Source organism: Streptomyces sp. P3, from assembly GCF_003032475.1.
GTDB lineage: Bacteria > Actinomycetota > Actinomycetes > Streptomycetales > Streptomycetaceae > Streptomyces.
In genome coordinates this window covers 6,416,049-6,531,391 of record NZ_CP028369.1, presented here as the reverse complement: position 1 = coordinate 6,531,391, position 115,343 = coordinate 6,416,049, and the positions used below count along the sequence as shown (strand labels likewise).

General features: G+C 70.8%; 46 protein-coding genes and 5 pseudogenes (1 of these 51 only partly in view). 17 read left to right on the top strand and 34 right to left on the bottom strand.

Features of this window, described 5'->3' with window-relative positions; genetic code table 11:
* From C6376_RS28720 to C6376_RS45575, 4 genes are all read right to left on the bottom strand, one after another.
* Window positions 1–1,517: the 5' portion of an amino acid transporter gene (locus C6376_RS28720; RefSeq protein WP_254076105.1), read on the bottom strand. It extends 292 nt beyond the left edge of the window; only the first 1,517 of its 1,809 coding nucleotides appear in the window; it begins with the start codon at window positions 1,515–1,517; the stop codon falls past the left edge of the window.
* A 190-nt stretch (window positions 1,518–1,707) separates the two neighbouring features.
* Window positions 1,708–2,034 carry a hypothetical protein gene (locus tag C6376_RS28715; protein WP_107446064.1) on the bottom strand — a complete coding sequence of 109 codons (327 nt, stop codon included), beginning with the start codon at window positions 2,032–2,034 and terminating at the stop codon, window positions 1,708–1,710.
* A gap of 356 nt (window positions 2,035–2,390) precedes the next feature.
* Window positions 2,391–2,960, bottom strand: coding sequence for a TetR/AcrR family transcriptional regulator (locus C6376_RS28710; RefSeq protein ID WP_254076104.1), 570 nt, complete (start codon window positions 2,958–2,960; stop codon window positions 2,391–2,393).
* Window positions 2,957–3,490 (bottom strand): group II intron maturase-specific domain-containing protein, encoded by a 534-nt coding sequence (locus tag C6376_RS45575; RefSeq protein WP_254076103.1) that lies wholly within the window; start codon window positions 3,488–3,490, stop codon window positions 2,957–2,959. Before C6376_RS45575 ends, C6376_RS28710 begins: the two co-directional genes overlap by 4 nt.
* 482 nt (window positions 3,491–3,972) lie before the next feature.
* On the opposite strand from C6376_RS45575, the pseudogene C6376_RS45570 reads away from it, so the two are divergent.
* From C6376_RS45570 to C6376_RS46490, 5 genes and pseudogenes are all read left to right on the top strand, one after another.
* Window positions 3,973–4,293 (top strand): annotated as a pseudogene (locus tag C6376_RS45570) (ISL3 family transposase); the annotation flags it as partial.
* A gap of 358 nt (window positions 4,294–4,651) precedes the next feature.
* The gene (locus C6376_RS28700; protein ID WP_159083287.1) at window positions 4,652–8,197 is read left to right on the top strand and encodes a S8 family serine peptidase; all 3,546 of its coding nucleotides are present in this window, start codon (window positions 4,652–4,654) and stop codon (window positions 8,195–8,197) included.
* Window positions 8,198–8,591: 394 nt separating this feature from the next.
* Complete coding sequence (locus C6376_RS45565) at window positions 8,592–8,870, top strand: transposase (protein WP_107446062.1); 279 nt, start codon at window positions 8,592–8,594, stop codon at window positions 8,868–8,870.
* Window positions 8,871–8,899: 29 nt separating this feature from the next.
* Window positions 8,900–9,322: a DDE-type integrase/transposase/recombinase gene (locus C6376_RS28685; RefSeq protein ID WP_254076102.1), complete on the top strand. Its 423-nt coding sequence runs from the start codon at window positions 8,900–8,902 to the stop codon at window positions 9,320–9,322.
* A complete protein-coding gene (locus C6376_RS46490; protein WP_367881057.1) occupies window positions 9,240–9,911 on the top strand; it encodes an integrase core domain-containing protein in 672 nt (223 codons plus the stop codon). Before C6376_RS28685 ends, C6376_RS46490 begins: the two co-directional genes overlap by 83 nt.
* Before the next feature lie 36 nt (window positions 9,912–9,947).
* Here C6376_RS46490 and C6376_RS28670 read toward each other — a convergent pair whose 3' ends face one another.
* From C6376_RS28670 to C6376_RS46485, 3 genes and pseudogenes are all read right to left on the bottom strand, one after another.
* Complete coding sequence (locus C6376_RS28670) at window positions 9,948–11,726, bottom strand: phosphatidylglycerol lysyltransferase domain-containing protein (RefSeq protein WP_107446060.1); 1,779 nt, start codon at window positions 11,724–11,726, stop codon at window positions 9,948–9,950.
* 367 nt (window positions 11,727–12,093) lie between these two features.
* On the bottom strand, window positions 12,094–12,948 hold the full coding sequence (locus C6376_RS28665; protein WP_107446059.1) for a transposase: 855 nt from the start codon (window positions 12,946–12,948) through the stop codon (window positions 12,094–12,096).
* Window positions 12,949–12,961: 13 nt separating this feature from the next.
* Window positions 12,962–13,249: pseudogene (locus C6376_RS46485) on the bottom strand (transposase domain-containing protein); the annotation flags it as partial.
* Window positions 13,250–13,749: 500 nt separating this feature from the next.
* Between C6376_RS46485 and C6376_RS28655 the strand changes: the two are divergent.
* Window positions 13,750–14,226: pseudogene (locus C6376_RS28655) on the top strand (transposase); the annotation flags it as partial.
* 243 nt (window positions 14,227–14,469) lie between these two features.
* Here the strand turns inward: C6376_RS28655 and C6376_RS43960 are convergent.
* From C6376_RS43960 to C6376_RS28640, 4 genes are all read right to left on the bottom strand, one after another.
* Entirely contained in the window at window positions 14,470–14,916 is a 447-nt protein-coding gene (locus C6376_RS43960) for a hypothetical protein (RefSeq protein WP_159083285.1), read from the bottom strand.
* A gap of 439 nt (window positions 14,917–15,355) precedes the next feature.
* The gene (locus tag C6376_RS28650; RefSeq protein WP_319593778.1) at window positions 15,356–16,708 is read right to left on the bottom strand and encodes a TIGR02679 family protein; all 1,353 of its coding nucleotides are present in this window, start codon (window positions 16,706–16,708) and stop codon (window positions 15,356–15,358) included.
* A complete protein-coding gene (locus tag C6376_RS28645; RefSeq protein WP_254076101.1) occupies window positions 16,705–19,776 on the bottom strand; it encodes a TIGR02680 family protein in 3,072 nt (1,023 codons plus the stop codon). Before C6376_RS28645 ends, C6376_RS28650 begins: the two co-directional genes overlap by 4 nt.
* Window positions 19,777–20,286: 510 nt before the next feature.
* Window positions 20,287–20,877 (bottom strand): SDR family oxidoreductase, encoded by a 591-nt coding sequence (locus tag C6376_RS28640; protein ID WP_254076100.1) that lies wholly within the window; start codon window positions 20,875–20,877, stop codon window positions 20,287–20,289.
* Between C6376_RS28640 and C6376_RS28635 the strand changes: the two genes are divergently transcribed.
* On the top strand, window positions 20,812–21,369 hold the full coding sequence (locus tag C6376_RS28635) for a TetR/AcrR family transcriptional regulator C-terminal domain-containing protein (RefSeq protein ID WP_254076099.1): 558 nt from the start codon (window positions 20,812–20,814) through the stop codon (window positions 21,367–21,369). The two genes, C6376_RS28640 and C6376_RS28635, sit on opposite strands and share 66 nt — an antisense overlap.
* A gap of 797 nt (window positions 21,370–22,166) precedes the next feature.
* On the opposite strand, the gene C6376_RS28625 is transcribed toward C6376_RS28635, so the two are convergent.
* Window positions 22,167–22,772, bottom strand: a complete 606-nt coding sequence (locus C6376_RS28625; protein WP_107446057.1) for a helix-turn-helix transcriptional regulator — start codon at window positions 22,770–22,772, stop codon at window positions 22,167–22,169.
* A 96-nt stretch (window positions 22,773–22,868) separates the two neighbouring features.
* On the opposite strand from C6376_RS28625, the gene C6376_RS28620 reads away from it, so the two are divergent.
* From C6376_RS28620 to C6376_RS28610, 3 genes and pseudogenes are all read left to right on the top strand, one after another.
* Complete coding sequence (locus C6376_RS28620) at window positions 22,869–23,573, top strand: ABC transporter ATP-binding protein (protein WP_037672308.1); 705 nt, start codon at window positions 22,869–22,871, stop codon at window positions 23,571–23,573.
* 5 nt (window positions 23,574–23,578) lie between these two features.
* Entirely contained in the window at window positions 23,579–26,404 is a 2,826-nt protein-coding gene (locus C6376_RS28615) for an FtsX-like permease family protein (RefSeq protein WP_107449247.1), read from the top strand.
* Window positions 26,405–26,731: 327 nt separating this feature from the next.
* Window positions 26,732–26,926: pseudogene (locus C6376_RS28610) on the top strand (hypothetical protein); the annotation flags it as partial.
* Between the two features lie 317 nt (window positions 26,927–27,243).
* On the opposite strand, the gene C6376_RS28605 reads toward C6376_RS28610, so the two are convergent.
* The 4 genes from C6376_RS28605 to C6376_RS28590 all read right to left on the bottom strand — a co-directional run bounded on the left by C6376_RS28605 (window position 27,244) and on the right by C6376_RS28590 (window position 31,277).
* Window positions 27,244–28,398 carry a glycosyltransferase family 4 protein gene (locus tag C6376_RS28605; RefSeq protein ID WP_107446056.1) on the bottom strand — a complete coding sequence of 385 codons (1,155 nt, stop codon included), beginning with the start codon at window positions 28,396–28,398 and terminating at the stop codon, window positions 27,244–27,246.
* Window positions 28,399–28,412: 14 nt separating this feature from the next.
* Window positions 28,413–29,147: an FkbM family methyltransferase gene (locus C6376_RS28600; RefSeq protein WP_254076098.1), complete on the bottom strand. Its 735-nt coding sequence runs from the start codon at window positions 29,145–29,147 to the stop codon at window positions 28,413–28,415.
* 404 nt (window positions 29,148–29,551) lie between these two features.
* Window positions 29,552–30,436 carry a winged helix-turn-helix transcriptional regulator gene (locus C6376_RS28595; protein ID WP_254076097.1) on the bottom strand — a complete coding sequence of 295 codons (885 nt, stop codon included), beginning with the start codon at window positions 30,434–30,436 and terminating at the stop codon, window positions 29,552–29,554.
* Between the two features lie 625 nt (window positions 30,437–31,061).
* Window positions 31,062–31,277 (bottom strand): MbtH family protein, encoded by a 216-nt coding sequence (locus C6376_RS28590; RefSeq protein WP_107449246.1) that lies wholly within the window; start codon window positions 31,275–31,277, stop codon window positions 31,062–31,064.
* A gap of 458 nt (window positions 31,278–31,735) precedes the next feature.
* On the opposite strand from C6376_RS28590, the gene C6376_RS28585 reads away from it, so the two are divergent.
* Complete coding sequence (locus tag C6376_RS28585) at window positions 31,736–32,530, top strand: alpha/beta fold hydrolase (protein ID WP_107446053.1); 795 nt, start codon at window positions 31,736–31,738, stop codon at window positions 32,528–32,530.
* 32 nt (window positions 32,531–32,562) lie between these two features.
* Entirely contained in the window at window positions 32,563–34,473 is a 1,911-nt protein-coding gene (locus C6376_RS28580) for an ABC transporter ATP-binding protein (RefSeq protein WP_107446052.1), read from the top strand.
* A gap of 155 nt (window positions 34,474–34,628) precedes the next feature.
* Here C6376_RS28580 and C6376_RS28575 read toward each other — a convergent pair whose 3' ends face one another.
* Window positions 34,629–36,104: an amino acid adenylation domain-containing protein gene (locus tag C6376_RS28575; RefSeq protein ID WP_107446051.1), complete on the bottom strand. Its 1,476-nt coding sequence runs from the start codon at window positions 36,102–36,104 to the stop codon at window positions 34,629–34,631.
* A gap of 289 nt (window positions 36,105–36,393) precedes the next feature.
* Here C6376_RS28575 and sbnA point away from each other — a divergent pair, with 289 nt between their 5' ends.
* Together sbnA and sbnB are read left to right on the top strand one after the other, a co-directional pair.
* Window positions 36,394–37,377, top strand: coding sequence for a 2,3-diaminopropionate biosynthesis protein SbnA (sbnA, locus tag C6376_RS28570; RefSeq protein ID WP_107446050.1), 984 nt, complete (start codon window positions 36,394–36,396; stop codon window positions 37,375–37,377).
* Entirely contained in the window at window positions 37,374–38,399 is a 1,026-nt protein-coding gene (gene sbnB, locus C6376_RS28565) for a 2,3-diaminopropionate biosynthesis protein SbnB (protein ID WP_107446049.1), read from the top strand. Before sbnA ends, sbnB begins: the two co-directional genes overlap by 4 nt.
* Before the next feature lie 103 nt (window positions 38,400–38,502).
* Here sbnB and C6376_RS28560 read toward each other — a convergent pair whose 3' ends face one another.
* From C6376_RS28560 to C6376_RS28545, 4 genes are all read right to left on the bottom strand, one after another.
* Window positions 38,503–40,935 carry an aminotransferase class I/II-fold pyridoxal phosphate-dependent enzyme gene (locus tag C6376_RS28560; RefSeq protein ID WP_254076096.1) on the bottom strand — a complete coding sequence of 811 codons (2,433 nt, stop codon included), beginning with the start codon at window positions 40,933–40,935 and terminating at the stop codon, window positions 38,503–38,505.
* The gene (gene hppD / locus C6376_RS28555) at window positions 40,935–41,954 is read right to left on the bottom strand and encodes a 4-hydroxyphenylpyruvate dioxygenase (protein ID WP_107446048.1); all 1,020 of its coding nucleotides are present in this window, start codon (window positions 41,952–41,954) and stop codon (window positions 40,935–40,937) included. The genes C6376_RS28560 and hppD overlap by 1 nt, the downstream gene beginning before the upstream one ends.
* Before the next feature lie 156 nt (window positions 41,955–42,110).
* Window positions 42,111–43,694 (bottom strand): MBL fold metallo-hydrolase, encoded by a 1,584-nt coding sequence (locus tag C6376_RS28550; protein WP_107449244.1) that lies wholly within the window; start codon window positions 43,692–43,694, stop codon window positions 42,111–42,113.
* Window positions 43,695–44,080: 386 nt separating this feature from the next.
* Window positions 44,081–44,947 carry an ATP-binding cassette domain-containing protein gene (locus C6376_RS28545; RefSeq protein ID WP_159083284.1) on the bottom strand — a complete coding sequence of 289 codons (867 nt, stop codon included), beginning with the start codon at window positions 44,945–44,947 and terminating at the stop codon, window positions 44,081–44,083.
* A 344-nt stretch (window positions 44,948–45,291) separates the two neighbouring features.
* Here C6376_RS28545 and C6376_RS28540 point away from each other — a divergent pair, with 344 nt between their 5' ends.
* Window positions 45,292–46,308, top strand: coding sequence for a threonine/serine dehydratase (locus C6376_RS28540; protein ID WP_159083283.1), 1,017 nt, complete (start codon window positions 45,292–45,294; stop codon window positions 46,306–46,308).
* Between the two features lie 30 nt (window positions 46,309–46,338).
* Here the strand turns inward: C6376_RS28540 and C6376_RS28535 are convergent, their stop codons facing one another.
* The 6 genes from C6376_RS28535 to C6376_RS28510 all read right to left on the bottom strand — a co-directional run bounded on the left by C6376_RS28535 (window position 46,339) and on the right by C6376_RS28510 (window position 92,902).
* Complete coding sequence (locus tag C6376_RS28535) at window positions 46,339–63,252, bottom strand: non-ribosomal peptide synthetase (RefSeq protein ID WP_107446045.1); 16,914 nt, start codon at window positions 63,250–63,252, stop codon at window positions 46,339–46,341.
* Window positions 63,252–71,648 carry a non-ribosomal peptide synthetase gene (locus C6376_RS28530; protein ID WP_107446044.1) on the bottom strand — a complete coding sequence of 2,799 codons (8,397 nt, stop codon included), beginning with the start codon at window positions 71,646–71,648 and terminating at the stop codon, window positions 63,252–63,254. Before C6376_RS28530 ends, C6376_RS28535 begins: the two co-directional genes overlap by 1 nt.
* Window positions 71,648–89,617, bottom strand: a complete 17,970-nt coding sequence (locus C6376_RS28525) for a non-ribosomal peptide synthetase (RefSeq protein WP_107446043.1) — start codon at window positions 89,615–89,617, stop codon at window positions 71,648–71,650. Before C6376_RS28525 ends, C6376_RS28530 begins: the two co-directional genes overlap by 1 nt.
* A gap of 549 nt (window positions 89,618–90,166) precedes the next feature.
* Window positions 90,167–91,018 carry an ABC transporter permease gene (locus C6376_RS28520; protein WP_216825615.1) on the bottom strand — a complete coding sequence of 284 codons (852 nt, stop codon included), beginning with the start codon at window positions 91,016–91,018 and terminating at the stop codon, window positions 90,167–90,169.
* Between the two features lie 121 nt (window positions 91,019–91,139).
* Complete coding sequence (locus C6376_RS28515; protein WP_216825614.1) at window positions 91,140–91,994, bottom strand: ABC transporter permease; 855 nt, start codon at window positions 91,992–91,994, stop codon at window positions 91,140–91,142.
* Entirely contained in the window at window positions 91,991–92,902 is a 912-nt protein-coding gene (locus C6376_RS28510; RefSeq protein ID WP_173985753.1) for an ABC transporter ATP-binding protein, read from the bottom strand. The genes C6376_RS28515 and C6376_RS28510 overlap by 4 nt, the downstream gene beginning before the upstream one ends.
* A gap of 134 nt (window positions 92,903–93,036) precedes the next feature.
* Here C6376_RS28510 and C6376_RS28505 point away from each other — a divergent pair, with 134 nt between their 5' ends.
* Entirely contained in the window at window positions 93,037–94,245 is a 1,209-nt protein-coding gene (locus C6376_RS28505; protein WP_107446041.1) for a sensor histidine kinase, read from the top strand.
* The gene (locus tag C6376_RS28500; RefSeq protein WP_107446040.1) at window positions 94,242–94,892 is read left to right on the top strand and encodes a response regulator transcription factor; all 651 of its coding nucleotides are present in this window, start codon (window positions 94,242–94,244) and stop codon (window positions 94,890–94,892) included. The genes C6376_RS28505 and C6376_RS28500 overlap by 4 nt, the downstream gene beginning before the upstream one ends.
* 153 nt (window positions 94,893–95,045) lie before the next feature.
* Here C6376_RS28500 and C6376_RS28495 read toward each other — a convergent pair whose 3' ends face one another.
* From C6376_RS28495 to C6376_RS28460, 7 genes and pseudogenes are all read right to left on the bottom strand, one after another.
* Complete coding sequence (locus C6376_RS28495; RefSeq protein ID WP_159083282.1) at window positions 95,046–110,546, bottom strand: non-ribosomal peptide synthetase; 15,501 nt, start codon at window positions 110,544–110,546, stop codon at window positions 95,046–95,048.
* Between the two features lie 604 nt (window positions 110,547–111,150).
* On the bottom strand, window positions 111,151–111,540 hold the full coding sequence (locus C6376_RS28485; RefSeq protein ID WP_159083281.1) for a hypothetical protein: 390 nt from the start codon (window positions 111,538–111,540) through the stop codon (window positions 111,151–111,153).
* A 13-nt stretch (window positions 111,541–111,553) separates the two neighbouring features.
* On the bottom strand, window positions 111,554–112,735 hold the full coding sequence (locus C6376_RS43955) for a hypothetical protein (protein ID WP_159083280.1): 1,182 nt from the start codon (window positions 112,733–112,735) through the stop codon (window positions 111,554–111,556).
* A 2-nt stretch (window positions 112,736–112,737) separates the two neighbouring features.
* Window positions 112,738–113,187 carry a hypothetical protein gene (locus tag C6376_RS28475; RefSeq protein ID WP_107446035.1) on the bottom strand — a complete coding sequence of 150 codons (450 nt, stop codon included), beginning with the start codon at window positions 113,185–113,187 and terminating at the stop codon, window positions 112,738–112,740.
* The gene (locus tag C6376_RS28470; RefSeq protein WP_254076095.1) at window positions 113,184–113,843 is read right to left on the bottom strand and encodes a TnsA-like heteromeric transposase endonuclease subunit; all 660 of its coding nucleotides are present in this window, start codon (window positions 113,841–113,843) and stop codon (window positions 113,184–113,186) included. Before C6376_RS28470 ends, C6376_RS28475 begins: the two co-directional genes overlap by 4 nt.
* 596 nt (window positions 113,844–114,439) lie before the next feature.
* The gene (locus C6376_RS28465; RefSeq protein ID WP_173985752.1) at window positions 114,440–114,925 is read right to left on the bottom strand and encodes a hypothetical protein; all 486 of its coding nucleotides are present in this window, start codon (window positions 114,923–114,925) and stop codon (window positions 114,440–114,442) included.
* Window positions 114,926–115,084: 159 nt separating this feature from the next.
* Window positions 115,085–115,231 (bottom strand): annotated as a pseudogene (locus tag C6376_RS28460) (AAA family ATPase); the annotation flags it as partial.
* Window positions 115,232–115,343 lie beyond the last annotated feature (112 nt).

Sequence of the window (115,343 nt, the reverse complement as noted above, 5' to 3'; positions counted from 1 at the left end):
GGGTCACGGACCGTGACCTCGACGAAGACCACGTCGTGGCCGTCGGCCAGGTCGTTGTCAGTGCGCAGGTGTCGGAGCTTGGCGTCGTACTCTGTGGCGTCTCGATGTTCGCCATCATGTGCGACCAGGCGGATCCGCCGGTCGGCCATGTCACACAGGAAACGGTCCGCCGCCGGGTCCAGAACCACACCGGTCACCCTCAGTTCGAAGGCTCGGAAGCAGCGGGACAGGAGGGAGACGATGACAATGCCGATGACGAAGCATGCGGCGATTTTCACACCGTCGGGCCGCTCCACCACGTTCACCACCGTCGTATAAGCGAAGACCGCCGAGATGACGCCGAAGGTGAGGGTTCGGCCACGTTGGCGGGCGCGGCGGGCGGCGATGGTCACGGCGACGGCTGCCGAGGTGACCAAGACCAGCACGCCGGTGGCGTACGCGCTGGACTGCGCCTGTACGTCGGCGTCGAAGATCCACGTGATGAGGACGGCAACGAGGGTGAGGACCAGCACCATCGGGCGTACCGCACGCGCCCAGTGCGGGGCCATGCCGTAGCGGGGAAGGTAGCGAGGCAGCAGGCTGAGCAGCCCGGCCATCGCCGAGGCGCCGGCGAACCAGAGGATCAGGATGGTGGCGAGATCGTAGGCCGTTCCGAAGGCCGACCCGAGATACTCATGGGCCAGATAGGCCAGTGCCCGTCCCCGCGCCTCTCCCCCGACCTCGAACTCTGCTTGCGGGATCAGCAGTGTGGTGAGAAAGCTGCTGGTGATCAGGAATCCACTCATGATGAGTGCGACCGTGGTCAGCAGTTTCTTCGTGCCGCGGATGCGGCCGGCCGGTGACTGCTGTATGTCACCGTGCTCGTTGCGGATGTGCGGCATCACCATGACGCCGGTCTCGAAGCCGGACAGTCCCAGGGCCAGTTTGGGGAAGACGAGCAGCGAGATGCCCACAATGGCTAGCGGGTTCGAGTGTTCAGCGGTGAGCGCCTGCGACCAGTCCGTGACTACGTGGGGTTCGGAGACCACGTGCCACAACCCCACGAACGCGAGGACGAGGTTCAGTGTCAGAAAGACGCCGACCAGGACAACAGCGACACCTATCGCCTCCTGGAAGCCATTGAGGAACACCACTCCCAGGAGCACCACCATGATCAGAGTGACGGGAAGTTGATGGCCGTGCAGCCAGCCATTGAAGTGGGGGTTCTCGATCAGGTGGGTCGAAGCGTCGGCCGCCGACATCGTGATGGTGATGATGAAGTCGGTGGCGGCGAACCCCAACAGCACCAGGATGAACAACTTGCCCGGCCAGGACGACAGCAGCCGTTCCAGCATGGCGAACGATCCCTGACCGTGGGGGCTCTCTTGCGCCACACGTCGGTACACCGGGAGGGCGCCCGCCAACGTAACAAGGACCAGGACGACGGTCGCCACCGGTGACATCAGTCCCGCCGCGAGCGCTGCCGTCCCGGGCTGGAAACCCAGCGTGGAAAAGTAGTCCACACCAGTGAGACACATGACCCGCCACCACCGCTGTCCCCTGGGGGCCTGCTTCAGGTCGTCGCCCGGTGTCGGCTGCTGTCGTGCTCTGTCGGGCAGGCCCTGCAGTATCCAGGCACGCAGGCGCCCCTGCGCGGAAGGGTCCGGTCGGGAAGGGGCGGTGGTGGACACCAGGTACTCCAGTGGTCTCAGTAAGACTCGGTGCGTTTCAGCACAGCTCAGAAACGGTGTGGATGCCCCAGTGCCACTGGCCTTCGTCGTCCGCGGCGGCAAGGAGGACCAGGTCTTCATGACCGCTGGCCGCCTCAATTCGGGCTTTGCTCAGCGCCGCGACAAGGTTCAGGTGGAAGCCGGGAGGCAGGAACTCACCCTGCACCGCGCGCCGGTGGGCCAGTGCGATCCTTTCGTCCGACTCCAGCCCCGCAACTGTCACCATTTCGCCGGAGGCGTAGATTCGGGTGAGGGCGTCGGCACGCACGAGCGTTGTCTCGCCGGGCCGGCGCAGATCCTGGCCGAATACCCAGATGTCCGCCATGTTGTGCTCCTTCTCGCGGAGGTCGGGGGGTAGGGGTAAGCCGAACGGAACAACCGTGGACGGCGTTGAAGGAAGCGCACTGCTTGGCGGCGCGATGGGGCATCCAGACAGGAGTGGTAGGGAGCAGGCGTGGTGCCCCTCAAGCTTGTGGGGACCGGCCATGGACGGGCCTGGCCAGATCGACATTGCCCCGACGGCACGGACGAGCGCGATCAATGAGGGGTTGCATGTCCCTTGGTCTTTCCTGATCCGTGAGGATGTGCGAACCCGCGGCGGTGAAGCGAGCGGTGCCGCGGGTTCGCACAGTGGGGGGATGGACAGGAGGCTGAGGCGGCGAGACCGCGTAGCGAAGCCGCCTACGAAGGTTCAGGAAGGAGATACGTGAAGATCCCCGCGAGTCGCTCTACGTCGAGTGGCTCGTCTGACAGCAACGCGTGCATGGCGAAGCCGTCCAAAGCGGACACGAAGCAGTCGACTGCGACGGGATCATCCGTGTATCGGCGGGCCAAGCCCCTGCCCCAGTCGACCCACATCCGAGCGGCCTCCCGTAGCACGGGGGACCGCGCCGCGTGCAGGAACAGCTCGTACGCGCCCAGCCACTCGGCCCGATGCCCGTTGAAGGCGTCGGTCAGGTGCTGAGCCAGTTCACCCAGCGAGCAGTCCGAGGGAAGATCCTCCGCCAGTTGTCGCGCATAGAACTCCGCACTCTCGACGAGCGCAGCGGTGAGGAGTTCATCGACCGTCGCGAAGTGGTAGGTGGCCAGCGACTTCGTCACGTCCGCCTCCGCCGCCACGGCCCGGTGTGTCACCGCGGCGGGCCCCTCACGGGCGATGACCCGGAGCGTAGCTTCCAGCAACCGGCGGCGCGACTCCTGTCCGCGCGCGCGGCGGCCGTCCATGGGGAGTGGGGTGCGGTACGGGGTCATGAGTCTTCTCCGCGAGGGAAAACATCCTGGACTTTTGTCCAGCAATAGAAGCGTAGCTCATCCCCTCCACTGGTCACCCCGGGGGGTGATGCAGCAAAACCGAGCAAATCGCCCGCATTCGTCAAGATGCTGTCCCGCTGGTTGATGCAGTCGATCTTGGTTAGGGCGTGTTGGTGGTGTTCGGCGGCGCGGCGGTGCCTGTTGAGTCGGCACGGAGCGCGGTGCCGGTGTTGCCACCGGTCCGTTTCGCAGACCGCGTGCTTGAAGTAGTTGGCCCAGCCGCGCATGATCTGGTTGAGCCTGATCAGCACGTCCCTGGGGTTCTGCTGCGACGTTCTGTTCGTCAGGGCACGGATCTTGTCCTTCAGCTGCCGGATGGGCCGGTCAGCGATGAAGGTGTAGACGTGCCACTTGTCCGTTCCCCGCTTGCGGCGCCACTGGATGCGAAACCCCAAGAAGTCGAACCCGTCAGACATGTGCACCACCTGCGTCTTCGCCTCGGAGAGACGAAGACCGAGCGGTTGCAGCACGTCGGTTATGTCCTCGCGCAGCGTTTGGCCTGCATCCCCGATACCCGCTGGCGAGACCCCATCGGGGCCCCTGGTGCACCGCTGTTCAGCGGCGCGTCTTTCGGCATTGCAGTCTCCTTCCCCTCTCGATTCCGCTGCCGCCCTTCCCCATGTGCCGGGCTCTCCCCGGCTCGGAGCACTACGGCGGCTCCGCCCCGTCCCGGACCGTTCGGCCGACGGTGGGCCCCGCCTGCGGCCTCGCTGGAGACATTGCCGCAGGTCAGGACCGGAACGGTTCCCGTCTTCACATGGCCACAGGGCATTGGGAAGCTTGGGAAGTCCGTGCAGGGCGTGGGCTTTGCCGTGATTGGCGGCCATGCGTGCCAAAACTCCTGCGCCCTCCCGATCCCCGGCCTCCTCGCACATCATCGCCAATCGCTACAGGGCCTCGGTGCTGTCGTGGCCAGCGGCTTGGAGGGCCAAGGCCCCCGTAGCGCTTCGCCCGCCTCCTGCTCACTCGTCCCGAGAACCTGCGCGAGAACGACACCGCCCTGCTGCGGGAACTCGCCAGAGCCTGCCCCGAGATGGCCGAACTCGCCCGCCGCATCGTTGAGTTCACTCAGCTACTGGCCCCCAGCAGAAGGCAACGACGCCAAGCTCACCGACTGGATCACCTCAGTTTGCGCCGCCGTTGACGCCGGTCCCACGCTCCTAGACCACAACGGACGCACCGAGGGCGTCAATCGCGAACCAAGCTGATCATGAGGCATATGCACGGCCGAGCCGGGTTGCCCCTGCTCCGCCACCGCCTCCTCCTCCAGTGATCACCACGCAGGGCTACCACCGATTACGTGACAGAGCCGCTCACCGTACAGACCCGAGCCAGGCGCGGCAGTGCCGTCGTCCCGTACGGGTGCCCGGCCGTCGTCATGGGCCACGTGCCCTGTCATGGGGCCGCACTCAGCTGAGACGACGCCGGGCCAACTCGCGTTCCGAAGTGTCGCGGAAATGGCCGATCGGATGAGGCGGGCCTTCGCGGGGCCGAGAGGTGTGGCCGTTCGGGGGAGTCGGTCGGTCATTTACGAGACGAGAGTCGCTTCGGGCGGCCGGGCAGCACGGGCTGTGACCGTTTGATTTTCGTTCATGTCCCGTGACTGCACGGGCACTTGGGAGGGCGTACGCATGAGGAAACCACGCAGGGAGAACGACGTCCGAAAGGGGGTCGCGCGAGGAAGCGGAAGGCAGAAGGCGGCGCTCGCGGGCGCCGCTTCCCTGACGCTGATCGGTTTAGTCGCCGGGGCGTTGCCGGCGGCCGCCGCACCGTCGGCACAGAGCGGTCGGGCCGGTGCGGTGCCGGCGGCCCTGGAGGGAGAGCGGGCCGGCGCGGGCCGGACCGTGGAGCAGATCACGCTCATCACCGGGGACACGGTGGGTCTGGATGCGAAGGGGCGGGTCACGAAGGTGACCCGGGGTGCCGGACGGGGCGGGGTGCCGCTGTCCATACAGCACTTCGCGGGGCACACGTACGTGATACCGGCCGACGTGAGCCGGTTGCTTGCCGACGGGCGCCTGGACCGGCGGCTGTTCGATGTGACGGGGCTCGCGGCGGCCGACTACGACGACGCGCACCGGCGGAACGTGCCGCTGATCGTGTCGTACGAGAAGGGCGGCGCCCAGCAGAGCGCCCGGCGGGCGGTGCGGAGCGCCGACGCCGACGTGCGGCGGCAACTGCCCGTGATCCGCGGGGAGTCGATGACCGCGTCCAAACCCGGAGCCGGTCGGGTCTTCAAGGCACTGACCGACCCGCTCGCCGGGCCGGCCGACGACCTGACGACCGCACCCGGAGTCGACCGGATCTGGCTCGACGCCCGTAGAAACCTGCGCACGGACAGTGGGCGGACGACGACGGCGGCCGACACCCCGGCGGTGAAGGCCACTTCGGCGCCCCAGGGCACCCCGGACCCGAAGGGCGGCCCGGTGCAGATCGGCGCCCCGGTCGCGTGGAAGGCCGGTTACGACGGCAAGGGCGTCGATGTCGCGGTACTGGACACCGGTATCGACGCCACCCACCCCGACGTGAAGGGCCGTATCGCCGCTGCGAAGGACTTCTCCGGCAGCGGCAGCACGGACGACAAGGTCGGACACGGCACGCACGTGGCCTCCACCATCGCCGGGTCCGGTGCCCGGAGCGGCGGCAAGCACGTCGGCGTCGCGCCGGGCGCCCGGCTGCTGGTAGGGAAGGTGTTCGACGCCGGATACGGCGAGGACTCCGGCATCCTCGCCGGCATGCAGTGGGCGGTGCAGCAGAAGGCGAAGATCGTCAACATGAGCCTGGGCAGTACGGACTTCACGGGCGACGACCCGATCGAGCAGGCGGTGAACGACCTGTCGAAGTCCTCCGGCACCTTGTTCGCCATCGCCGCGGGCAACGAAGGCCCCACCGACGGAACCGTCGGTTCCCCCGGCTCCGCCGAGCAGGCGCTCACTGTGGCCGCCGTCGACCGCGACGACAAGCCCGCCGGCTTCTCCAGCCGGGGCCCGACTGCGGAGAGCGCCCTGAAGCCCGACCTCTCCGCGCCCGGCGTGGGTATCGTCGCCGCCAAGGCGGCCCACGGCAGCGATGGCGACCCCGCGGGCCCGGGCTATGTCTCGATGTCCGGCACCTCGATGGCCACCCCGGCGACGGCCGGCGCCGCCGCGATCCTGGCCCAGCAACACCGCGACTGGACGGGGCAGCGGATCAAGTCGGCCCTGCTGGCCTCCGCCAAGCCGCTGTCCGGGCAGAGCGCCTACACGGTCGGCGCCGGCCGGGTCGACCTCGGCCGGGCGATCAACCAGACGGTGAGTGCCGCCCCTGCCTCTGTCGACCTCGGCACACAGCAGTGGCCGCATGCCGACGACCGGCCGGTCAGCCGCACCCTCACCTACCGCAACTCCGGCGACAGGCCGGTCACTCTCGACCTCGCCCTCGCCGACCAGGTCGACCCACGCGGCAAGGCCGCCCCGGCCGCAGAGGTGTTCACGGTCTCGCCCGCGCGGCTGACCATTCCGGCGGGCGGCACGGCCGAGGCCACCGTCACCGCCGACACGCACGCGGACGGCCTGGCCGACGGAGCCTGGTCGGCTGCCGTCACCGCGACCGGCGGCGGCCAGACAGTCCGCAGCGCCGTCGGCGTCGTGCGCGAGGTGGAGTCGTACGACCTCACCCTGAAGGCCACCGGCCGCGACGGAAAGCCCGCCTCGGGCACCGACCTGGCCATCGCCGGCCTGAACAGCGGCCGGATGTACCGCCCGTACGACTCCGGCGACAAGGACGGCGACGGCCGGGTCACCGTCCGCCTGCCCAAGGGCCGCTACCTGCTGGACACCCGGATCGAGAGCACCACCGGGGGCCGCGACGAGCTGTCCTGGCTGGTCACGCCTGGTCTGGTGATGAACCGAGACCAGACCCTCACACTGGACGCCCGCACCGCCAGGCCCGTCCACGTCACCGCGCCCGACACCCGGGCCAAGCTCCGGGCCGCGCAGACGGTCATCGCCGCCCGCGGCGCCGATCCCGCGTACGACTATGCCGGCTCCGTTGACACCGACAGCGACCGCTTCTACCTGGCCCAGGCCGGGCCCGCCGCTCCGGCCGCCGGCTTCATCGCCCAGTACGGCGGGATCTGGCAGCGCGACGCCAAAGACCCGCAGTACAACCTGGTCGTCACCCGCAAGGGCACCATGTTCACCGGCCTGAAGCGCAGCGTCCCGGCGCGCGGGCTCTCCAAGGTCGTCACGGCCACCGGCTCGGTCGCCGCGAGTACCCGCGCCACCCCGAACGCCTCCTGGTCCGTGCCCGGCTGGGACATACTGGGCAGAGTGGTCTCAGCCCTCGACGGGGCCGCACGGAAGGCGCCGTACAGCTCCGGCGTCCAGTACGTGTCCACGGCCGACGGCCTGCGCTGGAACCTGGGCATGGCCCTCGGATCCGCCGCCCGCCCGGACCTGGGCGCCCTTTACGGTACCGACCGCCGCTACCAGCCGGGCCGTACCTACCAGCAGACGTACAACACCGGCGTGTTCGGCCCGGGCGGCGACGGGGACTGGGGAGGCAAGTACCTGGGAGGCGACTACTCCATCTGCGTGCCGATGTTCTCCGACGGCCCCGGCCACACGGGCTTTCCCGGCGCAGGGGAAGCCGCCTACCGCACCCGGTTCACCGCGGGCGGCACCACACTCGTCGACAAGAAGCTCGACATCTGCGAGATCCTCCAGGCAACCGGGCTGAAGAACAGCCCGACGGCCCGCTACCGGCTCAGCATCGACGCCTCCCGCCCCGCCGCGACCTACCGCGTCGGCACCCGGATGTCCGCGGTCTGGGACTTCACCCTGCGGCCCGTCCCCAGCACCGAGATCGGCACCATGCCGCTGTCCGCGGTCCGCTTCACCCCGAAGCTCAGCCTGGACAGCACCACGAAGGCGGGCACCCGGATCACCGTCCCGGTGACGGTCTCGGGCGCGGCGGCCGCCCGTGGCGCCCTGCGGTCGCTGACCGTGAAGGTGTCGTACGACGGCGGCCGTACCTGGAAGAACACACCGGTCCGCACAACAGCGAACGGCAAGCGCTCCGTGACCCTCGCCCAGCCCCGGACTCCCGGCTCCGTCTCGTTCAAGGCCACAGCCACGGACACCAGGGGCAACACCGTCAACCAAGCAATGATCAACGCCTACCGCACCGTCAGGTGACCTGAACACTCGCAGGTCGCCGAGGCCCGGATCCTCTGATCCGGGCCTCGTTCGGCATCAAGGTCACCTGCGGCGCCGACAGCCGCACGCGATCACCGGCGCCCACTCGGTGCCCCTTGTCCCTGCGGGAGCCACATGCGAAAGGGGTGTGCTGGTCGAGCGTGTCACAGTGGCGGAAGGAGCCAGCCGCCCCTCTCTTGGAAGTCCCCTCACCGCGGTCAGGTGATCATCCTGACCGGGCCGCCCAGAGCGGGCAAGAGCACCGTGGTGCAACTGCCGGAAGATCACCTGACTCCCAGCGTCCACCTGTACAGCGGGACTGGGCTGAACTGGATTTTGTGGAGGCCCTGAAGCCAGGCGCGATCGTCTTGGCGGATGGGAGAACACAGGTCCGATGCCTGCACCACGGAAGTACCCCGACGAGTTGCGTGAGCGAGCCGTCCGCGAGGTGAGGACCTCAGGCCGTCCGGTCGCGCATGTCGCCCGGGATCTGGGCATCCACAGGGAATCCCTGCGGCTTTGGGTCCGCCAGGCCGAGGCCGACCAGGGCGACCGGCCCGATCTGCTGACCACCGCCGAGAAAAGCGAACTCGCCCAACTCCGCAAGGAAAAAGCCGAGTTGCGGTCTACAGAGCCCGGCGGATCCACCGCCAGCTGCGGCGTGAGGGTGTGATCACGGCCCGCTGCACGGTCGAACGGCTGATGCGCGAGGACAGCCTCAAGGGCGTGATCAGCGGGCAGCAACGCCGCACCAACCGTTCCCGAGCCAGCCGCCCCGCACCCGCCGGACCTGGTCAACCGGCGCTTCGTCGCGGCCGGCCCAACCAGCTGTGGGTCGCCGACCTGACCTATATACGGACCTGGTCCGGCTGGGTCCATGTCGCCTTCGTCCTCGACGTGTACTCACGGATGATCGTCGGATGGCAACTTGCCATCCACATGCGCACCGATCTCCCGCTGGACGCCCTGGAGATGGCGCTGTGGCGGCGCGGCATCAAGAATGGCTCCGGCCTGATTCATCACAGCGACAGGGGGAGTCAAGGTGAATTCAACTGGTCGTCGCAACACCCTGATCTCGGACGTGGGCGCCGCAGCCTCGGTCGGCTCCGTCGCGGACTCGTATGACAACGCCGTGGCCGAGGCCCTGAACGGCTCCTTCAAGGCCGAGCTGATCGAGCACCACGGGCCCTGGCGGGACGCTGACCAGGTCGAACGCGCCGTCGTCCAGTGGGTCGGCTGGTACAACACCGAACGGCTCCACTCCACCCTCGACTACCCCCACCCGAGGAATTCGAGGCCCAGCACTACCGTTCCCAGGCGACACCGAACGCCGCCTGAAACACACAAGATCGGCCTCTACGAAACCCGGTTCAGCTCACTCGCGAAGCGATTGGGTCGAATAGGTCCTGGGCGCGGCGGCGGACCAGGCCGGTGCGGTTCCGCAGGCAGCGCTGTCAGGGCGTCGACCGCGCGGCGGCACGCCTGCTCGCTGTCGCCGTCGTGCTTGGGAACACGCCGCCGCGTCGATGTTCAGCAGGGTGCGCGTCATGGTGCTGGTCGGCACGGACAGCTCCAGGGCACGCTCTTGGCTGACGTGGGCGTGGCGAGTGTCTGCGAGGGTGGTGAAGGCGTGGCTGAGGTGGACGTGGTGCTTCTGCTCGCCCGTACGTCAGCCGGGTGTCCGACCGCTCCGGTTCGGAGAGCCGGTTCATGAGAGCGTCGGCGGCGGTGGCGAGTGGTGCCGGAGGTGTCAGCCGTCCCTGCGCAGTCGAGCGAGGGGCGCCGGCGTGTTGATGAATCCCTCCGCGCGTCCACTGGCCAGACCGATACGGACCAAGTGTGCGCTCTTTTCGAAGAGCACGAAGCGGGGCTCCCAGATCGGGCGGTATTTGGCGTTGGCCCGGTACAGCGACTCCAGCTGCCACCAACGGGAGAAGAACAACAGCGCCGACCGCCATATCCGCAGGACGGGCCCAGCACCGAGTCGCGCACCCTCTTCGAAGACCGACCGGAACATCGCGAAGTTCAGCGAGAGCCGCTCCACACCAGCCGTCCTGGAGTGCTCGATCAGGTCGAGCACCATGAATTCCATCAGACCGTTGTCCGACGCCCGGTCCCGGCGCATCAGGTCCAGGGAGAGTCCCTTAGGTCCCCACGGGACGAAGCTCAGCAGTGCGCGCCGCTCACCGTCCGCGTCGAAACACTCCAGCATCACACACTGGCCGTCGGCGGGGTCGCCGAGGCGGCCGAGCGCGGTGGAGAAGCCGCGCTCGGTCTGTCCGTCACGCCAGCGGTCTGCCGCCTCGATCAGCTCGGCCATCTCCTCCGGCGGGATCTCGGAGTGCTGCCGGACCCGGGTGGTGTAACCAGCTCGTTTGACGCGGTTGTACGCCTGGCGTATGCCACGCATCGCGCGGCCCTCCAAGGTGAACTCGGTGGGTTCCACGACGGCCTCGTCTCCTAGTTCCAGGGCGTCCAGGCCGTGCCGGGAGTAGACCTTCGCCGCCTCCTCGCTCGCGGCCAGCACCGCCGGGATCCAGGCGTGCTCACGGGCTTCCGCCAGCCAGGCGCCGATCGCCCCAGGCCAGGCCTCCACATCACCGATCGGATCCCCGGAGGCCAGCGAGACTCCCCCGACAACTCGGTAGGCGATGGCCGCCTTTCCGGACGGCGAGAAGATCGCCGACTTGTCGCGGCGCAGGGCGAAGTACCCCAGCGAGTCGTGCGCACCGTGGTCGTCCAACAGCGCCCGCAGCCGGTCCTCGTCGTCGCGGCCGAGGAGCTCGCGGTCGCGCGGTGAGCGGAAGAGCGCGTAGAGCACGGTCAGGAAGAGCACCAATCCGGAGAGGTTGATGCCCACGCTCACCCAACGGGAGACGTGCAGCGTGCTGAAGTCGGGGTCCCTGTTGAGGGTGGCGAGTCGCACCGCCACGTACCACACGCGGTCGCCGACGCTGGCTTGGTTGGGGCCGGCGGCGGTCACCAGCGTGGTGCCGACCAGCACCGAGACCAGGGCGCCGACGCCCAGCACCGCGAGCGCCAGCTGAGGGTTGGTCCGGTCACCCTTGGCGTAGAACTCCCGGCGTCCCAGCATCGCAAAGGTCAGCACCACCAGGGTGACCGACAACGAGGCCCAGTTGAACGGATGCCGATACCTGTCCAGGGTCAGTGCCAACACCGACAGCACGGTGTACCCACCGCACAGCAGCATGAAGACGGTCCACGCGATCCGCTTGCGGCGGCTCAGCATCATGGCCACGAACAGTGCCGCGGCCGCTGAGCTGAAGCCCGCGAAGAGCATGAACGGGGTGAAGAGCTCACCGCTGTTGTGTTCCTGTACCTTCTCTCGCAAGGTGAACGACACGGCGGTCAGCAGGTTCCCCGCCCCGACGAGCCGCAGGTACCAGATCGGTACCGTGGCGCTTCGCACGGACAGCGGCGTTCCCCTGCGTGGCCGTCGTGGCTGTTGCCGACCTCCCGTGACGGTGCCCTCCCTGGCACCTGACGTGGGCTTGACAGTGCTGCTCATCTATGAAGCCTCTCAGAGATTGTTCCGGTCTGGTGGCCGTGGAATCCGGGCGTCGGCGCCCCAGGACACATGTCCCTCTGCAGTAGGACTGCTTTGTTCGCGAGGGGGTTCCTCGGAATCGCCCTGGAGCTGGATTGCCCGAGTGCGGGCCTTGACCCAAGGCCGGGTAGTTAGCGCATTTCCGCTGGTGGCAAGGAGATTGACCGGGTTCTCGCGCTGCTGTAGGTGGCGGGGCCGGTCTTGGTGATGAGTCCGTTTACGGCCCATCTGTCGAGCTGTCGGTACATCGTGCTGAGGGTGATGTCGCCGAGGTGGCGGGCGAGGTCGCGGGTGTGCCACTGGCGGTTGGGTTCTGCGTGAAGGAGGTTTAGGACGCGCTGTCTGCGCCGGTCGGCGGCCGGTGTGTGCCGATCGTCGTGCGAGACCGTGGGCAGGTCGGGATGGCTATGGTGAAGCCGCAGCGGTCCGGGTCGGTGCCCGGCCGGGACTCGGCGGCCTCCACCATCACGGTCCGAAGTGCCCCGTAGAGGGCGAGCAGGGCCCACATCTCCTGCTCGACCCCGACCGGGTCGCCTGAGCGCAGGACTCGGCCGTCTGTGATCGTGTGACGCAGAGCGAAATACGCCGACTCGTGCTCCCACCGCTGGTGGTAAAGGGCAACGAGGGCCGCGGCGGGGTGACGACGAGCATCGGTCAGCGTCGTGACCAGCCGGTAGGAGTTGGTGAACGAGCAGTCGTCACAGGTCACGGTGATCTGCGCTTCCGCGACGCGTACCGGGACGGTGCCGATGACCGAGAGGTAGGAGCCATCGGCGAGTCGACTCAGGACCGGGGTGCGTCGGTTGGCGCGCAGCCGGCCCAGGAAACTGGCACCGGTGTCGTGCACGGCGGCGAGGAAGGCGTTGGCGTCGAAACCCTTGTCCCGCAGGACCAGCATGCCGGGGCCCAGGTGGTGCAGCAGCCTGCGAGCGTAGGAGGTCTCCCCGTCGCTGGGAGTGGCGAACACGGCGCCGATCAGGGCACGAGTGCCGGTCTCCACCAGGATCATCAGTTCCAGCATCGGATACCCGCCACGGCTGCCGGGGCCGAACCACTCCACGTTGCGCTCGGTATCGGGGAGACTGATCGAGGTGCAGCCGTCGAAGGAGACGATCCGCAACGGCCCGAACCGCACTCCGGGAGTCACCGGCTGGGCGAGCGGGCCGGCCAGGGTCTCGAACACACGCTTTCATGGGTTCTGCACCGAGCCGTCTGCGCAGGTCACGCAAGGCTTTCGCAGTTGGCTCGGCGACCTCGATCCCGACGCCCGTAAGGGCCGCGGTCAGCTTGTGCCAGACCAGTCGGTAGCCGACTTCCGGGAACAGGCACATCGCGAGAGGGAAGTAGACCCCGACCCGCGAGGGCAGATCCCGTAACCGGCGCTGCACGCAACGGGTTTCATCCAGAACGGCATCGACGAGGTCGAACGGTATGACCTGCGTCAACTCGCCCAGATGACCGGGCGCGAACCGGCCCTCGGCCACGGTGAACTCACGGGTGACCCTCTCCAGACCGGGTGGCAGGGCACAATGACGCGTGGGCAATGGGGCTCCTCAACGGCCGGAAGTCTTGGCGGACCACCTGACCAACACGGCCCCGTTGCCCGCGTTCCTACCCGACACCGAACTCCCTTGCCACCAGCGGAAATACGCTGACTGCCCGGCCTTGGGTCAAGGCCCAACCTCATCGCCCTTGGCGACTTCAGCATCGACCGCGCCGACGACCCGCTGTTCAAGGCGTTCACCTCCACCGGCCTGGTCCCCGCCCCGCAGTTGGCGGGACTTCCGCGGACCGTCTTCGACGACCTTGGGGCGGAGCACTTCTACGACCGGATCGCCTGGTTCACGAAGGGTCAGAAACGCCGGCCGGTCCTGACCCTGGAAGCCGGCACCGGCGGCCACGTGGACTTCTCGTGCCCGAACTGCAGGGCGATCGCACCCTGACCGAGTTGTCGTGGCACACCGACATGCCCGACCTGAGCACCTGGCCCACGGGCATGCGGCTGATCGTCCGCAAGGAACGCCCGCACCCCGGCACCCAGTTGCGCTTCACCGACCTCGACGGACTGCGGCTCACCTGCTTCGCGACCAACACCAAAGGCGGCCAGCTCGCCGACCTCGAACTGCGTCACCGCAGGCGGGCCCGCTGCGAGGACCACATCCGAGGCGCCCGCGCCACAGGCCTGCGCAATCCGCCCCTGCACGACACGGCACAAAACCGGATCTGGCTGGAGATCGTCTCCCTCGCACTCGACCTCCTCGCCTGGATGCAGATGCTCGCACTGAGCGGCGACGCCCGCCGCTGGGAGCCCGAGAAGCTCCGGCTTCGGCTGCTCTCCGCCCCCGCGCAGCTCGTGAACACCGGCCGCCGCCGCTGGCTCCGCCTGCCCACCCGATGGCTCTGGACCGCCGCCATCAGCCACGCGACCGTCAGGCTCCACGCCCTGCCGAACCCCGGCTGACCAGCCACATCGACCGTCCCGACGACCCGCATCACCACACACCGGGGAAGTGGAACCCGGCGCCCATCCGACGCGAGAGCCGAACCCTCGCCCTGCCCCAACCCCGAAAAGACCGCACCACACAAACGCGGAGTCCCCGTCAGCGAACCGGCGAGGACTCATGAACGATCGAGGTTAGCCACTCATGGTCCGCGTCGCGGAGGCTCCCGATGATCCGCCGGACAGGCCCGGTCGTATAGACCCTCAGTGGTTGTCGAACGGGGAGACGATGATCTCGGAGTTGACCGACAGCAGCGTGTTTCCTGCGCTGTCGAAGCCGACCAGGCGGGCATAGGCCCTGCCGTTCACGTGCAGCTCGGCGAGATACCGAGCGGTACCGACCGCCCCGGTGGCGCAGGGGATGTTGTTCACGGAATGCACCGCCGTGCCGTCGGGGTCAACGACGTCGACCCGTAATTTGGCGCATTTGCCGGGGAATGCCTGGATGTGACCCAGGCCGAGGAATTCTTGTGGTCCAAGGCCGACCCGATCCACACAGACGTCGCCTTTGAATCCACTCTGATCGAATGATGTGCACTTCCTGAACGGTGGCACCCAGTCGGCCTGGGCCGGGCCGCCGGCTGCGGTGATCATGCCAACGGCGGCGGTCGTCACGGCGACCGCTGTGGAAATGGCTTTGCGGATTCTCATTGGTGCCCCCTCGCGCGACAAGTGATCCCTCAAAAATGCCGTCCACCAGTGCTGGATTAGCTTTCCCGACGGATGGGCGATTCGCTACGGTAGTCGACCGGCTCCGGGACGTCGACGGCCGCAGTTGAACAGCTCCTCCGGCAATAACCGAAAAATCCGTCCGGCGCTCAGCTCGACAACCGGTACCCCAGCCCGCGCACGGTCTCGATGCTTTTTTACGTCCGACCGGGGGGGTCCACCTTCTTGCCCAGGTAGCTGATGCAGAGCTCGACGATGGTCGAGTCACCCGCCGGTCCGCCCTCCCGGACGTCCTCCGGATCTGGCGTTTGGTCGTTCTGGAGCGTCGAACGAGCGTCATGACTCCCAAGACGACAGAACTCTGCTCGCCAATGGCTCGGTACTCGGCGGATCCGCGCCGGTCGCGCTCTCGGGATACGCCTCAGCGGGGTCCCGGTCCAAGGTCCGTCAGCAAGTCGTCCAACACCGCTTCCTCCTCGACCCGGACACCGCACTCGGCGAGGGCGACGGCCAGGGCAGGGTCCCAGGAAGTCGCGGCGGGCGGGCCCGTCAAGGCCGGCGCTTCGGCCACCGTGGTCACCGCTGCCCGGTAGTCGGCGGCCGTGTAGCGCCACGGTCGCCAGGCGACGTTTCGCGCCAGTGCTGCGGCGATGCGCACACCGCCCCAGTCGAAATCGCCGTGGTAGAGAAAACGAGCTCCCCTCATGGACAGGTCGCGCAGCAGGGTGAGCGCCGCTGCCGACGGTTGCCCCTGCAGACACACCATGGGCGGGCACGCGGGGCCGAAGGTGTCAGCGGCAGCAGACAGCACTGCCGGGTTCTCGCAGACGTGAACGGTTCCCGTCGTCGCGACCGTGGCAACCGGTGCGCGCCGGGTGAGGGAGCGGAGCGTCAGCACCACCGGATCGCCCGCGTCGGCCATCCAGTCCAGAGGTGGAGAACCGCGCAGGTTGAGGGTGAGGACGGTCGATGACAGGTCGTCCTTGAGCAGACCCGCCGAGGCCCACGCCTCCCGCCGCCACTGCGCACCGGAGCCGTCGGGGAAGCCGGTGAGGCAACGGATGCCGGACAGGACCAGAGTGGCGAGCGGTGTCCCCTCGTCCAGGGCATGGGCGCCCGAGAGGGTCCGCGCCGCGAACGTCGCCCGCGATGCCGGGGGTGACGCGGGCAGCGCCCGCAACGCGCGCACGGCGTGCTCCACCAGGGGAGCCGCGGCCTCCGGTGTCCGGGCGAGACGACGTACGAGACCGTCACCGCGGATCCGCTCGGCCCAGTGGGCCAGCTCCCCGTCGAGGGTGCCGAGCGGGGCGTACGCCTCCTCCCAGGCCCGTTCCTCCCTGTTCCGTGTCTCGGCGTGGAGGATGACCGGGCCGGTGAGGGCGACGACGGCCGCCGCCAGTCCGTCGGGGCTGACACCGGAGCGACGCAGGATCTCGTCCACGGTGGCGAGGCGAATGCCGAGGGAGCCGCTGGATCGCGGCGCCCGTCCCAGCAGGCGGTCGGCGGCGCGCCGTTGGGATTCCTCGGGGTCGGCCAAGGTGACCGAGCCCGTGAGCGGCCGGCTGCGTGCCATGCGCTGCCGCACGCGGTCCACGAACCAGGCGAGGCCGGGATCGCCGAGCAGACGTCCGAGGCGCTCGGCGTCGACGCCGGTCCGGGTTTCGGCCGGTGGCTGCCCGGCCGGCACCGCGTCCGCGATGGCCTTTGGCGGCGACGTGCGTCCGGCCGTCGCGGCGCCTCCGTCGCGGTCGGCCGGGGTCACCGAATGGTTCACGCCCACAGGGCCCCCTGTCCGTCGGCGCTGTCGACGGCGTCGTTCCGGCCCGGCTCACCGAAGGGATCGAAGGAGTTCACCGGCCCGTCGGCCTCCTCGCCGAAGTCGCCGGCACCGGCAGCCGTCCGGGGCGCGTCCGGCCGGGTGTCGGGCTCCGTGCCGCGCCGCCGTTCGCTGCCGTCCCATTCCCACCGCGTCACCAGTACGGCGTCGATGTCGTCGACGCGGGAGAGCTGGGCGATGGCGATGCCCGGCACCTGGGGGTAGCAGGCCCATTCGCGTTCGCTGGTCATGACGACGTCGAGGTCGAAGGCGCGCAGCAGGCCCAGGCACTTGGCGCGCGAGTCGTCGTCGACGCCGGCGAACGCCTCGTCCAGGGTGACCAGGCGCGGGGCGTGCGCGCCTCCCGCGCTCGCGTAGTGCGAGGACGCGGCGGCGAACAGGGGCACGGACGCGGCCAGTACCCGCTCCCCGCCCGAGGCGGGTCCGGTGGCCGGCACCCACTTGCCGTGCTGGTGGCGTTCGACGCCGAACTCGTGCCAGGACCGGTAGTCGAGAGCGGCGGTGAGGTCCTCCAGCCAGCTGCCGGTGCTGTCGTCGGTCTGCCGGTGGGCGATCTGCTCCTGGAGGAACGCGCCGACCGCGGCCCGGTCCTCGGACGACCACGCGTCGGCGGACTGGCGCAGCCGTTCGCGGGCCTGGGCCAGTCCCTGCGGGGCACGGCGGGACGCCCTCCACAGCAGCCGCAGTCTCATTCCCGTGGAGGTCGGTCGCTCCTCCAGCTCCCTGTTCATGGCGGCCACCTGCCGTTCGGCCGCCCCGATCAGTTCCTGGAGCGTCCCGGCGACCTCGGTGATCAGATGGGTCTGGAGGATCTCGCGCTCGTGTGCGGACAGGATGCGGGTCAGCTCCGCGACCTCCACCGCCAGTGCCCCGGCGAGTTCGGGCACGGCCCGTTCCCGGCCCTGGTAGACGATGTCGACCCGCATGCCGTCCTCGCTCGGGCGGGCGGTGGCGGTGTGGCCGTGCCGCGACAGCGCGTCCTGGAGTCTGCCGAACTCCTCGCTCAGCCGCTTCTGCACGCGCTCCCAGGCCGCGTCGGTGTCGTCGGTCGAGGAGAGCCGGGACTCCACGGCCCGCGCGAGGGTGACGGCAGGGGTAGCCGACCAGGTCCCTCCGTCGTCGTCCGGTAGGGCGAGGTCGGGCAGCGCGACGGCGAGCAGTCCCGTCGCGGCGAACCTCTGGAGCGCGGCGACGGCTTCCTCCCGTGCGGCGGTCGCCTCGGTGACGTCCTCGGCGAGCCGCTCGATGCGTCCCTCGGCGCGGCCGGCCCGCCGCTCGGCGTCACCGTGCTCCGCCCGCACCCGCTCCTGTTCGTCCTCGCAGACCCGGGCCGCCTCGGATGTCTCCTCCAACTGCCGCTGGAGCTCGGCGACGGCCGCCCCGACGGTGGAGCGGAGCGTCGCCAGGAGTGCGTCCGCCGCGGCGGCGGTCCGGGCCGCCGCCGCGGCGCGCTCGGCGAGTTCGGACACGAGGACTTCGGCCCGGCGGGTCTCCTCACGCTCGCCGGTCACCGCGCGCTCGGCCTCCGTGCCCTCGCGCAGCGCGGGCCACAGGGCCGCCAGGAGGGCCGTGTGGTCGGCGAGCGCCTGGCGCACGGCGCCCAGCGCCGTGGGGTCGGTGGGGAGGTTCAGGGCGGTCGCCGTGTCGGTGAGTTCGGCCGCCGCGCGCTCGGCCCGCAACGCCGCCGGAGCGAGTTCCGCGGCCCGTTCGTCCCGCCGGGCGCGGGCGCGGCGGACCGTCTCGGCCGCGGCGGGGACGTGTGCGTGGGCACGCCTCAGGTCGTCGTCGCCCTCCAGTGCGTCGAGTTCCGCGTCCAGCACGGCGCGGCGCTCGTCGACCGTACGGGCCTCTTCGGTCAGCCGTTCCCGCTCCGCCGTCAAGTCGTCGATCTCGCAACGCAGTTCTCCGGACCGGACGCGACGCGCCTGTTCCCGTGCGCCTTCTCCCACGTACTGCGCGCTGTCCTTGGACCAGCTTCCGGTGAGCGCTCCGACGCGGAAGCGGCCGTCCGCACCGATCCAGGTGTCGTGACCGCCGGCCTCCGGGAAACTGCCCCCGGGCCCGTCGCCGCCCGCGGCCAGCCCGATCGACGCGAGCAGGCGCGCGACCGTCTCCTCCCCCACGGCGGCGGCCCTTGCGTCCTCGGGGTCGACCGCCGGGCACAGCACGCGGTCGAGGCCGCTCCCGCCGAGCAGCCCGACCGGGTCGAGCAGCACGTCGTGTCCGTCCGCCGCGACCGCGGAGCCGTCCGGCCGCACCCAGGCGTCGAGGAGCCCCGAGGCCTCCAGCGCGGCTTCCATTCCCGCGCGGTCGGCTTCGGTGACATGCGGGCGGAAGTCGACCAGCCGCCACAGCGGAGCGCCCGGGCCCCGGTCGCGTACACCGGGTGTGCGTGTGCGGGGCTCCGCCGGGCCGCGCTCGCCTCCCGCTTCGAGGGCCGCCAGTTCCTCCACTGCCCGTCGCTGCCGCTGCGTCACCGCCTCCTCGCGGTGAGCCAGCACGGCCGCGCGGTCGGCGAGGCGCGACGCGATGGCGCGATGGGCCTCGGTCGCTGCCGTACGGGCCGGCATCGGGCCGTCCAGAGTGCCGGCCCAGTCCTGTACGGCGTCCAGGATTCCCGGCAGCCCGGGCACCCGCAGCTCCACGCACCCGGAAAGCTGTTCCCGCACGGCCGTGACCAGCGCGCGCCCGGCCCGGGCGACGGCCTCCTCCGCCTCGGCCAGCCGCTCCTCGGCGTGCGCGGTCTCCTCGTCGGCCTCGTCGGCGCGCAGCCGAGCGGCCCGGTGCTGCTCCCCGGCCCGCTCGGCCTGCACGGCGAGTTCCGCCACGTGCTCGACGGCGCGCCGCCTGCTCGCCGTCGCCTCGTCGGCCTCCCGGCGCAGGACCGCGTCGGGGGCTCCCTCCGTCCTGGGGACGTCCAGCCGGGCGGCCGCGGCACTCTCGCTCGCGCAGCGTGACCAGTGGTGACGCACCGACGCGGCCCGCTGTACGCGTCGTGTCGGCACGTGTACGAGGTGCGCGGCACGACGGGGCCGCCGGGACGGCGTTGAGCCAGGGAGGTGGTAGCGATGACCGAGGGTACGGACGAGCAGGCTGAGACCGTGGTGGCGGAGGACCCGGGTCAGGCGACGGCGGACACCGGTTCGCCAAGGAGTGCGTGGCACCGCACAAGCACCCGCGGACCATCTTCTACCTGGACGCACTGGCCAAGCGCCCCAGCGGAAAGATCCTCGAGCGGGAGATCACCGTTCACCACTGACCTCGCCTCACTCGGTGTCCCGGCGAAGACCAACTCACTGCAGAAGAGCCGCACCCTCGGGAAGGCCACCCATCGCCCGGCTTCTCGCGGACGGCAGCGACATGGCCCTGGAGCCGGTGCCGGCAACCCTCTCCGGCGTTGTCGAGCCACTCCAGGAATTAAAGGTAAGTGGAACGACTTGCCATATGGGCGGTGCGCGAGCCCGACATTCCTCTACCCCTCACCCGTCGCCCGTCTTCCGGCCGTGTCCTTGCTGTCAGAGGACGGTCGAACCTCCGTCCAGGATAAGGTCCTGGCCCACAGCGAAGGCGGAGGCGTCGGAGGCCAGGTATACGACCGCTTCCGCGACCTCCTCGGGCAGACCCATGCGGCCCAGCGGGATGCCGGCGCTGATCCCCTCCAGGACCGCCGCCTGCTCCGCGGGGTCCTCGATCCCGAGCTTGGAGTAGAGCGGGGTGTCCACCGGGCCGGGGCTGACCGCGTTGAACCGGATACCGTGCGACTTGAGAAGGTCCGCGTTCCACGACCGCATCAGGGAGGAGACAGCCGCCTTCGTCGCGGCGTAGGCGTTCGCCTGCCCGTAGCCGCCGTGCACGCTGGCGGACGCGTTGAGGATGACCGAGGACGGGTTGGCCAGCACCGGCACCAGTGCCTGCGTCAGGAAGAAGACACTCTTGACGTTGATGTCGAAGAGCCGGTCGTAGCTGTCCTCGGTGTGGTCCTCGAACGAGCGCCAGTCCGAGACGCCGGCGTTCAGGAACGCCACGTCCAGCTTCCCGAAGTGCTCACCCACCTGCTTGGCCAGGCCGCGCTGCGTGTCGAGATCGCGTGCGTCGGCCTGTATCACGGGCACCTTGTCCCCGAGGATCTGCCGGGCCTTGTCGATGCTGGCCGGGGTGACGCCGGGGAGTACGCCGCACCGCCCCCGCCCGGTGATCCCCGGTTCGGTCTGGACCACATCGGCCGCGACTACGCCTGCCTGGTCGCCCGGCCCGGCACGGCGGCGCTGTGCCGGCTCATCATCACCGAACTTCCCCAGATGCCGGAACTCGCCGACATCGTCGGCACCGGCTTCGCCATCGACCGCGGACCCTTCTTCGACCGGCTCCGCGACTACCTGGACGCCGAAGCACACGCCGGCACACTCGACTTCCGTTCGGCCGACGGACAGCCACAGTCGGCATCCGTAGTGGCCGAGCAGTTCCTCGGCATGATCTGCAGCCAGTTGCTGTGGCCTCAACTCGTACGGACCGACTTCGTCCCGCCCAGCCCCACTGATCCCGCGATCGTGGACGAAGCCGTGGCCCTCATGCTCAAGCGCTACAGCACCGGATCCTGAACCCCGGACCACCACCTCACGCCGCCAGAACCCCGATACGTCCCCCTGCCGGGACAAGTGCAGGCGCCCTCCCGGTACCGCCGACGTACACCCCGTCATCGCGCCCGGTGGCGTGAGCCCACCGGCAAGTGATCAACGCAATCTCCAGCACGTGCGAACCCGGGGCCGATGCCGGCCCTGCCGCGACGGTGCTGTCCTTCTGACCGATGGAGGTTTCCCATGTCCCGATCCCAGCGCGACGCCCTGGATGCCATGCTCCGTTCCGCCCCCCGGAGCGAGACGCCTCCCACAGTGGCGGAACAACGCAGCGGATTCAGCGGAGCTCTCACCCGGCCCGCTGAAGCGGGCGTGGCCACCCGCAGGACCGTTCTGGGTGGGCGGCCGGCCCTGGAACTGGAGCCGGCGGAAGTCTCGGGCCGGGGCCGCCTGCTCTACCTCCACGGTGGCGGCTACATGGTCGGCTCGCCGGACACCCACGAAGGGCTGGTCGGCTTCGACGAGCAGGTCCAAGCCATGGCCCGCGTCCTTGTGCGGGGCGATGCCGGACGGGCTGTGACGGTGCCGGCCTTCTGCGGCGTCGACCACCGCGGCCCGGGATGGCGCGGGGTGGCCATGACCTTCGGGCTCGTGGTCCTCGCCCGTCACTTCATTGCCCCGACGCGCGCAGGACGGGCTCACCGCTGCCCGCCCCACGGGCAGCACGAGAGCAAGCCGGGCTGGGCGGAGGGCCGTGAGGCCGACATGAAGTTTTACACCGGTCCAAGGCGGCGATCCAGGACGGCGCGTACGGCACCTTCTCATCCCGCCCTGCCCCTCGGAGCCTCGTCGGCGTCGTCCCGTGCCCGTGAGGGCGAGCGCTCCGGCGCCTGCGCGCTCTGTGCCGTGGCGAGCGGGCCCAGATGCTGTGCGGCGCTGTCCAGCAGTCCGAGGTCGGCCTTGGTGTGCGCGATGGCGGCGTCGATCAGGACGGCGACCAGCGGCTCGTCGGCGTGGGCGCGGCGCTGCCGCCCCAGGCCCGCAAGCTCGGACAGGTATGTCTGCCGCTGCGACTCGATCAGTGTGGCCAGGGCCTGCGGGCCCAGCGCGACGGCGCCGAGGAGCTTCAGGAACAGCTCGTCGCGGAAGCCGCCGACGCGCACCCAGGCGGTGGTCGCCCACGAGCGCAGCTCGGCCTCGCCCGCCTCGGTGAGCGTGTAGAGGTTCTTGTCGGGCCGGTCGGTCTGCGTGACCTGCGAGCGTGAGACAAAGCCGTCACGGACCAGCCGTTCGAGGATCTGGTAGAGGTGACCGATGTTCAGGCCGCCCCACTGCGGGCCGACGGCCTCCTCGAACCGGGCCTTGAGTTCGTATCCGTGATTCGGTCGCCGGGTCAGCAGCGCGAGCACGGCGTGGTGGAGCGGCATACACGTCCCTTCTACATTGTGACAACATACCCCTGAATTGTCGCAATGCAGGGGCGGCGATGTACGTGCGCGATGTACGAGGGCGAGGCTGCATCAATGGCTGTGAGCGTGACGTTGCGCGGGGTGAGCCGCCGGTATCCCGGCCTGACCGCTCTGGACGAGATCGACCTGGAGGTCGCGGCCGGGGAGGTGGTGATGCTGACCGGGCCGTCCGGCGCGGGCAAATCCACCGTCCTGCATGTGACGGGCGGCATGGACCAGCCCGACGAGGGGCACGTCGAGATCGACGGCACACAACTGATACCTCGGGATCTGGACCGTCACCGGCGGCGTGTCGGTTTCGTCTTCCAGCGCTTCCACCTGCTGCCCGCGCTGACCGCGCTGGACAATGTGCTCGCCCCCGTCCTGCCGCGCAGAGTGGACTTCGACCGGCGTGCGCGCGGCATGGAGCTGCTCGAAGCCGTCGGCCTGGACCAGCGGGCCGATGCCCTGCCCTCGCAGTTGTCGGGCGGCCAACAGCAACGCGTCGCCGTCGCACGGGCGTTGATCAACCGGCCGGGACTGTTACTGGCCGACGAGCCCACGGGCAACCTGGACAGCGTCATCGGGCGGGAGATCATCGACCTGCTGATGTCGCTGCGCGAGCGCTACGGGATGACGATGCTGATCGCCACGCACGACGCTGAGGTCGCCGCGGGCGGCGACCGGGTGGTGCGGTTGCAGGACGGCAGGATCACCTCGGACCAGCGGATCACACCGTCCGGCGACGTGCTGCACCGGCTGGGGGGCCTGCGCCCGTGATGGCGATGATTCTCGATCAGCTACGGCGGCGGCGCGGGCGCGCGCTGGCCCTGGCCGCCGGAATCCTGGTGGCGGCGACCAGTTTCACCCTGCTGACCGCGACGGTGAGCACGAGCCAGGCGACCACCGTGGGCACGGTACGGAAGAACGCACGCTCCGCGTACGACGTCCTGGTACGCCCGCCCGACTCGCAGACGGACGTGGAGCGGCGCAGCGGTCTGGTCGCGCCGAACTTCCTGTCCGGCACGTTCGGCGGCATCACCATCGACCAGTACCGGCGCATCCGCGGCATGGCCGGGGTCGACGTGGCCGCGCCGGTCGCCAACATCGGCTATCTCATGGTGGCGAGCACCGTCACGGTGGACGTGTCCCGCTTCCTGGACGGGAAGGCGTCCCGGCAGATCCTTCGCATCCGCCCTACGCTCACCTCCGGACTGGGCAGCTACCGCACCTCGGACGAGTACGTCTACCTCACCCGCTCCCCCCTGACGTCGGCATCGGAGTCGGACGGTCTCTTCGAGTCCGACACCCTGGAGACGGGTGCGGCCGACAAGAGCACCCAGCGGTACCGGATCAAGGGGAAGTACGACGTCTGCTTCTACTTCAACCGGGACAAGTCCGAGCAGACCGAGTTCAACCTGGATCTGCCGTTGAAGCCGAACATCATCGCCGAGGACCTCAGGGACAGGTCGCCGTTCGACCCGGACCTGAGTTCGCGGATGAACTGCCAGTCCGGCCAGGACAAGGCCACCATCGACGTTCCGGTCAGTTACCCCGTGCTGCTGTCCGCCGTCGACCCGGTGGCCGAGGACCGGCTGGTGGGCCTGGGCGACACCATCGCCTCGGGCCGGATGCTCACCGAGCAGGACAAGCCGTGGAGGGTGTCGGGCGCCAAGAGCGTCCACGGACAGCACGACTCCTACATCCCGGCGCTGCTCAGCGACACCCCGCTGACCACCGGCACGCTCGACGCCACGGTCGAGCGGCTCGACGTCGGCGACCCGGCCGAGCTGCCCTCGAAACTGGGCAACCCGACAGCCGCCGGCTTCGTCCGAAACCTGCACGGCACAACGGTGGGCAGAACCCGGGTCGACCTGAGCAAGGGCTACCGGAAGGCACTGACCGAGGACTCGTTCGACACCGGCAGCTACTGGACGGTCGGCCCGGTCACCTACCGCCGGACCTCCGACGGCGACCTCGCCGCGCAGCCGCAGCCGCCGCAGAAGCCCAGCCTGTGGATCACCAACTCGAACCAGCAGCCGTTCCCGGGCGTCCCCGAGGAGAACCACCGGGGCACCCAGTACCGGAAGGTGACCAGCCACGCCGCCACGAGCTGCATCGGACTGGGAACCTGCGACGGCGTGGACTCCGGACGCCTGCCCAATCCCTTCGTCCACCTGGTCGGCCGCTATGACACCGGCAGACTGCCCGGCTTCTCACCCCTGTCCGACACCCCGCTGGAGACTTACCAGACGCCGCAGGTAACCGGTGCGGACAGCGCGACCCGAGCGAAGCTCCACGGCAAGCCGCTGCAGCCCGACCGCAACCTGGGCGGCTACGTCAGCCCGCCGCCCACCATGCTGACGACGATGGACTCCATCACCGCGCTCACCAAGAGCCGTCGGGTCCCGAGCCTCCAGGACAAGGCGCCGGTCAGCGCCATCAGGATCCGGGTGGCCGGAGTGACCGGCGTCGACACCGCCTCCCGGGCGCGGGTGAACGCGGTGGCCGGGAAGATCCGGGCCACCTACCCCCGGCTCCAGGTCGACGTCACCGTCGGCAGCTCGCCTGCACCGCAGACGGTGGCACTGGGCGACTCGGCACAGGTGACGGAGCGTTGGGTCGCCAAGGGCGTGGCACTGCGCATTCTCCGGGCGGTGGACACCAAGAGCGCGGTGCTCTTCGTGCTGGTCCTCGTCGTGTGCGCGCTCTTCCTCGGCCAGGCCGCGCTGGCCTCGGTGCGCTCACGTCGCACCGAGATCGGCACGCTGCGCTGCCTCGGCTGGAGCGGTGGCGAAGTGCTCCGCCTGGTCCTCGCCGAACTGGCGCTGATCGGCCTCGCCGCCGGAGCCGTGGGCACGGTGCTCGCGTACGTGCTGGGCCGGGTGCTGGGCCAGCCCGAAGCCGGCGCCAAGTCACTCCTCGTGCTCCCGGTGGCGCTCCTCCTGGCCACGGCGGCGGGCCTGATCCCCGCCTGGCTCGCCACCCGGCTGGGACCGATGGAAGCCGTCCGGCCCCCGGTGACGGCGGCCCGCCGCGCGCACCCGGTGCGTTCGGTGGCCGGACTTGCCGTGCTCAACCTGCTGCGGGTGCGGGGCCGCACGCTGCTGGGTGCGGCCGGGCTGGCGCTGGGAGTGGCCGCCTTCACGGTGCTGCTCGCCCTGACGCTGGCCTTCCGGGGCGAGGTGGCCGGGTCGCTGCTCGGCAGTGCCGTGGTGGCGCAGGCGCGCGAGGCCGACTACCTCAGCGTCGCCCTCTCCCTGCTGCTGGGCGCCGCCGGCGCCATCGACGTCCTGGTCATCTCGCAGCGCGAACGCGCCGCCGATCTCGCGGTGCTGCGGTCGACCGGCTGGACCAACCGCGAGCTGGCGAAGCTGACCCTCTACGAGGGAATCGGACTGGCTCTGCTGGGCGGCCTGTCCGGTGCGGTGGCCGGTCTGGCCGGGGTGCTGACCCTCGGCCGGGGCGTGCTGCACGGTCACCTGTTCCCGGTCGCCGGCGCCGCGCTGCTGGCCACGCTCGCGGCGACCGCCCTGGTGGTGGCGGCTCTGACGGTGCCGATCCGGGGGCTGTCCCGGATCGCCCCCGCCCACCTGCTCGCCGCCGACTGAGCCGAGCCGCCGCCACCGCCGGCGGCTTCGCACAGCGGAAGACCCCAGCCGTGTTCACGGGCCGGGGTCTTTTGCTGTCGACGGACGTCCGCGGTCGTGCCCTCCCCTGTCAGCGACAGCCCTCAGTATCGGCTCACGTCGCCGGACGGACACTCATCGGTGGATCCGTTGCCGAGGGGGGCCGCCGGCCAACAGACGCCCACGCGCACGGCCTTCGGACCGGGGTGAACGAGCCGCCCGCGGGCTCGGACCTGTCGCCCGCTACGTGCCGGGCACGGCCGGGAGCCCCTGGCCCTGACGTAGGCGCCGCACCGCGGGCACGAAGATCCGGTCGTCGGCGAACTGGTCCTGGACTGGAACACGCTCACCGCCAACACCGATCCCCACCAGCACCTGACCGTCTGGACCGCCGCCCCGGGCTCCCCCACCCACGAGCGGCTGCGCATCCTGGCTTCCGTGCCGCGCACACGCCTCCCTCCGGCGCCTTGGCGTGGAGACGATCGGATCAGGACGCACACATAACATGACGCCTCATCAGATCGAGCGTCACATGAGCGTCACGGCTGCTCTGCGCGAACCCGGCGAAGCTCGGGGGCACCCCGTGCCGGCATCCGGTCCCCGAGCTGCCGGGGAGTCGGCGGATGCTCCGGCACCGGCCCGGCACCGGCACCCGCTCGGGCCCGGCAACCTCGTCGGGAGGCTCGTCAGGCGGCCGGCAGATCATGCAAATCCCCGCCGGTCTGCTGCAGTTCGCCACCAAGCACGCCGAGGCATGGGCTGATGAAGAGAACGACGAGGAGGGGCCGTCAAGGCTCCGGCCCCTCCTCCCCTCGCTCAGTTCACTCCTGCCCGGACGTGACGACCGGAACATCCTCGGGGCTCAGCAGCTCCGTCAGATGGCGCGCTGACACGTCCCAGGACCACGACTCCTCGACCCACCTGCGGCCCGCGGCACCCATCTCGGCGGCCCGGTCGGAGTCGGTCAGTATGCCAGTCAGCGCACCGGCGACGGCCTCGGGGCCGGTGCCGTCCACGACGATGCCGGTCGCGCCGTCGACCACGGTGTCCGGGGCGCCGCCCGAGTCCCCGACGACCACGGTCAGTCCGCTCGCCGCCGCCTCCAGGAACACGATCCCGAGGCCCTCCGCCTCGAGTCCGGCTTTCCGGGTGCGGCAGGGCATGGCGAAGACATCCGCTGCCGCGTAGTACGGGGGCGTCTCAGCGTGGACCACGCCGCCCGCGAATCGGACCGCGTCCGGGGCGTGTCGCCGAACCAGCTTGTGCAACCGGGCCTCGGCAGGCCCCCGGCCGACCAACAGCAGTACCGCGTCGGGCACCTCGCGCCGGATCAGCGGCATGGCTCGTATCAGCATGTCCTGGCCCTTGCGCGGCACGAGGCGCGCGACGCACAGGATGACACGCTTGCCGTGCAGACCGAGCCTTGTGCGCAGTTCGTCACGGGCGGCGGGGTCGGGCCGGTACACCTGCGCGTCCACTGCGGGCACCAGCCGGGTCATCCGCGCCAGTGGGCCCAGGGCCGGTTCGATCCGGGCACGCGTGTACTGGCCGAGGTAGGTGACGACGTCGACGCCCTCACCGATCCGCCGCATCATCCGACGCGCACCCGGGATCCGGGCCCACCAGATCTCGTGGCCGTGGGTGGTCGCCACGATGCGTCGTATGCCGGCCTTGCGCAGGGTCGGTGCCATCAGTCCGAGCGGTGCCGCGGCCCCGAACCAGACCCGATCGCAGCCATGGGCCCTGGCTATGTCGACTGCCCGCCTGGTGGCGCGCCCGGTCGGCAGCAGCATGCGGCTGGTGTCCCGGATCACGGGGAACGGCAGGGCCGCGTCGTACGCGGCGTCACCCGGCTCGCGCGACGTGTAGACGACGACGTCGTCGTTCGGCATTCGGGTGGCCAGGGCATGCACGAAGGTCTCGATCCCTCCTTGGCGAGGAGGGAAGTCGTTGGTGATGACGAGGGTGGAACCCATTGATGTCGGATCCTTCAGCCGGAGGTGACGGCGCGAGCCGTGAACAGGTAGTTGCGACAGTCGTCGGTGACCTCCATCACTCGGGCCCAGCTGCCGTACCGCCAGCGGTGCATGGCGTAGCCGAGGCCGTCCAGCCGGGCAATCAGCTTGGTCGATGTCATGTCGTACTTCGCGAGGTGGCGGTCCTCGATCTCCAATAGCAGGGCGGGCCGGTGGTTCAGCAGCGTGCGCCGGGCTCCGCTGAGCACGGCCGCCTCGGCACCTTCGACGTCGGCCTTGATGAAGTCGACCCGGTCCAGGCCCATGTGGTGGCACAAGCCGTCCACCGTCCGCACCGGAGTGGGCACCGGACGGGAGGTGGCGAACTCGGCGTTGGGGCCGGGCCCCGAGGCGCCCTCGGTGAGGTAGGCGCGTCCGTGGACGGGCAGCAGACGGCGCCGGGGCAGGCTCATCGTCCCGTCGTGCGGGGAGTCGCCCAGGGCCATGCGGTGCACGGTGACGTTCCGGCAGCCGAGAGCGGCAGCCGTCGTCCTCAGCCAGCGCGCGGGGCCGGGCAGCGGTTCGACGCTGTGCACCTGCCCTGACGGACCGGCCAGCGCGGACAGGCGCCAAGTATAGAGACCGTACTCGGCACCTATGTCGAGGCAGACGGCACCCGGCCGCACCAGACGTCGCAGGCCCGCGACTTCGCCCTCCACGAAGGACCAGCGCGAGGACGCATAGCGAAGTGCCAGTGCGACCGAGGTCACACGTGCTCCCGCATACGGACGGCCTGGCCTGAAAGTAAACGAGGAACTCCCGCTACGCGTCAACGCGCCACTCTGCATATGCGTTTCGGCCAATCTGGCGTACGGAACTGGGAATTGCCGGATACAAGGCGCGGTAAAACTTTCATAGGTACATCCTTTGGTCGGGGTCCCCGTCCACCTACCGGCGGACATCAGTCCCTGAGGCCAGCCCTGAGATCCAGGGCGACCGTGCGGTACCCGTACACCGATCGGCCTGCGCAAGCGGAAGGCCTCGGATCAGGTTCGCCTCGTCGATGACCGGCACAGTGTCACGTCCGCTGGGACCGACAGGAACGGGGTGTCCGGCAACGCCGGCCTCGGCGGCTCCCGACCCCCGCTGTCCCACCGGTCCGTCAGGGGCGCGTCTACGCACCCATGCCGACCTCATGATGCGGCGTCTGGGCGTCCCGGCTCATGGCGCGGACGTTCGCATCCAGTTCCTGCGCGAACTCGCTCCAGGTCTCCGCGTACTGGCGCGCCAGGTCGACCACGAGGTCGCGGCAGTGCGTCGGCACGACGGCGGCCAGCTTGGCCCACCTCTGGTCGCCGAGCGCGTTCTGCTGGAGCAGACGCAGCAGGCGGCGCCCGTCCTCCTTGTGCCGCAGAGAGGGGTCTCTGAGCAGTTTGTCGAGCAGTTCGACCGGGTCCGGCTGCACCATGTGCACCTTGCGGACGGCCCGCTGGGCGGGAACACGCCCGGGGACGACCGACGGGCCCCCTTCGACGCCCGGCGCGGCGACGGCTTGACGGCGTTCGGCGACCGGGAGTTCGCCGGCCATCAGCCGCTTGCGCACGTCGCTCACCGTGGCGGGCGAGATACCGGCGCGCCGCGCGACCTCGCGCAGCGAGGCCTCCGGGTTCTCGGCAATGAGCTCGGCGGCTCTTCTGCGGCCTTCGGCGCTGTTCAGCGGCCGCATCTTGCCGTCCCGCCCGATCCTGGCCATCGGCTGGTCCTGCGAAGAGGCCGAGTTGCGCCGGATGGCGGCCACCGACTTCGTGCCGAGGCCCGAGGCCTTGGCGATGGCCCGGTCGGACATCTGCGGGTGAGCCTCGAGGATCCGCGCGGCCGCGGCCCTCCGGTCCTCCTGGGAGAGCGGAAGACCGTGCGTCACATTCGCCTCGACGGCCCGCAGGAACCCCTCCTCGGGGGTGCCGTCGAAGAACTCCGCCTCGATGGTCTCCTGCCCCGTGAGGCAGGCGGCCAGCAGGCGGTGCATCCCGTCGATCACCCGCATGGTGCGACGGTCCACGAGGATAGGGGGAAGGCGCTCGTCGAGCTCCGCGAGCCGGGCGATGTGCTCCGTGTCCTGCCCGTCCAGACGGGGCGAATCCCCCGGAACCAGCGAGGCGATCGGAACCGATACGACACCTCTCCCATGAATAGCCAAATTGCTGGTAAAGTGAGCCAAAGTGCCTATATCACTGTCGGTGCGACTCATTCTCTTCCCCCATTGGATGGACGGGTCAAACCGCCAGACATTGAACACGTCTGGCCGGGGCCGAAAGGACCGCCCTCCGCAGGACAGCCACGCCGGATGCCATCTCGCTCCGGGAGTGGCCCTCCCGCAGGGCGGGCAGCACTAGACGACAGTTGTCGATGGGCTCGACAGCAATCCGGGTAAGCCGACGCTCTCCTGGTCTCGGAAGCGGAACTTCCAACCCCACACTCATAATCACTCTTCAGTCACAGCAGTGTCGAGGCACCGTGTAGATCCGGCCAGTTGACGTCCGACTGGCTAACGCGCTTTCTACGGCGGGGTGTTCAGCTGCGGCGCCGCATCGGTTGAACACCGCGCCGGCGCCGTCCGGAAACCGGTGCCCCGCATGCCGATGCCGCCGACCACCACGGGGGTGTCGGCGGCATCGGCATGCCGGCTAGTTCTGCGCCGCCATGGCCTCGATCAGGCTCTTGGGCCGCATGTCGGTCCACGACTTCTCGATGTAGTCGAGGCACTCCTGACGCCCCGCCTTGCCGAAAACCGTGTTCCAGCCTTCGGGCACATCGACGAAAACGGGCCACAGCGAGTGCTGACCCTCGTCGTTGACCAGGACCAGGTACTCGGCATCGGGATCGTCGAACGGATTCGTCACCACGCCGTCCTTTCTGGGATACATGAGGTGGATCGCATCGATGGCGCGATTTCGCCCGCGTGGTTCACCGGGACTCGCCCCACCGTCGGTGGCCGTCCGGCGCGGTGCCGGGCCCCGAGCGAGCCCACTATGTCCCCAAGCCGCGCCGACGCGTCAACCAGCGCCACCGGCCCTTGTGGCCAGCGTGTTCAACTGCCACTGCGCCCCGGTTGAACGGCCGTACGGACGACGAACCCGACCGGGTCGGGGCGACCTTGATCGGCGCGTCCGTCCGGTGCCATCGTGGAATGCCGCCTCGCCGCGGACGGGGCCGGGCCCCGTCCGCACCGGCACTCCGGCCCCTCAGTGCCAGGGTCGTCACCTCTCCTCCGGCGCGGACAGTCGGCACCGATCCCCTTGCCCGTTCGAATTCAGGAGGCTGCCATGTCCGTACCCGTCGCCGGCGAGAGAGCACCGGCATGCCTTTCGTGAGCACCAATGAAATCCGGCTCTCCTACCAGCGGTCCGGCCAGGGGGAACCGGTACTCCTCATCATGGGCTCGGGCGCCGCCGGCCGGGTCTGGACCATGCACCAGACCCCGGCCCTGAACAAGGCGGGCTACGAGACGATCGTCTTCGACAACCGCGGCATCGCCCCCTCCGACGCACCGCCCGGTGACTACTCGCTCGCCGAGATGACCGCCGACACCCTGGGCCTGATAGAGGCGCTGGACATCGGGCCGTGCCGCATCGTCGGAACCTCGATGGGCGCCGTGATCGCTCAGGAGATCGCGCTCGCCCGGCCGGACCTGGTGCACTGCGCCGTCCTGATGGCCACCCGAGCCCGCCCGGACGCCACCCGCCGGATGCTGCAGGCCGCGGAGCGCTCGCTGACTGAAAGCGGCATCACCCTGCCACCCAAGTACGAGGCGGTACGCACGGTTCTGGAGATGCTCTCCCCCGCGACGCTCAACGACGACGCCGTCGCCGCCGGCTGGCTGGAAGTCTTCGAACTGACGGCCGGTCAGAACGCCCCCGGACAGCAGAGCGTCGACGCCGGTGACCGCCGCGAGGCCCTGCGCCAGGTCGCCGTACCGTGCCGGGCGATCGCCTTCGCCGATGACCTCATCTGCCCGCCCCACCTGGTCGCCGAAGTCGCGGACGCCATTCCGGAGTGCGACTACGTGGAGATTCCCCGGTGCGGCCATCTCGGGAACCTGGAGAACCCCGACGCGGTCAACACCGCGGTCATCGAGTTCCTTGAAAAGCACTGACGGCCCCTGACGAACACGGAGCTGATGCCAGCATGGCAAGGAGCAAGGACTCGCGGGCCGCGGCAGGGGAGAAAGAGCCGACGGACGGGCGGATAAGAAAGGGGACGGTCCGGCGGATCGTCCCGTACGCCATGGCGTACCGGTGGAGCGTGGCACTGTTGCTGGCCAGTACGGTCGTCGACGCGGTGGCCACCGCCGCCGGCCCGCTGGCGCTGAAGATGATCATCGACGACGGCATCATGCCCGGCCGCACAGACCTCGTGGTGGGGCTGTGCCTGGCAGTCGCCGGCCTGGCGCTGGTCGAGGCCGGCTCGGTCTTCCTGGTGGCGTGGTTCTCCGCGCGGATCGGCGAGGGCGTCGTCTACGACCTGCGTAACAAAGTGTTCTCGCACGTCCAGGCGCAGTCGCTGTCCTTCTTCACCCGCACCCAGACCGGAGCGCTGGTCAGTCGGCTGAACACCGACGTGGTCGGGGCCCGGCAGGCGGTGACCAGCCTGCTGTCCGACTCGCTGTCCACCGTGCTGTCGCTGGGACTGGTGCTGGCCTCCATGTTCTACCTGTCCTGGCAGATCACCCTCGCGGCGCTGGTGACGGTCCCGTTCTTCATCCTGCCGGCACGATGGATCGCCGGGCGCCTGCAGCGACTCGCCCGGCGGCGAATGGAGTTGGACGCCGACCTGAGCGCGCTGATGAGCGAGCGGTTCAACGTCTCGGGCGCGGTGCTCGCCAAGCTGTACGGCCGCGCGCAGGACGAGTCGAGCCTGTTCGCCGGCAAGGCGGGCCGGGTGCGGGACCTCGCCGTCTCGGTGGTCCTGCACGGCCGGATCCTCGGCGTTCTCACCATCGTGCTCACCGGGCTGACCAGCGCCCTCGTCTACGGGCTGGGCGGCGTGCTCACCATCGACGGCTCACTGGAGCTCGGCACCCTGGTGGCCATGGTGGCCCTGCTGCTGCGGCTCTACGGCCCGATCAACCAACTGGGCAGCCTACAGGCGAGCGCCATGATGACCCTGGTCAGCTTCGACCGGGTCTTCGAGATTTTGGACCTCAAGCCCAACATCGACGAGGTGCCGAACGCCCGGGACCTCGCCGCGGTGCGCTCCGGCGGCGCTCCCCGGATCAGCTTCGAGAAGGTCTCGTTCCGCTACCCGAGCGCCGAGGAGAACTCGCTGGCCTCGCTCGGACACCCGGCGGCCCGGCACGCCGAGCCGGTCGAGGAGTCGTTGACCCTGCGGGAACTGAGCTTCGACGTCCCGGCCGGGAAGCTCACCGCCCTGGTCGGCCCGTCGGGCGCGGGGAAGACCACCATCACCCAGCTGGTGCCCCGGCTCTACGACCCCACCGAGGGCACCGTCCGGGTGGACGGCCACGACATCCGGGAGCTGACGCTGCAGTCGCTGCGGGACACGATCGGCGTGGTCACCCAGGACGCCCACCTCTTCCATGACACCCTGCGGGCCAACCTGGAGTACGCCCGGCCGGGGGCCGCCGAGCAGGAGCTGATCGAGGCCTTGAAAGCGGCGCTGATCTGGGACACCGTCGATGCCCTCCCGGAGGGTCTGGACACGGTCGTCGGTGATCGCGGGTACCGGCTCTCAGGCGGTGAGAAGCAGCGGATCGCGCTGGCCCGGCTGCTGCTCAAGGCACCGCCGGTGGTGATCCTGGACGAGGCCACCGCGCACCTCGACTCGGAGGCGGAGGCGGCGATCCAGCGGGCCCTCAAGACCGTGCTGGCCGAGCGCACTTCGCTGGTGATCGCCCACCGGCTCTCCACGATCCGCGAGGCGGATCAGATCCTGGTCGTGGCGGCAGGGCGCGTCACCGAACGCGGCACGCACGAGGAACTGCTGGCCGTCGGGGGCCTGTACGCCGACCTTTACCACACGCAGTTCGCGCAGCACGAGTCACTGGAGGTGACGGTGCCCGGCGCAGGCGCCCACTAGAAGAGACGACCCAGCGGCATGTCGAAGGCGCCGTCCCCCGGCCTACCACCGGCGGGCGGCGCCTTCGACATGCCCCGATACGACCACAGCGCCTCAGTTGGCCGATTCCGTGGAACCGGCCAACTGAGGCGCTGCGCTGGTTGAACAGGACAACGCTAGCGGCGGCCGACGGCGAAGTCGTGCACGACGACCGCGACCGCACCGACCGCGGGGTGACGCTGCAGGACCGCCTCGATCTCGCCGAGCTCCATCCGGACTCCCGCGAGCTTGACCTGGCGGTCGACCCGGCCGAGGTACTGCAGCGCCCCCTGCGGAAGGACCTTCACGGCGTCACCGGTGCGGTAGAGCCGCCCGGTGGGCGTGTCCCGGAACGGGTCGCGGAAGAACGCGGCCCGGGTCTTGTCGTGGTCACTGACGTACCCGCGCCCCACGCCGACCCCGCCGACGAACAACTCCCCGCTCTCGCCCGGCTCACAGGCCTGCCAGCCGTCCTCCTCGCCGCGCAGCACGTAGAGCTGGGTGTTGACCAGCGGCGTACCGATCGGCAGGCGCAGGAGACCGAGGTCGGCGGGGAGCACGGTGTGGTGAGTGACGTCGTCGGAGCACTCGGTCGGGCCGTAGGCGTTCACCAGTCCGGCCTGGGGCATCTCCTCAAGCCATCGGCGGGCCACCTCGGTGGGCAGCTCCTCGCCGGTGGCGAGCATCCAGCGCAGCCAGGCCAGCTGCCCGGCCTCAGGGGCGGCGGCCAGGTCGTCCAGCAGCAGGCGGACCATGGTGGGGACCAACTCCACGACGGTGACGCGGTGTTCGTCGACGAGGCGGGCGAAGGCCACCGAGTCGTGGGCGGTCGCGTCGGCGACCACGCTGACCTCGCCGCCGACCAGCAGCGGGCAGAGCATCTGCCAGATCGAGATGTCGAAGCCGAGCGGGGCCGTCTGCGCGACCACGTCGTCGCCAGTCAACCCGAGGTCGACGACCTTGGCGAAGAGATGGTTGAGCATGCCCTGGTGCTCCACCACGGCCCCCTTGGGCCGGCCCGTGGAGCCGGAGGTGAACAACACGTACCGGGGCTGGCCCTGGCTCTCCAGCCGGGCCGGGCCCTGCCAGAGCTCGTGGCCGGCGGCCTCGGCGGCGCGGACGACCGGGACATCGGCCTGCGCGGCGCCCTCGGCGAGCGAGGGTGAGACGGCGTCCGGGTCGGTGTTGAGGAGCAGGACGGCCCCGGCCGTGTCGAGGACGTCCGCGACCCGGCGGGCGGGCCAGTTGGCGTCGGCAGGCAGGTAGAGCGCACCGAGCAGCTCGGTGGCCAGGAAGGCGGCGACGACCGTGGTGCCGCGCGCACCGCCGACCGCGACGACCTTGCCCGGGCCGACCCCCGAACGCTCCATCAGGGCCGCCAGCCGACGTGCTTCCTGGGCAAGTTCGGCGTAGTCGAGGCGGCCGCGGGCGTCCCGGACGGCCGGCCGGCCCCGCTCCCGGGCGAAGCGCTCCACATGGGTGATCACGGCGTCCGCGAGGTCGACCGGGTGGTCGCGGGTGAGCGCCAGTTCCCGGGCACGCCGCAACTCCTCGGGCGCGATGGCCAGTTCCGGGAGTCCGGCAGGGCCGAGCAGGCATTCCTCGATCGTCACGAATCCGCTCCTTGTGATCGGCGGCAATTATCCGATATCAGCTGTCCAGGAAATATCCGGATCTTGCCGGGCCACTTCCCGTGAAGTACGGTAATCGATGCCGGGGGCGATCGGATACCGAATTCGCCCGCTCACCGGGTAAATGAGAGTTCGGGCTCAGCCCAGGGGATCTGAGCACCGAGATGGTCAACTCATCTTTTTCGACTCTTCTTTCTTCACTTCAGGCTTACGGTCGCACCTTGACCGCTTTCCCCCTATCCATTTCCGTCCTGCCGAGGTGTCCGGCGCCATGCCTATTATCAGCTCCCCGCACGAATTCAATGTCGAGGATCTCTACCTGGATCTGCGCCGGGTGAACGCAACGCCGTTGTACCTGAAGTGCGAAGGTTTCAACTTCGCCGGGTCCATCAAGCTGAAGGCCGCCATCGCCATGGTGGAAGCCGCGGAGCGGGACGGCCTCATCGGACCCGACTCGGTCCTGGTGGAGTCCTCCTCGGGAAACCTCGGCATCGCCCTGGCCATCATCGCGGCCGACCGGGGCTACCGCTTCGTCTGTGTGACCGACCCCCGATGCAATTCCACGACCCAGCGGCTGATGCGCTCCCTGGGCGCGGACGTCCGGGTGATCACCACACAGGATGCCAATCTGGGCTATCTGAACAGCCGCATCCAATACGTCCGCGACCTGTGCGCCAGCAGCGACCGCTATGTGTGGCTCAATCAGTACGCCAACCCCAACAACTGGCGGGCGCACTACGAGCACACGGCGCCGGCCATCGCGGCCGAATTCCCGGACCTGGAGGTGCTGTTCGTCGGCGCCGGCACCACCGGCACGCTGATGGGGTGCGCGCGCTACTTCAGGCAGCACCGCGCGGAGGTCACCGTCGTGGCAGTCGACGCCGTCGGCTCGGTCACCTTCGGCGGTGTCCCGGAGCGCCGGGTGGTCCCGGGCCTGGGCACCAGCACCCGCCCGGAACTGGTCGACGAGTCGTGCATCCACGACGTCGTGCACGTCTCCGAACCCGACACCATCCGCACCTGCCGCGAGATGGCGGCTCGGGGCTTCGTGCTCGGCGGGTCGACCGGGACCGTGGTGAGCGGCGCCGCTCGCTGGCTGGCCGAGAAGTACCCGGGCGAGGACCCGGTGGCCGTCGCGATCTCCCCCGACCTCGGCGAGCGCTATCTGAACTCCATCTACGACGACCTCTGGCTGCGCGAACACTTCGGCCAGGGCGACCTGTCAACCGATCCGCACTGGAGCCCGCACCCATGACCCATGCCCCCTCCTTCTCCGTCATCTCCGGCGCGCAGGTCGTCGATGTCCTGCGCGGCCGCGAGAAGCAGGTCACCGCGCTGGTCAAGAAGGCGTACCGCCTGCATGGCCAGGGCCGCACGGTGAACCCCGACTCGTACTTCCTGCGTTTCCCCGAGCGGCCGTCCTCCCGGATCATCGCGCTGCCCGCCTCGGTCGGCGGCGACGTGGACGTGCACGGCATCAAGTGGATCTCGTCGTTCCCGGAGAACGTCAGTGCCGGCATTCCGCGCGCCTCCGCCGTGGTCGTCCTCAACGACACCGCGACCGGCTATCCGCTGGCCTGCCTGGAGAGTTCGGTCATCAGTGCCTCGCGCACCGCCGCCTCGGCGGCCCTGGCGGCGGTCACGCTCACCGACCGGCGGGGTGTGGCACCGCGCCGGGTCGGCTTCATCGGCGTCGGGCTGATCGCCCGTTACCTGCACACCTACCTCGTGGCCGGCGGCCTCGCCTTCGACGAGGTCGGCGTCTTCGACCTGTCCCGGGACAACGCGGAGGGCTTCGAGGGATATCTGAGCCGCGCCGGGGCCGGGCCGGTCACGATCCACGACAGCGCCGAGTCACTCATCGCCGGGTCGGACCTCGTCGTGCTGGCCACGGTGGCGGGCGAGCCGCACATCCTCGACCCCGCGCTGTTCTCCCACAACCCGCTCGTCCTGCACGTCTCGCTGCGCGACCTCTCCCCCGAGATCATCCTGTCCTCGTACAACATCGTCGACGACATCGACCACTGCCTGAAGGCGAACACCTCTCCTCACCTGGCCGAACAGCGCGCCGGCAACCGCGACTTCGTCGACGGCACCCTCTACGACCTGCTGGAGGGCCGGACCACTCCCCCGGCGGACCGGCCGGTCGTGTTCTCGCCGTTCGGTCTGGGCGTGCTGGACCTGGCGGTGGCCAAGTTCGTCTACGACGAGGTCAGCGCGGCCGGGAGCCTGCTGACCGTCCCCGACTTCTTCCACGAGATGAAGCGCTACGGCTGAGACCGGTCACGGCACAGCGCATGAGGAAGGGCCCGCCTCCCCGGCGGGCCCTTCCTCATGTGTGCGGCGGTGTACGGCGTTCGATCAGGCCGGTCAGGTCGGGTCAGGGTCTGGCGTCGGCCGCGAAGCGGATGAAGTCGGCCAGCCGCCCGACGCCCTCGGCGATCTGCGGCTGCGTCAAATAGCTGACCGAGAGCCGCAGACTGCGCTCGCCGCCGCCCTGCGGGAAGAAGTACGACATCGGTGTCCAGATGACCCCGAACTTCTCCGCGGCGAGCTCCAGGGCCGCGGTGCCCGCGGTGAACGGCACGTCGACGGCCAGGAAGAAGCCCCCGGTCGGCGTGTTCCACCGGACGCCGAGCGCCGCTCGCTCCGGCTCGGGGAAGCACCGGTCGAGCTCGCGGAGGGTGGCCCGCATGGCGTCCCCGTAGTAGCGGGCCGTCCCGGCGTTGAACTCGGCGGTCCGCCCGCCGACGGCGAGCAGCATCCCGGCCACCACCGCCTGGCTGACGGGCGAGGTGTTCACCGTCACCATGCTCTTGATTCGGGTGAGCTCGTCCGCCAGCAGGCCGGTGGCGCCGTCCGCGCCGACGACCACCTGGTCGGCGACCGCGAAGCCCACCCGGGTGCCCGGGAAGAGCGTCTTGGAGAGCGAGCCCAGGTGGACGACGCGGCGTGAGCGGTCGAGCGACTTCAGGGTCGGCAGTTGCCGGCCGGGGCTGACCATCCGATATGGGCTGTCCTCCAGGATCAGGATGTCGTGGCGCGCCGCGAGCTCGAGCAGCTCCCGGCGCTGTGCGAGCGGCATAGTCGTCCCGGACGGGTTGGAGTGGTCCGGCACGACGTAGAACGCCCGGGGGCGTCGGCCGCGCGCCCGCTCGGCGAGTATCGCCGTCTCCAGGTCGGCGCAGCGGAACCCGCCCGGCGCCTCCGGGACAGCGCTCGGCACGATGTCGAACAGCCGCGCCGCGCCGGTGATGCCCACGTAGCAGGGGCTGGAGACCAGGAGCACGTCCGCAGGACCGGAGATCAGTGCCCGGAGGACGATGAGCATCGCCTCCTGGGCTCCGACCGTCACCACGATGGACTCGGCGGGCACGTCGATGCCCTCGTCCGCCCGCAGCATGTCGGCGATCAGCTCGCGGATCTGGCCGGCTGTCGGGCCGTACTGGAAGAGCGCCGAGCGGATGTCCTCGGGCGAGGCGCCGCCCTCGGCCAGGTGGTCCAGATAGCGGCGCAGGTACGTGAAGATCTGCTCGGTCTCGAAGAAGCCGGCGTACGGGCGGCCGGGCGCGAAGGAGATCGCTTCGGGATAGCGCTGTGTGACCTCGTTGAGGAAGTTCATGGTGTCGAGCACCGGGTCGGTGACGCTGCCGTGCAGTTCGTCCCGGCGCAGGTCGCCGGCCGACCGGTCCTGCCGGGTGGGGCCGGGGCGGCGGAGCGCCGCCGGCCGGCCCCACGGGTCCGCTTCGGCCACCAGCTCCGGGCCGGCCGCGGCGACGGAGGCGGTGCCGGTGAGCGTCATCGCCTCGGTCAGCTCCTCGGCGACGAGGCCGAGGAGGTGCTCGACGCCCTGTGCGCCGTTCACGGCCAGGCCGTGCAGCACCGGCCGCCCGAGCAGGACGGCGTCGGCTCCCAGGCCCAGCGCCGCGAGGACGTCCGCGCCGCGCCGCACCCCGCCGTCGAGGAGCAGGGGGCGGGCGCCCGCGACCGTCTGCGCGATCTCCGGCAGCATCTCCAGGGTGGCCGGGGCGCCGTCCAGTTGGCGGCCGCCGTGGTTGGACACCACGATGCCGTCCACCCCGGCGGCGAGCGCCAGGCGGGCGTCCTCGGCGGTCAGGATGCCCTTCACCAGCACCGGCAGTGAGCTGACGGACCGCAGCCACTCGATGGTCGACCACTCCAGGGTGGGGTCGAACTCGGTTCGGGCGTGCCCGCCGGGCGAGGCGAAGTCCCCGCCTTGAAGGTTGGCCGGTACGACGCCGTCCGGCAGCCGGAAGTCATTGCGCAGGTCGCGCAGTCGGCGGCCGAGGTGCGGGGCGTCCACGGTGAGCACCAGTGCCTCGAATCCGGCCCGCTCGGCGCGCTGGACGAGATCACGCGTGGTGGAGCGGTCGCGGAAGCAGTACACCTGGAGCCAGAGCGGCGCGGCGGCGGCCCGGGCGATGGACTCGAAGGTGCGGCTCGCGAAGGTGCTGACGACCAGCGGGACGCCGAGCCGGCCGGCGCCGCGGGCGGTGGCGACCTCGCCGTCCGGGTGGGCCAGCGTGTGGTAGGCCATGGGTGCGATGCCGAGCGGCAGGGACCAGGTCCGGCCGAGGATCCGGGTGGCGGTGGCGGGCGCGCCGCCGCCGGTCAGCACCCTGGGGCGCAGCCGAAGGCGGTCGAACACCGCCAGGTTGGCGGCGAGGGTGCGCTCCTCGCCCGCGCCGCCCGCGAGGAAGTCCCAGACGCCGGGCTCCAGCCGGGGGCGGGCCAGGGCCTCGTACTCGGCGAGGGTCAGCGGGCGTTCCGTCATGGCGTCGGCGCTGTCCATCAGGAGGTCAGCCGGTCCCGCTCGACGGCCTCGTACAGGGCACGGATGTTGGCGCTGCCGAAGCCCCGGGAGCCCTGGCGCTGGATGAGCTCGAAGAAGAGGGTGTTGCGCTCGTAGGGCGAGCGGGTGAACAGCTGCAGCAGGTGACCCCACTCGTCCCGGTCGGCCAGCACCTGCGCCTTGCGCAGCTCGGCTATCCGGTCGGTGTCCCCGTCGAAGCGCTCGACGAGTAGGTCGTAGTACGTGTCGGGGGTGGTGAGGAAATTGACGCCGAGGTTCCGGGCCTCGCCGACCGCCGCGATGATGTCGTCGACGAGGAATGCGAGGTGCTGCACGCCCGGGCCGCTGTTGCGTTCCATGAAGGTGTCGAGCTGGCCGGGCTCCTTGGTCGGGTCCGGCGCGACGAGGGTGAAGGTGGCACGGCCGGAGGCGCTGCGCACCACGACGGAGTCCATCGCCTGCCCGCCGACGGCGACGTACTCGGAGGAATACCGGGAGAAGCCGAACGCGTCCCGGTAGTAGTCGGCGTACCAGTCGAGGGTGCCGCCCGCGAGGCAGACCGCGACGTGGTCGAGCAGGCGGATCCGAGCGGGCGTGGCGGTCGGAGTGGGCGGGCAGGGTGTCCACCTGCGGCCGTCGGCGAGGGGTTCGCCGGGGCGGGCGGCGGCCGGGAGCAGGGTGTGGGCGACGCCGCCGAAGCCCGAGACCACGGTGGTGCCGCGGGCCGAGTCCAGCCGCGCGGCGCCGGCCGCCACCGCCCGCTCGCCGGCTGCCACCGGGTCGTCGCAGCTGAAGGCGAGATCGGCGATGCCCTCGCCGTGGCTGTCGAGGAAGCGCCAGGTTCCGCGGCCCGAGGTGACCACCAGGTTCACGTCGCCCTGGCGCAGCAGCACGGAGCTGCGGTCGGTCTCCACCGCGTCGGCGACCTTGCTGAAGCCCAGGCCCGAGACGAAGTAGTCGGCGGCGGAGACTTTGTCCGAGGTGAACAGTTCGGCGTAGACGATGTCCTGCACGTCCATGGTGCTACCTACCTCCTGAACGGCCTGAGGGCCGATGGCGTTTCGTGGGTGACGTGGCTTCGGGGATCCGTCAGACGGAGGGGGAGGGACCCCGGGTCTTCGCAGGTCACGAAGGCCCGGCGTCCCGCCCCCACGGGCCCTGCCGACACCGGGTGGTTACCAGCGCCACTCCTGCTGCTTGAAGAGGTGGCCGGCCGTGATGTCGCGGTCCTTGCACCAGGCGAGGAACTCGTCGATCTGCTTGAGCTGGTAGGTGTCCGGGGTGTAGGTGGTGGCCATCACGTGGCCGAGCCAGTCCTCCTCGCCCATGGCGTAGATGTACGCCTCGCGGGCGCCGAGCTCGGTCATGATGGCGGCGGCCTGCTCGGCGTTGGAGCCGGAGAGCTTGCGCGAGTTGCTCATCTTCTTCGAGATGGGGACGGTCAGCAGCGCCTGGTAGAGCCAGGTCAGCGGCGCCCCGTCGCACTCCATGCCGAGGAAGGCGATGTCGGCGGTCCCCAGGTGGTCCTTGATGTAGCGGTAGAGCGAGGGCTCGATGCCGGACGAGTCGGCGCCGATGAAGACCTTCTTGCCGGCCAGCTCGGCCCAGTAGGTGGACTTGGCGCGGATGTCCAGGTCACAGTGCTCCCCGAGGAACGGCGTCGCCGTGATCTTGCCGCCGGGGAACTCGACCTCGTCGAAGTCGTCGACCTCGATGACGTTGAAGCCCTGGTGACGAAGCATCAGCGCCATGGACGGGTCGGCGAGGTTGCCGCGCGAGGACCGGGGGACGACGATCGCGCCGAGGCGGCCGCGCAGCTGGAGCAAGGTCTCCAGGACGATGTGGTCCTGGTGGCCGTGGGTGATCAGCACGAGGTCGATGTAGTCCGGCAGGTCGTCCAGCGTGTAGCGGTCGCCGGCGGTGCTGTCGGCGCTGATGAACGGGTCGGTGACGATCGCCGCCTCGGGCGTCTGCAGGACCAGGCAGGCGTGCCCGAAGTATCGGATCCGGCCGCCGCCGTCGATGTGGCGGTCCTCGGACAGACTGGGACGGTCCGTCAGCAGCTTGGACAGCTGGCCGGTCTGGGCGTCGTCCAGGCCGAGCGCCTCGCGCAGGTGGGCGAGGGTGGCACCGTGCACGCGGGCCTTGAACAGCTCGGCGAGGCCCTCGTGGCGGAACGGGATGTCCAGCTCCAGGACGTCCGGCGAGGGCAGGCGCGGGGTGCTCAGGATGAACGGGCGCTCGATCCCTGTCTCCAGGGAGAGCTGCACCGACTGGCGGGACTCGTCGTAGACCTTGCTCTTGAAGACCAGCGGCTCCATGAACCGCATCTGCGCCTGGTTGTCGGTGTCGTAGGCGAGCTCGATGAGACCGCCCAGTTCCTCGGGCATCTTCGGGTAGAGCGGGGTCAGGTCGAAGCCGGTCGCGTTCGCCCGCAGGATCTCCTGGCCGGCGGCGATCGCCTCGGCGAAGCGCAGCATGTCGGCGCGGTCGCGCTTGATCGCGGCGACCAGGTCACGGACCTCGTCGGCGCGCGACTCCGGGATGTTGACGAAGTAACCGCCGCGCAGCTCCGGGTTGTGGCTCGCTGCCACATGCACCTGTGGGGACTGCAGATAGGACTCCAGCAGCGGCAGCTGCAGGAACGCGAGGTTCATCGCCGCCTGCACCGGCGCGATGGTGTACGGCCAGGCGAAGAACCTGTCCACCAGCGGCTCGATGATGGCCTTCGACCGCAGGAAGAGCTTCTTGTCGGACATCAGCACCCCTCTCTCCAGAAAAAGCAAAAGGAATTGACCAAGCGACCGGGAAGCCGTCCCGGAATTCCGAGCGTCCGGCCGCACGTCGATGGAATGACGACCAGAGAGAGTCAGCTCGGGACCTGGGCCCGGAAAGCCGACGAAACCACATCCGCCTCGCCATACAAGGATTGCCGCGCACAGCGCGATCTCCGGAATCAGGATGGCCCGGGGCGGCACAGTGGATCAATACTCGGCCGCCGCGCACGGTTCTTGAACAGGGAATCAGGAGGCCGGCCCGAAGAGGCGCAGGACACCCCCTGTGCAACTGCGTCGGCGCGCCGGTTGAACGGCCGGCCCGTCGGGTGGGCAGATGCGCGCCATGGGAAAACACTGTCGGGCGCGGCTCAGCGACCGGGGATGTCCGGGGCGAGCTCGTGCACCGGTACGACGTTCAGGAAGGCTACGTCGCCGATGCCCTGGGCGGTCAGGCCCGTCACGGTCAGCGACTGGTCGTCGTTGAGCACCACTTGGGCGCCCTTGTCGGCCAGCAACTCGGCCAGCACCGCGATGTCGGGCGTGCGCACCTGCACCCGAGGCCCGCCGTCGCCGTCGCCGTCGCGGAGCAGCGCTGCCCGCTGTCCCTCGACCCTGCGGCCGCCCGCGACGACCACCAGGTCCTCCGCCAGGCCGGCGAGTCCGATCGAGGGCTGTCCGGAGACGAGCACCGTGCGCCCCTCGCCGGCCAGCCGCTGGAAGAGGTCGCCCGCCCAGACCAGCCCGCGGTGGTCCAGCCCGTTGAGCGGCTCGTCGAGCACCAGGACCGGCGGGTCGGCGAACAACGCGTAGGCGACACCGAGGCGTTGACGCATCCCCAACGAGAAGGTGCCGACCCGGCGCTGCTCCACCTCGGTCAGCCCGACCTGCTCCAGCACCTGGTCCACCCGGCCGCGCGGGAGCCTGTACCGCCGGGCCAGCCCGACGAGGCACTCCCGGGCGGTGTTGCCGACATGCCGGCAGTACACGCCGTGGCTGTCCAGCAGTGCACCGACCTCGTGGGGCCCCGGCGGGTGGTCGCGGAACTCGCGGCCGCCGATCGCGGCGCTGCCCGCGGTAGGACTGCTCAGGCCCAGCAGCATCCGCAGCGTCGTGCTCTTGCCCGCGCCTTCCGGCCCGAGCAGCCCGGTGACTCGTCCGGCCTCGGCCGTGAAGCTCAGACCGTCCACGACCGTGACCTCGCGGTACCGTTTCGTCAGTTCTCTGATCTCGATCATGATCACCATGGTGGAGTGGGCCGGGTCCGCACCGCGTCGGACCTTCGGCAGCAACAAACGGCGGAACCTGTCACCCCTGGACTGACACCTGCGGCCCGACGCCGCCCGCGAGCGGATCTGATACCGCGCGCCACGACCGGCTGTCTCCAGCCGTCCTCTCGCCCACGGAGAAAGCCAAGTCTTTCCGACGAAGATCCCTCCCTGCAAGGATAACGGCCACTTCCGCACATTCCGCGGACAGCCCCTTGAGGAGGGCCCGATGGGCATTGCAGGGGCGTGCAGGAAAAACCTCGATTCGGCCCGCCGAAATGAAGTCAGCGACCCCGACGGAAAGGCTGCACGGCATGCCTGACATCACCCCCGGAAAGCATCCCGCGCTGATGGCCGGAGCACCGCTCGACCACAGCGGCGTCGCACGCGCCGAACGCGAACTCGCCGGCCGGGTCTGGCGCACGCCGGTGGTGCGCTGCGCCCCGCTGGACGCCATCGCCGGCGCCCGCCTGTGGCTGAAGGCCGAGAACCTCCAGCACGGCGGGTCGTTCAAGGCCCGCGGCGCCCTGCTGGCCGTGGACGAACTCGCCCGGGACGGCAGCCGCGGCGTGATTGCCCAGAGTACGGGCAACCACGCGATCGCGGTCGCGCTCGCCGCCCGTGAACACCGACTCCCCGCCATGCTGGTGCTGCCCGCAGACGCGCCGCCGGCCAAGGTCCGCCGGATCCGGGACACCGGTGCCGAGGTGGTCACCGCCGGCACGCTGCTGGCCGAACGCATCGCCGTCGTCGATGAGTTGCGGCAGAGGTACGGCTACGACGCCGTCGACCCCTACCAGAACCCGCGGGTGGTCCTCGGCCAGGCCACCGCCACCGCGGAACTGCTCGGCCAGGTCGCCGCCGAGGGCGTACGGCTGGACGCCGTGGTCGTCCCGATCGGCGGCGGCAGTGCCATAGCGGGCGCCTGCCTGGCCGCCGAGGGGTCCGGTACGGCGGTCGTCGGCGCGGAGCCCGAGTCAGTACCGGCGTTGACCGCCGCCCTGAACGCCGGCCGGCCGGTGACGGTCCCCGCCCGGTACACCATCGCCGACGGGCTGCGCCCCGACCGGATCGGCGCGCTGCCCTTCGAGCTCGCCGAACGCGCGGTCACCTCGGTGGTCACCGTCCCGGAGCCGGCCATCGGCGAGGCTCTGATGGCCGCGTTCCTGCACGCCCGGCTGGTAGTGGAACCGGCAGCGGCCACCGCGCTCGCCGCCGGGCTGGCCCACGCCGCCGAGTACGGCTCCGACGTGGGCGTCCTGCTCAGCGGCGGCAACGTCGAACCGAGTCTGGTCACTTCGATGCTCGCCGGGCGCAGCGGCCTCGACTGAGGCCGCTGCGCCCCGGCACCCGTCCCGGCGTCAGTCCTCCCAGCCGAGCCACGCGGACACCTCGGCCCAGACGAGGCCGAGATTCTCCGGCTTCGCGAGGTCGTAGTGGCTGCACGGCACCCCGGCCTGCGCGACCGTGCCGGTCACGAACTCCGCCCAGTCCTCGGAGGTCGGCCCGTCCTCCTCGCGCCCCTCCTCGGCGACGATCAGCAGGGCGTCACCGTCGAACCGTCCGTGCACGTGGTCGTGCCGGATCCGACGGCCGTTGTAGAGCACCTTCGCGAAGACCCGGTACTCCTCGTCGGTGATCGCGCCGAGCGCTCCACCCGCTTCCAGCCGCACCACGTCGACCAGTCGGTCGAGCAACTCCTCCTGGTCGAACTCGGCCTCGCGCGCCGCCAGGTGCTTCTCCTCCTCGGGATCCCACGGGTACTGGTCGAGCAGCACGAGCGCCCCGACCTCCTCGCCGGCCGCCTGCAGCTGGACGGCGATCTCGTGGGCGAGGGCCCCGCCGTACGACCAGCCCAGCAGGTGGTACGGGCCGCTCGGCTGCACCGACCGCATCTGTTCGATGTAGTCCGCGGCCATCTCCGCGATGGATCCGGCGAGTTCTCCGCTGCCGTCGAGGCCGCGGGCCTGCAGGGCGTACAGCGGAACGTCGGCCGGCACGTACCGCACCAGCGACATGTAGCACCAGCTGACGCCGACCGCCGGGTGGAGGAAGAAGAACGGCGGACGCTCGCCCTGCTCCCGGATCGGCAGCAGCACGTCCAGCGCGTCCCGCACCGAGGACAGGCTCATCCGCTTCATCAGCTCGGCCACGGTGGGCGCCGCGAACAGGTCCCGCACCGCGATCGTCACCCCGCTCTCCCGCAGTTTCTCCACCAGCCGGACGGCGAGCAGCGAGTGGCCGCCGAGGGCGAAGAAGTCGTCGTCCACGCCGACGCCGTCCAGGCCGAGGACCTCCGCGAACGCGGCGCCGATGTTCGCCTCGAAGGAGGTGACCGAGTGGTGGGCGTCCTCGCGCACCTCGGTCTCCGGCACCGGGAGGGCCTTGCGGTCCAGCTTGCCGTTCGGCATCAGCGGCAGCTTGTCGATCACCACCACCGCGGACGGGACCATGTACCCCGGCAGCCGGTCCTGCGCCACCCCGCGCACCGCCTGCCCGAGCTGGTCCAGCTCCTCCTGTGCGACGCCCCGCTTCGGCACCACATAGGCCACCAGCCGCTGGTCGCCGGGGGCGTCCTCGCGCACCAGCGCCACGGCCTGGCCCACCGACCGGTGCCCGGCGAGCACCGACTCGATCTCGCCCAGCTCCACGCGGAAGCCGCGCACCTTCACCTGGTCGTCCGAGCGCCCGACGTACTGCAGGTCGCCGTGCGCGGTCCACCGCACCACGTCGCCCGTCCGGTACATCCTTTCGCCGGGGCCGGCGAACGGGTCGGCGACGAACCGGCCCGCCGTCAGACCCGGCCGGCCCAGGTAGCCGCGCGCCACGCTGCGCCCCGCGATGTACAGCTCGCCGGCCACACCGACCGGCACCGGCGACAGGCGCTCGTCCAGCACGTAGACCCGGGTGTTGCCGATCGGGGAGCCGATCGACGACGCGTCCGCGTCCTCGCCCGCCAGCTCCTTGCCGGTCGACCAGACCGTGGTCTCGGTCGGACCGTACAGGTTGGTCAGGGTGGGCGTGCGGCTCAGCAGGGTCCGCGCCAGGTCGGCCGGCAGCGCCTCGGCGCCGATCATCGCGCGGACCCGGGACCAGTCCACCGGGTCCTCGGCGTCGGCCACCAGGCCGCGCCACAGGCTCGGCGTGGCGTGCACGATCGTCGCACCGGTGTCCCGGATCAGAGCGCGCAGCGCCCACGGGTCGAGCACCTGCTCCTGTGCGGCCAGTACGATCCGGGCGCCGTTCAGCAGTGGCAGGTAGAACTCGAACCCGGCCATGTCGCAGCCGTGGGTGCTCACCGCCAGCAGCCGCTCGTCGGCGTCCAGCGCGAAGCGGTCCTGCATCGCCGACAGGAAGTTGACGATCGCCCGGTGTTCCACCAGCACGCCCTTGGGGCGCCCGGTGGAGCCGGAGGTGTAGATCACCCACATCGGGTGCTCCGGCAGCAGGGCCGCCGTGCGCTCGCCGTCCGTCAGCGGGCCGTCCGCCAGGGCCGCCAGCTCGGCCCGCACCTCGGCGGAGTCGAGCAGCACCACCGGGACCCGCTGCGCCTCGGTGTCCTCGGCCAGCCGTCCCTCGGGCTCGGCCGGCCGCTCGCCCAGGCTCTCGCTGGTGAGACGGCAGACGGCACCCGAGTCGGCGATCACATAAGCGATCCGGTCCGCCGGGTACGCCGGGTCGATCGGCAGGTAGGTGGCACCCGCCTTGATCACCCCGAGAAGTGCCACCACCAGGTCGACGGTGCGCTCGAAGACCGCCGCGACCACGTTCTCCGGGCCGATGCCCCGGCCCGCGAGCAGCCGCGCCACCCGGTTCGCCCGGGCGTCCAGCTCGGCGTAGCTGAGCTCGACCTCGCCCTGCACCAGAGCGACCGCGTCGGGCGTCCGGGCGGCCTGCGCCTCGAAGAGTTCCACGACCGTCCCGTCCGGCACGGGCGCCTCGGTGGCGTTCCACTCGGTGAGCACCCGGTGCCGCTCCTCCGGGCCGAGCAGGTCGACCTCACTGACCGGCAGGTCCGGGTCGGCGGCAAGGGTCGCCAGGAGCCGGACCCACCGCTGCGCGATGCGCACGCTCGACTCGGCGTCGAAGAGGTCCGCGGAGGCGGTCAGCCCGCCGTGCATCCCGGTCGGCGTGCCCTCCACGTCGTGCACCTCGACCATGTCGAAGTCCAGGTCGAACTTGACCGTGGCGGAGCGGGTGGCCAGGACGCCGCCGTCGGCGTTCTCGTAGGAGTCACCGTTGGTCCAGTGACCGGGCTCTTCGGTCCTCGTGTCACTCTTCGCACGGACGGCGTTCTCCAGCAGGAACATCACCTGGAAGAGCGGGTGGCGGGCCATCGAACGGGCCGGCGACAGCTCCTCCACCAGCTTCTCGAACGGCACGTCCGTATGGGAGAGCGACCCCAGCGCGGCCTCCCGCACCCGCGCGAGCACCTCGCGGAAGGTCGGATCGCCCGACACGTCGGTCCGTACCACGAAGGTGTTGACGAAATACCCGATCAACGGGCTCAGCGCCTCGTCCGTACGGCCTGCCGCAGCCGACCCGATCGGGAAGTCGGTGCCCGCACCGAGCCGGTTGAGCAGGACGGACAGCGCACCGTGCATGACCATGAACATGGTCACGCCCTCGGACCGCGCCATCTCCGACAGTCGCGCGTGCACCTCCGGCGAGACCTCCAGCGCCGTCCGGTGGCCCCGGTGGCTCGCCGTCGCCGGTCGCGGCCGGTCGGCCGGCAGCTCCAGCTCCTCCGGGACCCCGGCCAGCGCCTCGCGCCAGTAAGCGATCTGACGCGCACTCAGGCTCTCCGGGTCGACGGAGTCGCCCAGCACCTCGCGCTGCCAGAGCGTGTAGTCCGCGTACTGGACCGGCAGCGGCTCCCACGCCGGTGCCCGGCCGGCGCTGCGCGCCGCGTAGGCCGTCCTCAGGTCGGCCATGGTCGGACCCCACGACCAGCCGTCGGAGGCGATGTGGTGCACCACGATCACCAGCACGCACTCCTCGGGGCCAACCCGGAACAACGTCGCCCGGATCGGGATCTCGCAGGACAGGTCGAACTCGTACTGCTCGGCCTCGTCGACCGCCGCGCCCAGCGCATCCCGCTCCACGTCGATCACCTGCAGCGCCCACTCCAGTGCGGCGGGCTCCAGGATCCGCTGGTGCGGCTCGCCGTCGACCGCCGGGAACACCGTGCGCAGCACCTCGTGCCGCTCGATCAGGTCGAGGAACGCGGCGTTCAGCTGAGGGGCGTCCACATCGCCCGGGATCCGCGAGCTGACCGGGATGTTGTAGGTGCTGCTGGGGCCGTCCATCTGGTTGATGATCCACAGCCGGCGTTGTCCGTAGGAGAGCGGGAGGTGCTCCGGTCGCGGCATGGGTGTGAGGGGGGTGCGGGCGGTTTCGGCGCCCGTGAGGCGGGCGGCGAGGGCCGCGACGGTCGGGGCCTCGAACAGGGTGCGGATCTCCGTCTCCACGCCCAGAACGGTGCGGATACGGCTGACCAGGCGCACCGCGAGGAGGGAGTGACCGCCAAGGTCGAAGAAGTCGTCGTCGACACCGACGCTCTCCAGGCCGAGGACCTCGGCGAAGGCCAGGCAGAGCAACTCCTCCTGCAGACTTGCCGCGCGGCGGCCGGTACCGGCCGAGGAGTTGCCGTAGTCCGGAGCGGGAAGCGCCTTGCGGTCCAGCTTGCCGTTCCCGGTCAGCGGCAGCTCATCCAAGACCACGACGGCCGACGGCACCATGTGCTCCGGCAGACGCCGCCCGACGAACTCACGTACCGCGGAGGGAAGTTTGCTGCTGTCCTCGTCCGGATCGTCCGCGACGACGTACGCCACCAGACGGGTCTCCCCCGGGACGTCCGCGCGGGCCACGACGACAGCCTGAGCCACCAGCGGGTACGCGGCGGCGACGGACTGCACCTCACCCAGCTCGATCCGGTAGCCACGGACCTTGACCTGCTCGTCCGTGCGGCCCAGGAACACCACCCGACCGTCGGCCGTCCAGCGGGCCCGGTCACCCGTGCGATACATCCGCACACCCGGCTCGAACGGATTCGCCACGAACCGCTCCGCCGTGAGCCCCGCACGCTGGACATAGCCGCGCGCCAGCTGCGCACCCGCGACGTACAGCTCACCGGCCACGCCCACCGGTACGGGGCGCAGAGCCTCGTCCAGGACGTAGAAGCGGGTGTTGCCCACCGGCGAGCCGACCGGGACCAGGCCTGCCGCCGCGTCGTCCGCGCTCAGGCGGGTGGTCGCGACACCGATGGTCGTCTCCGTCGGACCGTAGTGATTGAACACCGCCGCCTTACCGGCGCGTTCAACCAGCTCACGCACCAGCTCCGGGGAAGCGGCCTCGCCGCCCAGGACCAGCGAACGGGCCGGCAGCACGCCCTCCGCCCCGGCCACGGAGGCCAGCGCGGCCAGGTGCGAGGGAACGGCCTTGAGGAAGTCGATCGAGTGCTCGGTCAGGTAGCCGGCCACCAGCGCCGGGTCGGTGACCGCTTCCTCGGGCAGGACATGCAGCTCTCCACCGGTCGCCAGGCTCGCGAAGACCACCGTGTTGCCCAGGTCCGTGGCCTGCGCCTGCAACAGCGCATACCGCCCGCCCGGCACATCGAACCCGATACGGCCGGGCACCGAGGCCACATAGTTCGCCACACCGCCGTGCGTGACCGCGACACCCTTCGGACGACCCGTCGAACCCGACGTATAGATCACATAGGCCAGGCCGTCGGGCTGCGGGGCGATACCGGGTGCGGTCTCGGGCAGGCCGGCCAGCTGCATCCGCACGAGAGCACCGTCGACGGCCACCAACCGCACGCCCACCGAGGGCAGTTCGTCGAGGATCTCCTCCGTGGTCACCACCAGCGCCGCCCGGCTGTCCTTCATCGCGAAGGCCACCCGCTCCGTCGGCTGCGCCGCATCCAACGGCAGATAACCCGCCCCCGACTTCCACACCGCCAGCATCCCGGCGATCATCCCGACACCACGCGGCAGGGCCAGCCCCACCACCGACTCCGCCCCCACACCCTGACCGATCAGGTAATGCGCCAGCCGGTTCGCCCGCGCATCCAGCTCGGCGAAGGTCAGCCGCTCGCCGTCGGCCACGATCGCCACCGCATCCGGCGCCCGCGCCACCCACGCCTCGAACAGCTCCACCACCGACGAACCCGCAACCTCCACAGCCGTCGCGTTCCAGCCGGTCAGCACCTGCTCCCGCTCAGCCGCCTCGGTCACATCGACCGACGCCACCGCAATACCCGGGTCGCTCGTCACCGCATCCAGCACCCGGACCCACGCCGTAGCGATCCGCCCGGCCCACACCGGCTCGAACAGATCCGCCGACACCGTCACCGTGCCCCGCACACCCACCGGACGACCATCAGCGTCGAAGTCCTCGCCCACGATGACGTCCAGGTCGAACTTCGCCGCGGACTCGTGGGCGGTCGGATCCGGCTTGCCGGGCTCGGACTCGGACGATCCGGGATCCGCGGGTGCCGTGCCGGACTGCATACCGGGCAGCTCCAACACCGCGTCCACGGTGTTCTGCTTGGTCAGGACGACCTGGAAGAGCGGGTGGCGGGCCATCGAGCGAGCAGGCGCCAGCTCCTCCACCAACCGCTCGAACGGCACATCCTGATGCGCCAGCGCCGACAGCGTCCGCTCCCGCACCCGGCCCAACACCTCACGGAAACTCGGCCACCCCGACAGATCCGTCCGCACCACCAACGTGTTGATGAAGAAACCGACCAGATCATCCAGCGCCTCGTCGGTGCGGCCCGCGTTCGCCGAACCGATCGGGATGTCCGTCCCCGCGCCGAGCTTGGAGAGCAGCACCGCCAGCGAGGCCTGCAACACCATGAACGGCGTCACACCCTCCGCCCGGGCCACCTCCACCAGCCGCTCATGCACCACCGCCGGAACCTCCACCGGCACCTGATAACCCCGGTGCGAACCCACCGCCGGACGCACCCGGTCGAACGGCAGACCCAACTCCTCCGGAGAACCCGACAACGCCTCACGCCAGTAGGCGACCTGGCCGGCCATCACACTCTCGGGGTCGTTCTCGTCCCCGAGGATCTCGCGCTGCCACAGGGTGTAGTCCGCGTACTGCACCGGCAGCGGCGCCCACTCCGGCACCCCGCCCGCACCGCGCGCCGCATAAGCGATCGACAGATCCCGCGCCAACGGCCCCCGCGACCAGCCGTCACTGGCCACATGGTGCATCACCACGACCAACGCCCGCAGCTCCGCACCCGCCTCGAACAACCAAGCCCTTATGGGAAGTTCGGACGCCAGGTCGAAGCTGTGGTTCAGCGCCCTTTCGACCGCGGTCGAAAGGTCCTCAGGCGCCACCTCGGACACGGTCAGCTGCCAGTCCAGCTCCTGTGGATCCAGGATGTGCTGGTAGGGCTCGCCGTCGACCACCGGGAAGACCGTGCGCAGCACCTCGTGCCGTCCAAGCACGTCCAGGAACGCGGCACCCAGCGCATCACGGTCGACATCGCCGGACAGCCGGATCACCGCCGGGACGTTGTAGGCGGCACCGTCCCCTTCGAGCTGGTTGATGAACCACAGGCGGCGCTGCGCGAACGACAGCGGCACCCGCTCCGGCCGCTCCCCCGCCGTCAACGCCACCCGCGCCCGCTCCACACCCCCGAGCCGAACCGCGAGCCCCGCAACGGTGGGCGCCTCGAACAGCACCCGCAGCGGCACCTCCACACCCAGAACCGACCGCACCCGGCCCACCAGACGCACCGCGAGCAGGGAGTGACCGCCAAGGCGGAAGAAGTCGTCGTCCACGCCGACGCTCTCCAGGCCGAGCACCTCGGCGAAGACCGCGCAGAGAATCTCCTCCTGCACGCTCGCCGGGCCGCGACCGGAGCCGGTGGAATACACGGGCGCGGGCAGGGCCTTGCGGTCCAGCTTGCCGTTCACCGACAACGGCAGCGCGTCCAGCACCACCACGGCCGACGGCACCATGTACTCCGGCAATTGGGACGCCACGAAGCCAGTGACGTGCTGGGCGAGTTCGCCACCCGCAGTGTCGCCATCGGGGACGACGTAGGCGACCAGGCGCTTGTCGCCGGGCACGTCCTCGCGGACCAACACGACGGACTGGCGGACCAGGTCGTGGCCGGCGATCACGGACTGGACCTCGCCGGGTTCGATACGGAAGCCACGGATCTTCACCTGTTCGTCCGCACGGCCGAGGTATTCCACCTCGCCCCGGGCGTTCCAGCGCACCACGTCACCCGTGCGGTACAGCCGCTCACCGCTGCCGTACGGCGAGGCGACGAACCGCTCCGCCGACAAACCGGGACGGCCCAGATACCCACGTGCCAGACCCGAACCCGCCAGATACAGCTCACCCGCCACACCCACCGGCACCGGCCGCAGCCGCGCATCCAGCACAAAGGCGTGAGTACCGGCGACCGGCCGGCCGATCGGCACCACACCCTCCACGTCCCCCTCGGCGAACCACGCGGTCGCATACACCGTCGCCTCGGTCGGACCGTAGATGTTCGCCACCCGAACCCCCGGCAGCACGGCACGAATGCCGGCCACCGTGTCAGCCGTCAGCGCCTCACCGGCCAGCACCACCACACCAGGCTCAACAGCAAGAACGCCACCGGCCACCACCTGCGCGAACGCCGACGGCACACCACTGACCAGACTCACCTCACCCACACCAGCATCCCGATCCGCCAACGCCAGCAGATCCTTGACCACCTCCACACTGCCGCCCGACACCAACGGACCGAACAACTCGAACACCGACACATCGAAGTTGAACGACGTCGACACCAACACCCGCGCAAAGTCCGCACCACCGAACTCCACACCCGCCCACGCCAACAGACCCGCAACCGAACGATGCTCAACCACCACACCCTTCGGCCGGCCCGTCGAGCCCGACGTATAGATCACATACGCCGGATGCGACGGCAGCACGGCCACCCCCAACGGCCCACCCGCCAGACCAGCCAGCTCCTCCACCACAGCCGGCTCATCCACCACCACCGCAGGCACCGAGCCCGGGACCACCCCGGCCACAGCACGCGACGTCACCACCACAACCGGCGCCGCATCCGCCAGCATGAACGCGATCCGCTCCACCGGATACTCCGGATCAACCGGCAGATACGCACCACCCGCCTTCACCACCGCCAGCAGCGCCACCACCGACTCGACACCACGCTCCAGGCAGACCCCCACCACCGACTCCGGGCCCACACCACGGCCCACCAACAGCCGCGCCAGCCGGTTCGCCCGCGCATCCAACTCCGCATACGACAGCTCAACGCCCCCGGACACCACCGCCGACGCGTCCGGCGTCCGGGCCACCTGCGCCTCGAACAACGCCGGAAGCGTGCTCTCCTCAGCCTCCGCCGCGGCACCACTCCACTCGGCCAGCACCCGCCGACGCTCGCCCTCGTCCAGTACCTCAACCGAACTCAGCGCCACCTGCGGACCACCGTCCAGCGCCACCTCCAGCGCCGACACCACACCCTCGGCCGCCGTCCGCACCAACCCACCGACCGCCAACGCATCGATCGGGGACACAGCGTCCACGGCCAGGCCGATCGCGTCGCCGTCGTCGTCCACCGAGACGGCGAGCGGGTAGTTCGTCAGCTCTCTGGCGAACAACGTACGGAATCCGCCCGCCGGCCGGTCCACGGGCTCCGCCGGCGTCGGGGTCCTCTCCTCCGTGTTGTGGCGGTAGTTGAAGAGCGCGGAGAACAGTGGGGCACCGCCCTCGACACCGCTGGCGTTCTGCGCCAGGGCGAGCGGAGCGTGCTCATGCTCCAGCAACTCCGCCAGCTGGTCGCGTATCGCCGACACCGCGCCCAGAACACCGAGCTCATCCGTCCGCACCCGCACCGGCAGCGTGTTCATGAACGGCCCCGGCACCCGGTCCGAGGCGCCGCTCGCGTTCATCCGGCCGAACAGCACGGTACCGAAGACGACGTCGTCCCGCCCCGCCATCACCGCGAGCGCCCGCGACCAGGCGACGTGCATCACCGTCGCCGCGCTCGCGCCGAGCCGGCGGGAAACCTCGCGCAGCCGCAGGTCCAGCTCGGGCTCGAACGCCACCTTGGCGCGCACCACACCGGCCCCGTCGCCGCGCACGTTCACTGCGCCGTACGGTGCGGTGCCCTCGGTGACGTCCGCCAGCAGACGGGTGAAGTAGCGCTCGTGCCCGGCGGTGTCCGCCCCGGTCCGCGCCTGCGCGACGAAGTCACGGAACGGCAGCGGCTCCGGGAGCTCGTCGGCCCGGCCGTTGACGAACGCGTCCAGTTCGGAGAGCAGCACCTCGAGTGCGGTGTGGTCCTGGACGATGTGGTGGAGCCGCACCAGGGCCACCCAGCCGTCGGTCCCGGGGAGGGGCGCGACATGGGCGGTGATCAGGGGCGCCTGGGCGAGGTCCATCGACAGGCCGACGCCGGTCAGCAACTGCTCGACCACATCGGAGTCGTCCGGGTCCAGGGCCACTTCCGTGACCGGCAGTTCGGCGTTGCGCCACACCACCTGGACGGGCATGCGCAGCCCGTCCCACACGATGCCCGTGCGCAGGATGTCATGACGGGCGACCACCTGCCGCAGGGCGTTCAGGAAACTGTCCAGCCACTCGCGCGAGCTGAACTCCATCACGGTGGGCATCACATAGGCGTCGTCCTCGTCGTCGGCGAGGAGATGGTGGAAGAGCAGGCCCTCCTGGAGCGGGGCGAGCGGATAGACGTCCGCGATGTTGGCTGCGCCGCCCTCCACCGTGGCGACGACCCGCGCGATCTCCTCTGCCGTCAACTCGACCAGCGGAAGCATCTCCGGCGTGATCACCGTCGCGCCCGCCGGAATCAGGTTCTCCGGCACCACGACCTGCCGGGCATCCGAAGCCAGCGCCAGCCCGGCCGGCGTCGGCGTCTGGAACAGCGCCCGCACCGACAGCGACACACCCCGCCGACGCAGCACCTCCACCAACCGGATCCCCAGCAGGGAATGGCCCCCGAGACGGAAGAAGTCGTCGTCCACACCGACGCTCTCCAGACCCAGCACCTCGGCGAACGCCGCGCAGACCACCTCCTCACGCACACTCGCCGGAGCACGACCCGAGCCGGTGCAATACTCGGGGGCGGGCAGGGCCTTGCGGTCCAGCTTGCCGTTCACCGACAACGGCAGCCCATCCACGACGACGACGGCCGAGGGCACCATGTACTCCGGCAGCCGGGACACCACGAACTGCCGTACGTCTTCGGACAGTCCGGAAGCATTACCGCCGTCCGGGACGACATACGCCACCAGACGCCTGTCACCCGGCACATCCTCACGCGCGACGACAGCCGCCTGCGCGACCCGCCCATGCGCCGCCACAACAGCCTGGACCTCCCCCGGCTCGATACGGAAGCCGCGGATCTTCACCTGCTCGTCCGCACGGCCGAGGTATTCCACCTCGCCCCGGGCGTTCCAGCGCACCACGTCACCCGTGCGGTACAGCCGCTCACCGCTGCCGTACGGCGAGGCGACGAACCGCTCCGCCGACAAACCGGGACGGCCCAGATACCCACGTGCCAGACCCGAACCCGCCAGATACAGCTCACCCGCCACACCCACCGGCACCGGCCGCAGCCGCGCATCCAGCACAAAGGCGTGAGTACCGGCGACCGGCCGGCCGATCGGCACCACACCCTCCACGTCCCCCTCGGCGAACCACGCGGTCGCATACACCGTCGCCTCGGTCGGACCGTAGATGTTCGCCACCCGAACCCCCGGCAGCACGGCACGAATGCCGGCCACCGTGTCAGCCGTCAGCGCCTCACCGGCCAGCACCACCACACCAGGCTCAACAGCAAGAACGCCACCGGCCACCACCTGCGCGAACGCCGACGGCACACCACTGACCAGACTCACCTCACCCACACCAGCATCCCGATCCGCCAACGCCAGCAGATCCTTGACCACCTCCACACTGCCGCCCGACACCAACGGACCGAACAACTCGAACACCGACACATCGAAGTTGAACGACGTCGACACCAACACCCGCGCAAAGTCCGCACCACCGAACTCCACACCCGCCCACGCCAACAGACCCGCAACCGAACGATGCTCAACCACCACACCCTTCGGCCGGCCCGTCGAGCCCGACGTATAGATCACATAGGCCGGATGCGACGGCAGCACGGCCGCACCCAGCAGCCCACCCGCCAGACCAGCCAGCTCCTCCACCACAGCCGGCTCATCCACCACCACCGCAGGCACCGAGCCCGGGACCACCCCGGCCACAGCACGCGACGTCACCACCACAACCGGCGCCGCATCCGCCAGCATGAACGCGATCCGCTCCACCGGATACTCCGGATCAACCGGCAGATACGCACCACCCGCCTTCACCACCGCCAGCAGCGCCACCACCGACTCGACACCACGCTCCAGGCAGACCCCCACCACCGACTCCGGGCCCACACCACGGCCCACCAACAGCCGCGCCAGCCGGTTCGCCCGCGCATCCAACTCCGCATACGACAGCTCAACGCCCCCGGACACCACCGCCGACGCGTCCGGCGTCCGGGCCACCTGCGCCTCGAACAACGCCGGAAGCGTGCTCTCCTCAGCCTCCGCCGCGGCACCACTCCACTCGGCCAGCACCCGCCGACGCTCGCCCTCGTCCAGTACCTCAACCGAACTCAGCGCCACCTGCGGACCACCGTCCAGCGCCACCTCCAGCGCCGACACCACACCCTCGGCCGCCGTCCGCACCAACCCACCGACCGCCAACGCATCGATCGGGGACACAGCGTCCACGGCGAGGGACAGCCCGCGGTTGTCGCCGTCGTCGTCGACCGCGACGGCGAGCGGGTAGTTGGTCCGCTCCCGCGAGAAGAGCAGCCGGATGCCGTCCCTCTCGCCGCGGTCCTCCGCCTGGGGAGCCGGGTCGGCATCCTGGCCGCCGTTGTGGCGGTAGTTGAAGAGCGCGGAGAACAGTGGGGCACCGCCCTCGACACCGCTGGCGTTCTGCGCCAGGGCGAGCGGGGCGTGCTCATGCTCCAGCAACTCCGCCAGCTGGTCGCGTATCGCCGACACCGCGTCCAGAACACCGAGCTCATCCGTCCGCACCCGCACCGGCAGCGTGTTGATGAGCGGCCCGGGGACGCGGTCGGCGCCCAGGCCGGCGTTCATCCGCCCGAAGAGGATGGTGCCGAAGACCACGTTGTCGCGGCCGCTGAGCACCGCGAGGGCCCGGGCCCACGCCACATGCAGGACGGTCGCGGCAGACACGCCGAGCCGGCGGGAGACCTCGCGAAGCCGTGCCTCGGCGGCGGGTGTGAACGGTACGACCTCGCGCACTACGTCGGCGCCGACTCCGCGGACGTCCACCAGACCGTACGGTGCCGTCGGTTCAGTGACGTCGCCGAGCAGTTCGGCGAAGTAGCGCTCGTGGGAGGTTTCGTCAGCGGCGGCACCACGGGCGTGGGCCACGAAGGTACGGAAGGGCAGCGGCTCGGGCAGTTGGTCGCCCCGGCCCGTGAGGAAGGCCTGGATCTCGCTCAGCAGCGTCTCCAGCGCGGCGTGGTCCTGCACCAGGTGGTGGACGCGCACCAGGCCCAGCCAGCGGTCACCGCCGGGGACTGCGGCTGCGTGGACCGTGAACAGCGGCGCCCGGTTGAGGTCCATGGCGGAGCCGACGGATGCGACCAGCTCGGCCACCGGGTCGGTACTCTGCGGGTCCGGCGTCACCTCGGTGACCGGCAGTTCGGCGTTGCGCCACACCACCTGGACCGGTCGGTTCAGGCCCTCCCAGACGAAGGAGGTGCGGAAGATGTCGTGCCGGTCGATCACGCTCTGCAGCGCGGCCGCGAAGTCGTCCAGGCGCTCGCGTGAGCCGAACTCCAGCACGGAGGGAAGCACATAGGCGTCGTCGCCGCCCTCGGCGAGGAGATGGTGGAAGAGCAGGCCCTCCTGGAGCGGGGCGAGCGGATAGACGTCCGCGATGTTGGCTGCGCCGCCCTCCACCGTGGCGACGACCCGCGCGATCTCCTCTGCCGTCAACTCGACCAGCGGAAGCATCTCCGGCGTGATCACCGTCGCGCCCGCCGGAATCAGGTTCTCCGGCACCACGACCTGCCGGGCATCCGAAGCCAGCGCCAGCCCGGCCGGCGTCGGCGTCTGGAACAGCGCCCGCACCGACAGCGACACACCCCGCCGACGCAGCACCTCCACCAACCGGATCCCCAGCAGGGAATGGCCGCCGAGACGGAAGAAGTCGTCGTCCACACCGACGCTCTCCAGACCCAGCACCTCGGCGAACGCCGCGCAGACCACCTCCTCACGCACACTCGCCGGAGCACGACCCGAGCCGGTGCAATACTCGGGGGCGGGCAGGGCCTTGCGGTCCAGCTTGCCGTTCACCGACAACGGCAGCTCATCCACGACGACGACGGCCGAGGGCACCATGTACTCCGGCAGCCGGGACACCACGAACTGCCGTACGTCTTCGGACAGTCCGGAAGCATTGCCGCCGTCCGGGACGACATACGCCACCAGACGCCTGTCACCCGGCACATCCTCACGCGCGACGACAGCCGCCTGCGCGACCCGCCCATGCGCCGCCACAACAGCCTGGATCTCCCCCGGCTCGATACGGAAGCCGCGGATCTTCACCTGCTCGTCCGCACGGCCCAGGTACTCCACCACACCATCAGCGGTCCAGCGGGCCACGTCACCGGTGCGATACATCCGTTCCCCGGTGCCGTACGGCGAGGCAACGAAACGTTCCGCGGTGAGCGCGGCCCGGTTGGCGTAGCCGCGCGCGAGCTGCACGCCGGCGAGATACAGCTCCCCCGCCGCACCGGGAGCGACCGGCTGCAAGTACTCATCCAGCACATACAGGCGGGTGTTGGCCACCGGCCCACCGATCGGCACCACACCGCTTCCACTGCCCCGCTCGCACTGCCAGGCGGTGACATCGACCGAGGCCTCCGTCGGCCCGTACAGATTGTGCAGCTCCACCCCGCCGAACACCTCGAAGAAGCGATCTGCCACCACCGGCGACAGCGCCTCACCCGAACACACCACCCGACGCAGGCTCACACACCGCACCGCGGACGGCTCCGACAGGAACGCCTCCAGCATCGACGGCACGAAATGCGCCGTCGTCACCCCCTGATCAACGATCAGCGAGGCCAGATACTCCGGATCCCGGTGCCCACCCGCACGCGCCACCACCAGGCACGCACCCTCCAGCAACGGCCAGAAGAACTCCCACACCGACACGTCGAACCCGAACGGCGTCTTCTGCACCACCCGGTCCCCCACACCGATTTGGTAGCGGGACTGCATCCACCCCAGCCGGTTCACGATGCCCTCATGCGCCACCACAACGCCCTTCGGACGCCCCGTCGAACCCGACGTGAAGATGACATACGCCGGATGCCCCGGCAGCACAGCCGTACCCAGCGCCGTGCCCGGCAGACCCGCCAACTCCTCGACGACGGCCGGCGCATCCAGCACCACCACCGGTGCACCAGCCGGGATCACCTCGGTGAAGGCCCGCGCCGTCACCACCGCAGCCGGCACCGCATCCTCCAGCACCACGGCAACCCGCTCCGCCGGATACTCCGGATCCAACGGCAGATACGCCGCACCCGCCTTCACCACCGCCAACAACGCCACCACCAGCCCAACCCCGCGCTCCAGGCACACCCCCACCACCGACTCCGGGCCGACACCGCGGCCGGCCAGCAACCGCGCCAAACGGTTCGCCCGCGCATCCAGCTCCGCGAACGACACCTCCACACCCTCGAACACCACCGCCACCGCATCAGGCGTGAGCGCCACCTGCGCCTCGAACAACCCCGGAAGCGTGCCCCCTTCGACCCCCACCGCCGTGTCGTTCCACTCCACCAGCACCCGACGACGCTCGTCCGCGTCCAGCACCTCCAGGCCGCTCACCCGGGTCTCCGGCTCGGCGACCAGCAGTTCCAGCGCCCGTCGGAACCGGGTCGCGAGCCGCGCGGCGGCGTCGCGCTCGAAGAGGTCCACCGAGGCGGTCAGCGAGCCGCGCAGGCCCGCAGGAGCGCCGTTCTGATCGAAGAGCTCAACGAAGTCGAGTTCGAGGTCGAACTTGGCCGCGCGCACGTCGACCGCGGCGCCCGCCGCCGTCCGACCGTCGGACTCGGCGCCAGAGCGCTCCAGCACGATCCGCTCGTTGTTGTGGACGGTCAGCATGACCTGGACCAGCGGGTGCCGGGCCAGGGAGCGGGCAGGTGCGAGCTCCTCGACGAGCTTCTCGAACGGCACGTCCTGGTGCGCGAGAGCGTCCCACCCGGTCTGCCGCGCCTGGGCGAGCACCTCGCGGAAGGCCGGGTCGCCGGTGAGGTCCGTGCGCAGGACCAGGGTGTTGACGAAGAAGCCGACCATGTCGTCCAGCGCGACGTCGGTTCGCCCGGCGACGGCTGTGGCGATCGGTATGTCGGTGCCCGCGCCCAGGCGGGACAGCATGACCGCCAGCGCCGACTGCAGGACCATGAAGACCGTGGCGTCCTCGGCACGAGCCACCTCGGCGAGCCGGGCGTGGACCGCGGCCGGGATCTCCAGCGCCACGCCGTGGCCGCGGTGCGAGGCGACCGCCGTGCGGGCGTGGTCGGACGGCAGGTCGAGCTCCTCGGGAGCACCGGCGAGTTTGTCGCGCCAGTAGGCGAGCTGACGGGCCAGCAGGCTCTCCGGGTCCTCATGGTCGCCCAGCAGCTCACGCTGCCAGAGGGTGTAGTCGGCGTACTGGACGGGCAGCGGCTCCCACTCGGGCGCCCGGCCCTCGCTGCGGGCGAGGTAGGCCTGCGTCACATCGCGCAGCAGCGGCCCCGTCGACCAGCCGTCGCTCGCGATGTGGTGGACCACCACGACCAGCACGGACTCCTCCGGGCCGGTCCGCAGCAGCGTGGCACGGATCGGCACCTCGTCGGCCAGGTCGAACGGGTGGGACTCCAACTCCGAAATCCGAGAGTCGAGTTCGGCGGGCGGCAGATCGGCCACCACCGGTTCCCAGTCCAGTTCCTCCATCTTCAGGATGCGCTGGTACGGCTCACCGTCGACCGTCGGGTAGACGGTGCGCAGCACCTCGTGGCGTCCGATGACGTCCCGCAGGGCCATGTGGAGTGCATCGGCCTCGATCCGTCCCGGCAGGCGCCTGACGATCGGGATGTTGTAGGTGGCGCTCGGGCCCTCAAGCTGCGAAAGGAACCACAACCGGCGCTGCGCGAAAGACAACGGAACCATCAGAACTCCTCCTGGCTGCGCATCGGCCGCAACGCCGGCCTAGCTGATTTCTCATGTCCGAGCTGTTGTGCCAGTCCGGCCACCGTCGGCGCCTCCACAAGCGCCTTCAACGGCACCTCGACGCCTAGCACCGCCCGGATCTGGCTGGTGAGTCGAACGGCGAGGAGGGAGTGCCCGCCGAGGTCGAAGAAGTTGTCGTCGACGCCGACACTCTCCAGACCGAGCACCTGCGCGAAGGCGGCGCAGAGGATCTCCTCCCGCTCATTGGCCGGCGCCCGGCCAGTGCCGGTGGTGTACGCGGGGGCGGGCAGGGCCTTGCGGTCGAGCTTGCCGTTGACGCTCAACGGCAGCTCGTCCAGGACGACGACGGCCGAGGGCACCATGTAGTCCGGCAGCTGCCGCGCCGTGAACTCCAGTAGGGATTCAGGCAGTTCAGCTGTGGTGTCGGCGTCCGGGACGACGTAGGCCACCAGACGCAATTCACCCGGGGTGTCCTCGCGAGCGATCACCGCGGCCTGCGCCACCAGGGGATGCCCGGCGATCACGGACTGCACCTCGCCCGGCTCGATCCGCAAACCACGGATCTTGACCTGCTCGTCCGCCCGGCCCAGGTACTCCAGCTGACCGTCCGCGGTCCAGCGCGCGATGTCACCGGTGCGATACATCCGCGCGCCCGGCTCGAACGGGTTCGCGACGAACCGCTCCCCCGTCAGGGCAGCACGGCCCGCATAACCACGCGCCAACTGCACACCCGCCAGATAGAGCTCACCCGCCGCACCCACCGGAACCGGGTTCAGCCCGGCATCCAGGACGTACACGCGGGTGTTCGCGACCGGCGCGCCGATCGGCACCACACCCGTGCTCTGCCCGCGCTCGCACTGCCAGGCGGTGACATCGACCGAAGCCTCCGTCGGCCCGTACAGATTGTGCAGCTCCACCCCGCCGAACACCTCGAAGAACCGCTGCTGCGTGTGCAGCGGCAATGCCTCACCCGAGCACACCACCCGACGCAGGCTCACACACCGCGCCGCGGACGGCTCCGACAGGAACGCCTCCAGCATCGACGGCACGAAATGCGCCGTCGTCACCCCCTGATCAACGATCAGCGAGGCCAGATACTCCGGATCCCGGTGCCCACCCGCACGCGCCACCACCAGGCACGCACCCTCCAGCAACGGCCAGAAGAACTCCCACACCGACACGTCGAACCCGAACGGCGTCTTCTGCACCACCCGGTCCCCCACACCGATTTGGTAGCGGGACTGCATCCACCCCAGCCGGTTCACGATGCCCTCATGCGCCACCACAACGCCCTTAGGACGCCCCGTCGAACCCGACGTGAAGATCACATACGCGGCATCCAGCGGCCCCACCACACCCAACGCGCCACCCTCAAGACCCGCCAACTCCTCAACAACGGCAGACCCATCCACCACCACCACCACCGGCACAACAGCCGGGATCACCTCCGCGAAAGCCCGCGCCGTCACCACCGCAGCCGGCGCGGCATCCTCCAGCACCACGGCAACCCGCTCAGCCGGATACTCCGGATCCAACGGCAGATACGCCGCACCCGCCTTCACCACCGCCAACAACGCCACCACCAACTCAACACCGCGCTCCAGGCACACCCCCACCACAGAGCCGACAGTCACACCCCGCCCCACCAACAACCGCGCCAAACGGTTCGCCCGCGCATCCAGCTCCGCGTACGACACCTCCACACCCTCGAACACCACCGCCACCGCATCAGGCGTGAGCGCCACCTGCGCCTCGAACAACCCCGGAAGCGTGCCCCCTTCGACCCCCACCGCCGTGTCGTTCCACTCCACCAGCACCCGACGACGCTCGTCCGCGTCCAGCACCTCAACCGCACCCAGCGCGACCTCCGGACCACCCTCCAGCGCCACCTCCAACGCCGACACCAAGCCCTCGACGGCCCTGCCCACCAGCGCGACGACCGCCATCGGGTCGACGGGCGCGACGGCGTCCACCGCCGTGCGGATGGCCCGTCCGTTGTCGTCGACGTTCACCGCGAGCGGGTAGTTGGTGGCGTCCCGGGAGAGCAGGGTGCGGATCCCGCCCGTCTCGCTCTCGGCCGGTTGCTGTGTTGCCGCCGCTTGGTCGTCCCACTGGTCGGCGGCGTGACGGTAGTTGAGGAAGGAGGTGAAGAGCGGTGCGCCGCCGGTGAGTCCGCTGGCCTGCTGGGCCACGGTGAGCGGCGCGTTCTCGTGTTCGAGGAGCTGCGCCAGCTGGCCGCGCATCGCGGACACCGCGTCCAGGACTCCGAGTTCGTCCGTGCGCACCCGTACCGGGAGCGTGTTGATGAAGGGGCCGGGGACACGTTCCGCGCCGGCTCCGGCGTTCATCCGGCCGAACAGCACCGTGCCGAAAACGACGTCGTCCCGGCCGCTGACCGCGCCGATCACCCGGGCCCAGGCGACATGCATCAGGGTCGCCACGCTGGCACCCAGCCGGCGTGACACCGAGCGCAGCCGCGCCTCCAGTTCGGGAGCCAGCGCCTGGGAGGCGCGTTCGGCCTCGGCGCCGACGCCGCGCACGTCCGTCAGGCCGTACGGAGCCGTCGGTTCGGTGACGTCACCCAGCAGCTCGGCGAAGAAGCGTTCGTGCTCCGCGCGCGGGATGCCGCCGCGGACCTGCGCCACGAAGTCGCGGAACGGCAGCGGTTCCGGCAGTTCGTCGGCGCGGCCGGTGAGGAAGGCGTGGATCTCGTCCAGCAGCACCGACAGCGCGGTGTGGTCCTGCACCATGTGGTGCACCCGCACCAGGCCGAGCCGGCGGCCGTCCGGTCCGGCGGCCGTGTGCAGCTCGACCAGAGGTGCCCGGGACAGGTCCATGACCCGTCCGACCGCCTCGGTCAGTTCGGCCACCGGGTCGCCGCCCCGCGGGTCCAGCGGCACCTCGTGCACCGGGAGTACGGCCTTGCGCCACACCACCTGTACGGGCTCACGCAGGCCGTCCCAGACGATGCCGGTGCGCAGGATGTCGTGCCGGTCCAGGACCTGCTGGAGCGCCTCGGCGAAGCGGTCGAGCAGTTCGCGTGAGCCGAACTCCAGGACATTCGGCTGGACGTAGACGTCGTCGCCGCCGTCGGCGAGCAGGTGGTGGTAGAGCAGGCCGTCCTGGATCGGGGCGAGCGGGTAGATGTCCGCGATGTTCGCGGCGCCGCCCTCGACGGTCGCGACGACGCGGTCGATCTCCTCGGCGGTGAGGTCGGCCAGGGTGAGCATCTCCGGCGTGATCGCGGTCGCGCCCGCCGGGATCAGGTTCTCGGGCACCTCCACCTGCCGTACGCCGCCCGAGCGGGCCAGGCCGGCCGGGGTCGGGCTGTCGAACAGCGCCCGCACCGACACCGACACGCCCTGCGCCTGCACCAGGCTGATCAGTCTGACGGCGAGCAGGGAGTGGCCGCCGAGGGCGAAGAAGTCGTCGTCGACGCCGACGCGGTCCAGGCCGAGCACCTGCGCGAAGGCGGCGCAGAGGATCTCCTCGCGGACGGTGGCGGGGCCACGGCCGGAGCCGGGGGCGAGGTCGGGTGCGGGAAGGGCCTTGCGGTCGACCTTGCCGTTCGCGGTGAGCGGCAGTTCCTCGAGGACGACGAAGGCGGAGGGCACCATGTAGCCGGGCAGCTCCCGGCCCAGCTGCGCCCTGACCTCCACGACATCCAGCTCCGCCGGGCCGGTCTGCGGAACCAGGTAGGCGGCCAGCAGCGCGTCACCGGACATGTCACGGCGTACCGCCGCCACCGCCCGGGCCACACCCTCCTGGCGTTCCAGGACGGCCTCCACCTCGCCCAGCTCGATCCGGAAGCCGCGCACCTTCACCTGGTCGTCGACCCGGCCCAGGCACTCCAGCTCTCCCCGCGCGTTCCAGCGAGCCAGGTCCCCGGTCCGGTACATCCGCTGTCCGGCCGTGAACGGCGAGGCCACGAAGCGCTCGGCTGTCAGGCCCGGACGGCCCGCGTAGCCGCGCGCCAACTGCGCACCCGCCAGATACAGTTCGCCCGCCACACCGACCGGTGCGGGGCGCAGCGACTGGTCCAGCACGTACGCCCGGGTGTTGGCGAACGGCCGGCCGACCACGACCGTGCCGCCCGTCACCTCGGCCGAAGTGGCCCAGACCGTCGCCTCGGTCGGCCCGTACAGGTTCACCGCGGTGATCCCCAGCTCCACGAACCGCTGCGCCAGCTCCTGCGGCAGCGCCTCACCGCCGACCAGCGCCCGGACACCGGCCGGCCAGTCGCCCACGTCGAGCAGGGCCCGCCACAGGGACGGCACCGCCTGCAACACCGTCGCACCCGACGAGACCGCCAGCTCTGCCAGCGCGGCCGGATCGCGCACCACGGCCCGCGCCGCGACAACCACCGACGCCCCGCGGACCAGCGGCAGGAACAGCTCCAGAGCCGCGATGTCGAAGGACACCGTGGTCACCGCCAGCAGCCGGTCCTCCGCTCCCGGCTCCACCCGCTGCCCCACACCGAACAGGTGGTTGACCAGCGCGCCGTGCGGGACCATGACGCCCTTGGGACGACCTGTGGAACCCGAGGTGTAGATGACGTACGCCGTGTTCCCGGGCGCCACCGCCGTGCTCGGGCGCACCTCCGCGGCCTCGGCCAGGTTCCGCACCGTGGACGGCTCGTCGACGACGAGCACCGGCACCTCGGCCGGCACCACGCCCGCAACCGCCGACTGCGAAACCACCAGTGGAACACCCGCATCCGAGAGGACGAAGGCGATCCGCTCAGCCGGGTAATCCGGATCCACCGGCAGATACGCCGCCCCGGCCTTCGCCACCGCCAGCAGCGCCACCACCAGGTCGACACCGCGCTCCATGACCACGCCGACCACGGACTCCGGACCGACACCACGTCCGGCCAGCAGCTGCCCCAACCGGTTCGCGCGCGCATCCAGCTCCGCGTACGACACCTCCGCACCCTCGAACACCACCGCCACCGCATCAGGCGTCCGCGCCACCTGCGCCTCGAACAGCGCCGGCAACGTGGCCGCCGTAACCTCCGCCGCCGTGTCGTTCCACTCCATCAGCACCCGACGACGCTCAGCCGCGTCCAGCACCTCGATCGCGCCCAGCGCGACCTCGGGTCCGCCGTCCAGCGCCGTCTCCAACGCCGACACCAGCTGCTCGGTGGCGGTGCGCACCAGCACGCCGACCGCCTCCGCGTCGATCGCCTCGACCGCGTCGACGGTCAGCGCGAGGCCGTCGCCGTCGTCGTCCACGGCGACCCCGAGCGGGTAGTTGGTGCGCTCGCGCGCGTACAGCAGGCGGATGCCCTGGCCGTCCTGCTGTTCCTCGGCCGACCGCCCGTCGGCCGCCGGCTCCTCGGCCGGCTGCTCCTCGCCCCGGCCGGGGTTGTGGCGGTAGTTGAGGAAGGCGGTGAACAGCGGCGTCTCACCCGCGAGTCCGCCGGCCTGCTGGGCGGTCGAGAGCGAGGCGTGCTCGTGCTCCATCAGCCGGGCCAGCTGGGAGCGCATCTGCGACACCGCCGTCAGGACCCCGGTGTCGGCCGTACGGACGCGCACCGGAAGCGTGTTGATGAACGGGCCGGGCACTTGGCCGACTCCTGCCCCACCCGTCATCCGGCCGAACAGCACGGTCCCGAAGACCACGTCGTCCCGGCCGGACATCGCCCCGACCGCCCGGGCCCAGGCAACGTGCAGGACGGTCGCCGCACTCACGCGCAGCCTGCGGGCGACCTCGCGCAGCCGGCGCTCGGACGCGGGCGGGAAGGGCACCACCCGCCGGGTCACTGACGCGCCGTCGCCGTGCACCTCGGTGACACCGAACGGCGCGGTGCTCTCGTCCAGGTCGCCCAGCAGCTCGGTGAAGTACCGCTCGTGCGAGGCCAGTTCGGCCTCGTCGCGGGAGTGTGCCACGAAGTCCCGGAAGGGCAGCGGCTCGGGCAGGTCGGCGGCCCGGCCGGTGAGGAAGGCCCCCACCTCGGAGAGCAGCAGCTCCAATGCCGTGTGGTCCTGCACCAGGTGGTGGATGCGGATCAGCGCCAGTCGGCGGTCCGTATCCGGCACGGCGGCCCGGTGCACGGTGATCAGGGGGGCCCGGCCCAGGTCCATGGACAGGCCCACGGCCGCGATCAGGTCGGCGGCCAGATCCTCACCGTGCGGGTCGAGGGTGACGTCGACGACCCGCATCGGTGCGCGGCGCCACACGACCTGGACAGGCTCGGGCAGTCCCTCCCAGACGAGGGAGGTCCGGAAGATGTCATGCCGGTCGAGGACGCTCTGGAGCGCTTGCACGAACGCGTCGAGCCTGGCCGGTGTGTCGAACTCCAGCACCGCAGGCAGGACATAGGCGTCGTCGCCGCCGTCGGCCAGCAGGTGGTGGAAGAGCAGGCCCTCCTGCAGCGGACCGAGCGGGTAGACGTCCGCGACGTTGGCCGCGCCGCCGTCCACGCCCGCGACGACCCGCTCGATCTGCTCGGGCGTGAGGTCGACCAGCGGCAGCATCTCCGGGGTGATCGTGGTCGCGTCGGCGGGAATCGAGTTCTCCGGCACCTCGGCCCGCGTGGTGCCCGCCGCGAGTGCAAGCCCGGCCGGGGTCGGCGTCTCGAAGAGCGCCCGCACCGGCAGCACGACGCCCTGCGCGCGCAGCCGCTCGACCAGCCGGATCGCCAGCAGGGAGTGGCCGCCGAGGGCGAAGAAGTCGTCGTCCACGCCGACGCGCTCCAGCTCCAGAACCTCGCCGAAGACGGCGCAGAGCAGCTCCTCGCGTGCGTTGGCGGGGCCCCGCCCGGTGCCCGCCGGGTAATGCGGCGGCGCGGGCAGGCGTGCGGTGTCGACCTTGCCGTTCGCCGTCAGCGGCAGTTCGTCGAGCAGCATCACGGCGGCCGGCACCATCGACTCCGGCAGCTGCTCCCGCACGAACGCGCGCAGCTCCGCCGGGTCGACCTCGGCACCGGGCGCGGGCACCACGTACGCCACCAGCCTGCGGTCCGCCGCCACACCCGACGAGCGGGGAACCGAGCCGACGGCCGGACGCTCCGGGAAGACCGCCGGGACGCCCGCGCCGTCGACGACCCGCACACCGCTCAGCGGCAGCTCCGGGTTCGTCGTCAGTGTGTCCAGCACGCCCGCCAGGCAGTCGGCGAACAGCAGGACCGTCTTCGCCTCGAACAGATCGGAGGCGGCCGTCACCGAGCCCCGGATCCCGGACGGTGCGCCGTCCGGCCCCATGACCTCGGTGAACGACAGCTCCAGGTCGAACTTGGCCGCCGACGCGCCGGCGGGGGCCGCGGCGGACACCTCGACGCGCTCCCCGTCCAGCATGGTCCGCGCGGCGTTCTGCAGGGTCAACATCACCTGGAACAGCGGGTGCCGGGACAGCGACCGGGCAGGGGCCAGTTCCTCGACCAGCCGCTCGAACGGCAGGTCCTGGTGACCGAACGCGGCGAGGCTGGTCGCCCGCACCCGGCGCAGCGCCTCGCGGAACGTAGGGTCACCGGTGAGGTCCGTACGCAGCACGAGCGTGTTCACGAAGAAGCCGACCAGGTCGTCCAGCGCCTCGTCGGTCCGGCCCGCGACGTCCGTCCCGAGCGGGATGTCCGTCCCCCCGCCGAGGCGGCTCAGCAGGACGGCCAAGGCCCCCTGCAGCACCATGAACGGCGTGGCGCCCTCGGCCTGTGCCAGCTCCAGCAGCCGGGCGTGCGTCTGCGCGGAGATCTCCAGCCGCACCCGGTGACCCTGGTACGAGGCCGCCGCGGGGCGCGGGTGGTCGACCGGCAGCGCGAGCTCCTCAGGGAGGCCCGCCAGCGCGTCGCGCCAGTAGTTCATCTGCCGGTGCAGCAGGCTGTTCGGGTCGTCCGCCTCGCCCAGCAGCTCGCGCTGCCAGATCGCGTAGTCCGCGTACTGGACCGGCAGGGGTGCCCATTCGGGCGGCCGGCCCTCGCTACGGGCCTGGTACGCCGTCATGAGGTCGCGGGTGAACGGGCCCGTCGACCAGCCGTCGCTGGCGATGTGGTGGAACACCACGACCAGCACCTGCTCCTCCGGCGACGCGGCCAGCAGCCAGGCGCGGACCGGCACTTCGGCCGCCAGGTCGAAGGTGTGTCCCTCGGCTGCCGCGATCGCGGCGTCGAGCTCCGCCCGGGGCACCTCCTCGACCGACAGCTCCCAGGCCAGGTCGTCGAGCTTCAGCACGCTCTGGTACGGCTCGCCGTCCACGGTCGTGAACACGGTCCGCAGGATCTCGTGGCGGCCGATGACGTCCCGCAGGGCGGTGTTCAGCGCCGCCCGGTCCGTCCCAGCGGTGAGCGGGAGGATCAGTGGCACGTTGTAGGTGGCGCTCGGCCCCTCCAGCTGGGAGATGAACCACAGCCGCCGCTGCGCGAAGGACAACGGAATCATCAGGACTCCTCCTGGTTGGGCCTCGGCCGCAGGGCCGGCCTGGTCGGTGCCGGCGCCGTCTTCTCCGCCAGTCGGGCGGCGAGCTCGGCCGGAGTCGGGGAGTCGAACAGCACCGCGATCTCCACCTCGACGTTCAGCAGGGTCCGGATCCGGTTGGTCAGGCGGACGGCGAGCAGGGAGTGGCCACCGAGGGCGAAGAAGTCGTCGTCCACACCGACCTCGGGCACGCGCAGCACCTCGGCGAACGCCTCGCACAGCACCCGCTCACGCTCGCTCGCCGGCGCCCGGCCGGACCCGGCACCACCCGACACCTCCGGCGCCGGCAGCACCTTGCGGTCCAGCTTCCCGTTACCGGTCAACGGCAGCGCCTCCAGCACCACGACCGCCGACGGCACCATGTACTCGGGCAACCGACGCCCGGCGAACTCCCTGACAAGAGCAGGCAGTCCGGCAACATCCTCATCAGGATCGTCGGCAACGACATACGCCACCAGGCGGACATCGCCGGGCACATCCTCACGAGCGACCACAGCGGCCCGCGCGACCTGCGGGTGACCGGCGACGACAGCCTCGACCTCACCCGGCTCGATCCGGAAACCACGGACCTTCACCTGCTCATCCGCACGCCCCAAAAACTCGAGCTGCCCATCCCCACGCCAGCGAGCGACATCACCCGAGCGGTACATCCGCACACCCGCCTCGAACGGGCTCGCCACAAAGCGCTCCGCCGTCAGACCCGGCCGCCCCACATACCCACGCGCCAACTGCGCACCCGCGATATACAACTCACCCGCCACACCCACCGCCACCGGACGCAACGCACCATCCAGCACAAACAACCGCACGTTCGCCACCGGACGACCGATCGGCACCACCGCACCGACCTCATCACCGGCCCGCACCTCGAACACCGCACAGCCGACCGTCGCCTCCGTCGGACCGTACTCGTTCACCACCACCGACCCCGGCGCACGCTCCAACAAACCCCGCACCACCGAACCGGCCAACGCCTCACCACCCACCACCCACGTACCCGCGGCGCCGGCCACCTGGTCATCCGTCAGCATCTCGCCAAGCAGCGGGAGATGCGCAGGAACGGCCTTCGCCAGACCGAAGCCACCCCGCTCACGAACCAGCTCCGCCAGACCCTCCGCACCACCGTCGCCGCTCACCACCACCGGCGCGCCCGAGATCAGCGGCACCACCACACTCGTCACCGTCAGATCGAACGCCAGCGACGAATGCAGCGGCGCACCACCCGCCGGACCGTACGAACCCGCCGCGAAGCACGCGTAGTTGAGCAGGCCGCCGTGCGTGACCGCGACGCCCTTCGGGCGGCCCGTCGAGCCGGAGGTGTAGATGACGTACGCCATACCGTCCGCGGACACCGGCACCCCGGGCGCCGACGTCGGTAGTGCGGCCAGCTGCATCGTCGTCGGCGTGCTGTCGACCGCCACCAACCGAGCCCGTCCGGCGGGGAGTTCGTCCAGCACCTCCTCGTCGGTGAGCGTCAGCACCGCACCGCTGTCCGCGAGCATGAACGAGATCCGCTCGACCGGGTATGCCGGGTCGAGCGGCAGGAACGCCGCCCCCGCCTTCCACACCGCGAGGATGGCCACGACCGCGTCCACGCCGCGCGGCAGGCACACACCCACCAGCGACTCGGCGCCGACACCCTGACCGACCAAATAGTGCGCGAGCCGGTTCGCCCGCGCGTCCAGCTCAGCGAACGACACTTCCTCGCCGTCCGCCACGACCGCCACCGCATCCGGCGTACGCCCCACGTGCGCGGCGAACAGCTCCGGCACCAGAGCCGAACCGAGGTCCGCCGCCGAGTCGTTCCACTCCACCAGCACCTGACGACGCCCGGCCTCGCCCAGCACATCCACGGTATCCACCGCCATGCCCGGGTCGCGGGTCACCGCGTCCAGCACCTTGCGCAGAGCGGATCCGATCCGTTCGACCGACTCCACGTCGAACAGGTCGGCCGCCGCCACCACCAAGCCACGCAGCCCACCGGGCGCGCCCTCGGCATCGAACGCCTCGACGAGCCGCACCTCCAGGTCGAACTTCGCCGCCGCGGTGCCGGCCGACACGCCGCCGGTCGATTCGCCGACCGTGTCGGTGCCCGCCGTCAGGCGGTCGGCGGTGTTGTTCTGGAGGTCCAGCTGAACCTGGAACAGCGGGTGCCGTGCACGGGAGCGGGCAGGAGAGAGTTCCTCGACCAGCTTCTCGAAGGGCACGTCCTGGTGCGCCAGCGCGGACAGCGTCCGCTCCCGCACCCGGCCCAGCACCTCACGGAAGGTCGGCCGCCCGGACAGGTCCGTCCGCACCACCAGTGTGTTGATGAAGAAGCCGACCAGATCGTCCAGCGCCTCGTCGGTACGGCCCGCGTTCGCCGAGCCGATCGGAATGTCCGTTCCCGCACCGAGCTTGGAGAGCAGCACGGCGAGGGAGGCCTGGAGCACCATGAACGGCGTCACGCCCTCCGCCCGGGCCACCTCCACCAGCCGCTCATGCACGGCCGCCGGAACCTCCAACGGCAGGCGGTGCCCCTGGTGGGAGGCGATCGCCGGACGCGGCCGGTCCACCGGGAGCACCAGCTCCTCCGGCGCCCCGGCCAGCGCCTCACGCCAGTACGCGATCTGCTGCGCGATCAGGCTCTGCGGGTCCCGCTCATCGCCGAGCAGGTCGCGCTGCCAGAGCGTGTAGTCGGCGTACTGCACGGGCAGCGGCGCCCACTGCGGGGCCCGGCCCGCGGCCCGCGCCTCGTACGCGGTCACGATGTCCCGACTGAGCGGGGCCTGCGACCAGCCGTCTCCGGCGATGTGGTGGAGCAGGATCAGCAGGACCCTCTCCTGCGGCCCGGCCTCGAACAGCGTGGCGCGGATCGGCACGTCCGCCGACAGGTCGAAGGCATGGTCCGAGGCCTCGGCGAGCGCCTCCTCCAGCTTGTCCTGCGAGACCTCGACGATCTGCAGCTCCCAGGCCAGGTCGTCGATCTCGGTGATCCGCTGGAACGGTTCGCTGTCACCCGCCGCGTACACGGTCCGCAGGACCTCGTGCCGCCCGATGACGTCACGCAGGGCCGCGCCCAGCGCTCCGGTGTCGATGTCGGCCGGAAGTGAGATCCGGAACGGGATGTTGTAGGTCGAGCTGGGGCCTTCCAACTGGTCGATGAACCAGAGCCGTTGCTGCGCGAAGGAGAGCGGGAGGCGCTCCGGTCGCTCGCCGGCCCGGAGGGCTGGACGAGCCCCGGCCGAGCCGGCGAGACGGGCCGCGAGCCCGGCGACCGTCGGCGCCTCGAACAGGGTGCGCAGCGGCACTTCGACGCCCAGAACCACACGCACCCGGCTGATCAGCCGGACGGCGAGCAGGGAGTGGCCGCCGAGCACGAAGAAGTCGTCATCCACACCGACCCGCTCCAGGCCGAGCACCTGCGCGAACGCGGCGCAGAGCAGCTCCTCCTGCAGCGTTGCCGGACCTCGGCTCTCGCCCGCGGTGTACATGGGGGCGGGCAGGCGTGCGGTGTCGACCTTGCCGTTCGCCGTCAGCGGCAGTTCGTCGAGCAGCATCACGGCGGCCGGCACCATCGACTCCGGCAGCTGCTCCCGCACGAACGCGCGCAGCTCCGCCGGGTCGACCTCGGCACCGGGCGCGGGCACCACGTACGCCACCAGCCTGCGGTCCGCCGCCACACCCGACGAGCGGGGAACCGAGCCGACGGCCGGACGCTCCGGGAAGACCGCCGGGACGCCCGCGCCGTCGACGACCCGCACACCGCTCAGCGGCAGCTCCGGGTGCCTCGAGAGCGTGTCGAGGACGCCCACCAGGCAGTCCGCGAACAGCAGGACCGTCTTCGCCTCGAACAGGTCCGCCGAGGCGGTGACGCCGCCGTACAGCCCGGTCGGAGCCCCGTCGGCGTCGAAGGCCTCGCCGACACCGACCTCGAGGTCGAACTTCGCCGCCGCGGTACCGGCCGAGAGTGCCGCCCCTCCGGAGGGTGCACCACCGAGTTCCAGCCTCGCCGGCTGGTTGTTCTGCAGGGTCAACGACACCTGGAACAGCGGATGGCGGGCCATGGAACGAGCAGGCGCGAGCTCCTCCACCAGCTTCTCGAACGGCACCTCCTGGTGCGCGAAGGCGGACAGCCCCACCTCACGGACGCGGGCGACGACCTCGGCGAACGTCGGGTCGCCGGACAGGTCCGTGCGCACCACCAGCGTGTTGACGAAGAAGCCGACGAGGTCGTCGAGTGCCTCGTCCGTACGGCCCGCGTTGAACGTGCCGATCGGGATGTCGGTGCCGGCGCCGAGCCGGTTGAGCAGTACGGCGAGGGCCGCTTGGAGCACCATGAACATCGTCGCGCCCTCGGCACGCGCCAGCTCCGCCAGTCGGGCGTGGACGTCCGCCGGGATCTGCAGCGCCGCGTCGTGCCCGCGGTACGAGGAGACGGCGGGACGGAGGTGATCAGCCGGGAGGTCCAGCTCCCCGGGGATGCCCGACAGTGCCTCCTTCCAGTACGCGATCTGCCTGCCCACCAGGCTGTCTGCGTCCCGTTCGTCGCCGAGCAGGTCGCGCTGCCAGAGCGTGTAGTCCGCGTACTGGACCGGCAGCGGCTCCCACGCGGGTGCCCGGCCGGCGCTGCGCGCCGCATAGGCGGCCGACAGGTCCCGTGCCAGCGGCGCCGTCGACCAGCCGTCGCTGGCGATGTGGTGCAGGACGACGGCCAGCACCGGATCGGCGCCGCCCTCCGGCTCGAAGAACCAGGCGCGGATCGGCACTTCGCCGGTCAGGTCGAAGGGATGCTCCGCCGCCGTCCAGACCTCGCGTTCCAGGTCCGTCGACGCCACCGGGACGGCCTTGATCTCCCAGTCCAGCTCGCCGAGTTCCAGGATTTGCTGATACGGCTCGCCGTCGACGGCCGGGAACACGGTGCGCAGCACCTCGTGCCGCCCGATCACGTCGCGGAAGGCGGCGTTGAGCGCCTCCCGGTCGGTGTCGCCGGGCAGCCGGAGCACCACCGGGACGTTGTAGGTGGCGCTCGACTCCTCCAACTGGTTGAGGAACCAGAGCCTTTGCTGGGCGTAGGAGAGCGGGAGGTGCTGCGGTCGGGGCATGGGTGTGAGGGGGGTGCGGGCGGTTTCGGCGCCCGTGAGGCGGGCGGCGAGGGCCGCGACGGTCGGGGCCTCGAACAGGGTGCGGATCTCCGTCTCGACACCCACAACGGTGCGGATACGGCTGACGAGGCGCACCGCGAGGAGGGAGTGACCGCCAAGGTCGAAGAAGTCGTCGTCGACACCGACGCTCTCCAGCCCGAGGACCTCGGCGAAGGCCAGGCAGAGCAACTCCTCCTGCAGACTTGCCGCGCGGCGGCCGGTACCGGCCGAGGAGTTGCCGTAGTCCGGAGCGGGAAGCGCCTTGCGGTCCAGCTTCCCGTTCCCGGTCAGCGGCAGCTCGCCCAGGACCACGACCGCCGACGGCACCATGTGCTCCGGCAGACGCCGCGCCATGAACTCACGTACCGCGGCAGGCAGTCCGCTGCTGTCCTCATCCGGATCGTCCGCGACCACATACGCCACCAGACGGGTCTCCCCGGGAACGCCCTCACGGGCGACGACCGCCGCCTGCGCGACCAACGGGTAAGCAGCGGCAACGGACTGCACCTCACCCAGCTCGATCCGGTAGCCACGGACCTTGACCTGCTCGTCCGTGCGGCCCAGGAACACCACCCGCCCGTCGGCCGTCCAGCGGACCCGGTCACCCGTGCGATACATCCGCACACCCGGCTCGAACGGATTCGCCACGAACCGCTCAGCCGTCAACCCGGGGCGCTGGACATAGCCGCGCGCCACCTGCGCACCCGCGACGTACAGCTCACCGGCCACGCCCACCGGTACCGGACGCAGAGCCTCGTCCAGGACGTAGAAGCGGGTGTTGCCCACCGGCGAGCCCACCGGGACCAGGCCCACGCCCGCGTCGTCCGCGCTCAGGCGGGTGGTCGCCACACCGATGGTCGTCTCCGTCGGACCGTAGTGATTGAACACCGCCGCCTCACCGGCGCGTTCCACCAGCTCACGCACCAGCTCCGGCGAGGCCGCCTCGCCGCCCAGGACCAGCGAACGGGCCGGCAGGACACCCTCCGCCCCGGCCACCGAGGCCAGCGCCGCCAGGTGCGAGGGAACAGCCTTGAGGAAGTCGATCCGGTGCTCGGTCAGGTAACCGGCCACCAGCGCCGGGTCGGTGACCGCTTCCTCGGGCAGGACATGCAGCTCTCCACCGGTCGCCAGGCTCGCGAAGACCACCGTGTTGCCCAGGTCCGTGGCCTGCGCCTGAAGAAGGGCATACCGGCCGCCCGGCACATCGAACCCGATACGGCCGGGCACCGAGGCCACATAGTTCGCCACACCGCCGTGCGTGACCGCGACACCCTTCGGACGACCCGTCGAACCCGACGTATAGATGACGTACGCCAGGCCCTCCGCCAACACCGGTACGCCAGGCGCCGACACCGGCGCCGTCGCCAGCTGCATCCGCACGAGAGCACCGTCGACGGCCACCAACCGCACGCCCACCGAGGGCAGTTCGTCGAGGATCTCCTCCGTGGTCACCACCAGCGCCGCCCGGCTGTCCTTCATCGCGAAGGCCACCCGCTCCGTCGGCTGCGCCGCATCCAACGGCAGATAACCCGCCCCCGACTTCCACACCGCCAGCATCCCGGCGATCATCCCGACACCACGCGGCAGAGCCAGCCCCACCACCGACTCCGCCCCCACACCCTGACCGATCAGGTAATGCGCCAGCCGGTTCGCCCGCGCATCCAGCTCGGCGAAGGTCAGCCGCTCGCCGTCGGCCACGATCGCCACCGCATCCGGCGCCCGCGCCACCCACGCCTCGAACAGCTCCACCACCGACGAACCCGCAACCTCCACAGCCGTCGCGTTCCAGCCGGTCAGCACCTGCTCCCGCTCAGCCGCCTCGATCACATCGACCGACGCCACCGCAATACCCGGGTCGCACGTCACCGCATCCAGCACCCGGACCCACGCCGTAGCGATCCGCCCCGCCCACACCGGCTCGAACAGATCCGCCGACACCGTCACCGTGCCCCGCACACCCACCGGACGACCATCAGCGTCGAATTCCTCACCCACGATGACATCCAGGTCGAACTTCGCCGCCGCATCGTGGACCGTCGCGGCGGAGGTCTCCTCAGCGGGCTCCTCGCTCGTCTGGCCACCGGTTCGCAGGCCTGGCAAGTCGAGCACGGCCTCGACGGTGTTCTGTGTCGTGAGAACGACCTGGAAGAGCGGGTGGCGGGCCATCGAGCGAGCAGGCGCCAGCTCCTCCACCAACCGCTCGAACGGCACATCCTGATGCGCCAGCGCCGACAGCGTCCGCTCCCGCACCCGGCCCAACACCTCACGGAAACTCGGCCACCCCGACAGATCCGTCCGCACCACCAACGTGTTGATGAAGAAACCGACCAGATCATCCAGCGCCTCGTCCGTACGACCCGCGTTCGCCGAACCGATCGGAATGTCCGTCCCCGCACCCAGCTTGGACAACAGCACCGCCAGCGAGGCCTGCAACACCATGAACGGCGTCACACCCTCCGCCCGGGCCACCTCCACCAGCCGCTCATGCACCACCGCCGGAACCTCCACCGGCACCTGATAACCACGATGCGAACCCACCGCCGGACGCACCCGGTCGAACGGCAGCCCCAACTCCTCCGGAGAACCCGACAACGCCTCACGCCAGTAGGCGACCTGGCCGGCCATCACACTCTCGGGGTCGTTCTCGTCCCCGAGGATCTCGCGCTGCCACAGGGTGTAGTCCGCGTACTGCACCGGCAGCGGCGCCCACTCCGGCACCCCGCCCGCACCGCGCGCCGCATACGCGATCGACAGATCCCGCGCCAACGGCCCCCGCGACCAGCCGTCACTGGCCACATGGTGCATCACCACGACCAACGCCCGCAGCTCCGCACCCGCCTCGAACAACCAAGCCCTGACGGGAAGTTCGGACGCCAGGTCGAAGCTGTACGCCACTGCCTCGGCGACCGCTGCGTTCAGCGCCTCGGGTGCGACCTCCTCCACCTGCAGCGCCCATTCCAGGTCCCCGATGTCGAGCATCCGCTGGTAGGGCTCGCCGTCGACCACCGGGAAGACCGTGCGCAGCACCTCGTGCCGTCCGAGCACGTCCAGGAACGCGGCACCCAGCGCATCACGGTCGACATCGCCGGACAGCCGGATCACCGCCGGGACGTTGTAGGCGGCGCTGGGTCCTTCGAGCTGGTTGATGAACCACAGGCGGCGCTGCGCGAACGACAGCGGCACCCGCTCCGGCCGCTCCCCCGCCGTCAACGCCACCCGCGCCCGCTCCACACCCCCGAGCCGAACCGCGAGCCCGGCGACGGTGGGCGCCTCGAACAGCACCCGCAGCGGCACCTCCACGCCCAGAACCGACCGCACCCGGCCCACCAGACGCACCGCGAGCAGGGAATGGCCGCCGAGCCGGAAGAAGTCGTCGTCCACGCCGACGCTCTCCAGGCCGAGCACCTCGGCGAAGACCGCGCAGAGCAGTTCCTCCTGCACGCTCGCCGGGCCGCGACCGGAGCCGGTGGAATACACGGGCGCGGGCAAGGCCTTGCGGTCCAGCTTGCCGTTCACCGACAACGGCAGCGCGTCCAGCACCACCACGGCCGACGGCACCATGTAGTCGGGAAGACGGTAAGCGGCCAACTGCCTTACGGATTCCTGAAGCTGGGCACGCGCGGCGTCGCCGTCCGCAACCACGTAGGCGACCAGCCGCTTGTCGCCGGGGACGTCCTCGCGGACGATCACCGCCACCTGCGCGACCTGCGGGTGCGAAGCCACCACGTGCTCGACCTCGCCGGGCTCGATCCGGAAGCCACGGATCTTCACCTGGTCGTCGGTACGGCCCGCGAACACCAACTGCCCGTCCACCGTCCACCGCGCCCGGTCACCCGTACGGTACAAACGCTCACCCGGACCACCGAAGGGATGCGCGACGAACCGCTCCGCCGTCAGACCCGGACGGCCCAGATACCCGCGCGCCAGACCCGAACCCGCCACATACAACTCACCCGCCACACCCACCGGCACCGGAGCCAGGAACTCATCCAGCACGAACACCCGCGTGTTGACCACCGGCGACCCGATCGCCACCTCGGCCACCGACGGATCGCACGGCCAGAACGTGGCGACCACCGTGGTCTCGGCGGGGCCGTAGGCGTTGAACATCCGCCGCCCACGCGACCAACGCGCCGCCGCCTCGGACGGCAGCGCCTCACCACCCGTCACCAGGACCAGGTCCTTGCCTACCGTGGTCTCGTCCAGCGTCGCCAGCACCGCGGGCGGCAGCAGCACATGGGTCACCGCCTGCTCGGCCAGCAACTGCGCCAGCGGCGCGCCGGCCCGCTGGTCCGGCGGGACGACCACCAGGGTCGCGCCGGTCAGCAGGGCCATGAACCACTCCCACGCGAACGCGTCGAAGCCCACCGAGGCGAACTGACCCACCCGCGAACCCGGACCAACGCCCAGCAGACCACCGTGGCCCGCCCGCATACTCGCCACACCCGCGTGCGAGACCAGCACACCCTTCGGCCGCCCCGTCGAACCCGAGGTGTAGATCACGTACGCGGCGTCCTGCGGCCGCACCACCCCGTCCAGCGGGCCGGCGTCCAGTTCCGCCAGGTCCAGCTCCTCGACCAGCACCGCACCAGGAACCAGCTCCTGCGTGCCGGCCGTGGCCAGCACCACGGCCGGCACGGCATCCTCCACCATGTAGGCGACACGCTGCGCCGGATACTCCGGATCGATGGTCATGTACGCCCCACCGGCCTTCAGCACACCGAGCACCGCCACCAGCAGCTCGACACCACGCTCCAGGCACACCCCCACCACCGAGCCCACACCGACACCCCGGCCGGCCAGGAACCGGGCCAGACGGTTCGCCCGCGCATCCAGCTCGCCGTACGACAGCTCGGCTCCGTCGGCGACCACAGCCACCGCCTCCGGAGTACGCGCGACCTGCGCGGCGAACAGCTCCGGCACGGTCAACGGGGCGACCTCGACCGCCGTGTCGTTCCACTCCACCAACGCCCGCCGACGCTCGACGGGGTCGACCACGTCCACCAGCGCCACCGGCTGAGCCGGGTCGCTCGCCACGGCCTCCAGCACCCGGCCCAACCAGCACGCGAGGCGCTCGACCGACTCCGGCTCGAAGAGATCGGCCGAGGCGACCACCGCGCCGTACAGGCCCGCCGGAGCACCGGAAGCGTCGAAGACCTCCCGGAGGCCGACCTCCAGGTCGAACCGGGACACCGTGTCCCCGGCCGACAGTCCGCCGGTCTCGACGCCCGGCATGTCGAGCACGGCCTCGACCGTGTTCTCCAGCGTCAGCGCGACCTGGTAGAGAGGGTGGCGCGACAGCGACCGGGCCGGGGCGAGTTCCTCGACCAGCTTCTCGAACGGGACGTCCTGGTGTGCCAGCGCGGACAGCGTGGCCTCGCGCACCCGTCCCAGCACCTCGCGGAACGTCGGCCGGCCCGACAGGTCCGTGCGCACCACGAGGGTGTTGACGAAGAAGCCGACCAGGTCGTCCAGCGCCTCGTCCGTGCGACCCGCGTTCGCCGAACCGATCGGGATGTCGGTGCCGGCCCCGACGCGGTTCAGCAGGGCGGCCAGGGCCGCCTGCAGCACCATGAACACGGTCGTGCCCTCCGCGGCCGCCAGCTCGGCGAGCTGCGCGTGGACGGCCGCCGGGACCTGCAGCGGTGCGCCGTGGCCGCGGTGTGTGGCGACGGCAGGACGCGCGTGGTCGGCGGGGAGGTCCAGCTCCTCCGGGATGTCGGCGAGCCTCTCGCGCCAGTAGGCGATCTGGCGTGCCATCAGGCTGCCGGGATCCTCGTCGTCGCCGAGGAGTTCGCGCTGCCAGATCGCGTAGTCCGCGTACTGCACCGGCAGCGGCTCCCACCTGGGCGTCTGCCCGGCGCGCCGCGCCGCGTAGGCGGTCGACAGGTCGCGGGCCAGCGGGGCCCTCGACCAGCCGTCGCCGGCGATGTGGTGCAGGACCACGACCAGGACGTGGTCGTCCGCTCCGCTGCGGAACAGCCAGCTGCGGAAGGGCACCTGCTCCGCCAGGTCGAAGGGGTGGTCGAACGCCGCAGCGACCGCGCCCTCCAGATCGGCGGGGTCGATGTCCACGAACTCCAGCTCCCAGGCCAGGTCGTCGAGGCCGAGGATCCGCTGGGAGGGCTCGCCGTCGACGGCGGTGAACACCGTCCGCAGCACCTCGTGGCGGCCGATGACGTCCCGCATGGCGGCGTTCAGCGCCTCGCGGTCGACCTCACCGGTCAGTCGCAGCGCCACCGGAATGTTGTAGGCGGCGCTCGGGCCCTCCAGCTGGCTGATGAACCAGAGGCGACGCTGGGCGAACGAGAGGGGCACCGCTTCCGGGCGCTCCCGGCGCGTGAGCGGCGTCCGGGCCGTCTCGGCGCCCGTGAGCCGGGCGGCGAGGCCACCGACGGTCGGGGCCTCGAACAGGTCACGGACCTCCACCTCCACGCCGAGCAGCGTCCGGATCCGGCTGGTCAGGCGGACGGCGAGCAGGGAGTGGCCACCGAGGGCGAAGAAGTCGTCGTCCACACCGACCTCGGGCACGCGCAGCACCTCGGCGAACGCCTCGCACAGCACCCGCTCACGCTCGCTCGCCGGCGCCCGGCCGGACCCGGCACCACCCGACACCTCCGGCGCCGGCAGCACCTTGCGGTCCAGCTTCCCGTTACCGGTCAACGGCAGCGCCTCCAGCACCACGACCGCCGACGGCACCATGTACTCGGGCAACCGACGCCCGGCGAACTCCCTGACAAGAGCAGGCAGTCCGGCAACATCCTCATCCGGATCGTCGGCAACGACATACGCCACCAGGCGGACATCGCCGGGCACATCCTCACGAGCGACCACAGCGGCCCGCGCGACCTGCGGGTGACCGGCGACGACAGCCTCGACCTCACCCGGCTCGATCCGGAAACCACGGACCTTCACCTGCTCGTCCGCACGCCCCAAGAACTCCAGCTGCCCATCCCCACGCCAGCGAGCGACATCACCCGAGCGGTACATCCGCACACCCGCCTCGAAGGGGCTCGCCACAAAGCGCTCCGCCGTCAGACCCGGCCGCCCCACATACCCACGCGCCAACTGCGCACCCGCGATATACAACTCACCCGACACACCCACCGCCACCGGACGCAACGCACCATCCAGCACAAACAACCGCACGTTCGCCACCGGACGACCGATCGGCACCACCGCACCGACCTCATCACCGGCCCGCACCTCGAACACCGCACAGCCGACCGTCGCCTCCGTCGGACCGTACTCGTTCACCACCACCGCCCCCGGCGCACGCTCCAACAAACCCCGCACCACCGAACCGGCCAACGCCTCACCACCCACCACCCACGTACCCGCGGCGCCGGCCACCTGGTCATCCGTCAGCATCTCGCCAAGCAGCGGGAGATGCGCAGGAACGGCCTTCGCCAGACCGAAGCCACCCCGCTCACGAACCAGCTCCGCCAGGCCCTCCGCACCACCGTCGCCGCTCACCACCACCGGCGCGCCCGAGATCAGCGGCACCACCACACTCGTCACCGTCAGATCGAACGCCAGCGACGAATGCAGCGGCGCACCACCCGCCGGACCGTACGAACCCGCCGCCCACAGCGCGTAGTTCGCCAACGCCCCGTGCGGCACCGCCACACCCTTCGGACGACCCGTCGAACCCGACGTATAGATCACATACGCCAGACCGTCCGCCGTCACCGACACCTCAGGCGCCGTCGTAGGCAGAGCGGACAACTCCATCGCCGTCAGCGGACTGTCCACCGCGACCATCAGCGCCCGCCCGGCCGGCAGATCCTCCAAGACCTCCTCGTCGGTGAGCGTCAGCACCGCACCGCTGTCCGCGAGCATGAACGAGATCCGCTCCACCGGATAGGACGGGTCGATCGGCACGAACGCCGCCCCCGCCCTCCACACCGCGAGGATCGCCACCACCGCGTCCAGCCCGCGCGGCAGACACACACCCACCAACGACTCCGCACCCACACCCCGGCCCACCAGACAGTGGGCAAGCCGGTTCACGCGCGCGTCCAGCTCAGCGAACGACACTTCCTCGCCGTCCGCCACGACCGCCACCGCATCCGGCGTACGCGCCACCTGCGCGGCGAACAGCTCCGGCACCAGAGCCGAACCCAGCTCCGCCGCCGAGTCGTTCCACTCCACCAACACCCGACCGCACTCGGTCTCGCCCAGCACATCCACCGAGTTCAGCGGCGTGTCCGGCCCGCCGTCGAGGGCCGTCCCCAGCGCCGCCGCGAGGTGGGCGACGGCGACGTGCATCAGCTCGGCGACCGCCTGCGGAACGATCGGGGCGATGGCGTCGATCGTCACGTCGAGCGTGTCCCCGTCGTCGGTCACGGCGACGGACAGTGGGTAGTTGGTCCGGTCGTGCTCGTAGACCATGCGGATGCCGCCGGCCATGCCCTCCGGGCCGTCGCCCCTACCGGTCTGCGCACCTCGTGTGCCCTGGCTGTGGCGGTAGTTGAAGAAGGAGGTGAACAGCGGGCTGTTGCCGGGCACGCCGCTGGCGCGCTGCGCGACCGCCAGGGGGGCGTGCTCGTGCTCGAGCAGCTCGGCGAGCTGGCCGCGCATCACCGACACGGCCTCCAGGGCGCCGAGTCGGCCGGTGCGCAGGCGGACGGGGAGGGTGTTCATGAACGGGCCGAGGACGCGGTCGGAACCGGCACCGGCGTTCATCCGGCCGAAGAGGACGGTACCGAAGACCACGTCGGTTCGGCCGGAGACCGCCGCGAGGACCCGCGCCCAGGCGACGTGCAGGACGGACGCCGGAGTGACGCCGATCCGCCGGGAGGTCTCCCGGATCCGGTCGGTGAGGTCCTGCGGCAGGGTGAGCGCGTCGCGGACCACACCGCTGCCGTCGCCGCGCGCGGCGACCAGGCCGTACGGCGCGGTCGGCTCGTCCACGTCCCCGAGCAGCTCGCCGAAGTAGCGCTCGTGTTCGGACTCGTCGACGGCGCCGCGCGCCTGGGCCACGAAGTTGCGGAACGGGAGCGGCTCGGAGAGTTCGTCGCCGCGCCCGGTGAGAAAGGCGCGCACCTCCGCCAGCAGGACCTCCTTCGCGGTGTGGTCCTGCACCATGTGGTGCATCCGGATCAGGGCGAGCCACCGGTCGCCGGCTCCGCCCTGCGGCACCTGGGCCACGTGCAGGCCGATCAGCGGGGCCCGGCTGAGGTCCATCGGCGTGCTGCCGACCGCCACCAGCTCGGCGATCGGGTCGTCCCCGCCAGGTGTGAGGGCGACCTCCGCCACCTGGAGTTCCGCCCGGCGCCACACGACCTGGACCGGTTCGCGCAGGCCGTCCCAGACGATGCCGGTGCGCAGGACGTCGTGCCGGTCGACCACCCGCTGCAGGGCGTCCAGGAAGCGGTCCAGGAGCTCGCGCGAGTCGAACTCCAGCACCGTGGGGAGGGCGTAGGCGTCCTCGCCGGCGCCGGCGAGCAGGTGATGGAAGAGCAGGCCCTCCTGCAGCGGGGCGAGGGGATAGACGTCCGCGATGTTCGCGGCGCCGCCCTCCACCGTCGCCGTGATCCGCTCGAGCTCCTCGGCGGTGACGTCGACCAGCGGGAGCATCTCCGGCGTGATGGCGGTCGCGCCCGTCAGGATCAGGTTCTCGGGCACCGTGACCTGGGTGGCGCCGTCGGACACGGCGAGCCCTGCCGGGGTCGGGCTCTCGAAGAGCGCACGCACGGAGACGGGGACGCCGCGGGCGCGCAGCCGCTCGACGAGCCGGACGGCGAGCAGGGAGTGGCCGCCGAGGGCGAAGAAGTCGTCGTCGGCACCGACCCGCTCCTGGCCCAGGACCTCGGCGAACTCCTCGCACAGGACCTGCTCCTGGCGGTTCGCCGGGGGGCGTCCGGCACCGACGGCGAACTCGGGGGCCGGCAGCGCCGTGCGATCGAGCTTGCCGTTGACGGTCAACGGCAGGGTGTCCAGCGGGACGACCGCCGCCGGGACCATGTACTGCGGCAGTCGCGACGCGACGAACTCGCGCACGGCGGAGCCGAGTCGGGCCTGGTCGGCGGTGGCCTCCGCCGGGACGACGTACGCGACGAGGCGGACGTCGCCGGGGGTGTCCTCGCGGGGGACGACGGCGGCCCGGGTGACGCCGGGGTGCTCGGCGACCACGGCCTGCACCTCGCCGGGCTCGATCCGGAAGCCGCGTATCTTGACCTGCTCGTCCGCGCGGCCGGCGAAGACCAGCCGGCCGTCCTCCGTCCAGCGCACCCTGTCGCCGGTGCGGTAGAAACGCTCGCCGGGCGCGTACGGGGAGGCGACGAACCGCTCCGCGGTCAGATCCGCGCGGCCGACATAGCCGCGGGCCAGCTGCGCCCCTCCGATGTAGAGCTCACCGGTGACGCCGGGCGCGACCGGCTGGAGGTCGCGGTCCAGGACGTACATCCGGGTGTTGGCCACGGGCCCGCCGAAGGGCACCGCGCCGGTGCCGTCCGGGTCGACCCGCCCGACGGCCGTGATCACGGCCGCCTCGGTCGGCCCGTAGGCGTGGACGAGCCGCCGGCCGTGGGCCCAGGCCCGGGCGAGGGCGGGATCGATGCCCTCGGAGCCGACGACCATGGCGCCGACTCCGGCCAGGTCCTCCAGTTCCAGGACGGCGAGCAGCGAAGGCACGAGGCTGGCGGAGCGGACGCCGGCCGACTGCACGAGGGCGCGCAGGAGGGCGGGTTCGGAGCGCTCGGTCGCGCTCGCCACGACGAGGGTGCCACCGTGGGCGAGGGTGACCGCGACGTCCAGGACGGAGGCGTCGAAGTTGAACGAGGCGAACTGGAGGACCGGGACGCCCGGGCGCACCTCCATCAGGGGTCCGAACACGGATACCAGGTTGGCCAGGGCGGCGTGGGCGGTGGCGACGCCCTTCGGCCGGCCGGTCGATCCGGAGGTGTAGATGACGTAGGCCAGTCCGGCGGGGGTGAGCGGGCTGTGCGGGGCGGTGGCGGGCAGGGCGGCCAGCTCCGCGGCCTCCTGCGGGTCGTCGAGCCACAGCACCCGGTCTGCGTGGAGTTCGGCGGCGACGCCGTCGGCCGCGGCCCGGGTGCTGAGGACCACCCGGGCGCCGCTGTCGTCGAGGATGTACGTCAGGCGGTCGACCGGGTGCTCGGGGTCGAGGGGCACATAGGCGCCGCCGGTCTTCCAGACGGCGAGGACAGCCGTGACGATGTCCACGCCGCGCGGCAGGCAGAGGCCGACCACCGACTCGGCGCCCACGCCGAGAGCGGCCAGCCGGTGGGCGAGCCGGTTGGCGCGGGCGTCGAGTTCGGCGTAGCTGACCTCGGTGCCCTCGTGGACCACCGCGACGGCGTCCGGGGTCCGTTCGACGTGCTGGGCGAACAGTTCGGGCAGGAGGCCCGGCCCGACCTCGGCCGCGGTGTCGTTCCACGCGGTCAGCAGCCGGTCGCGCTCGTCCGCGGCGAGGACGTCGACGGTGTCGATCGGGGCCTGGGGCCGGGCGGTCAGTTGTTCGAGGACGCGGGCCAGCCGCTCGGCGACACGGACGGCGGACGCGGCCTCGAAGAGGTCCGCGTTGACGATGACCGAGCCGCGCAGGCCGGCCGGGGCGCCGGTCTCGTCGAAGGTCTCCTCGGCGACGACCTCCAGGTCGAACTTGGCGACCGTGCCGACCGGTCCGGCGGCCGTGGCCGGCTCCGCGGCGGGCTCCTCGGCCCGTGCGCCACCGAGGTCGGCCTCGGCGCGGGCGAGGTTCTCCACGCTGAGCATGACCTGGAACAGGGGGTGGCGGGCCAGTGAGCGGGTCGGGGCGAGTTCCTCGACGAGCTTCTCGAAGGGGACGTCCTGGTGCTCGAAGGCCGACAGGTCCGTCTCGCGCACCCGGGCGAGGAGTTCGGTGTAGGTCGGGTCACCGGAGACGTCGGTGCGCAACACGAGGCTGTTGATGAAGAAACCGACCAGGTCGCGCAGGCCGACGTCGGTGCGGCCGGCCACGGCCGTGCCGATCGGCAGGTCGGTCCCGGCGCCGAGCTTGGACAGCAGCACGGCGAGCGCGGCCTGCAGTGCCATGAAGGCGGTCACGCCCTCGGCCCGGGCCAGCTCCACCAGCCGGGCGTGCGTCTCGGCGGGGATGTCCAGCGGGGTGCTGTGGCCGCGGTAGGAGGCCACCGGGGGCCGGGTGTGGTCGTAGGGGAGCTCCAGTTCCTCCGGGGCACCGCTCAACGCGCTCTGCCAGTAGGAAATCTGACGGCTCATCAGTCCTGCCGGGTCGGCCGGGTCGCCGAGCAGTTCGCGCTGCCAGAGGGTGTAGTCCGCGTACTGGACCGGCAGCGGCTCCCAGTCGGGCGCCCGGCCCTCGCGACGGGCCGCGTAGGCGGCGGAGACGTCGTCGGCCAGCGGGCGCAGCGAGTAGCCGTCGCCGGCGATGTGGTGCACCACCACGGCCAGCACGTGCTCCGCCGGGGCGGTGGTGAACAGCCAGGCACGGATCGGGAGTTCGGCGGACAGGTCGAAGGCGGTCGCGGCCGCGTCGGCCAGCGCGCGGTCGCGTTCGGCCCGCGCCGCGGACGGCTCGGCACCGGACAGGTCGACCCGCTCGAGGGCCCAGTCCAGCTCCTCGATGGCGTGGATGTGCTGGTAGGGCTCGCCGTCGGCCACGGCGAAGGTGGTCCGCAGGACCTCGTGCCGTTCCAGGAGGTCGCGCAGGGCCGCGGCGAGAGCGTCCTGGTCGAGTTCACCGGCCAACGGCAGGGCGAGGGGAATGTTGTAGTGCGCGCTCGGCCCCTCCACCTGGTGGATGAACCACAACCGGCGCTGCGCGTATGACAACGGAATCATCAGGACCCCTCCTGCTTACGTCCTCGCCGCGACGTCGGCCGAGGCTGACTGGTGATCTCCGGCCGTTATCCCGGCCCTGCGGCCGGCACCGCCGACAGCGTCGGTGGGCACGGCTGTGAGGACCGCACGGAATTGCTCCGCCCGGTCCGGCCTGTCACAACCGCTCGTGCTTGGGCCCTCGGTCGATTCCGGTTGCCGACAGCGCCGTGTCGACACCGATTCCGGCCCGGCAAAAGCCCCCTGATTCATGTTCTGGTCGTACGGGGCCACCGCGGCTTCCCCGGCAGTCACTATGGCCCACGGCCCAGCGGATGATCAATGTTCGGCCCACGTGCCCGGAAACCGGCACGGGCAGCATGAGAATCGGCTGGGAGGGGTGTTCAAAAGCGGCTGTTCAACTGGCCTCGCCGGGCCAGTTGAACAGTGCAGAAAATCGGCCTGCCCGAATTCTTGACAAATGGACAGGCCGAGGTTTTTCCATGCGAGAACAGAGGAAAGGCGCGGGCCGTAATTGGCCCGCGCCTGGGAGAGAATCAGGTCCAGCGCCGCTCACTGGTCCCGGCGGTTCGCCGAGAAGGTCGTCAGCGCCGCGGAAACCAGCGCCCAGACGGCGAGAACGACGCAGGCGCCCCCCACCGTCCACGGCCACTGCTCCCCGGCGTCCTGTTCGCGACCGATGCGGTCCCAGGCCTGCAGGACCGTCATGTGCAGGAGGCTCGCGGTGAGGCGACTGTGGTCGTTCAGCAGCGTGGGAAGGACGAAGAGCAGGGCGGTGGTGGCCACGATGGCGATGACGGCGTGCCGGACCAGCGCGGCCACTCCCATGCCCACGAGGGCGGAGACCGGGGCGAGCAGCGTGGAGGCCAGGAGCAGGCGCGGGATCCCGGTGTGCCCGAGGCCCACGGCGATGTCCTGACCGGACAGGACGGCCTGGGCGACACCGTACGAGAGGAACGCCGCGAGCGCACCGAAGCCGGTCGTGGCGACGGTGACCACCGCCACCTTCGCGGCCATCACCGAACCACGGGCGGGAACGGCCGTGAAGGTCGTCCGGATCATGCCGGTGGTGTACTCACCGAGGACCGCGATGGCACCGATCGCACCGGCACCGAGCATCAGCATCGTCGCGGAGCCGGGCGGGAACGAGTCGGGCACCAACCCGAGCATCCGGAACAGCGCCCGCCGCTGCTCGTCGGCCTCGGCATACTGCCGGGCGTCTCCCCTGGCGTTGGCGCTGGTGCTCGTGAGCACCAGCGCCGCCGTGGCGACGAAGGCCCACAGGGTCGACCGCAGTGACCACAGCTTGATCCACTCGGCGGCGAAAAGGTCACTGAAGCGGGCCCTGGGCTCCACCGGCGGCACGCTTACCGCGGTCTGGTCCGTAGTCGTCGGCGCGGTCACTCGGTCTCTCCTTCAAGGTACTCGACACTGTCGGCGGCCCGTTCCAGGAACGCCGCCTCCAGCGGGACGTGCCCCGGCGGGCAGCTCGGCCCGCCGGGCGGAGGGCCGGCGGCGGCGCCGCTCACTGGTCCCGGTGGTGGGCGGTGAGGATGGCCAGCCCGGCGGCGACCAGCGACCAGACGGCGAGCACGATGTAGGCACCCTCCATCGTCCACGGCCACATCTCCCCCACGGCCTGGTTGTAGCCGATGCGCCGCCAGGCCTGCAGGATCGTCATGTGCAGGAGGCTCGCGCCGAGGTGACTCTGGCCGTTGATCACCGAGGGAACGACGAAGAGGAGGGCGATCGTGACCACGATGGTCAGTACGCTGTGCCGGATCAGCGCGGCCAGCCCCATGCCCACGAGGGCGGCCACCGGAGCGAGCGCCGCGGAGGCGATGAGCAGGCGCACGATCCCGGGGTGCCCGAAACCCACGCCGGCGTCCTGGCCGGACAGCACGGTCTGAGCCGCACCGAACGAGAGCAGTGCCGCGACCACTCCGAGGGCGGTCGCCGCGGCGATGGTCACCGCAACCTTCGCGGCCATCACCGAACGGCGGGCCGGTACGGCCGTGAAGGTCGTCCGGATCATGCCGGTGGTGTACTCACCGAGGACCGTGATGGCGCCGATGGCACCGGCGCCCACGATCAGCATGGTGGCGGCGCCGGTGTTGAAGGAGGCGCTCACCGTCCCGAACGCCCGGAAGTACGCCTGGCCCTTCTCGTCGTTACCGGTGTAGTGCTGCGCGTCGGCGAAGGCGCCGGTGACGGTGATGGTGAGGATGAGCGCCAGCGTGCCGGCGAAGGCCCAGGGGATCGAGCGCAGTGACCACAGCTTGATCCACTCGGCGGCGAGCAGATCACTGAAACGGGCCTCGGGCTCCCGTGGCCGCTCGTCGGACTCCGGGGTCGTCTTCGACGTCGTCTGCGCAGTCACTTGGTCTCTCCTGCGACGTACTCGACGCTGTCGGCGGTCAGTTCCATGAACGCCTCCTCCAGCGAGCTGGTGTGGTTGGTCAACTCGTGCACCAGAATGCGGTTCTGGAACGCGATCTCGGCGATCCGGTCCGCGTCCAGCCCGACCACCCTGAGCCTCCCGTCGGGTTCGCGCTCCACCTCCGCACCCTCGTCGCTGAGCAGCGGCAGGAGCGCCGCCGGGTCCGGCGTACGGACCGACACGCTCCGGCGGGCCCCACGGGCCGCGAACTGCGCCACGCTCTCCACGGCGATCAGCTCCCCCCGGCCGAGGACGACGAGCTGGTCGGCGGTGTGCTCCATCTCCGACATCAGGTGACTGGAGACGAAGACCGTGCGCCCCTCGGCGGCCAGGCGGCGGAACAGACCGCGTACCCAGTGCACGCCCTCCGGGTCGAGCCCGTTGAGCGGTTCGTCGAAGAGCAGCACCGGCGGGTCGCCGAGCAGCGCGGTGGCGATGCCGAGGCGCTGGCGCATGCCGAGGGAGAAGCCACCGATCCGGCGGTTCGCCGCGTCCGCGATGCCGACCTCCCGCAGCACCTCCTCCACCCGGCTGCGCGGGATCCTGTTGCTGCGGGCCAGCGCCCGCAGGTGGGCCCGGGCGGTGCGCCCGCCGTGCACGTCACCGGCGTCCAGCAGGGCGCCGACGTGCCGCATTCCACGGGGCAACGAGCGGAACGGACGGCCGTCGATCGTGACGGTCCCGCTGGTGGGGGTGTGCAGGCCGAGCATCAACCGCAAAGTGGTGCTCTTGCCGGCCCCGTTGGGGCCGAGGAACCCGGTCACCTGACCGGGATGCACAGTGAAGCTCAGGTTGTTGACCGCCAGCTTCTTGCCGTAGCGCTTCGTCATCTCGTGGACTTCGATCATGCGGCCCATCCTGCTGCCGGCGCGGTGTTCCGCACATCGCCCCTGTGGTGACACTCGCCCGCCCCCGTGTGTAAGCCACGGTCGTACACCCGTGGTCCGATGCCCCGTTCGGGACGCCTGGCTACCCTCGGCATATGTACGCCACGCTGATTCTCCCGCTGCTCAAACGCGTGCCACCCGGCGCCTGGACAGCCCTCACCTGGCTGGTGGTCACCCTCTACCCCACGCTGCTCGTCGGGCGGAGCGGTGCCGCCGCCTGGTTCAACGGCGCCGCGATGGGCAACCGTTCGGGTGCGACGAGCCGGGACTGGGCCATGGTGGGCGCGGCGGCACTGATGGCGCTCGCGGGCAGCGCACTGCTGGCGCGCCGGCCGTTGGCCGGTCTCGCCCTGCTGATCGCCGCCTCGGTGAGCGTGACGAAGGGCTGGTCGTCCGGTTCTCAGTTCCCGCCGCTGCAGTTCCTCTCGGCGGACATCGCCCTGCTCGTGATCACGGCCACCCGGCCCCGGCGGACCGCGCGCATCGCGGCGGGCATGCTGATCGGCGTCCTGCTCGCGCACATCCTCATGGTTCCGGGCGCCGACACCGGCGACGCCCAGGGAGCGGTGCTGCTGGCCGTCATCGCCCTGCTGATCGGCCACTCGATGCGCCAGGCCCGCGAACACGCCAAGGAGCTCAGCGTCCAGGCGGCCGCCCGGGCGGTCACCGCCGAGCGGCTGCGGATCGCCCGGGAACTCCACGACATGGTCGCGCACACCATCGGCATCGTGGCCCTGCAGTCCGGCGCCGCCCGCCGGGTCATCGAGACCCAGCCGGACCAGGCACGCACCGCGCTGGGCGAGATCGAGACCGCGAGCCGGGAGACGCTGGCCGGGCTGCGCCGGATGCTCGGCGTCCTCCGGCAGCCGAAGCCCGGCTCGGAAGCCGAGCCGGCCCCGCTGGAGCCGGGCCCCGGTCTGGCCAACGTCGACCGGCTGGCGGCGACCACGGCAGCCGCCGGCGTCACGGTCGACGTGCGGTGGAGCGGCGAGCGGCGGCATCTTCCCCCCGAGGTCGACATGTCGGCCTTCCGGATCGTCCAGGAGGCGGTCACCAACGTGGTGCGCCACGCCGACACCAAGGCATGCCGGGTGTCCATCGACTGCCAGGATTCGGAGCTGTTCATCGAGGTCCTCAACCAGGGCCGCCGGCACCCCCGCAGTGGATCCGCCGGGTCCGGATTCGGGCTCGTGGGCATGCGCGAGCGGGTCGACCTGTTGCGCGGCGAGTTCTCCGCCGAACCGCTTCCCGAGGGCGGCTTCCGGGTGGCCGCCCGTCTTCCCGTCCCGGAGGCGGTCCGATGACGATCCGCGTACTGCTGGCCGACGACCAGCAGCTGATCCGCACCGCCCTGCAGCTCGTGATGGCCGACACCCCCGATCTGGAGGTGGTCGGCCAGGCCGGCGACGGCGCCGAGGCGGTGGAACTGACCGCCGCCCTGGAGCCCGACGTCGTGGTGATGGACATCCGGATGCCCGACATGGACGGCATCGAGGCCACCCAGAAGATCACCGCCGGCCCCGGCAAGGCCCAGATCCTGGTCCTCACCACCTTCGACGACGACGACTACGTCTACGGCGCACTGCAGGCCGGCGCCGCCGGCTTCCTGGTCAAGGACATGGGCCTGGACGAGATCCTGGCCGCTGTGCGGGTGGTCGCCGACGGCGACGCTCTGATCGCCCCCAGCGTCACCCGCCGGCTGATCAAGGAGTTCGCCGGCCGCCCGACCGGCGCAAAGCCTCGGCGGACGCTCACCGGCATCACCCACCGCGAGCGCGAGGTGCTCACCCTGGTGGCCCAGGGGATGTCCAACACCGAGCTGGCCGAGCAACTGGTGATCAGCGTCGCCACCGCCAAGACCTACGTCACTCGGCTGCTGGCCAAGCTGAACGCCCGCGACCGGGTCCAGCTGGTGATCATGGCTTACGAGGCCGGCCTGGTGACCCCGTAACCACGGCCGGGTACACGGGCCGATGCCCGCGTGCCCCGACCCGATCCGCCGTCGCCGGCCGGCGGCCGCGTCCGCTTCCACGGACCGCGGCAGCCGGCCGGCGGCGTTCACCCGGGCCGGTCCACCCGGGCCGGTCCGGTCAGTGCCGCGTCCTCATCGGGCGTCCCGGTCGCGCATCGGCCGCAGGGCCGGCCGGCTCGACTTCTCGGTGCCGAGCCGCTGCGCGAGTCCCGCCACGGTCGGCGCGTCGAACAGCGTCCTGATCGGCACCTCGACCTCCAGCACGGCACGGATCCGGGCGACCAGTTCCACGGCCAGCAGCGAGTGCCCGCCCAGCTCGAAGAAGTCGTCATCGACGCCCACCTTCTCCAGCCCCAGGACCGCTGCGAAGGCCTGGCACAGCAGCTGCTCCTGGGGGTTGGCCGGGGCCCGGCCGGCACCCGCGCCGGCGGCGTAGTCCGGGACGGGCAGGGCCTTGCGGTCCAGCTTGCCGTTGCCGGTCAGCGGCAGAGCGTCCAGCACCACGACGGCCGACGGGACCATGTACTCCGGGAGCCGTTTGGCGGCGAACGCCAGGACGGTGTCCGGGAGTCCGCCGACCTCGTCGTCGGCGACGACGTACGCCACCAGCCGGGTGTCCCCGGGGACGTCCTGCCGGGCGATCACCGCGGCCTGCGCGACCTGCGGGTGGGCAGCCAGCACGGCCTGGACCTCACCGGGCTCGATCCGGAAACCGCGGACCTTGACCTGCTCGTCCGCCCGGCCCAGATACTCCAGCTGCCCGTCCGTACGCCAGCGCGCCACATCACCCGAGCGGTACATGCGCAGAGCGGGCTCGAAGGGGTTCGCGACGAACCGCTCAGCCGTCAGGCCCGGGCGCTTGACATAACCACGCGCCAACTGCGTACCCGCGATGTACAGCTCACCCGCCACGCCCGGCGCCACCGGGCGCAGGTACGCGTCCAGCACATAAAGGCGGGTGTTGGCGATCGGACGGCCGACCGGGACCGGCTCGCCCATCTCCTGCCCGGCCCTCAACGCGAACACCGCGCAGCCCACCACGGTCTCCGTCGGCCCGTACTCGTTCACCACCACCGACTCGGGAGCCCGCTCCAGCCAGGACCGCACCACTGCGGCCGGCAGTGCCTCGCCACCGACCACCCAGGTGGCCGCAGCACCCTTCGCCTGGCCGTCCGACAGCATCTCGCCCAGCAGCGGCAGATGTGCCGGGACGGCCTTCACCAGACCGAACCCTCCGCCGTCACGCAGCAGCTGCGCCAGTCCCTCGGCACCGCCCTCCCGGCTCACCACCACCGGCGCACCCGAGATCAGCGGTACGACCACGCTGGTCACCGTCAGGTCGAACGCCAGCGACGAGTGCAGCGGCGCACCGCCTTCCGCGCCGTACGAACCGGCCGCATGCCGCGCGTAGTTGGCGAGCCCGCCGTGCGTGACCGCCACGCCCTTCGGCCGACCCGTCGAGCCCGACGTGTAGATCACGTACGCCAGACCGTCCGCCGACACCGGCACCCCGGGAGCGGTCGTCGGCAGGGCGGCCACCTGCGTCGCCGTGAGCGCACCGTCGACCGCCACCACCCGGGCCCGCCCGGCCGGGAGTTCGTCCAGCACCTCCTCGTCGGTGAGCGTCAGCACCGCGCCACTGTCCGCCAGCATGAACGCGATGCGCTCCGCCGGGTACTCCGGATCGACCGGCAGATAGCCGGCACCCGCCTTCCAGGTGGCGAGGAGGGCCACCATCATGTCCACGCCCCGCGGGAGGCAGATGCCGACCAGCGACTCCGCGCCGACCCCCTGCGCCAGCAGATAGTGGGCCAGTCGGTTCGCCCGCTCATCCAGCTCCCGGTACGACACCTCCTCACCGTCCGCCCTCACGGCCACCGCATCCGGTGTACGCACCGCCTGGACCGCGAACAACTCCGGTACCAGAGCCGCACCGAAATCCACCCCGGTGTCGTTCCACTCGGCAAGCACCCGCCGCCGTTCGGTCTCCTCCAGGACGTCCACACCACTCAGCCGCAGCCCCGGATCGCCCGCCACCAGCTCCAGCACCCGCACCAGGCGCTCCGCGATCCGCTCGACCGACTCCGCCTCGAACAGATCCGCCGCACCGATCACCGTGCCGAACACACCCGCCGGCGCGCCCTGCGCATCAAAAGCCTCGCCCAGCAGCACATCCAGGTCGAACCGCGCCGCCGTGGCCGCACCCGTCGGCATCCCACTCACTCCCGTACCCGGGAGATCAAGGACGGCCCGCGCATTGTTCTGCATCGTGAAGACCGTCTGGAACAACGGATGACGGCCCATCGAACGCGCCGGCGCCAGCTCCTCCACCAGCCGCTCGAACGGCACGTCCTGGTGCTCGAACGCCGACAGACTCGTCTCCCGCACCCGGCCCAGCACCTCACGGAACGACGGATCACCCGACAGATCCGCCCGGATCACCAACGTGTTCACGAAGAACCCGACCAGATCCTCCAACGCCGCATCCGTACGACCCGCGTTCGCCGCACCGATCGGCACATCCGCGCCCGCACCCAGCCGCGACAACAACACCGCCAGCGCCGACTGCAACACCATGAACATCGTCACACCCTCGGCCCGCGCCACCCGCGCCAGCTCCGCGTGCAACACCGCCGGAACCTCCACCCTCACCTCATGACCACGGTTCGACGCCACCGCCGGACGCACACGATCCACCGGCAGCGCCAACTCCTCCGGCACACCCGCCAACTCAGCGCGCCAGTACTCCATCTGACGCCACAGCAGGCTTTTTGGATCGCCGGCCTCACCCAGCAACTCCCGCTGCCACAACGCGTAATCCGCGTACTGCACCGGAAGCGGCTCCCACAGCGGCATTCGACCCCCCGCACGCGCCGCGTACGCCACCGACAGATCCCGCGCCAGCGGCGCCCACGACCAGCCGTCACCGGCGATGTGATGCACCACGACCGCCAGCACCCGCTCCCGCGGCCCCGCCTCCAACAACCACGCCCGGATCGGCACCTCCACCGCCAGATCGAACACATGGCCCGCGACCTCGGCCACGGCGCCCTCCAGCTCCTTTGGCGCCACCTCCACCACCGACAACTCCCACTCCAACTCCTCGAGCGGGATGATCCGCTGGTGGGGCTCGCCGTTCTCCGTCGGCAGCACGGTGCGCAGCACCTCATGCCGGCCGAGTACATCCCGCAGGGCCGCGCCGAGGGCCTGGCGGTCGATCTGCTCCGGCAGCTTCAGCGCCATCGGGACGTTGTAGGCGGCACCGGCGTCCTGGAGCTGGCCGATGAACCACATCCGGCGCTGCGCGTAGGACAGCGGCACCCGGTCGGGGCGCTCCATCGGCATCAGGGCCGGCCGGTCGTTGCCGTCCTCGTCGGCGATCCGGGCGGCCAGGGCCGCGACGGTCGGGGCGTCGAACAGGACCCGGATGTCCAGGTTCACGCCGAGCACCGCGCGGATCCGGCTGGCCAGCCGGACGGCGAGCAGGGAGTGGCCGCCGAGGGCGAAGAAGTCGTCGTCGACGCCGACGCTTTCGACGCCGAGGATCTGTGCGAACACGCCGCACAGGAGTTCCTCGCGCGGGTTCGCGGGGCCCCGGCCCACGGCGGGACGCTCCTCGGGGGCGGGCAGCGCCTTGCGGTCCAGCTTGCCGTTCACGGTGATCGGCAGGGCGTCGAGGAGCACGACCGCCGACGGCACCATGTACTCCGGCAGCCGCTCGGCGGCCAGACGGGTGACCAGCCCGGGAAGGTCGGCGGGCGCGCCGTCGGCGACCACGTAGGCGACCAGGCGCTTCTCTGCGGGCGTGTCCTCGCGCACGACGACGGCGGCCTGGGCGACCTGCGGGTGCGAGGCGATGACGTTCTCGATCTCGCCCGGTTCGATACGGAAGCCGCGGATCTTCACCTGGTCGTCCGTGCGGCCGGCGAACACCAACTGCCCGTCGGCCGTCCAGCGGGCCCGGTCGCCCGTGCGGTAGAACCGCTCGCCGGGGCCGCCGAAGGGGTTGGCGACGAAGCGTTCCGCCGTCAGGCCGGGGCGGCCCAGGTAGCCGCGCGCCAGGCCGATGCCGGCGACGTACAGCTCGCCGGGCACGCCGACCGGCACCGGGGCGAGGAACTCGTCCAGGACGAAGACACGGGTGTTGACGACCGGCGCGCCGATCGCGACCTCCCCGGCCTGCGGGTCGCAGCGCCACAGCGTCGCGTCGACCGTGGTCTCGGTCGGGCCGTAGGAGTTGAACAGCCGGTGGCCGCGCGCCCAGCGGGCCATCACGTCGGGCGGGCAGGCCTCACCGGCGGTCACCAGGACCGTGTCCGCGCCGATCGACTGCTCGTCCAGGGTGGCCAGCACGGCCGGCGGCAGCGTCACATGCGTGACCCGCTCCGCGGCGAGGAACTGCGGCAGGGCCTCGCCCAGTCGGCGCTCCTGCGGGATCACCACCAGGGTCGCGCCGGTCAGCAGGGCCATCAGCCACTCCCAACCGAAGGTGTCGAAGCCCGGCGAGGCGAACTGCCCCACCCGCGACCCGGCGCCGACCCCCAGCCGGCGGACGTGGCCCGCCACCAGGCTCGCGACACCCGTGTGGGAGACCAGCACGCCCTTGGGACGCCCGGTCGAGCCCGAGGTGTAGATCACGTAGGCCGGGTTCTCCAACCGGACCGACGGGGCGGCCAGGGCGCCGCCGTCCGCCGCCGTCGTCTCCGGGGCGTCCACCAGCACCGCGGAGCCGGGCACGACCGGAGCCGTGCCCGAGGAAGCCAGTACCACGGCGGGCTCGGCGTCCTCCAGCATGTACGCGATGCGGTCCACCGGGTAGGCAGGGTCGATCGGCAGGTAGGCGCCGCCCGCCTTCGCGACGGCGAGGAGGGCCACCATCAGGTCGACGCCGCGCTCCAGGCAGACCCCGACGATCGACTCCGCGCCCACACCCCGGCCGACCAGGTACCGGGCCAGGCTGTTCGCCCGTGCGTCCAGTTCGGCGTAGGTCACCTCCTCGTCGTCGGCGGCCACCACCGCCACCGCGGCCGGATCGCGTGCCACCTGCGCGGCGAACAGCTCCGCCACTGTTCCCGAGGGCACGTCGGCAGCGGTGGCGTTCCACTCCTCCAGCAGCCGCCCGCGCTCGGCCGCGTCCAGCACGTCCACGGTGCTCAGCCGGATCTGCGGGTCGCCCGTGAGGACGTCCAGCACGTGCACGAGCCGGGCCACCAGGCGCTCGGCGGAGGCCTCGTCGAGCAGGTCCGCCGCCGCGGTCACCGAACCCCGCACGCCCGCCGGTGCGCCCTGCTCGTCGAACGACTCGGACACGATGACATCGAGGTCGAACCGGGCCGGCGTCCGTCCGGCCCGGCGCTGCTCGACCCGCAGGCCGGGCAGTTCCAGCACCGCCTGCTCGGTGTTCTGCAGGGTGAGCATCACCTGGAACAGGGCGTGGTGGGCCATCGAGCGGTTCGGGGCCAGCTCCTCCACCAGCCGCTCGAACGGCACGTCCTGGTGCGTGAACGCCTCCAGGCTGCGCTCGCGCACTCGGCCCAGCACCTGACGGAAGGTCGGGTCGCCCGACAGGTCGGTGCGCACCACCAGGGTGTTGAGGAAGAAACCGACCAGGTCGCTGAGTGCGTCGTCGGTGCGGCCGGCGTGGGGCGAGCCGATCGGGATGTCCGTGCCGGCGCCCAGGCGCGACAACAACACCGCCAGGGCGCCCTGCAGCACCATGAACACCGTCACGCCCTCGGCCCGCGCCAGTTCCACCAGCCGGGCGTGGACCTCCGCCGGCACCGCGACCGGCACCTGGTGACCGCGGTGCGAGGGCACGGCGGGACGCGGGCGGTCGAAGGACAGGTCGAGTTTCTCCGGCGCCCCCGCCAGCGCGCCGCGCCAGTAGTCGGCCTGGCGGGAGATCATGCTCTCCGGATCGTGCTCGTCGCCCAGCAGGCCGCGCTGCCACAGCGCGTAGTCGGCGTACTGGACGGGCAGCGGCTGCCACTGCGGCGCACGGCCGGCCGTGCGCGCCGCGTAGGCCACCGAGAGGTCGCGGGCCAGCACGCCCGTCGACCAGCCGTCACTGGCGATGTGGTGGATCGTCACCACCAGGACGTGCTCCTCGGGAGCGGTCCGGAACAGCGACGCCCTGATCGGCAGTTCCGACGCCAGGTCGAAGAGGTGCGCCGCCGCCTCGGCGATCGCAGGTTCCAGCTCCTCCGCGGCCACCTCTGCCACCGACAGCCGCCAGGCCGGCCCCTCCGCCGGGAGGACCCGCTGGTAGGGCTCGTCGTCCACGACCGGGAAGACCGTGCGCAGCACCTCGTGCCGGCCGATCACGTCCAGCAGGGCCGCGTTTAGTGCCTCCTCCTCCAGCCGGCCGACCAGCCGCAGGGCGACCGGCACGTTGTAGGTCGCGCTCGGGCCCTCCAGCTGCCCCAGGAACCACACGCGGCGCTGGCCGTACGACAGCGGCACCCGCTCCGGCCGCTCCCCTGCCGTCAGCGCCGTCCGCGCCGTCCCGGCGTCGCCCAGGCGGGCGGCCAGGCCGGCCACGGTCGGGGCGTCGAACAACGTGCGCAGTGGCACCTCGACCCCGAGGACGGTGCGGATCCGGCTCATCAGCCGGGTGGCGAGCAGGGAGTGGCCGCCGAGGGCGAAGAAGTCGTCGTCCACGCCGACCTCGGGCAGGCCCAGCACCTGTGCGAACACGCCGCACAGCAGCTCCTCCTGGAGGGTGGCAGGGCCACGGCCCGTGCCGGCCGCGTACTGCGGGGCGGGCAGGGCCCTGTGGTCGAGCTTGCCGTTCACCGTCAGCGGCAGCGCGTCCAGCACCACCACGGCGGACGGCACCATGTACCCGGGCAGCCGCTCGGCGACGAAGTCGCGGACCGAGGCGGGCAGTCCGACCGTGCCCTGGGCGGCGACCACGTAGGCCACCAGGAGCGCGTCACCGACCTCCTCCCCCCGGACGACCACGGCCGCCTGAAGGACCTGCGGGTGCGCGGCCACCGCGGCCCGGACCTCGCCCAGCTCGATCCGGAAGCCACGGACCTTCACCTGGTCGTCGGCCCGGCCGAGGTACTCCATCTCACCCCGGGCGTTCCGGCGCACCAGGTCGCCCGTGCGGTACAGGCGCTCGCCCGCCCCGCCGAACGGATCGGCGACGAACCGCTCCGCCGTCAGACCCGCACGCCCCAGGTAACCGCGTGCCAGACCCGCGCCCGCCAGGTAGAGCTCACCGGCCGCGCCCGACGGGACCGGCGACAGCGCGCCGTCCAGCACGTACGCCCGGGTGTTCGCGATCGGCGCGCCGATCGGTACGTCCGTCACCCCGGGCCGCGCCTGCCAGCTGAGCGCGTCCACGGTCGTCTCGGTCGGGCCGTAGGTGTTGAACAGCCGCCGCCCGGCGGCCCAGCGCTCGACCAGCTCCGGCGGGCAGGCCTCGCCGCCGACCTCCAGCACCACCTCGGCGCCGATCGAGCCCTCCTCCAGAGCCGCCAGCACCGCAGGCGGCAGGGTCGCGTGTGTCACCCCGGCCTCGGTGAAGAAGCCGGCCAGCTCGGCGCCCAGACGCCGGTTCGGCGGGACCACGACCAACGTCGCCCCGTATGTGAGGGCCAGCGACCATTCCAGGCAGAAGTTGTCGAAGCTCACCGAGGCGAACTGCGCCACCCGCGAGCCCGGACCGGCCCCGAAGCGGGCCAGCGCCGCCACCGTGTTCGCGAACGCCGCCAGCGGAACACCCACACCCTTCGGCCGACCCGTCGACCCCGAGGTGTAGATCACGTACGCCAGCTGCCCGGGCAGCGCCGCGGGCCGCTCGGCCGGGGCGGCCGGCTCCCGGAGTACCTCCGCGGAGTCCACCAGCAGCACCGGCGTCCCCGCCCGTTCGACCACTTCGGCCGTGGCCGCCGAGGCCAGCACCAGCGCGGGACACGCGTCCTCGAGCATGAAGGCGATCCGCTCGGCCGGGTACTCCGGGTCCACCGGCAGGTGGGCGGCACCCGACTTCAGCACCGCCAGCACCGCGACGACCAGGTCCACGCCCCGCTCCAGGGCCAGGGCGACCACCGACTCCGGGCCGACCCCGCGGCCCGCCAACCGGTGCGCCAGCCGGTTCGCCCGGGCATCCAGCTCGGCGTACGACACCTCCTCGCCGTCGGCGACGACCGCCACCGCGTCGGGGGTCCGCGCCGCCCACTGCTCGAACTGCCCGACCACGGGCACCGGGGACACCTCGGTCGCCGTGTCGTTCCACTCGGTGAGGACCCGGCGCAGCTCCTCCTCGGCCAGCACCGGGAGCGTGTTCAGCCGCTGGTCCGCGCCTGTGGCCAGCGCCGTCTCCAGCGCGCCGACCAGTTGCTCGGTGGCCGTGCGCAGCAGCACGCCCACCGCCTCGGGGTCGACCGGGGCCACCGCGTCCACGTCCAGCGCGATCGACTCGCCGGTGTCGTTGACCGAGACGCTCAACGGATAGTTGGTGCGCTCCCGCGCGTACACCTGCCGTATGCCGGCCAAGCCGTCGGCCGATGCCCGCGCGGCACTCGGAGCCGTGTTGTGGCGGTAGTTGAGGAACGAGGTGAACAGTGGTGTGTCGCCCGCGACTCCGCTGGCCTGCTGGGCCAGCGCCAACGACGCGTGCTCGTGCTCCAGCAGGTCAGCCAGCTGGGCACGCATGCCCGTGACCGCGCCCAGCACGCTCAGCTCACCCGTGCGCACCCGCACCGGCAAGGTGTTGATGAACGGTCCGAGCACCTGCGCCGAACCCTCGCCCGAGTTCATCCGGCCGAACAGCACCGTGCCGAAAACGACGTCGTCACGACTGCTGACCGCAGCCAGCACGCGCGCCCACGCCACATGCAGCACCGTCGCCGCGCTCGTCCCCAGGCGACGCGAGACCTCACGCAGGCGCTCGTGCAGCTCCGGCGGGAACGGCACCATCCGACGCACCGCGGCCGCGCCGTCACCGCGCACGTCCACCAGCCCGAACGGCGCGGTCGGCTCCTCCACGTCGTCCAGCAGGTCGGCGAAGTACCGCTCGTGCTCCGCCTGCGCCACGCCACCACGCGCCTGCGCGACGAAGGTACGGAACGGCAGTGGCTCCGGCAGCGTGTCACCACGCCCCGTCAGGAACGCCTCCACCTCTCTCAGCAGCACCTCGACCGCCGTGTGGTCCTGCACGATGTGATGCACGCGCATCAGCGCCAGCCAGCTGTCGCCCTCCGGCACCGCCGCCACATGTATGTCGATCAACGGCGCACGGCCCAGGTCCACCGACAGGCCGGCGAGGGCCAGCAACTGCTCGACCTGGTCCCCGGCCTGCGGATCCAGCGCCACCTCCGCAACCGGCAGCACGGCCTTGCGCCACACCACCTGCACCGGCTCGACCAGCCCCTTCCACACGATCGAGGTGCGGAAGATGTCATGCCGGTCCACGACCCGTTGCAGCGCCTCGACGAACGCGTCCAGACGCGTCCGCGACGCGAACTCCAGCACCGTGGGCAGCACATACGCATCCACACCGCCCTCGGCCATGAGGTGGTGGAACCACAGGCCCTGCTGCAGCGGTGCCAACGGATAGACGTCCGCCACGTTCGCCGCACCGCCCTGGACCGTCGCGACGACTCCGGCGATCTCGTCAGCGGTCAGCTCCACCAGGGGCAGCATCTCCGGGGTGATCTCCACGGCGTCCGCGGGGATCAGGTTCGCCGGCACCTCCACCTGCGTCGCGCCCGTCGACGCCGCCAGGCCGGCCGGCGTCGGGGACTGGAAGAACGCCCGCACCGACACCGACACACCATGCCCGCGCAGCACCTCCACCAGACGCACCGCGAGCAGCGAATGGCCGCCCAACTGGAAGAAGTTGTCCTCGACCCCGACGCTCTCCAGGCCCAGTACCTCGGCGAAGGCGGCGCAGAGAACCTCTTCGCGGGCGTTCGCCGGTCCGCGCCCCGCACTTGCCGTGTACTCCGGGGCGGGCAGGGCCTTGCGGTCCAGCTTTCCGTTGATCGTCAACGGGAGTCCGTCGAGGACCACGATCGCGGAGGGGACCATGTGCTCCGGCAGCCGTGCGGTCAGGAACTCGTGGGTGATGGAGGGGAGTTCGTCGCCGTCATGACCATCGGCAGGCACCACGTAGGCCACCAGCCGGGTGTCACCGGCGTCCTGGCGCGCGACGACCGCCGCCTGCGCCACCCCGGGATGCTCGGCCACCACCGAACCGATCTCGCCCGGCTCGATCCGGAAGCCGCGGACCTTCACCTGCTCGTCCGCACGTCCCAGGTATTCCAGCAGACCGTCCGCACCCCACCGCGCCCGGTCACCGGTCCGGTACATCCGTTCACCCGCCGCACCGAACGGCGACGCCACGAAGCGCTCCGCCGACAGTCCCGCGCGCCCGAGGTAGCCGCGCGCCAGCTGACCACCGGTCACATACACCTCACCGCCGACTCCCACCGGCACCGGACGCAACCGCTCGTCCAGCACGAACACGCCCAGCCCGGGAATGCCGCGGCCGACCACACTGCCCGCGGCGTCCCCGGCCGCCAGCTCCTGGAACGTCACGTGCACCGTGGTCTCGGTGATGCCGTACATGTTCACCAACCGCGGACCATCCGCACCATGGCGCTCCCACCACCCGGCCAGCCGCACCGGATCCAGCGCCTCACCGCCGAACACCACGGCACGCAAGGACCGCACCGCCTCCGGCCGCCGCTCCTCGGCTCCCATGAACTGGTAGAACGCCGACGGAGTCTGGCTCAGCATCGTCACGCCCTCGCGTTCCACCAGCGCCACGAAGTCCTCCGGCGAACGCGACACCTCGTACGACACGACGGCCACCCGACCGCCGTGCAGCAGCGCGCCCCACAACTCCCACACCGAGAAGTCGAACGCGAAGGAGTGGAACCAGCTCCACACGTCCGCGGGGCCGAACCCGAACAGGCCCTGCGTCCGGGCGAACAGGTCCGTCACGTTCCGGTGTGTCACCACCACACCCTTGGGACGTCCCGTCGAACCCGAGGTGTAGATCACGTACGCCGGCTGGTCCGGTGCCAAGTCCCCGCGCTCGTCCGTGGACAGCACGCCGGCGCTCAGGAGCGCCAACTCCTCTGCCACCGCCGGGTCGTCGAGGGCCACGACGTCGACCCCCAACCCCGACAACCGGTCCGCCGCCCCCTGTTCGGTCAGCACCAGCGCGGCCTTGGCATCGTCGATCGTGAACGCCACCCGGTCCGCCGGATACGCCGGATCGATCGGCAGATACGCACCGCCTGCCTTCACCACCGCCAACAGCGCCACGATCAACTCGACGCCGCGCTCCAGGCAGACGCCCACCACCGACTCCGCACCCACACCGCGCGAAACCAGCGACCGTGCGAGCCGGTTCGCCCGCGCTTCCAACTCCGCGTACGAGACCCGCTCGCCATCGGCGACGATCGCCACCGCATCGGGAGTCTGTGCCGCCTGCGCCTCGAACAGGGCCGGCAGAGTGGTTCCCGGAGACTCGGCTCCGGCGTCGTTCCACTCCGTCAGGATCCGGTGCAGTTCCTCGGTGGCCAGCACGGGGACGTCTCGGAGTGCCTCGTCCGGCGCGCCGTCCAGTGCCGTCTCGACCAGGGGAACCAGGCCCTCGACGGCCGTCCGCACCAGCAGGCCGACGGACTCCGGAGCGATCGGCGCGACCGCGTCGACCACGAGCGCCATCGTGTCGCCGTTGTCGTCGACGGAGACGGTGAGCGGGTAGTTGGTGCGCTCGCTCGAGGACAGCACCCGCATGCCCTCGGGCACGGTGTCACCCTGCTGTTCGGCCTCCGCACCGGTGTTGTGGCGGTAGTTGAGCAGCGAGGTGAAGACCGGGGTGTTGCCCGGAAGGCCGCTGGCCTGCTGGGCCAGGGCCAGGGAGGCGTGCTCGTGCTCCAGCAGTTCGGCGAGCTGACCGCGCGTCGCCGTCACCGCCTCCAGGGCGCCCAGCTCACCCGTCTTCAGCCGCACCGGGAGCGTGTTCAGGTACATTCCCGCCACCCGATCGGCGCCCGCACCCGCGTTCATCCGACCGAACAGCACCGTGCCGAACACCACGTCCGCATGACCCGACACCGCCCCGAGGACCCGGGCCCACGCGACGTGCATCAGCGTCGCCGGGCTGGTTCCGGCCCGACGCGCCACGCTCCGCAGTCGGTCGACCAGTCCGGTCGCGAGCGGCACCACCGCGCGTTCCACAGCGGCGCCGTCACCGTGGACGTCCACCAGCTCGTACGGCGCGGTGGGCTCGGTCACGTCACCGAGCAGCTCGGCGAAGTACCGTTCGTGCGCGACCCGATCCGCACTGCCGCGCACCTGTGCGACGAAGTCGCGGAACGGCAGCGGCTGCGGCAGCTCGCCGCCGCGCCCGGCCAGGAACGCCCGCACCTCATGGAGCAGTACCTCCAGCGCGGTGTGGTCCTGCACCAGGTGGTGCAACCGCAGCAGCACCAGCCAGCGCCCGCCCTCGGGCAGCGCGGCCGCGTGCACACTGATCAACGGCGCCCGGCCCAGATCCATCGACAAACCCACAACGGCCTGCAGTTCGGCCACCGGATCCGCGGCCTCGGGGTCGAGGGCCACCTCGGTCACCGGCAGGACGGCGCGCCGCCACACCACCTGCACCGGCTCCCGCAGCCCCTCCCACACGAACGAGGTCCGCAGGATGTCATGCCGGTCCACCACCTGCTGGAAAGCCCGCGCGAAGTCCTCGACCCGCTCCCGCGAGTCCATCTCGACGACCACCGGCATCAGGTAGGCGTCCTCGCCGCCCTCCGCCATCAGGTGATGGAAGAGCAGGCCCTCCTGCAAAGGGGCCAGCGGATAGACATCCGCGATGTTCGCGCAGCCACCTTCCACCGTCGCCGCGATACGGGATATTTCCTCACCGGTCAGATCGACCAGCGGCAGCATGTCCGGCGTGATCTCCCGCGCGTCGGCGGGGATCAGGTTCGCCGGGACGGCGACCTCCTCCGCACCCGCCGACGCCGCCAGGCCGGCCGGGGTCGGAGTGTCGAACAGCGCCCGCACCGACACCGACACACCCTGCTTGCGCAACACCTCGACCAGATGCACCGCCAACAGCGAATGACCGCCGAGCCGGAAGAAGTCGTCGTCCACACCGACGTTCTCCAGCCCCAGGACCTCGGCGAAGGCCGCACAGAGGATCTCCTCACGCGCATTGACCGGGCCGCGGCCGGCACCGGTCGCATACACGGGGGCGGGCAGGGCCTTGCGGTCCAGCTTGCCGTTGCCGGTCAGCGGCAGCGCGTCCAGCAGCACGACGGCCGACGGCACCATGTGCTCCGGCAGACGTCGGGCGGTGAACTCCCGGACCGCGTTCGGCAGGGCCTCTGCCGCACCCGCCTCGCCCACGGGGACGACGTAGGCGACCAGACGCACGTCACCCGGGACGTCCTCCCGGGCCGCCACCACCGTCTGCGCGACCAGCGGGTGCCCGGCGATCACGGCCTGCACCTCAGCGGGCTCGACACGGAAACCGCGGACCTTCACCTGCTCGTCCGCACGGCCCAGGAACACCACCTTGCCGTCCGCCGTCCACCGGGCCCGGTCACCCGTGCGATACATCCGCGCACCCGGCTCGAACGGATGCGCCACGAACCGCTCAGCCGTCAGCCCGGGGCGCCGGACATAGCCACGCGCCAGCTGCGCCCCGGCCACGTACAGCTCACCCGCGACACCCTGTGGCACGGGCCGGAGCGCATCGTCGAGGACGTAGAAGCGGGTGTTCGCCACCGGCGTGCCCACCGGCACCAGACTGCCGTCCGCCTCGAGGCGGGTCGTAGCCACGCCGATCGTGGTCTCGGTCGGGCCGTAGTGGTTGAACACCCCACGATCACCAGCGTGCTCGACCAGCTCGCGCACCAGCGCGGGCGAGGCCGCCTCACCACCGAGGACCAGAGAGCGCGTCGGCAGCACGCCTTCGACGCCCACCACCGAGGACAGCGCTGCCAGGTGCGAGGGGACGATCTTCACACAGTCGATCCCGTGCTCCGCCAGATGGGCCGACACCGCCGACGGGTCCGTGACCAGGCCCTCGTCGATCACGTGCAGCACGCCGCCCGTCGTCAGACTCGCGAACACCACCGTGTTGCCCAAGTCCGTGACCTGCGCCTGAAGAAGCGCGTAGCGGACGCCGGGCGCGTCGAAGCCCACCCGGCCCGGCACCGACGACACGTAGTTCGCCAGGCCTGAGTGCGTGACCGCCACGCCCTTCGGACGGCCCGTCGAACCCGACGTGAAGATGACGTATGCCGGGTGCTCAGGCAACACCTCCACACCCGGTGAGGTATCCGCAAGGCCCGCCAGCTCCGCAAGCACCGCGGGTTCGTCCAGCACGACCGCCGGCAGGCCGGACGGCATCGTGTCGGCCACGGTCCGCGAGGTCACCACCGCCACCGGTGCGGCGTCCGCCAGCGCGATCTCGATTCGGTCGACGGGGTACGCCGGATCCACCGGCAGATACGCACCGCCCGCCTTCATCACCGCCAGCAGCGAGACCAGCATGTCGGTCCCGCGCTCCAACGCCACCGCGACCACCGACTCCGGGCCCACACCCCGCCCGGCCAGCAACCGGGCCAGCCGGTTCGCCCGCGCATCCAGGTCGGCGAACGACAGCTCCACGCCGTCGGCGACCACCGCCACCGCGTCCGGCGTCCGTGCCACCTGCGCCTCGAACAGCTCCGGCAGCGTCGTCGGCTCGACCGCCACCGCCGTGTCGTTCCACTCCACCAGCACCCGGCGACGCTCAGCGGCGTCGAGCAGCTCGACGCCGCTCAGCCGTATCTGTGGGTCAGCGGCCACCGCGGCCAGCACGCGCAGGAAGTGCACCGCGATCCGCTCGACCGACTCCGGCTCGAACAGGTCCGCCGCACCGGCCACCGTCCCGTGCACACCCGCCGGCGCACCCTGCACGTCGAACGTCTCACCCAGCACCAGGTCCAGATCGAACCGCACCGGCGGTGCCCCCGCCGACAGCGCGCTCGCCTCCAGCCCCGGCAGGTCGAGTGCCGCCTCCGCGTTGTTCTGCAGCGTCAGAACCGTCTGGAACAGCGGATGGCGCCCCCTCGACCGCGTCGGCGCCAGTTCCTCCACCAGCTTCTCGAACGGCACCTCCTGGTGATCGAACGCCGACAGACTCGTCTCCCGCATCCGGTCGAGCACCTCACGGAACGTCGGGTCCCCCGACAGATCCGCCCGGATCACCAGCGTGTTCACGAAGAACCCGACCAGATCGTCCAGCGCCACATCGGTACGGCCGGCGACGACGGTACCGATCGGCACGTCCGTGCCCGCCCCCAGCCGCGACAGCAGCACCGCCAGCGCCGACTGCAGCACCATGAAGAGGCTGACGCCCTCCGCCCGGGCCAGCTCGGCGAGCCGCGCATGCACCTCGGCGGGGACGGCCACCTCAGCGGTGAGACTTCGGTGGGAGGCCACCGCCGGACGCGGACGGTCCACGGGCAGCGCCAGTTCCTCCGGCGCATCTGCCAGAGCCTCCCGCCAGTAACCGATCTGACGGGAGACCAGGCCCACCTGAAGTTCCTCCACCCGCACCCGGGCAACGGCCTCCCGCTCCTCCAGCAACCCCATCACCGACGCCACCGGCCACCTCCGCATCATCCAGGACGAACTGATCGCCCGAACGCTCCCACGACGACACCGGAACCATGCCTGAGCAGCGGAAACTCAGTGATCACATCCGGAAAGACAACGGCTTCTAAACGCGCACCGCCCAGCCCAGCATCCGGCCCCCTGAGCCCTGCGGGTGCAGCGCCGGACTCATGCCCGCACGAACGGCTTCCCCCTGCCCGGCCGTCCACGACATTGACAGGCCGCCCACACCGCAGTCGGACCCCACCACCGAGCACTTCCCCACCCACACGGCCACCCCCCACACCACGCGCATTACAGAACAAAACGGTGTGTCGCCTGGCACTTTCGTCTCCGCCTCGGCATCGTCGACCCCGTCCAACCCGATCTCACTCATGCAAGCACGCGGAAGGAGCAACCGTGCCCGCACCCCGCACAACACCCCGCTGAAGCCCGCCCTCCATGCCGAGAACCCCCGAGGGCCCGAGTGCAGCCCAGGCCCCTCACCCTGAGGCCAGAGACGGCGCTGCCATCGTTGATCACCCAGGACTCGATCACGAACACGACGATCTCACAAACGGATCTGAGAGAAAGTCCCTAGTTCACGTCGCGAGCGTCAGCACTTCTCCTTCCGCGCCTGCTGGATCAGCGGCTCGGCCTTGTCCAGCGTGAAGGTGACCTGCCAGGTCACGGCCGCCCGGTGCAGGGTGTCGGCGAACTCCTGGTATCCGTGGTCCTGTTGAGCCGCGTCGGCGGCGCGGTTGGTCGCCGTGTTCAGGTACTGCTCGGCGGTCCGGTAGTAGGGGTCGGTCAGATCCGACGGCCGGGGGCGGGCGAGGTGGTCGGTCAGCTGCTGCAGGGAGGCGCAGGAGGACTTGGCAAGCCCGCGCGCCGCCACCGTGGCCTTGGAGGGCGTCGAGCTGCAGGCCGCCAGGGAGAGCGTGGACGCCAACAGCAGCGGCAGGGGCAGTGACAGACGAAGTATCAGCTGACGTCGACTAGTCATGGGTCAATCCTAGTTACCATGACCAAAGCCCGCCGATCTTCACCCCGCGTCCGGGATGGATCTTGACGTGGTGAGCCTTGAGCACCTGGTAGTAGAGCTCTGGCCTGGGAATCTGCATGGAGAACCCGCCCTGGTGCATGGAGGCCGCGAACAGCGAGTTCGGGCTGTGCTCCTCACCCGGCCCCCAGGACGGTGCGTGCTCTCCCAGCACCCGGTTCTGCCAGACCTTCACCACCCACGTCGCGATCAGGTGTTCCATCCGCGACATCGTCAGCACGGACTCGGCCTCCGGGTCGGCGCCGCGGTCAGCGACGTCGACGCCGGTGAAGCCGAGCAGGTGCTTGAGCAGCAGGCTGTTGATCGCGCCGAAGGCCCGCTCGACGGCGCACTTGTCCGTCGCCCGAAGAGCGCGGGCGGGCAGGATCGTGCAGCCCAGAGTCCGCTCCGCTTCGACGACATCGTGGTTCTTGTAGGGGGCGCCGTGGTCGGTGGTCACCGTCTCGGGCGGGAAGAACGGCAGGGCGGCGACCTTGTGGCCGGCGAACCGGGCGATCAGCGTGGCCGGGACGCCGGGGTAGGGCCACTCCATGTCCTGGCGCCAGCCCTCCCGCATCGGCAGCGGCATCATCACGTCCCGCAGCAGCATCGCAACGTCCATGGCCGTGTCCGACACCATCGTCAGCCGGAAGGCGACGATCGAGTGCGTGTAGAGGTCCAGAGCGAGGGTGAGCATCACCGTCACCGGGTCGCCGAAGACGGACTCACGGACCTTGACCGGCAGCGGTGTGGTGTGGTGTGGTGTCCAACGCCACCACCTGGCCCGGGCGATGCACCACGACCCGCGCGGACGCCTCCTTCGCCGTCTCCGCTGACCGCACGTAGCGCTGGCGGGCGCCGTCCGGGCCGAACCACTCCTTCCAGACGTTCCGCAGCGTGAAGTAGCCGGGATCTTCCCCTCCGGGAACTGGGGGAAGGTCTCCCGGACGTACTGGCGCATCAGCCGGTGCCGTGCCCGCATGCTGATCCGTGATCGCTGCAGGACTTCCTGCCGGACGGCGAAGACAGCCTCCCGGATCTCCTCCGTGACGCTCGGGTGGCCTCCGCTCTTGCGCGTCCAGCGGCCGTCCGCGCAGGCCGTGATCAAGCTCTCGCCGCTCGGGACGACTGCCAGTCGTTCCAGAGTCCGCACGCTCATGTTCACCAGGCCCAGCAGCTCGGCCTCCTCCCGGCCCAGTGCCGCCAGCTCAGCGGCCTTCGCCCGGCGACGCCGGTCACGGTGGTCCTGTCCGGGTCGTAGGCCGGCCGCGGCTCACCCGGTAGCGCCCGCGACGGGTGCCTGGACCGGTAGCCGGTCTCCGCCTCGAGGACGTGGGCGGCCCGCAACCGGGCCCGCTTCACCTGGTCCTCGGTCAAGTCCCGGGTTGTCACCGGCTGCTGAGCGCCTTCCCGCCGTCCGGACGGATGCCCTGACTTCGCGGGCCGGCAGTGGGGATGGTGCATCAGCCAGCGGATCGACCGGGTCTGCCGTTCCCCGTCGCCGCCGCTGAGGACGACCTGGCCGACCTGTGGCAGCACCTCCTCAGCGGTCCACTCGACACTGTTGATCCGCAGGGCCGTGCCCGGCGCCAGATCGGGCAGCGACGTCACCGCTCCTCCCGACGCTGTGACCGCCAGATCCGGGAGGAGTCACTCAAGGGCCTGCTCAGGCCGAAGCCGAGACGGCGACGCCAGAGCAGATGCAGCGCGTGGGCCCGCGCGACGGCCGGCAACGACGTGCTCTCCACCAGCTGACCGAACTCCACCGGCTCCGTGCCCACGACCGCGTCCAGTTCCCGCTGAAGACCGAGCGGATCCTGCAGAGGCCGGCGCTGAGCCGACATCTGGTCCACCCCGCTGTGAACGTGCGGGCGCCAGCCCGTCACACCGTAGCGCCAGCTGACGGCGGCCGCCATCTCCTGAGCGGCGGCGAACTTCAGCTCGTCGTCCTCCCGCACCAGCTGCCGCGGCCGGACGTCGAACAGCCACCGCCCGCCAACCGGCATCACCGCGAGGAAGTCCGGAATGTGTTCTGCCCGCCCGTCCTGGTGCTCGAAGGAGAGACGGAACGGCTGCGGGAGGACCTCAGCCACCGTCACGAAGTCCAGCGCAAGCAGCAGCCGGGCCTCCTCCGACGACTCGAATCCGTGATGACGACCGGTCGACACCATGAACTGCAGCCCCGGCCTGTGCCGCTGGCGTGCCCGCCAGGTGAACCGACGTACCGGCTGAGACGACAGCAGCGGCACCGTCGACAGGTCCCGCACGGGCCAAGCCACCTCGGCGCCGTCGAAACACCACGTAGTGGAGCACCGTCGCGGCCACGAATCGTCAAGCAACAGCCGACCGCGTACGGCATCCCCAACTTCGTACGCGGAGGACATCCCGTCCAACCCACACACGTCTGACCGGATCCGGGCACCTCTGCGGGGCTTCACGACACCAGCACAGCACCGTGTCGTACGAGGCGTGCACATATCTCCGTACACGACCACAACTCACAGTCACCGGACCACGGCTCGCCAACTACCGATCAAATCCGCCAACTACCGATCAACGTCACAGCGCCTGTGACTGCTCGTGTAGTTGGCCATCTCTGGTCGCGGTAGTTGGCCAGCTTGGTGCCCGTACTGGTCACTGAGTGTCCGCGCGGCTTCCGCTGCTCGTGGTGGTGAGCGTGGCGACGTTTCGGCGAAGACGATGGCACCCACGCTGGGGATGTCGACGCCTTCGGCGATTAGGCGGGAGTTGGCGAGGATCGCGCAGTCGGCGGCGGCGAAAGCCGCGGAGGTGCCAGCGCGCTGGGCGGCGGTGTGCTCGCAGTGGGCCCGACCTCGTGACAGCACTCGCCGGGCTGCAGAGCTTACGATCCAGAGCGCAATCCCAGAGCACTGTGCTCCACCACGCCTGCGGGAAGATCTCTCTTTCCCGAAGCCCGAGCAGTCAACTCCACGAGACCGGCCCGGAGGTCGGCGGCGGGCTCACCAAGGACGATCGCGCTGATGATCAGCTCCAGCATCAGACAGTCGTACTCGTCCCCCACACTCCGATAGCGCTCGCGATCGGCCTCCACAACAGCGGAGGTGATCTTCCTCCCACCTCCAGTCACTGGGGCAAAGGACACCTCATAGACGCCGTGACCGGTCCAACTCCGGTGCATGAAAAGGACATCGCCTTCAACGAAGGCGTTCCACTTCTCATCCATGTCCCGGGCTCGATATCCGCGCCGGATCCGGTCCCAGTCCTCGTCAGTCCAGACTCGATCTGGCAACTGAGACACCGGCCGGGGCGTGTTAACCGGATGGAGGCGCCGGAACGACTCTCGGGTGAGCGGGGCATCGGCAGTCATGACGTGATCCTACGGAAGCACTCCAACAGGACAGCGGCTTACCTCCAAGAGCAGGCACCCTGGGCAGAGGATGAGCCTCAGCCGCCTTCCCGACGCGTCCGCAGCGTGGTGAACAGCGACTTTGCAAGACGCCTTCACCGTTACCCCAGATAACTGCGGGGACTTTTGGCGGGGGAAGCCGGCTGCCTTGATGCGGCGTTCGGAGCGTCGGCGGGCCCGGTCGTCGCACTCGGCTATCAGCAGCTCGGCGAGGAAGCCCCGGTAGGTCATCTGCTCGCGGGCGGCCGCTGCGGCGACGTCGGGAAAGGGCACCGGGACCAGGTGGTTGCGGCGGAAGCGTCCGACCTCGCCCTCGACGCCGCCTTTCTCATGGGCGCCCTTCAAGCCGGGCTGGCAGTAGAAGACCTCCAGGCCGAAG

Excerpts from the sequence above, each read along its gene's own strand:
- C6376_RS28715 (WP_107446064.1), bottom strand. The coding sequence starts at position 2,034 with ATGGCGGACATCTGGGTATTCGGCCAGGATCTGCGCCGGCCCGGCGAG.
- C6376_RS28710 (WP_254076104.1), bottom strand. The coding sequence starts at position 2,960 with ATGACCCCGTACCGCACCCCACTCCCCATGGACGGCCGCCGCGCGCGC.
- C6376_RS28700 (WP_159083287.1), top strand. The coding sequence starts at position 4,652 with ATGAGGAAACCACGCAGGGAGAACGACGTCCGAAAGGGGGTCGCGCGA.
- C6376_RS45565 (WP_107446062.1), top strand. The coding sequence starts at position 8,592 with ATGCCTGCACCACGGAAGTACCCCGACGAGTTGCGTGAGCGAGCCGTC.
- C6376_RS28685 (WP_254076102.1), top strand. The coding sequence starts at position 8,900 with ATGCGCGAGGACAGCCTCAAGGGCGTGATCAGCGGGCAGCAACGCCGC.
- C6376_RS28670 (WP_107446060.1), bottom strand. The coding sequence starts at position 11,726 with ATGAGCAGCACTGTCAAGCCCACGTCAGGTGCCAGGGAGGGCACCGTC.
- C6376_RS43960 (WP_159083285.1), bottom strand. The coding sequence starts at position 14,916 with ATGAGAATCCGCAAAGCCATTTCCACAGCGGTCGCCGTGACGACCGCC.
- C6376_RS28625 (WP_107446057.1), bottom strand. The coding sequence starts at position 22,772 with ATGCCGCTCCACCACGCCGTGCTCGCGCTGCTGACCCGGCGACCGAAT.
- C6376_RS28620 (WP_037672308.1), top strand. The coding sequence starts at position 22,869 with ATGGCTGTGAGCGTGACGTTGCGCGGGGTGAGCCGCCGGTATCCCGGC.
- C6376_RS28615 (WP_107449247.1), top strand. The coding sequence starts at position 23,579 with ATGATTCTCGATCAGCTACGGCGGCGGCGCGGGCGCGCGCTGGCCCTG.
- C6376_RS28605 (WP_107446056.1), bottom strand. The coding sequence starts at position 28,398 with ATGGGTTCCACCCTCGTCATCACCAACGACTTCCCTCCTCGCCAAGGA.
- C6376_RS28585 (WP_107446053.1), top strand. The coding sequence starts at position 31,736 with ATGCCTTTCGTGAGCACCAATGAAATCCGGCTCTCCTACCAGCGGTCC.
- C6376_RS28580 (WP_107446052.1), top strand. The coding sequence starts at position 32,563 with ATGGCAAGGAGCAAGGACTCGCGGGCCGCGGCAGGGGAGAAAGAGCCG.
- sbnA (WP_107446050.1), top strand. The coding sequence starts at position 36,394 with ATGCCTATTATCAGCTCCCCGCACGAATTCAATGTCGAGGATCTCTAC.
- sbnB (WP_107446049.1), top strand. The coding sequence starts at position 37,374 with ATGACCCATGCCCCCTCCTTCTCCGTCATCTCCGGCGCGCAGGTCGTC.
- C6376_RS28560 (WP_254076096.1), bottom strand. The coding sequence starts at position 40,935 with ATGGACAGCGCCGACGCCATGACGGAACGCCCGCTGACCCTCGCCGAG.
- hppD (WP_107446048.1), bottom strand. The coding sequence starts at position 41,954 with ATGGACGTGCAGGACATCGTCTACGCCGAACTGTTCACCTCGGACAAA.
- C6376_RS28550 (WP_107449244.1), bottom strand. The coding sequence starts at position 43,694 with ATGTCCGACAAGAAGCTCTTCCTGCGGTCGAAGGCCATCATCGAGCCG.
- C6376_RS28545 (WP_159083284.1), bottom strand. The coding sequence starts at position 44,947 with ATGATCGAGATCAGAGAACTGACGAAACGGTACCGCGAGGTCACGGTC.
- C6376_RS28540 (WP_159083283.1), top strand. The coding sequence starts at position 45,292 with ATGCCTGACATCACCCCCGGAAAGCATCCCGCGCTGATGGCCGGAGCA.
- C6376_RS28535 (WP_107446045.1), bottom strand. The coding sequence starts at position 63,252 with ATGGTTCCGTTGTCTTTCGCGCAGCGCCGGTTGTGGTTCCTTTCGCAG.
- C6376_RS28530 (WP_107446044.1), bottom strand. The coding sequence starts at position 71,648 with ATGATTCCGTTGTCCTTCGCGCAGCGGCGGCTGTGGTTCATCTCCCAG.
- C6376_RS28525 (WP_107446043.1), bottom strand. The coding sequence starts at position 89,617 with ATGATTCCGTTGTCATACGCGCAGCGCCGGTTGTGGTTCATCCACCAG.
- C6376_RS28510 (WP_173985753.1), bottom strand. The coding sequence starts at position 92,902 with ATGATCGAAGTCCACGAGATGACGAAGCGCTACGGCAAGAAGCTGGCG.
- C6376_RS28505 (WP_107446041.1), top strand. The coding sequence starts at position 93,037 with ATGTACGCCACGCTGATTCTCCCGCTGCTCAAACGCGTGCCACCCGGC.
- C6376_RS28500 (WP_107446040.1), top strand. The coding sequence starts at position 94,242 with ATGACGATCCGCGTACTGCTGGCCGACGACCAGCAGCTGATCCGCACC.
- C6376_RS28485 (WP_159083281.1), bottom strand. The coding sequence starts at position 111,540 with ATGACTAGTCGACGTCAGCTGATACTTCGTCTGTCACTGCCCCTGCCG.
- C6376_RS43955 (WP_159083280.1), bottom strand. The coding sequence starts at position 112,735 with ATGAGCGTGCGGACTCTGGAACGACTGGCAGTCGTCCCGAGCGGCGAG.
- C6376_RS28465 (WP_173985752.1), bottom strand. The coding sequence starts at position 114,925 with ATGACTGCCGATGCCCCGCTCACCCGAGAGTCGTTCCGGCGCCTCCAT.